Origin of the sequence: Faecalicatena contorta (assembly GCF_003149105.1) — a bacterium.
In the GTDB taxonomy this organism is placed as follows: Bacteria; Bacillota; Clostridia; order Lachnospirales; family Lachnospiraceae; genus Muricomes; species Muricomes contortus_C.
The window spans coordinates 1-115,343 of sequence record NZ_QGDS01000007.1 but is presented as its reverse complement, the minus strand read 5'-3'; the positions used below and the strand labels follow the sequence as shown (position 1 = coordinate 115,343).

Annotated in this window: 129 protein-coding genes and 3 tRNA genes; 20 read left to right on the top strand and 112 right to left on the bottom strand. The window is 40.8% G+C overall.

Annotation, left to right across the window (positions count from 1 at the left end):
* Nucleotides 1-88: 88 nt before the first annotated feature.
* The 8 genes from A8805_RS23130 to A8805_RS12865 form a co-directional block, all read right to left on the bottom strand.
* Nucleotides 89-484, bottom strand: coding sequence for a DUF4418 family protein (locus A8805_RS23130; protein WP_181392835.1), 396 nt, complete (start codon nt 482-484; stop codon nt 89-91).
* A 422-nt stretch (nt 485-906) separates the two neighbouring features.
* Nucleotides 907-1,377: a glycine/sarcosine/betaine reductase component B subunit gene (locus A8805_RS12895; RefSeq protein WP_109711777.1), complete on the bottom strand. Its 471-nt coding sequence runs from the start codon at nt 1,375-1,377 to the stop codon at nt 907-909.
* 33 nt (nt 1,378-1,410) lie between these two features.
* The gene (prdD, locus tag A8805_RS12890; RefSeq protein ID WP_109711775.1) at nt 1,411-2,178 is read right to left on the bottom strand and encodes a proline reductase cluster protein PrdD; all 768 of its coding nucleotides are present in this window, start codon (nt 2,176-2,178) and stop codon (nt 1,411-1,413) included.
* 136 nt (nt 2,179-2,314) lie between these two features.
* Nucleotides 2,315-3,040 (bottom strand): D-proline reductase (dithiol) protein PrdB, encoded by a 726-nt coding sequence (gene prdB / locus A8805_RS12885; protein WP_109711773.1) that lies wholly within the window; start codon nt 3,038-3,040, stop codon nt 2,315-2,317.
* On the bottom strand, nt 3,037-3,327 hold the full coding sequence (locus A8805_RS12880) for a CBO2463/CBO2479 domain-containing protein (RefSeq protein ID WP_109711974.1): 291 nt from the start codon (nt 3,325-3,327) through the stop codon (nt 3,037-3,039). The genes prdB and A8805_RS12880 overlap by 4 nt, the downstream gene beginning before the upstream one ends.
* Nucleotides 3,328-3,337: 10 nt before the next feature.
* Nucleotides 3,338-5,203 carry a D-proline reductase (dithiol) proprotein PrdA gene (gene prdA, locus A8805_RS12875; RefSeq protein WP_109711771.1) on the bottom strand — a complete coding sequence of 622 codons (1,866 nt, stop codon included), beginning with the start codon at nt 5,201-5,203 and terminating at the stop codon, nt 3,338-3,340.
* A 94-nt stretch (nt 5,204-5,297) separates the two neighbouring features.
* A complete protein-coding gene (prdC, locus tag A8805_RS12870; protein WP_109711770.1) occupies nt 5,298-6,623 on the bottom strand; it encodes a proline reductase-associated electron transfer protein PrdC in 1,326 nt (441 codons plus the stop codon).
* 80 nt (nt 6,624-6,703) lie between these two features.
* Nucleotides 6,704-6,801: transfer RNA gene (locus A8805_RS12865), tRNA-Sec, on the bottom strand.
* Between the two features lie 437 nt (nt 6,802-7,238).
* Here A8805_RS12865 and A8805_RS12860 point away from each other — a divergent pair.
* From A8805_RS12860 to A8805_RS12850, 3 genes are all read left to right on the top strand, one after another.
* Nucleotides 7,239-7,826: a TetR/AcrR family transcriptional regulator gene (locus tag A8805_RS12860; protein ID WP_109711972.1), complete on the top strand. Its 588-nt coding sequence runs from the start codon at nt 7,239-7,241 to the stop codon at nt 7,824-7,826.
* Nucleotides 7,827-7,920: 94 nt separating this feature from the next.
* Nucleotides 7,921-8,427: a hypothetical protein gene (locus A8805_RS12855; RefSeq protein ID WP_109711768.1), complete on the top strand. Its 507-nt coding sequence runs from the start codon at nt 7,921-7,923 to the stop codon at nt 8,425-8,427.
* A gap of 32 nt (nt 8,428-8,459) precedes the next feature.
* The gene (locus A8805_RS12850) at nt 8,460-9,110 is read left to right on the top strand and encodes a 4'-phosphopantetheinyl transferase family protein (RefSeq protein ID WP_109711766.1); all 651 of its coding nucleotides are present in this window, start codon (nt 8,460-8,462) and stop codon (nt 9,108-9,110) included.
* A 27-nt stretch (nt 9,111-9,137) separates the two neighbouring features.
* On the opposite strand, the gene A8805_RS12845 is transcribed toward A8805_RS12850, so the two are convergent.
* The 7 genes from A8805_RS12845 to A8805_RS12815 are packed head-to-tail and all read right to left on the bottom strand — an operon-like array spanning nt 9,138 to nt 17,297.
* A complete protein-coding gene (locus A8805_RS12845) occupies nt 9,138-10,055 on the bottom strand; it encodes an AEC family transporter (protein ID WP_109711764.1) in 918 nt (305 codons plus the stop codon).
* Between the two features lie 12 nt (nt 10,056-10,067).
* Complete coding sequence (locus A8805_RS12840) at nt 10,068-10,973, bottom strand: acyl-CoA thioester hydrolase/BAAT C-terminal domain-containing protein (RefSeq protein ID WP_207657700.1); 906 nt, start codon at nt 10,971-10,973, stop codon at nt 10,068-10,070.
* Nucleotides 10,974-11,020: 47 nt separating this feature from the next.
* Complete coding sequence (locus tag A8805_RS12835; RefSeq protein WP_109711760.1) at nt 11,021-12,730, bottom strand: ABC transporter ATP-binding protein; 1,710 nt, start codon at nt 12,728-12,730, stop codon at nt 11,021-11,023.
* Between the two features lies 1 nt (nt 12,731).
* Complete coding sequence (locus tag A8805_RS12830) at nt 12,732-14,486, bottom strand: ABC transporter ATP-binding protein (protein WP_109711970.1); 1,755 nt, start codon at nt 14,484-14,486, stop codon at nt 12,732-12,734.
* A 5-nt stretch (nt 14,487-14,491) separates the two neighbouring features.
* Nucleotides 14,492-15,967, bottom strand: a complete 1,476-nt coding sequence (locus A8805_RS12825) for an ABC transporter ATP-binding protein (protein ID WP_109711758.1) — start codon at nt 15,965-15,967, stop codon at nt 14,492-14,494.
* Nucleotides 15,968-15,978: 11 nt separating this feature from the next.
* A complete protein-coding gene (locus tag A8805_RS12820) occupies nt 15,979-16,692 on the bottom strand; it encodes an energy-coupling factor transporter transmembrane component T (protein WP_109711756.1) in 714 nt (237 codons plus the stop codon).
* Nucleotides 16,689-17,297: an MptD family putative ECF transporter S component gene (locus A8805_RS12815; protein WP_109711755.1), complete on the bottom strand. Its 609-nt coding sequence runs from the start codon at nt 17,295-17,297 to the stop codon at nt 16,689-16,691. Before A8805_RS12815 ends, A8805_RS12820 begins: the two co-directional genes overlap by 4 nt.
* Nucleotides 17,298-17,493: 196 nt before the next feature.
* On the opposite strand from A8805_RS12815, the gene A8805_RS12810 reads away from it, so the two are divergent.
* Nucleotides 17,494-18,465 (top strand): helix-turn-helix domain-containing protein, encoded by a 972-nt coding sequence (locus A8805_RS12810; RefSeq protein WP_109711753.1) that lies wholly within the window; start codon nt 17,494-17,496, stop codon nt 18,463-18,465.
* Nucleotides 18,466-18,526: 61 nt separating this feature from the next.
* Here A8805_RS12810 and A8805_RS12805 read toward each other — a convergent pair whose 3' ends face one another.
* The 25 genes from A8805_RS12805 to yedF form a co-directional block, all read right to left on the bottom strand.
* Nucleotides 18,527-19,993 carry an ABC transporter ATP-binding protein gene (locus A8805_RS12805; RefSeq protein ID WP_109711751.1) on the bottom strand — a complete coding sequence of 489 codons (1,467 nt, stop codon included), beginning with the start codon at nt 19,991-19,993 and terminating at the stop codon, nt 18,527-18,529.
* A gap of 13 nt (nt 19,994-20,006) precedes the next feature.
* Nucleotides 20,007-20,699, bottom strand: a complete 693-nt coding sequence (locus A8805_RS12800) for an energy-coupling factor transporter transmembrane component T (RefSeq protein WP_242992385.1) — start codon at nt 20,697-20,699, stop codon at nt 20,007-20,009.
* Nucleotides 20,700-20,740: 41 nt separating this feature from the next.
* Nucleotides 20,741-21,343, bottom strand: coding sequence for an MptD family putative ECF transporter S component (locus A8805_RS12795; protein ID WP_109711747.1), 603 nt, complete (start codon nt 21,341-21,343; stop codon nt 20,741-20,743).
* Between the two features lie 32 nt (nt 21,344-21,375).
* Nucleotides 21,376-23,118 (bottom strand): ABC transporter ATP-binding protein, encoded by a 1,743-nt coding sequence (locus tag A8805_RS12790; protein WP_109711745.1) that lies wholly within the window; start codon nt 23,116-23,118, stop codon nt 21,376-21,378.
* On the bottom strand, nt 23,111-24,898 hold the full coding sequence (locus A8805_RS12785) for an ABC transporter ATP-binding protein (protein ID WP_109711743.1): 1,788 nt from the start codon (nt 24,896-24,898) through the stop codon (nt 23,111-23,113). Before A8805_RS12785 ends, A8805_RS12790 begins: the two co-directional genes overlap by 8 nt.
* Before the next feature lie 78 nt (nt 24,899-24,976).
* Nucleotides 24,977-25,600, bottom strand: coding sequence for a TetR/AcrR family transcriptional regulator (locus A8805_RS12780; protein ID WP_181392832.1), 624 nt, complete (start codon nt 25,598-25,600; stop codon nt 24,977-24,979).
* Nucleotides 25,601-25,699: 99 nt separating this feature from the next.
* Complete coding sequence (locus A8805_RS12775) at nt 25,700-26,362, bottom strand: VOC family protein (protein WP_109711739.1); 663 nt, start codon at nt 26,360-26,362, stop codon at nt 25,700-25,702.
* Nucleotides 26,363-26,364: 2 nt separating this feature from the next.
* On the bottom strand, nt 26,365-31,866 hold the full coding sequence (locus A8805_RS12770; RefSeq protein WP_109711737.1) for a non-ribosomal peptide synthetase: 5,502 nt from the start codon (nt 31,864-31,866) through the stop codon (nt 26,365-26,367).
* A 26-nt stretch (nt 31,867-31,892) separates the two neighbouring features.
* The gene (locus tag A8805_RS12765) at nt 31,893-32,891 is read right to left on the bottom strand and encodes a Gfo/Idh/MocA family oxidoreductase (RefSeq protein WP_181392831.1); all 999 of its coding nucleotides are present in this window, start codon (nt 32,889-32,891) and stop codon (nt 31,893-31,895) included.
* A gap of 1 nt (nt 32,892) precedes the next feature.
* On the bottom strand, nt 32,893-33,951 hold the full coding sequence (locus A8805_RS12760) for an NAD-dependent epimerase/dehydratase family protein (RefSeq protein WP_109711733.1): 1,059 nt from the start codon (nt 33,949-33,951) through the stop codon (nt 32,893-32,895).
* 4 nt (nt 33,952-33,955) lie between these two features.
* The gene (locus A8805_RS12755; RefSeq protein WP_109711731.1) at nt 33,956-40,177 is read right to left on the bottom strand and encodes a non-ribosomal peptide synthetase; all 6,222 of its coding nucleotides are present in this window, start codon (nt 40,175-40,177) and stop codon (nt 33,956-33,958) included.
* 27 nt (nt 40,178-40,204) lie between these two features.
* Nucleotides 40,205-41,452, bottom strand: a complete 1,248-nt coding sequence (locus A8805_RS12750) for a glycosyltransferase (RefSeq protein WP_109711729.1) — start codon at nt 41,450-41,452, stop codon at nt 40,205-40,207.
* Nucleotides 41,449-42,021, bottom strand: coding sequence for a sugar O-acetyltransferase (locus tag A8805_RS12745; protein ID WP_109711727.1), 573 nt, complete (start codon nt 42,019-42,021; stop codon nt 41,449-41,451). The genes A8805_RS12750 and A8805_RS12745 overlap by 4 nt, the downstream gene beginning before the upstream one ends.
* The gene (locus A8805_RS12740; RefSeq protein WP_181392830.1) at nt 42,008-43,591 is read right to left on the bottom strand and encodes an AMP-binding protein; all 1,584 of its coding nucleotides are present in this window, start codon (nt 43,589-43,591) and stop codon (nt 42,008-42,010) included. The genes A8805_RS12745 and A8805_RS12740 overlap by 14 nt, the downstream gene beginning before the upstream one ends.
* Nucleotides 43,592-43,637: 46 nt before the next feature.
* The gene (locus A8805_RS12735) at nt 43,638-44,438 is read right to left on the bottom strand and encodes a thioesterase II family protein (protein WP_109711723.1); all 801 of its coding nucleotides are present in this window, start codon (nt 44,436-44,438) and stop codon (nt 43,638-43,640) included.
* 41 nt (nt 44,439-44,479) lie between these two features.
* Nucleotides 44,480-45,064, bottom strand: coding sequence for an accessory gene regulator ArgB-like protein (locus A8805_RS12730; RefSeq protein WP_109711721.1), 585 nt, complete (start codon nt 45,062-45,064; stop codon nt 44,480-44,482).
* Nucleotide 45,065: 1 nt separating this feature from the next.
* Nucleotides 45,066-45,230, bottom strand: coding sequence for a cyclic lactone autoinducer peptide (locus tag A8805_RS12725; RefSeq protein ID WP_109711720.1), 165 nt, complete (start codon nt 45,228-45,230; stop codon nt 45,066-45,068).
* 125 nt (nt 45,231-45,355) lie between these two features.
* Entirely contained in the window at nt 45,356-46,648 is a 1,293-nt protein-coding gene (locus A8805_RS12720; protein ID WP_109711718.1) for a GHKL domain-containing protein, read from the bottom strand.
* A gap of 1 nt (nt 46,649) precedes the next feature.
* Nucleotides 46,650-47,378 carry a LytR/AlgR family response regulator transcription factor gene (locus tag A8805_RS12715; RefSeq protein WP_109711716.1) on the bottom strand — a complete coding sequence of 243 codons (729 nt, stop codon included), beginning with the start codon at nt 47,376-47,378 and terminating at the stop codon, nt 46,650-46,652.
* A gap of 279 nt (nt 47,379-47,657) precedes the next feature.
* A complete protein-coding gene (locus A8805_RS12710) occupies nt 47,658-48,794 on the bottom strand; it encodes an aminotransferase class V-fold PLP-dependent enzyme (RefSeq protein WP_242992382.1) in 1,137 nt (378 codons plus the stop codon).
* Between the two features lie 94 nt (nt 48,795-48,888).
* Entirely contained in the window at nt 48,889-49,806 is a 918-nt protein-coding gene (locus A8805_RS12705; protein ID WP_109711714.1) for a selenium metabolism-associated LysR family transcriptional regulator, read from the bottom strand.
* On the bottom strand, nt 49,803-51,719 hold the full coding sequence (gene selB, locus A8805_RS12700; RefSeq protein WP_109711712.1) for a selenocysteine-specific translation elongation factor: 1,917 nt from the start codon (nt 51,717-51,719) through the stop codon (nt 49,803-49,805). Before selB ends, A8805_RS12705 begins: the two co-directional genes overlap by 4 nt.
* A complete protein-coding gene (selA, locus tag A8805_RS12695; protein ID WP_109711710.1) occupies nt 51,682-53,136 on the bottom strand; it encodes an L-seryl-tRNA(Sec) selenium transferase in 1,455 nt (484 codons plus the stop codon). The genes selB and selA overlap by 38 nt, the downstream gene beginning before the upstream one ends.
* Nucleotides 53,137-53,187: 51 nt before the next feature.
* The gene (gene selD, locus A8805_RS12690) at nt 53,188-54,237 is read right to left on the bottom strand and encodes a selenide, water dikinase SelD (protein WP_109711708.1); all 1,050 of its coding nucleotides are present in this window, start codon (nt 54,235-54,237) and stop codon (nt 53,188-53,190) included.
* A 27-nt stretch (nt 54,238-54,264) separates the two neighbouring features.
* Nucleotides 54,265-54,882 carry a sulfurtransferase-like selenium metabolism protein YedF gene (yedF, locus tag A8805_RS12685; RefSeq protein ID WP_109711706.1) on the bottom strand — a complete coding sequence of 206 codons (618 nt, stop codon included), beginning with the start codon at nt 54,880-54,882 and terminating at the stop codon, nt 54,265-54,267.
* 349 nt (nt 54,883-55,231) lie between these two features.
* Between yedF and A8805_RS12680 the strand changes: the two genes are divergently transcribed.
* Nucleotides 55,232-56,095 (top strand): class I SAM-dependent methyltransferase, encoded by an 864-nt coding sequence (locus A8805_RS12680; RefSeq protein ID WP_109711704.1) that lies wholly within the window; start codon nt 55,232-55,234, stop codon nt 56,093-56,095.
* A gap of 15 nt (nt 56,096-56,110) precedes the next feature.
* Nucleotides 56,111-56,587 carry a GNAT family N-acetyltransferase gene (locus A8805_RS12675; protein ID WP_181392829.1) on the top strand — a complete coding sequence of 159 codons (477 nt, stop codon included), beginning with the start codon at nt 56,111-56,113 and terminating at the stop codon, nt 56,585-56,587.
* A gap of 270 nt (nt 56,588-56,857) precedes the next feature.
* Here the strand turns inward: A8805_RS12675 and A8805_RS12670 are convergent, their stop codons facing one another.
* From A8805_RS12670 to A8805_RS12595, 16 genes are all read right to left on the bottom strand, one after another.
* Entirely contained in the window at nt 56,858-57,382 is a 525-nt protein-coding gene (locus A8805_RS12670) for a nitroreductase family protein (protein ID WP_109711700.1), read from the bottom strand.
* Nucleotides 57,383-57,434: 52 nt separating this feature from the next.
* Complete coding sequence (locus A8805_RS12665) at nt 57,435-58,019, bottom strand: HD domain-containing protein (protein WP_109711698.1); 585 nt, start codon at nt 58,017-58,019, stop codon at nt 57,435-57,437.
* Nucleotides 58,020-58,029: 10 nt separating this feature from the next.
* The gene (locus tag A8805_RS12660) at nt 58,030-58,413 is read right to left on the bottom strand and encodes a DUF6483 family protein (RefSeq protein ID WP_109711696.1); all 384 of its coding nucleotides are present in this window, start codon (nt 58,411-58,413) and stop codon (nt 58,030-58,032) included.
* A gap of 184 nt (nt 58,414-58,597) precedes the next feature.
* Nucleotides 58,598-59,023, bottom strand: coding sequence for a DUF6465 family protein (locus A8805_RS12655; protein WP_242992381.1), 426 nt, complete (start codon nt 59,021-59,023; stop codon nt 58,598-58,600).
* A gap of 69 nt (nt 59,024-59,092) precedes the next feature.
* Complete coding sequence (locus A8805_RS12650; protein WP_109711694.1) at nt 59,093-59,539, bottom strand: MarR family winged helix-turn-helix transcriptional regulator; 447 nt, start codon at nt 59,537-59,539, stop codon at nt 59,093-59,095.
* A gap of 91 nt (nt 59,540-59,630) precedes the next feature.
* On the bottom strand, nt 59,631-60,689 hold the full coding sequence (locus A8805_RS12645) for an NAD(P)H-dependent flavin oxidoreductase (protein ID WP_109711692.1): 1,059 nt from the start codon (nt 60,687-60,689) through the stop codon (nt 59,631-59,633).
* Between the two features lie 24 nt (nt 60,690-60,713).
* Complete coding sequence (locus A8805_RS12640) at nt 60,714-62,405, bottom strand: acetyl-CoA carboxylase carboxyltransferase subunit alpha (protein WP_109711690.1); 1,692 nt, start codon at nt 62,403-62,405, stop codon at nt 60,714-60,716.
* 140 nt (nt 62,406-62,545) lie between these two features.
* Nucleotides 62,546-63,880, bottom strand: a complete 1,335-nt coding sequence (locus A8805_RS12635) for an acetyl-CoA carboxylase biotin carboxylase subunit (protein WP_109711688.1) — start codon at nt 63,878-63,880, stop codon at nt 62,546-62,548.
* Between the two features lie 15 nt (nt 63,881-63,895).
* Nucleotides 63,896-64,327, bottom strand: a complete 432-nt coding sequence (gene fabZ / locus A8805_RS12630) for a 3-hydroxyacyl-ACP dehydratase FabZ (RefSeq protein ID WP_109711686.1) — start codon at nt 64,325-64,327, stop codon at nt 63,896-63,898.
* A gap of 77 nt (nt 64,328-64,404) precedes the next feature.
* Entirely contained in the window at nt 64,405-64,869 is a 465-nt protein-coding gene (gene accB, locus A8805_RS12625; protein WP_109711684.1) for an acetyl-CoA carboxylase biotin carboxyl carrier protein, read from the bottom strand.
* 9 nt (nt 64,870-64,878) lie between these two features.
* The gene (gene fabF, locus A8805_RS12620) at nt 64,879-66,117 is read right to left on the bottom strand and encodes a beta-ketoacyl-ACP synthase II (protein ID WP_109711682.1); all 1,239 of its coding nucleotides are present in this window, start codon (nt 66,115-66,117) and stop codon (nt 64,879-64,881) included.
* Nucleotides 66,118-66,141: 24 nt separating this feature from the next.
* Entirely contained in the window at nt 66,142-66,882 is a 741-nt protein-coding gene (fabG, locus tag A8805_RS12615; RefSeq protein ID WP_109711680.1) for a 3-oxoacyl-[acyl-carrier-protein] reductase, read from the bottom strand.
* Nucleotides 66,876-67,796: an ACP S-malonyltransferase gene (gene fabD / locus A8805_RS12610; RefSeq protein WP_109711678.1), complete on the bottom strand. Its 921-nt coding sequence runs from the start codon at nt 67,794-67,796 to the stop codon at nt 66,876-66,878. The genes fabG and fabD overlap by 7 nt, the downstream gene beginning before the upstream one ends.
* Nucleotides 67,789-68,727: an enoyl-[acyl-carrier-protein] reductase FabK gene (gene fabK / locus A8805_RS12605; RefSeq protein ID WP_109711676.1), complete on the bottom strand. Its 939-nt coding sequence runs from the start codon at nt 68,725-68,727 to the stop codon at nt 67,789-67,791. Before fabK ends, fabD begins: the two co-directional genes overlap by 8 nt.
* Nucleotides 68,728-68,755: 28 nt before the next feature.
* Complete coding sequence (locus tag A8805_RS12600) at nt 68,756-68,980, bottom strand: acyl carrier protein (protein WP_109711674.1); 225 nt, start codon at nt 68,978-68,980, stop codon at nt 68,756-68,758.
* Between the two features lie 68 nt (nt 68,981-69,048).
* Complete coding sequence (locus A8805_RS12595; protein WP_109711672.1) at nt 69,049-70,011, bottom strand: beta-ketoacyl-ACP synthase III; 963 nt, start codon at nt 70,009-70,011, stop codon at nt 69,049-69,051.
* 199 nt (nt 70,012-70,210) lie between these two features.
* On the opposite strand from A8805_RS12595, the gene A8805_RS12590 reads away from it, so the two are divergent.
* Nucleotides 70,211-70,293 (top strand) — tRNA-Leu (locus A8805_RS12590).
* A 281-nt stretch (nt 70,294-70,574) separates the two neighbouring features.
* On the opposite strand, the gene A8805_RS12585 is transcribed toward A8805_RS12590, so the two are convergent.
* From A8805_RS12585 to A8805_RS12570, 5 genes are all read right to left on the bottom strand, one after another.
* Entirely contained in the window at nt 70,575-71,066 is a 492-nt protein-coding gene (locus A8805_RS12585; RefSeq protein ID WP_109711670.1) for a DUF2335 domain-containing protein, read from the bottom strand.
* The gene (locus A8805_RS21960) at nt 71,017-71,199 is read right to left on the bottom strand and encodes a hypothetical protein (RefSeq protein WP_146199446.1); all 183 of its coding nucleotides are present in this window, start codon (nt 71,197-71,199) and stop codon (nt 71,017-71,019) included. The genes A8805_RS12585 and A8805_RS21960 overlap by 50 nt, the downstream gene beginning before the upstream one ends.
* A gap of 202 nt (nt 71,200-71,401) precedes the next feature.
* Nucleotides 71,402-71,992 carry an SOS response-associated peptidase gene (locus tag A8805_RS12580; RefSeq protein ID WP_109711668.1) on the bottom strand — a complete coding sequence of 197 codons (591 nt, stop codon included), beginning with the start codon at nt 71,990-71,992 and terminating at the stop codon, nt 71,402-71,404.
* A 19-nt stretch (nt 71,993-72,011) separates the two neighbouring features.
* Complete coding sequence (locus A8805_RS12575; RefSeq protein WP_109711666.1) at nt 72,012-72,326, bottom strand: hypothetical protein; 315 nt, start codon at nt 72,324-72,326, stop codon at nt 72,012-72,014.
* Between the two features lie 18 nt (nt 72,327-72,344).
* On the bottom strand, nt 72,345-73,637 hold the full coding sequence (locus A8805_RS12570; RefSeq protein ID WP_109711664.1) for a DNA polymerase Y family protein: 1,293 nt from the start codon (nt 73,635-73,637) through the stop codon (nt 72,345-72,347).
* A gap of 185 nt (nt 73,638-73,822) precedes the next feature.
* Here A8805_RS12570 and A8805_RS12565 point away from each other — a divergent pair, with 185 nt between their 5' ends.
* The 3 genes from A8805_RS12565 to A8805_RS12555 are packed head-to-tail and all read left to right on the top strand — an operon-like array spanning nt 73,823 to nt 75,371.
* Complete coding sequence (locus tag A8805_RS12565) at nt 73,823-74,206, top strand: hypothetical protein (RefSeq protein ID WP_109711662.1); 384 nt, start codon at nt 73,823-73,825, stop codon at nt 74,204-74,206.
* Nucleotides 74,207-74,228: 22 nt separating this feature from the next.
* Entirely contained in the window at nt 74,229-74,669 is a 441-nt protein-coding gene (locus A8805_RS12560; protein ID WP_109711660.1) for a helix-turn-helix transcriptional regulator, read from the top strand.
* Nucleotides 74,670-74,699: 30 nt separating this feature from the next.
* Nucleotides 74,700-75,371 (top strand): hypothetical protein, encoded by a 672-nt coding sequence (locus A8805_RS12555; protein ID WP_109711658.1) that lies wholly within the window; start codon nt 74,700-74,702, stop codon nt 75,369-75,371.
* A 42-nt stretch (nt 75,372-75,413) separates the two neighbouring features.
* Here A8805_RS12555 and A8805_RS12550 read toward each other — a convergent pair whose 3' ends face one another.
* Genes A8805_RS12550 through A8805_RS12540 form a run of 3 tightly spaced genes read right to left on the bottom strand, consistent with a single transcriptional unit; the run spans nt 75,414 to nt 76,941 of the window.
* Nucleotides 75,414-76,406, bottom strand: coding sequence for an N-acetylmuramoyl-L-alanine amidase (locus tag A8805_RS12550; RefSeq protein WP_109711656.1), 993 nt, complete (start codon nt 76,404-76,406; stop codon nt 75,414-75,416).
* Between the two features lie 42 nt (nt 76,407-76,448).
* A complete protein-coding gene (locus A8805_RS12545) occupies nt 76,449-76,733 on the bottom strand; it encodes a phage holin family protein (RefSeq protein WP_109711654.1) in 285 nt (94 codons plus the stop codon).
* Nucleotide 76,734: 1 nt separating this feature from the next.
* Nucleotides 76,735-76,941: a hypothetical protein gene (locus tag A8805_RS12540; RefSeq protein ID WP_109711652.1), complete on the bottom strand. Its 207-nt coding sequence runs from the start codon at nt 76,939-76,941 to the stop codon at nt 76,735-76,737.
* A 162-nt stretch (nt 76,942-77,103) separates the two neighbouring features.
* Between A8805_RS12540 and A8805_RS12535 the strand changes: the two genes are divergently transcribed.
* Nucleotides 77,104-77,331 carry a hypothetical protein gene (locus A8805_RS12535; RefSeq protein WP_109711650.1) on the top strand — a complete coding sequence of 76 codons (228 nt, stop codon included), beginning with the start codon at nt 77,104-77,106 and terminating at the stop codon, nt 77,329-77,331.
* A gap of 5 nt (nt 77,332-77,336) precedes the next feature.
* On the opposite strand, the gene A8805_RS12530 is transcribed toward A8805_RS12535, so the two are convergent.
* The 45 genes from A8805_RS12530 to A8805_RS12330 form a co-directional block, all read right to left on the bottom strand.
* Nucleotides 77,337-81,233, bottom strand: coding sequence for a phage tail spike protein (locus tag A8805_RS12530; protein WP_109711648.1), 3,897 nt, complete (start codon nt 81,231-81,233; stop codon nt 77,337-77,339).
* On the bottom strand, nt 81,233-82,678 hold the full coding sequence (locus A8805_RS12525) for a distal tail protein Dit (protein ID WP_109711646.1): 1,446 nt from the start codon (nt 82,676-82,678) through the stop codon (nt 81,233-81,235). Before A8805_RS12525 ends, A8805_RS12530 begins: the two co-directional genes overlap by 1 nt.
* A complete protein-coding gene (locus tag A8805_RS12520; RefSeq protein ID WP_109711644.1) occupies nt 82,675-86,070 on the bottom strand; it encodes a tape measure protein in 3,396 nt (1,131 codons plus the stop codon). Before A8805_RS12520 ends, A8805_RS12525 begins: the two co-directional genes overlap by 4 nt.
* Nucleotides 86,071-86,084: 14 nt before the next feature.
* Nucleotides 86,085-86,669 carry a Gp15 family bacteriophage protein gene (locus A8805_RS12515; RefSeq protein ID WP_109711642.1) on the bottom strand — a complete coding sequence of 195 codons (585 nt, stop codon included), beginning with the start codon at nt 86,667-86,669 and terminating at the stop codon, nt 86,085-86,087.
* 8 nt (nt 86,670-86,677) lie between these two features.
* Nucleotides 86,678-87,040 (bottom strand): hypothetical protein, encoded by a 363-nt coding sequence (locus tag A8805_RS12510; RefSeq protein ID WP_109711640.1) that lies wholly within the window; start codon nt 87,038-87,040, stop codon nt 86,678-86,680.
* A gap of 109 nt (nt 87,041-87,149) precedes the next feature.
* Nucleotides 87,150-87,602, bottom strand: coding sequence for a phage tail tube protein (locus tag A8805_RS12505; protein WP_109711638.1), 453 nt, complete (start codon nt 87,600-87,602; stop codon nt 87,150-87,152).
* 15 nt (nt 87,603-87,617) lie between these two features.
* Nucleotides 87,618-87,998, bottom strand: coding sequence for a phage tail terminator protein (locus tag A8805_RS12500; RefSeq protein ID WP_109711636.1), 381 nt, complete (start codon nt 87,996-87,998; stop codon nt 87,618-87,620).
* Nucleotides 87,995-88,339: a minor capsid protein gene (locus A8805_RS12495; RefSeq protein ID WP_109711634.1), complete on the bottom strand. Its 345-nt coding sequence runs from the start codon at nt 88,337-88,339 to the stop codon at nt 87,995-87,997. Before A8805_RS12495 ends, A8805_RS12500 begins: the two co-directional genes overlap by 4 nt.
* Nucleotides 88,339-88,680: a putative minor capsid protein gene (locus tag A8805_RS12490; RefSeq protein ID WP_109711632.1), complete on the bottom strand. Its 342-nt coding sequence runs from the start codon at nt 88,678-88,680 to the stop codon at nt 88,339-88,341. Before A8805_RS12490 ends, A8805_RS12495 begins: the two co-directional genes overlap by 1 nt.
* Nucleotides 88,674-89,087: a hypothetical protein gene (locus tag A8805_RS12485; RefSeq protein WP_109711630.1), complete on the bottom strand. Its 414-nt coding sequence runs from the start codon at nt 89,085-89,087 to the stop codon at nt 88,674-88,676. Before A8805_RS12485 ends, A8805_RS12490 begins: the two co-directional genes overlap by 7 nt.
* 164 nt (nt 89,088-89,251) lie before the next feature.
* Complete coding sequence (locus A8805_RS12480) at nt 89,252-90,142, bottom strand: phage capsid protein (protein ID WP_109711629.1); 891 nt, start codon at nt 90,140-90,142, stop codon at nt 89,252-89,254.
* 18 nt (nt 90,143-90,160) lie between these two features.
* Nucleotides 90,161-90,751, bottom strand: coding sequence for a phage scaffolding protein (locus A8805_RS12475; RefSeq protein WP_109711627.1), 591 nt, complete (start codon nt 90,749-90,751; stop codon nt 90,161-90,163).
* 97 nt (nt 90,752-90,848) lie between these two features.
* Nucleotides 90,849-92,024: a phage minor capsid protein gene (locus A8805_RS12470; RefSeq protein WP_109711625.1), complete on the bottom strand. Its 1,176-nt coding sequence runs from the start codon at nt 92,022-92,024 to the stop codon at nt 90,849-90,851.
* A gap of 11 nt (nt 92,025-92,035) precedes the next feature.
* Entirely contained in the window at nt 92,036-93,514 is a 1,479-nt protein-coding gene (locus A8805_RS12465; protein WP_109711623.1) for a phage portal protein, read from the bottom strand.
* Nucleotides 93,515-93,576: 62 nt separating this feature from the next.
* Nucleotides 93,577-94,917 carry a PBSX family phage terminase large subunit gene (locus tag A8805_RS12460; protein ID WP_207657699.1) on the bottom strand — a complete coding sequence of 447 codons (1,341 nt, stop codon included), beginning with the start codon at nt 94,915-94,917 and terminating at the stop codon, nt 93,577-93,579.
* A complete protein-coding gene (locus tag A8805_RS12455) occupies nt 94,904-95,755 on the bottom strand; it encodes a terminase small subunit (protein WP_109711619.1) in 852 nt (283 codons plus the stop codon). Before A8805_RS12455 ends, A8805_RS12460 begins: the two co-directional genes overlap by 14 nt.
* A gap of 17 nt (nt 95,756-95,772) precedes the next feature.
* Entirely contained in the window at nt 95,773-96,129 is a 357-nt protein-coding gene (locus A8805_RS12450) for a hypothetical protein (protein WP_109711617.1), read from the bottom strand.
* Nucleotides 96,130-96,479: 350 nt separating this feature from the next.
* Nucleotides 96,480-96,552 (bottom strand) — tRNA-Phe (locus A8805_RS12445).
* A 202-nt stretch (nt 96,553-96,754) separates the two neighbouring features.
* Complete coding sequence (locus A8805_RS22600; protein ID WP_242992379.1) at nt 96,755-96,973, bottom strand: sigma factor-like helix-turn-helix DNA-binding protein; 219 nt, start codon at nt 96,971-96,973, stop codon at nt 96,755-96,757.
* A gap of 172 nt (nt 96,974-97,145) precedes the next feature.
* Entirely contained in the window at nt 97,146-97,367 is a 222-nt protein-coding gene (locus A8805_RS12435) for a hypothetical protein (protein ID WP_109711613.1), read from the bottom strand.
* Nucleotides 97,360-97,524, bottom strand: coding sequence for a hypothetical protein (locus A8805_RS22170; protein ID WP_181392828.1), 165 nt, complete (start codon nt 97,522-97,524; stop codon nt 97,360-97,362). The genes A8805_RS12435 and A8805_RS22170 overlap by 8 nt, the downstream gene beginning before the upstream one ends.
* 50 nt (nt 97,525-97,574) lie before the next feature.
* The gene (locus A8805_RS12430) at nt 97,575-98,702 is read right to left on the bottom strand and encodes a DUF4317 domain-containing protein (protein WP_109711611.1); all 1,128 of its coding nucleotides are present in this window, start codon (nt 98,700-98,702) and stop codon (nt 97,575-97,577) included.
* Nucleotides 98,699-98,908, bottom strand: a complete 210-nt coding sequence (locus tag A8805_RS12425; RefSeq protein WP_109711609.1) for a hypothetical protein — start codon at nt 98,906-98,908, stop codon at nt 98,699-98,701. The genes A8805_RS12430 and A8805_RS12425 overlap by 4 nt, the downstream gene beginning before the upstream one ends.
* Nucleotides 98,909-99,067: 159 nt before the next feature.
* Complete coding sequence (locus A8805_RS12420) at nt 99,068-99,337, bottom strand: hypothetical protein (RefSeq protein WP_109711607.1); 270 nt, start codon at nt 99,335-99,337, stop codon at nt 99,068-99,070.
* On the bottom strand, nt 99,330-99,512 hold the full coding sequence (locus A8805_RS12415; RefSeq protein WP_109711605.1) for a hypothetical protein: 183 nt from the start codon (nt 99,510-99,512) through the stop codon (nt 99,330-99,332). The genes A8805_RS12420 and A8805_RS12415 overlap by 8 nt, the downstream gene beginning before the upstream one ends.
* Nucleotides 99,505-99,924 (bottom strand): hypothetical protein, encoded by a 420-nt coding sequence (locus A8805_RS12410; protein ID WP_109711603.1) that lies wholly within the window; start codon nt 99,922-99,924, stop codon nt 99,505-99,507. The genes A8805_RS12415 and A8805_RS12410 overlap by 8 nt, the downstream gene beginning before the upstream one ends.
* 2 nt (nt 99,925-99,926) lie before the next feature.
* Entirely contained in the window at nt 99,927-100,205 is a 279-nt protein-coding gene (locus A8805_RS12405; RefSeq protein WP_109711601.1) for a hypothetical protein, read from the bottom strand.
* Between the two features lie 26 nt (nt 100,206-100,231).
* Nucleotides 100,232-101,032, bottom strand: a complete 801-nt coding sequence (locus tag A8805_RS12400) for a DNA adenine methylase (protein ID WP_109711599.1) — start codon at nt 101,030-101,032, stop codon at nt 100,232-100,234.
* Nucleotides 101,016-101,480 (bottom strand): DNA N-6-adenine-methyltransferase, encoded by a 465-nt coding sequence (locus A8805_RS12395; protein WP_109711597.1) that lies wholly within the window; start codon nt 101,478-101,480, stop codon nt 101,016-101,018. The genes A8805_RS12400 and A8805_RS12395 overlap by 17 nt, the downstream gene beginning before the upstream one ends.
* Nucleotides 101,481-101,566: 86 nt before the next feature.
* Nucleotides 101,567-101,893: a hypothetical protein gene (locus A8805_RS12390; RefSeq protein ID WP_109711595.1), complete on the bottom strand. Its 327-nt coding sequence runs from the start codon at nt 101,891-101,893 to the stop codon at nt 101,567-101,569.
* A gap of 19 nt (nt 101,894-101,912) precedes the next feature.
* Nucleotides 101,913-102,089, bottom strand: coding sequence for a hypothetical protein (locus tag A8805_RS22160; protein ID WP_181392826.1), 177 nt, complete (start codon nt 102,087-102,089; stop codon nt 101,913-101,915).
* 709 nt (nt 102,090-102,798) lie between these two features.
* Nucleotides 102,799-102,933 carry a hypothetical protein gene (locus A8805_RS22775; protein WP_278321245.1) on the bottom strand — a complete coding sequence of 45 codons (135 nt, stop codon included), beginning with the start codon at nt 102,931-102,933 and terminating at the stop codon, nt 102,799-102,801.
* A 2-nt stretch (nt 102,934-102,935) separates the two neighbouring features.
* On the bottom strand, nt 102,936-103,097 hold the full coding sequence (locus A8805_RS22155; RefSeq protein ID WP_181392825.1) for a hypothetical protein: 162 nt from the start codon (nt 103,095-103,097) through the stop codon (nt 102,936-102,938).
* A complete protein-coding gene (locus tag A8805_RS12380; protein ID WP_109711591.1) occupies nt 103,084-103,404 on the bottom strand; it encodes a hypothetical protein in 321 nt (106 codons plus the stop codon). Before A8805_RS12380 ends, A8805_RS22155 begins: the two co-directional genes overlap by 14 nt.
* A 9-nt stretch (nt 103,405-103,413) precedes the next feature.
* Nucleotides 103,414-104,175 carry a hypothetical protein gene (locus tag A8805_RS12375; RefSeq protein WP_109711589.1) on the bottom strand — a complete coding sequence of 254 codons (762 nt, stop codon included), beginning with the start codon at nt 104,173-104,175 and terminating at the stop codon, nt 103,414-103,416.
* Between the two features lie 8 nt (nt 104,176-104,183).
* Nucleotides 104,184-104,540, bottom strand: a complete 357-nt coding sequence (locus A8805_RS12370; RefSeq protein WP_181392824.1) for a replicative helicase loader/inhibitor — start codon at nt 104,538-104,540, stop codon at nt 104,184-104,186.
* On the bottom strand, nt 104,537-105,364 hold the full coding sequence (locus A8805_RS12365; protein ID WP_109711584.1) for a phage replisome organizer N-terminal domain-containing protein: 828 nt from the start codon (nt 105,362-105,364) through the stop codon (nt 104,537-104,539). The genes A8805_RS12370 and A8805_RS12365 overlap by 4 nt, the downstream gene beginning before the upstream one ends.
* Nucleotides 105,342-105,746 carry a hypothetical protein gene (locus A8805_RS12360; RefSeq protein WP_109711582.1) on the bottom strand — a complete coding sequence of 135 codons (405 nt, stop codon included), beginning with the start codon at nt 105,744-105,746 and terminating at the stop codon, nt 105,342-105,344. Before A8805_RS12360 ends, A8805_RS12365 begins: the two co-directional genes overlap by 23 nt.
* A gap of 380 nt (nt 105,747-106,126) precedes the next feature.
* Nucleotides 106,127-106,702 (bottom strand): hypothetical protein, encoded by a 576-nt coding sequence (locus A8805_RS12350; RefSeq protein WP_109711580.1) that lies wholly within the window; start codon nt 106,700-106,702, stop codon nt 106,127-106,129.
* Nucleotides 106,699-107,247, bottom strand: coding sequence for a hypothetical protein (locus A8805_RS12345; protein ID WP_109711578.1), 549 nt, complete (start codon nt 107,245-107,247; stop codon nt 106,699-106,701). Before A8805_RS12345 ends, A8805_RS12350 begins: the two co-directional genes overlap by 4 nt.
* 8 nt (nt 107,248-107,255) lie before the next feature.
* Entirely contained in the window at nt 107,256-107,672 is a 417-nt protein-coding gene (locus A8805_RS12340) for a siphovirus Gp157 family protein (protein WP_242992377.1), read from the bottom strand.
* 25 nt (nt 107,673-107,697) lie between these two features.
* A complete protein-coding gene (locus tag A8805_RS22150) occupies nt 107,698-107,859 on the bottom strand; it encodes a hypothetical protein (RefSeq protein WP_181392823.1) in 162 nt (53 codons plus the stop codon).
* Nucleotides 107,834-107,971: a hypothetical protein gene (locus A8805_RS22145; RefSeq protein WP_181392822.1), complete on the bottom strand. Its 138-nt coding sequence runs from the start codon at nt 107,969-107,971 to the stop codon at nt 107,834-107,836. The genes A8805_RS22150 and A8805_RS22145 overlap by 26 nt, the downstream gene beginning before the upstream one ends.
* 95 nt (nt 107,972-108,066) lie before the next feature.
* Nucleotides 108,067-108,246: a hypothetical protein gene (locus A8805_RS12335; RefSeq protein WP_109711574.1), complete on the bottom strand. Its 180-nt coding sequence runs from the start codon at nt 108,244-108,246 to the stop codon at nt 108,067-108,069.
* Nucleotides 108,247-108,477: 231 nt separating this feature from the next.
* On the bottom strand, nt 108,478-108,726 hold the full coding sequence (locus A8805_RS12330; protein WP_109711572.1) for a hypothetical protein: 249 nt from the start codon (nt 108,724-108,726) through the stop codon (nt 108,478-108,480).
* A gap of 96 nt (nt 108,727-108,822) precedes the next feature.
* Between A8805_RS12330 and A8805_RS12325 the strand changes: the two genes are divergently transcribed.
* Nucleotides 108,823-109,023 carry a hypothetical protein gene (locus tag A8805_RS12325; protein WP_109711570.1) on the top strand — a complete coding sequence of 67 codons (201 nt, stop codon included), beginning with the start codon at nt 108,823-108,825 and terminating at the stop codon, nt 109,021-109,023.
* On the opposite strand, the gene A8805_RS22140 is transcribed toward A8805_RS12325, so the two are convergent.
* Genes A8805_RS22140 through A8805_RS12315 form a run of 3 tightly spaced genes read right to left on the bottom strand, consistent with a single transcriptional unit; the run spans nt 109,000 to nt 110,105 of the window.
* Complete coding sequence (locus A8805_RS22140) at nt 109,000-109,176, bottom strand: hypothetical protein (protein WP_181392821.1); 177 nt, start codon at nt 109,174-109,176, stop codon at nt 109,000-109,002. The genes A8805_RS12325 and A8805_RS22140 overlap by 24 nt on opposite strands.
* A gap of 14 nt (nt 109,177-109,190) precedes the next feature.
* Nucleotides 109,191-109,907, bottom strand: coding sequence for an ORF6C domain-containing protein (locus tag A8805_RS12320; RefSeq protein ID WP_207657698.1), 717 nt, complete (start codon nt 109,905-109,907; stop codon nt 109,191-109,193).
* Between the two features lie 12 nt (nt 109,908-109,919).
* Entirely contained in the window at nt 109,920-110,105 is a 186-nt protein-coding gene (locus A8805_RS12315) for a helix-turn-helix domain-containing protein (RefSeq protein WP_109711568.1), read from the bottom strand.
* A gap of 214 nt (nt 110,106-110,319) precedes the next feature.
* Between A8805_RS12315 and A8805_RS12310 the strand changes: the two genes are divergently transcribed.
* The 8 genes from A8805_RS12310 to A8805_RS12270 form a co-directional block, all read left to right on the top strand.
* The gene (locus A8805_RS12310) at nt 110,320-110,697 is read left to right on the top strand and encodes a helix-turn-helix domain-containing protein (protein ID WP_109711566.1); all 378 of its coding nucleotides are present in this window, start codon (nt 110,320-110,322) and stop codon (nt 110,695-110,697) included.
* Entirely contained in the window at nt 110,690-110,911 is a 222-nt protein-coding gene (locus A8805_RS12305) for a hypothetical protein (RefSeq protein WP_242992375.1), read from the top strand. The genes A8805_RS12310 and A8805_RS12305 overlap by 8 nt, the downstream gene beginning before the upstream one ends.
* A 46-nt stretch (nt 110,912-110,957) precedes the next feature.
* Nucleotides 110,958-111,560, top strand: coding sequence for a hypothetical protein (locus tag A8805_RS12300; RefSeq protein ID WP_109711562.1), 603 nt, complete (start codon nt 110,958-110,960; stop codon nt 111,558-111,560).
* A gap of 146 nt (nt 111,561-111,706) precedes the next feature.
* On the top strand, nt 111,707-112,825 hold the full coding sequence (locus tag A8805_RS12295) for a site-specific integrase (RefSeq protein WP_109711560.1): 1,119 nt from the start codon (nt 111,707-111,709) through the stop codon (nt 112,823-112,825).
* Nucleotides 112,826-113,098: 273 nt separating this feature from the next.
* Nucleotides 113,099-113,287: a helix-turn-helix transcriptional regulator gene (locus A8805_RS12285; protein ID WP_330405935.1), complete on the top strand. Its 189-nt coding sequence runs from the start codon at nt 113,099-113,101 to the stop codon at nt 113,285-113,287.
* A 351-nt stretch (nt 113,288-113,638) separates the two neighbouring features.
* Nucleotides 113,639-114,277 (top strand): Hsp33 family molecular chaperone HslO, encoded by a 639-nt coding sequence (locus A8805_RS12280; RefSeq protein ID WP_109711554.1) that lies wholly within the window; start codon nt 113,639-113,641, stop codon nt 114,275-114,277.
* Between the two features lie 11 nt (nt 114,278-114,288).
* A complete protein-coding gene (locus A8805_RS12275) occupies nt 114,289-115,002 on the top strand; it encodes a MerR family transcriptional regulator (RefSeq protein ID WP_109711552.1) in 714 nt (237 codons plus the stop codon).
* A 95-nt stretch (nt 115,003-115,097) separates the two neighbouring features.
* Nucleotides 115,098-115,343: transposase (locus A8805_RS12270; protein ID WP_181392820.1), on the top strand; the 246-nt coding region annotated here is incomplete at its 3' end.

The following is a 115,343-nucleotide window of genomic DNA, read 5'->3' as shown; positions in this document are numbered from 1 at the left end:
AATAGGAAAAGAACTTTCCTATTACATAAAAAAGCGATGGATTTATAGGAACCCATCACTTTTTATTATAATCCAACCAAATAAATTTTCAAGACTTCTTATTGAGTGATATAAAGTTTAGAAAAGATATTAATGTTACAAGCATACTCAAACTAATCATTATGACAGAAGATACAGGGCTGCAGGAACATATTGCGCTGCAGCTGCCATTGCAAAAACCCATGAAAGCAGTTGCTATTACCGAAAAGAAACCAAATAGCGTAAGCGAAAGACTGATTGCTGATTTCATCTCTTTTGATTCAAAATAAAGAAATAAAAAAGCCAGAATAACGATGAAGATTCCTATGTAAAACTCCGTTTTAGCTGTCCAAAAGCATTTCATTTGCATGTTTAGACAATGTCCGCTAATAAGGAATTTCGGGACAATGAAGATCAAAGCCCCCAATATAGCTAAGGAAATACCCGAGACGGTTTTATCTTTCACCTTTAGAACCCCCCTGTACCATATATAATTACAGTTAAAACCTATGCATAAAAATACATAAATATGAATAAAGTTTCTAATATTCTAAGGTAAAACCCTGGATTTTATTCCTCTTCACTTGACATCACCGTAGTAAAGTGATATAGTGAGGTAAGATTATTCTCTTTTATTGAGATGAATTAATCTTATGATGGTTGCTATTGCAGTTTATGTCTTCGCCGATTGTTTCCCCCAAGAACTTTCTTGCGATGATAAACTCCAATTAATATATACATCCTCATTGTAGGACATTCCCCAGATTTGTATATAAATACAAACTGCAATGCAACGAGGAAAAACCTCTCAATGACATACCAAAAGCGAAGAGCACGGCCGAGGTCGTGCTTTTTGCATGCACTCCAGTCTATAAAGACGGCATGAATCTATGCCCCTTCTTGTCTCATTTTTAATTTCAGCAGCGCTGTGACCGCACGTGCGTCCAGCTCTACAGCATTATTTTCCCCAACAACACACGACTCAAGTCCCTCTGCATTTTTATTGATATCCCTGATTCCGGACAGGTATTTGTTTTCCACAACAAAGCCTCCGTTTTGTCCGCTAAACTTTAGGCCTGTTACTGGAATATTGCGGGTACCAAGCTGCTCACACGTATTCGCGTAATCCACATCACTGTTTCCCCATCCGTCTGAGGAGATAATAACTCCATCAGCACGCATACATTCAGCCATGACCGCAGCCCGTGTTCCTACGAGAATTTTATCGGCATTATCATCGGGGGTTCCCACCACGAGCACTCCAAGCAGATCTAATTCTTCATCTGACGAAACCACGTTCAGCAGCGGATCCCGGAAGTGATGAAGTGTTGTTTCCTTTGTAGATGGTCCTATTCCCATATCCACACTCTCCTTTTCAATCTTTACTGATGACTACTGCATGGAACGTATGATACCATCCCGGTATTCATTCGGTGTCAGGAGAACCGGCATATTCCCCATGTCAATGATAGAGCGTCCGCCTTCTACTCCTGATGACTCCTGCGGAAACAGCCACGTGTCATACATAGCTCCTTGTCCGGCTACCTGCTTTATAATTAAAACCTTCTTTTTTCCAGGGCGTACAACATCATAATACTCATGTCTTTCCGTGCACAAATCCCCCTTCATTTTTTTCAGCTTATTCCGGTATGTCTGAATAAACCTGTCACATGCCCGGTGAGCAGCCATAGGACCAGGACGTTCCTGTCCCATTCCAGCCTTCAGCGTGACATCAAAAGAAATAATATAATCTTCATCAGATGGAGTTCCGGCTCTGTTCAAATACAATTGCTCTTTCAGTATACCTTCAGATGAACCAAACTCGTGGGTCTGTTTTCCCACCGTATCCACACCTGTTAACATTACATATACTCCGGTCAGGGTATGGGTAATTCCTTCGCCCAGTTTTCCCAGTACTTTTGTTGATACCGGTATGATATCCATAATTGTATTTGTCCAAAAATCATGTTTCCCCGGCTCAATAATTTTTATGTCTATGCTTTCAATCAATGGTTCATCTTTCATCAATCCTTCGATCAAACTTTTGTCAACGGAAAGAACACCATCCAGGGTAATGTTATTCTCTTCCCCCTCCTGCACATTATTTATATGAAAAGCTTTGATTACAAGACGGCGAAGCTGCTTCTCCTTCTCTCCCAATACAAACACCTCCCGCTGTAAGCACTTAATGAGGCCATATTATAAGTACTTAACACATTTTACTTTAAAAAGGGACATTCCAAGCGGAATTGTCCCTCTTTATATGAAGCGCGCTTTTAAACACGCTTTAGTACTGCTACACTTTCGCTATATACTCGTACGGCAATGGAACTATCTTGCCCGGTGTCTCAATCTTAACGAGTTGTTCAAGTGCTGCCTTTACAATAGCAGTCTGCATTTCCACATCATGTGGGGCGCCTGCATTAGCACCCATTGGAACCAATGGAGCTACGGCACGTGGTGTACCAGTCTGACGAACAACTGGTGGAAGAGCTGCAATAATAATTGTAGGTATTCCAGCTTCTTCAATCGCTCTCTGCACCAATACTGCAGAGCGGTGGCAGGTGCCTCAGCCAGCGGTCAGGATAACTGCGTCTACACCTTCGTCTTTAAACATCTGTGCAATCTCAGGTCCTGTTTCGTTTTTGAATTTCTCCTGGTTTCCGCCGCCTCCCATGAATCCTGCGTGCACTGGCGCGCACTCTCTGATAAAGCCTTCTTTTGCCAATTCATGGATTCTGTCAATAGGGAACATACAGTTAACGTCTTTATTAACGTCACCATTATCATATCCACCGTGGGATACCATCAATTCACTTGATGGCATTGTATTTTCAATTTTTCTCCAGGTAAAGTCACCAGCCAGATTAAATCTTTCCTGACTTTTCCCATGTACGCCTGCCGCAGTAGCAAGAGCAATGGACATATCCTTAATTTCTTTCGTTACAGGTGTCCATACTGCTGGAGGAGTAATCGGAACAAAAATTTCTGATTGTAAACCTTTTGTGGCTACCAAACTCATTCTGTTACCTCCTTGTTTTTCGCGTTCGATTGACGCATTTCTTCCTGCCGTCTGTTATAAGTGTCCAGATTACTTACGTACTTTTCATTGACTTCAGGTCCCAGCTGCTCTACGAAACTCATGTTCCATGCAACTTCTTGCCCTACCGCCAGCGGATAATCTGTAATCAGCATGCGCATCGGTATTTTCAAATATCCAAGTCTGCCTTTCAAGTCAATACCGACACCACCGTCCTGAACCTCTACGATTACCCCTTCCATACGTATAATCCTATCACCAAACTTCAATTCACTCATACTAGTCGTATTTCTCTTTTCTCTTCTGACTCATTGGCAGTGACTGTTCGTTCTGAACCAGCTCAATTGCCTTACCAGTTACATTGGAAATGAGTTCCACGTTGGTTGACTTCACGTTCGGATTCCATTTCTTCTCAGCTGCTTTCACTTCTTCCCCTAACATTACATCTTTCAGCATAGCGATAGCTCTGATAGCATCCTCATGGCAAAGAGTGTTGCATGCAAGCACTTCGTTCTCAATACCAGACTCGGACTTGTTGTTATCAACCATGCTGGTCATGTATTTATTTCCAACAACCAATGCTCCCTGAACTGCACAGAAAGACAAACCAACAACAGGAATTCCGCGCATTCCGATTTGCTCGTGGTGACTTGCAAAGTCAATGTGGTTGTTTCCGAAGCCTTCTGTTGTAACAAATGCGCCGTCTACATCCAACATTTCTACCATCATACCAACACGTTTGGACACATAGAATTTCTCTGAGTTAATCTGTGGGCTTCCCACAAAGATAACACCGCACAAATCCAGCTCTGTATCATGAAGTGCTTCCAGAACCAATGGCTCTCTCCAGTAATGTCTGGACATCTCCTTAGATGCAGGTCCGATACAAGTCAGAGCATGAATACAGCCGTCCAATACCTCCAATGGAGATACGCTGACAGGTACGTTTCCAAGGTCAACGTTCGGTTTTGCTCCAAGTACACCAACTGGCTCTACTGGAAGAACAAGGTTGTCATGCATAGCTCCCTGTCCCATGATTTCTTTCACAATAACCACTTTCTTCTTACCTGGTCTTCTAACCTGCTCAAATACTTCTGTATCTACCACAAGAGAATCCTCTGCTTCTTTTAACGCTTCTCTGATTTCCTGTGTGATATGGTCTGTTGCCGCATGAGCCGCAAGAGGACCTGGTCTTTCCATGTTAGTACCTTCTGCGATTGTTACCTGAGTCTTAATAAAGATTTCACCCTTTTCAGGTGCTCCGGGACGTCCCCACATAATATTCTCATCCAGGTATCCCTCAGAAGAACCGAATTCCCCAATCTGAACTCCGTTGGAATCTGTTCCTGTAACCATTATGATAACGCCATCCAGAACTCTTGTTGTACCGCTTCCAATTTCAGACTCGCCTTCTTTGCAAGCAATAGGCTGTACGTCCATAATTGTCTCAGAATAAGTATGGTAATCTGCCGGAGTGATGATTTCAACTTTCAAGTCACACACAAGCTTCTGTGAATCCACACACTCTTTTTCAATACCTTCACGGATGTACAATGTAGTACCTTCAATCTTTGTCTCAGGACCACGTTTTACTTCTGTGATTTTATAGTGCTTTCTTGTAAGGGTTCTAACAACCTTTGCTTCTGCTTCAACTTCAGCAACTGCTGTCTCTGCAACTGCAGCTACCGGTGCTGCTACAGCCGGAACCACTGCACTGCCTCCGCCCATACCACCTAGCGGAAGTTCAATGTCAATGTCTTTTCCTTCCCCAATATGAATCTTCAGCACTCCGCCTGCTGTAGTCTGTGCTACAGGAGCTGTCTGTACTACGGCTGCCTCTGTTACGGATTCATCTGCCGCTTCTGCTGCCTCCACTGGTGCAGACTCTTCTGCTGCCTGTATCCCTTCCATGACATCCGCTGTCAAAGGACTCAGCGAATCGCAGGTCTTTGTAAGCTTCGCGCCTAACACCTGTCCGATTGTTAATGCACCATCCAGATTCAAAAGTCCTGAATCTACCAGGTCATCAAAAATCGCTGGGTCTTCCAGATTCGATACTTCAATTATAGTGCCTTCTTCGGCTCTACAACAAAGTACTGCAGGGTCTTTTGCATGTTCTTTTGCTGTTTCAGCTGTAATTGACATACTTTCTTTCCTCCTTTAATCTTATATGAAATGGCTCCCTGGCCAAATCATATAGTAACTTTAGGTTATTTATTTTCCATCAGGACCGCCAGCTTTACTTGCCGCCCGGCAGCTGCGGTTCCTGCTTAGAAACGGTTAATCTTCGGTATACCGGATGATTGATTGTTCTCATCACATGATCTGTCTGGTGGAATACCTTCAACTTCATCTTCGGCGCAGAACCCATAACTGTATTAGAACAGTCTGAGCAGTTTCCGATGATGATATACTCTGCATTATCTTTTTTGAACTGTAAGCACTTCTGTGCCTGTCCCGGACAATTTCCCGGATCTTCACATTTCAATGTTCCATTCTTCATCTCTGCCGCCTGTTTACATCTTGCAACAGATACTACTTTTCCATTCATCTTTTCGCAAATTTCCCGCATACGTTCTTCGCTGCCGCCGCACGCGCAAATCAGCAATCCAACAGGCGCACCATGCAGGTCCGGTAAATCTATCGTTACGATAATGCCTCCTGTTGTCTTTGTAATCGGAGTATCCAGTGTTGTTGATTTTCCGGTAAATGGACCACCCATGATAATCTCACCGTATACACCATCAATTCCGCCGGAGCGCTCAATCAAATCTTCCACGCTGGTTCCTACAGGAACGTCCATATAAATATGAGGCTCATTGCCGCCATTAAGCTTGCCAATCACTGTCAGGTTCTTACTGAAAGATGGTTTTTTCAGTTCAATAGCTTCAGCCACGCGCAGTACGGTCTCCACATTTACGACGATAGCATCTGCTGCTGACGGGAGCTGTGTCGGATCGAGAAGTTTCCCCAAAGCTTCTCTAACTACGGCACGTTCCTCACCCATCGGGTAAATATCAGGAAGCAAATGTATAAAGATATTTTCTTCATTGCGGATTACTTCGCGAATTGTCTCTACCGCTTTTTTATTTTTTGCTTTGATTGCAAAAATTGCTTTTGCTGCATTGGAGATTTCCATACAGTATTTTACACCTTTAAGAGTCATCTCCATATTATCTTCAATTTGACGGACATTATGATACAGTCCAGGCTCACACTCAGCGGCATTGATCAGAATATATCCCCCATTTAAATCAGTGCCCAGCTTTACACCTGTCGGGAAGCCCGCGCCACCCATGCCGACAATGCCGGCTTCTTTTACCATGTCCAGATGACTTCCTTCCTTAATTGGTACAAATTCTTCTTTTTGTACCTCATCTGGCTGAACAACAATCCGGTCTTCCAAGACATCCTGCACTGTTCCATACACACTGGAAAAGATGTTTGCACCCAGTCCGGCCGGAACCGCGATCAGTGTACCCTTTTCTACTTTGTCACCGACCTTGACAACTGGCTGACAGGGCGCGCCCACATGTTGTCTCAGTAAAAACTGTAAATTTCCCATGACTCTTTTTCTCCTTTTAGGTTTTATTTATTGATAATTTCTATAACATCCTGTTGAGAAATATTTCACAAACGCTTTTTTGGCGGAGGCATGTGGGAATCGAACCCACCCAGGACGCTACGAACGCCCAACACTGGTTTTGAAGACCAGGAGGCACACCAGTTACCCTTCTACCCCCATGTTAATACTATGGTACCTCTTGTTTTGTTAACTGTCATAAAATTTTCCAAATTACACATGCAATTTAACAGTTTTCCTTACCTGTTCCACGATTTATATCTTAACAAATAATCATTGATTTTTCAAGTGTTTTTAAACATAATAATTAACATAAACTGAACTTTGTACTAGAACCCGGTCTATTTGTAGGTTTTTTGTCAATTTTTATTTATTTTGCAGCGCTGACCACTCTCAAAAAGCACGTCTAAAAGATATTATTCCAGATATCTTTCATAGATATTCTCTATAACTCGCGAGAAATTTTGTAAATTTCATCCGTACCAGAAAGTTTTTCCGTTGCATTTACTTTATTCTTTACATAGTCATAACTTTAAACTTATGTTATACTATAATAGGAAACAAAAAGGAAAACAATAAATGGAAAGAGAGTGTTTTATGCCCAGAAAAAAACAAACAACTAAAAGCAGAATCATAAAAGCTGCCTGGACTTTATTTTATAAAAACGGATACGAAAAGACGACCGTAGAAGATATCCTCAAGCTTTCCAAGACATCCAAAGGAACCTTCTACCACTATTTCAAGGGAAAAGATGCCCTCCTCGCTACTCTTTCTGATCTTTTTGATCAAAAGTATGAGGAAATCCTTCCCACCTTGGATCCATCCCTCTCCGCTAAAGACAAATTGCTTCTTTTGAACCACGAACTATTTTATATGATTGAGGAAAGCATTGACTTAAACCTGCTTGCATCACTACTCTCCTCTCAATTAATAACTAAAGACAACCGTTCCCTCCTGGATGCTGACCGTTATTATTTCCAGATAGTAACAGAAGTTGTGGCTTCCGGCATTGAATCCGGTGAATTCAAATCAACCTCCACTGTGGAAGAGCTTGTCAAAATCTATGCCATGTATGAGAGGGCACTGCTCTATGACTGGGCTTTGTGCGCAGGAAAATATTCTTTGTGGGAATACAGCGACAAGCTGCTGCCTCACGTGCTGGATAATTTTCAGCGGGGAATTTAAACTTCAAGATAAAATTTATCTATTTTTGTCGGTTTATTGTTTTTCCTGTCGAAAACTGGTATGATAGAAAAAACTACGATAAGGAGGATAATCCGTGTCCGAACACACACTTTTTGCAAATGAAGAAACTACTGAAAAACCAGCAGAATCTACTGTGCCCAGCATCGATACAGAAACTCCTGTAACTCTTAAAGAATCATCTGCTGAACCAGAAAAGATGCCTGCAGCTGCAGAGGAAATACCTGTAATTCCAGAAGAAATGCCTGTAATTCCAGAAGATGAATCCCCTTCCGGAAACCTTTTCCGCTTTAAAAGAAAGGACAAGGAGTTTTCAAGAGATGAATGGATTCTTTCCCGCATAGACAAGGGAGAACTCATGGAGTATCTGAAGCTTGAACAAAAACGCAATGAATTTCTGCAAGGCGTAAAAGATACCCGTGAAAAGAGGATTTTAAAGGCTTTTGAATTAACCATTTCCCTTGCAGCAGTTGTGGCAGTTGTCTTTTTATTGAAAGACAATCCAACCATTCTTATCAGCATCTTATATATAGTAGGAATTATCATCGCTTTCTGGCTTTGGAAAAATCCCCGCGATAAATAAGTAAAAGAGGCTGTAGAGAAAGCGGGACCTTTATGAAAATCTATTATTTGCCACTCACTTCTATGGAATGGTCTGACACTGAAGATAGCCTTTTAAAGCATGTATCTTTAGAACGGCAGGCCCGTATTTCCAAATATTATTTTGCTTCTGACCAGAAGCTTTCTTTGTATGCAGCTCTGCTGACACACATGGCCATCTTGAAAAATACGGGTCTTGCTAATGAAGCTCTGCTTTTTTCTTGTGAGAAAAATCATAAACCTGTCTTAGTTTCCGATGTGCAGCTAGACTTTAGTTTTTCTCATACAAGAAATGCTATTCTCTGCTGTCTCTCTGCAAATCACCAGGTAGGTGCCGATATTGAATTAAGCAAAAACGCTCCTTTCGAAATCATGTCTCAGGTCTTTCATCCCAATGAAATTGAATACATTTATTCTGATAAATCATTACAAAACAAACGATTTTTTGAGATATGGACACGTAAAGAGGCATATGCCAAAAGGAACAGAACAGGACTTACCGGTAATCTGACTGCCATTGACACGTTGTCTCATTCCTCCGGTTTTTTCCATACCTGGGAGGAGGATTCTTATATCTGCTCCGTATGTAGTTCAGAAAGCCCTACTTTCCAAATCACAAAAATTTCCGAAAAAGATATTTCTGCCTTTTTCGGAAATCTTACTTAATTATATAATCGAAATATTTTCTTGTACCTAAATAAACGGAGAAAATAGTGCCAGCAAGCTTGTCCCCACTAAGCTAATGGGAATACACACAGAAAATAATTTTCCAGCCAACTCATAATCATATCCCATCCGCTGACATAAAATCGGTGATATCGTTGTTACCGGAGCAAACGCAATAATCTTAAGTGCATTACCATGCATATCAGAAAATGGTGAAAACCAAAATAATGTTCCTAATATAATTACTGCACAGCTATATCGGGTCAGTACAACCGTAAGCACATCCCGCCACTGTCCTTTTCTTACTTGAAACTCAAAAATGATTCCAATCATTAACATAACAATAATAGTATTTGCCTTTGCTACCGGAGCAGTAAATTCATATACCACCGCCGGCAATTTAATCTTTATTGCCGCCATACACAGCATAATCAGGTAAACTAAAAAGGGGATATTTGTGATTAATTTCTTTACAAGCTCTCTTTTTGATATAACTGCCTTTGTTTTTGAAAGTCCTGCTGCAAAAATACAACTGCCGCCAAGACCCATAATAAGGTTTCCAATATCAAACATTGCTACTATTAAAAGATATTTTACATCCAAAAAACTTGCCACAAATGGGATTACAAATAGGGAAATATTATAGCCGCTGCAGCAAAGCATATAAGTTCCATTAACGGCATATCCCCTATTTCTTCCAATAAATCTGCCAATTATCAGCATTAACATATTCATTACTATTCCTAATACTACAAATCCAATCATTGAAGGCCGAAAAATGAATTCCTGAAAACTAGTAATCAATACCGCCGGGAGCGTAATAATAAAAACAATGTTGGAAAGAATTTTATAGTCCTCTTTTTTAAATATACCTTTTTTCTTCAAGCCGTACCCCAGTAGGATCAGCCCGATAAACAATATTACTTTACTAACTACTTCATTCATTGTTTAGACTCCTTAATTAAGCTTTCCAAGTATCCAGTGCATGATCTCTCTTTCCGATTCTTCTAACGCATTCATACAGTCTTCTCTATGCTTTGCAAAACTCCTATATAGTAATCCAATGATTGGAATCGCACGATATAGCCATCCATTTCTCTCTTTGCTCGGCATGATTCCGATTAGGTGACTTGCGTTTGGATATATTAATATTTTATATTCGTGATTATAGCCTGCATGCTCCAGCCCACTCTTAATATATTTTGTTGAATATTCAGATGGCCACACTTCATCTTCGGTTCCTGCTATAAGAAGAATTCTTGCCTCACTTGTCTCAAGATGAAAATTGGCAGCCTCTTCACGTCTCTTATCCTTAAACGCATCCCGATACATAATCCACATATTTGTTACTTTTCTGCCTGCTTCATTATCATAAACATATTTGCCCATAAATCCAGAATTGAAGAAATCAGGGCTTACATATGGAATTTCCATCCCTTTGTAGACTGCAATAGAATGTCCTGTCATACATTTATTTGATGCATCCGTTCCTTCAAATGGAACATGAGAAGGAGCGCAAAGGATTACATTATCTATTCCATCTATATATTTTGCAACTAATGCAGCATAAACCGATCCCATAGAGAACCCGTATACGCTAATGCTCTTTGCCTTCTTTACATCTTTCAAGTATTTAACAACTGGTTCAAACATTTCAAGTGGAATTCGATCAATATGTTTCGGAAGCCCCTTTGCACCAAAAACCGGAATTGAGATTCCAGTTATTCCAAAGTCAGTAAATCTCTCTGCTACTTTTACCCCTGATACAATACTTCTTTCTCCCCCCATAATTACAATTACTACATGACCAGTATTTTTACTCTCTGGTTCAACCATATGTCCTACAAATCCATCTGTCTCCATTGAAAAATCAGTATAGGTCATCCATCTTCTCTCCATTCCCAACTTTTTTATTCAGATAACTTTTGTTCAGCATTCCACATAGCTGCATATTTTCCACTCCTCGCCAAAAGTTCTTCATGTGTTCCTCTTTCTGCAATCTTCCCGCCTGATACAACCAATATCTGATTTGCATTTTTGACGATGGACAATGTGTGTGCAATCATCACTACTGTTTTCTTGTCTTTCAACAGATTTGTAATTGCCTGTTTTACTGCCAGCTCATTCTCAATATCCAGTGATGCCGTAGCCTCATCCAAAAGCAGTATTGGGCTATTTTTTAGGATAGCACGAGCAATAGAAAGGCGTTGCCGTTCGCCACCAGACAGCAGATTGCCATTTTCTCCGATAGGTGTATCATAACCTTTTTCCATTTTACGGATAAAGACATCACAATTTGCTTCCTTGCAAGCCGCCTCAATCTCAGCATCCGTGGCATCTGGCCTGGCATGACGTATGTTTTCGCGGATAGTATCATCAAAGAGAAATACATCCTGATCTACCATTGAAATCTGCTCTAATACCCGTTCTGCTGCTACATCGTGTATATTTTCTCCTCCGATAGAAATCATGCCGCCGTCTGCTTCATAGTACTTGGAAATCAGATTCAGAATTGTAGATTTTCCAGAGCCAGAGTCTCCCACAATTGCCGTAAGCTTTTGATTCTCTGCACAGAAATCCACCCCTTTTAATACAGGTTCTCCCTGTACATAGGAAAATTGTACCTTATCAAAACAGATTTCATATGAAACAGGATTAAAGTCCTCATAGCTGCCTTGTTCTTCAGGTTCATCTACAACTTTCTGAATCTTTCGCTTTGAAATCATCATATTCTTATAACCAAAAAGGTCTACCGAAATAGTCATATACATCTTTGCCAGAAGCATAGGCATCAAACACACCATCAAATAATCCACACTTGACAAGGTTCCTGCAAGCCACGGCCTTGATGAAACCAACATAACTACAGGCAGTGACAACCACGTAAGAATATTAAAGGTAAAAGCAACCGGAATACCCATAGCCTCATATTTGTAGCTCACATCACTGTAATCTTTAAGGATACTTGTAGTCGTCTCATTTTTGACCCCACACATATTGTAAGCACGCAACGTCTGAATCCCGGTAATATATTCAACAATACTACTAACCGCTTCGGCACAGATATTATTTCTTGCCGTTCCATACTTTTTTACAATGCGAAAGGACAGCCACATATTGGGAATAAACAAAATACTTACAGCTAACAAAATAAGACCGGCGGGAAAATATAAAAAACAAACAAAAACCAGCAATATAATGGAAAGAGAAATATTTTTCACAAGATTTCCTGTCTTATGAGTCAGGATTTGTTCATAATTGCTTACATCACTGGTCATCGTATTTACATATTCTCCTACCTGCCCCTGAGTGAACCTTGCTAACGGAATCTTCTTAAATTTGTTACCTAAAAAAAGCCGGATTTGTTTTGATACCGCACCGCCTCCAATTTGCCCTTGTGTATACCCAAAAACATAGGCAATAAGACGCACCAGAAAAATTGCTATTATCAAAAGAGTGAGACGGAGAAGATTTTCGTTTGATACTTTATTACTAAACAATATGTTGAGCAGCAAATAAAGGGCCATGTAAACACTTGCGGATAAAAACCCGTCAAGCACTGTAAAAAATACTCCTATACCAAAACGTATATTCTTTCTGAATGGATTATCTATTTTCATGCTAATCTGCCCCTTCCATTGAATAAGTAACTTCACGTGCCGCATTGTAATTCTTCCATGCCGAATTATAGTATTTATTTGAAGTCAATAATTCTATATGAGTTCCAAATGCAGTAACCGTGTGATTTTCTACAACAGCAACTTTGTTACACATTTTTATAGCTCCAAGGCGATGTGCAACAATAATACATGTCTTCCCCTTGCAGAGATTTGTAATCGCCTTATCAATTTCCACTTGATTTTCAGGATCAGCCGCACTGGTAGCCTCATCAAGTATCAGAATGGGGGCATTCTTTAAAATTGCCCTCGCGATTGCAATTCTTTGTTTTTCTCCACCAGAAAAACGAGAACCAAAGCTGCCGACTTTCGTTTCATATCTGTCCGGCAATGACATAATAAAAGCATCAATCTGCGCCTCTTTTGCAGCCTGACGCACCTGCTCTAAAGTAGCATTACTGCCCATGCGTATATTTTCAAATACACTTTCGCGGGTAAGAAACGTTTTCTGAAACACAATGGAAATATTTTGCAATAAATGTTCATAACTAATACTCTTAACATTCTTTCCACCAATAAGAACTTCTCCGTCCTGCACGTCATAAAAACGAGAAATCAGCTCTATGATTGTGCTTTTACCTGCTCCAGAAGCACCTACGATGGCTACCTTTTCTCCCGCTTTCACATATAGGTTACAATCGGACAATACATCATTTTTCCCATCATAAGAAAAACGAACATGATTGATTGCAATATCAGTGCTTTCCGGAAAATCTCCAGTACTTTCATATACAGGCAGATTAAGTATTTGCTTCGTTTTAATAACACCATTTAATGACTGGGCCAGCTCCATACTTAGCTGCTGCAATGGTAAAAGCTCGCACAGATACAGAGAACCAATATAAGCAAAGAGTAAAAAGATACTGGCTGAGATGGAACCGTTTAGAAAGAACTTCCCGCCAATTGGAATAATCAAAGCCATCCCGCATTCTAAAACAACGATAAATGCAGCATAAAACGGTCCAGTCTTTCTGGAAACTTTATTCCAGATATTATTTTCTTCTTCAATAGCACCTAAAAACTTCCGGAAAGATTGACTGCTCATGTTGTAGGCTTTAATCAGTTTCATTCCACCAATATATTCAATGATCACAGAGTTGAAACTAGCTATGGCCGCAGTTACACGCGGCATTATACCCGACATAAAGGCAAAGCAAAAACACATGATAACAATTGTTATTGCAAGGGGGATCAGCGAAATAAGCGCCAGCGGTACATTAATCGTCATTAAGTAAATAAAGATGACAATCGGACCTGTTGCGAAACCTACAAATTCCGGAATATTGTGAGCCAAACACAGCTCCAGTTTTTCAATATCCTCATTTAGAACAGTTTTAATATCTCCTGTTCTGCGCTCATCAAGCGCACCCATTGGAACTTTTTTCAGATGTTCTGTAATCATGCACCTTACACGAAACAGTGCACCGTAAGCGCCTTTATGGGAAAACACACCTGATATTCCCTGAAAAACCTGCCTGATAATCACTGTTACAGTAATTAGAGTGGCACTATCAACGATAACCTCTTTTGTACAGTTGTTTGACAAAAAAGCATCCATTAATTGATATATTCCCATATAGGGACCAATTGCAAATAATCCACCTAAAAAAGCAAATAATACAGATGCGATTAAATAGATTTTATCTTTATCTGCCCATTTCAAAAGGAGCAGAACAGGACTTTCTTTTTTTATACTCATCATTTTTATTTCTCCCTTTCATAATTTTGTTCCAAACCAAATATATTGCAAATTCTGCTCTCATTATCTTTTGACATCAGCAGATCATCCGTCATAACCCCATTTTCAAAATGAATCAGCCGGGAACAAACCTGACAAGCAAATTCATAATCATGTGTTACAACAAAAACTACTTTGTCCTCCGACAGCTTCTGAATCAGCTCTCCAACCTGTTTCATACTGTCAAAATCCAATCCACTCGTAGGTTCATCAAATACCAGCAATTCTTTCCCACATACCATACTGACTGCAATAGCAACACGCTGCTTTTGTCCTCCTGACAGAGTGTTTGGATGCCGTTTGCGAAATGCTGACAAATCAAGTTCTGTAATAACCTGGTCTATTTGAGCTGGATTCGTATTTTGTATTCCGAGAGAACACTCCGCTTCTACGGATTCTGCAAAAAGTTCATAATTTACATCCTGCATAACCAAATAAGAGCGTTTCATCTTTTCCTTTGAATTTTGCACCGCCCCTTCCCAAAGAAACTCTCCGGAATAGTCCTTATGCAGTCCGCAGAGCGTTCTAAGAAAGGTGGTTTTCCCTGCACCATTATGTCCGACAATTCCAATAACCTCTCCCTTTGCAGCTCTCAGGTTAATGTGTTCCATAACCATACGCTTTTTGTAGTACAGCCCAACATCTTTAATTTCCAACACGGCAGATAAACCCTTATCTCCTGCCGGAAACGGATAAACCTCGTTCAAGTCCCTTGCACGAAGCCCCATAATCTTTCTCATACTTTCAGAAATTTTGCAAAAGGAACTGGGAGTATAAACCCCTTCTATTTTCCCATTTGACAAATAAATAATCTTATCCACTAAGTCCATAAGATAATAAAGCCTGTGCTCCGCAATCAGAATTGTTTTTCCCTGCTGTTTAATAAGCCGCAGATGCTCTTTCAAATCGTTAATTGCTGCCATATCTAAATTTGAGGATGGTTCATCCAATAGATAAACATCTGGGTTCATAGCATAAATGCTTGCAAAAGCAATTTTTTGTTTTTCTCCGCCAGATAGTTCAAAAATATTCCTTCCGCGCAAGTGGTTTATTTTTAAGTCCTGTGATGTTTCGTCCAGCCTCTTATGTAATTCTGCTGGCGGCAGAGCTTCATTTTCAATACCAAAGGCAATTTCACTGTCTGTGTCCACATTGAAAAATTGGGTCCTTGGATTTTGAAACACACTTCCTACATGAGAAGCGACTTCATACATTGGTGTATTTAGTACATCCATTTCATTTATCGTTACTTTTCCACTCAAATCCCCACAAAAAAAGTTAGGTATCAGTCCATTAACCAAACGTGTAATCGTAGTCTTTCCGCAGCCAGATCGTCCACAAATCAATATACACTCTCCATCTTTTATGGATAAATCTATGTTTTCAAGACCACCTTCAACTTCGTCCGCATAGGAAAAACATATTTGTCTTAATTTAATCATTGTATTCTCCCCTATAAAAATAGCCCCACCAGCAGAAGCACCAGAAAACAGCCTATTATCAAAATATCCTTTTTTTGAAACCGAATTTGTACAAGACATGTGCGTGAATGCGGATTCTCAATTCCTCTTGTTACTGCTGCAATAGAAAGCTCATCGGCAGCCTTTGAAGCCGCCATTAAAAGAGGTACATAAATACATTCAATCATCATAACTGGATTTTTAACAAAGCCCTTAAAAGACGGGGATACGTCTCTTAGACGCATGGCGTCTTTTATATAGTGCCAATCCTCGCGTACAGTCGGAATATAACGAAGCATAACCGCAAAGGGAATTACAATCTTTTTTGAAACATGAACTTTGTTCATAGCAGACAAAAATTCATTGACCCTTGTAGTAGATACAGCAATTCCCGACAACATGCCGCATGGATATACTTTAAAAACAAGACTAAGCCAGGCGGTAAACATAGTATGTAGTGTTCCTGTACTATCTTTTAGGTAGAAGACCGTAAATAGGTACAATGACATAAAGGCCACGGTACCAATCAGAGAATACCGAAATTTCCCACACAGCATACCAAACCCTGCAATCAGCAAAATTAAAATACATTCATATGTAAGCGATGGAGCCATTGTCGCTATAATCAAGCTAAGCACAAGCAGAATGATTTTGGTACGGGGATCAAAATGAACATACTGCTTTTTTCTTTCTACATCGACCATCATGCAGTGATACCCGCTTTTTCAAATTGTTTTTTCAACAGTCTGCTTCCGACAAATCCACTTAGCCAAGCTATCAGAACAGTTCCAACAATCATAATGACGAGTATGCTCCAGGAAGCTGTGTCATTCATTGCATTGATATACCCCTGTGTTGTACCATTTTTCAACATTGTACCCGCCCAAGCCTCCGGATCTATAAAATATGCAAAATATGTTCCGGTCGGGCCGAATGAATACACAATGTAAGCCAAAATATTCATTTTCTTACTTCGAAATTTTTTCATGCCAGCAATGGCATCTGCAAGTACTGATGCTATGAATCCTCCTAAACACATTCCCCAGTGCATCCCCAGCACAAGGCTCAAAACTGCCACAATCGTGCCTATAATTGTAAGTGCACCGCTCTTTGGAACCTTTGCCAAAAGCAACAAAAATACCGGTCCCGGCAACAGAGCCGCACCGATTGAAAAATAAAAAGTAAGGGTCGGCGTAATTGCAAAGAAAACGCCTCCAATCATTGAGCAAACAGTCAAAAGAGCGGCAAATACACCAATAATAATTAAATCTTTAACTGTCAATCCTTTTTTGTTTTGTGCTTGATTATACATGTTGTAATTCCTCCATCTCATAGTTAGTTTCTATCTCGATAGTTGACTTCGTAACAACGGTGTGATAGAATTTCGTTAGTTTATCCTAACTCATAAAAATATTCTATTCCATTTGGACTTTTATTCAATAGTTTTGCGGTATTATTGACCAATCCGTATGAAGAATTGACCAAATCGTATGAAAGGACGATAGGCTATGCCTAATATTGAAAATTATTATCAAGAGATTCTGCTTGAAAATGGATTTCAGACAGAATCTCCAAATAACTCCTTTAACCCAATCGGAAAATTATATTCCATTCCACCCGAGCTTGGGAAAGGCGTTTTTTGGTTTTACGGACAAAAAGATTTATACTCTATAAAAATTCATGACTTTTATTTTTATGAAGATTCCTTCTTTGATTTAGAAGCAAGAAAATGTCTGGGAATCTGTTTTTATGAATCCATATCTGGAGAAGAAATTTCTCCATACCGTCGTTTAACTGCTGGATGTGTAAAGTGTTTTATTGGCGGATACCGGCAGTGTAAAACCCTTGTACACAAGAATATTCCTATTCGCACAATCGATATTGAAATTAGGCCTGCATACTATGAAAAGTATCTACAAGAGACTTTTCCGAACGAATATGTTGACCCCCATGAAGCTTTTCATAATATCTCATGGGCAGACAATTTCCCTGAAATGATTCGTTTATTACGCCAAATTTGGAATTACCGCGGGGACGGAATGGCAGCCAAACTCTTTTATGATGGTAAAGTTGCAGAAGCGATTTCACTTATTATCGAATACAACCGGGGAAAAAAATCAGCACAGGAAGTACAGATTTCCAGACAGGATTTTAAATCTCTTGAAAATGTTACTTCCTATGTTAATGATCATTTCAACTACGATATCTCGGTTAACCACCTCTGCTGCATTGCTTGTATGAGCAGAACAAAATTGAAAACTTTGTTTAAACAGGTTTATGAATGTACTATTACTGAATATATCAGTCATAGACGTTTAAGCCATGCTGAAACTTTACTATCTACAACTGATCTTACTATTAAGCAAATTGCATCTGCAGTCGGGTATAGTAACGCTGGAAGATTTGCCAGTATTTTCAAGAAAAGTACGGGCTTATTTCCTGCAGAATACCGAAAATCAGCTCAAAGAAATCACTTGTAAAAATAAAAGAGTTTTACAGATCAGACTTCTTAATTAAGCTTTCAAACTTGTTTCTTAGCCTTTATAATAGATTAAAATAATCTGCCACAAAGTGTATGTTATCTGAAGTCCATTCTCCGCTGCGGGTAACTGTTCCACCCTCTATAAAAACAAAGTAGTCACAGCATGCAGCTACTAATTCGGGATCATGGGTAATAATAAATTCTGTTTTTCCTAAAGAAGATAGCTTATGTATATTCCCTGCAACTTCTTTCATATGCCGGTAATCCAGCCCACTGGTTGGCTCGTCAAATACAATAATTTCTTTATCAGATGCAACAGCGCTGGCAATCGCGACCCTTTGTCTTTGTCCGCCGGAAAGGGACATAGGATGTGCATCCTTATATTCTAACAAGTCAAGCTCCGATAGAATTTCTTCAGCAATTTTTTCTTTTTTTTCATCTGTAGGAATATCTGCGCCAAGTACAACCTCCTCCAGCACACTTTCTGAAAATAATTGATGATTTACATCTTGCATTACCATATAACAAAGACTTATGCGCTTTTTCCCAATATATGGGGCGCCTTTATATATCAGGGTGCCTTGCGCCTTTTTCTCCAGCCCGCAGAGGCAGCGGGCAAAAGTCGTTTTTCCGGCTCCGTTATCGCCTAAAACTGCAACCACAGCACCCCCCGGAACCTCTAACAATGGAATGTTTAATATCGGAGTTTTTCCATAGGAAAACCGAAAGTCTCTTAACTCAATCTTTTCATGGCTGTCTGCTTTTCGCTTATGCTCCGGATAAAAACGGCTGTGAGCACGCAGCCCCATATTATGAATTTCTGCCGTTGTCTTTTCCCAAAAAGAATCTGCCGCTAAATCCAGGGCAATTTTGCCATCTTTGAAGAATAAAACCCGGTCTGCAATACTGCGCAGCCATGCAAGGCGGTGTTCCGCAATTATAATTGTTTTTCCCTGGGCTTTCCATGAAAGAAGGATTTTTTGCAGTTCCTGTATAGTTCCGATGTCAAGATTGGAAGAAGGCTCATCCAAAACAAATATTTCCGGCAGCAATGAGCTGACAGAAGCGCAGGCTATTTTTTGCTTTTCACCGCCTGAAAGTGCAAACAGGCTTTTTCCCAGCAGATTTTCGATGTGCAGAGATTCTACTGTTATATCAAACCTTTTAAGTATATCAGCCTTTTCCATTCCAATATTTTCACAGGCAAACACAATTTCTGTGTCTGTCTGCAATGTATAGAATTGAGACTTTGGATTCTGAAAAACAGAACCTACGTGAGGGGCAAGCTCATACAGCTCAACCTCTTGAATATCTTGCCCTTCTACAAGTACAGTTCCCTCTAATTCACCTTCATAATAAGAAGGAATCAGACCATTGATAAGTCTGCTGAATGTAGTTTTGCCGCTGCCGGATTCTCCGCACAGAAGCACAACCTCTCCCTTTGGAATCACTGCATGGATATTCTTAACAGCAGCGCCATTTATAGCATTTTCATATTTAAAAGAAGCACTTTTAACCTGAATCACTTTCTCTCCTCCCCTACCATCCCAGCAAAAGCGACAGTGAAAAAATAACAATGACAACCATGCAGAATATAAACGCAACTGCATCCTGCCAATGAAATCCGATGGGACACACATTAGTACGGCGTGTCGGTGCATGAAAGCCCCGGGTTAAAGCAGAAGCCGACAAATCATTTCCGATAGAAACCAAGCCCATTAAAAGGGGAACCAGCCGATATTCCAACATTTCAATAGGATTACGCCAGGAGCCCACCTCCCGAAGCTTCATAGCATCCCGTATAGCCGCATATTCCTCCTTAATTGTAGGAAAAAACCGAAACATAATAGAAATGGGGACAGTAAGCTTCTTTGGTATATGTAAACTGTCCATTGCCGCCATAAATTCACTTACCGTTGTAGTTAGTATCAAGAGGCAGAACATCGACATACTTGGCAGCGCCTGTGTGCATACTGCTATAACTCCGGTAAACAGAAAGTTTACAATGGATGGTAAGTGAGGCAGCAATAGATATGGAAGCGTTGTTGTAATAATATACATTCCCACATAATAAACCGCAATCCATGTTTTTTTCAAAAGAAGGAGGAAAACCAATGGAACGATTGCCAAAACCGGCTGGACATAGCGCATAGTCCCCATGCCGTCACCTGCAAGCATAACGAAGGAAACCGTAAGACACAGAAATATTTTTGTACGGGGATCTAAATACATTTGCCTTGCTGTTGGGCGCGTATTGCGCAATATTGTTTCCATTAAATCAACCCACTTTTAATAAAATGCTTTTTCAAAACAGACCTGCCTAAAAGCCCCCCCAGCAGGCCGCCGGCAAAAGCAGACAGCATTACCCCAGGGAGCACCCATGGGTAACTAAAATAATTTACAACTGTAGTCATATAGTCTGTTCCCATAGAGGCTGCAGTTCTTTCAAGAAACTGTGCACTGCCCGTAACCCAGTAAATCGTATTTGCATTTGCTCCCACACAGGCGATTGCAAAGGCTAAAATAGCTCTGTTAGCACTTTGATATTTCGCGGAACGTAAAATCAGTTCTGCAATCAACGCACAAATTATTCCGATAGTTAACGAATAAACACCCAGCCCTAAAAGTACCATTACAGTTCCATTCACAATATATGTAATTAAAACCATGCCAAATTTTTTGATTTTGCTGAAATACAGCATCATTGGAATGCCTAAAATAATGCTGCTGAAAAAACTCATTAGTATAGACACAATTGGTATTATTCCAAGTACACAAGATACGAGAATATAGATGACCAGGTAAACAGCTGTAAAGATTCCGACCGTCATCAGATCTTTTCCACTCAATACGTTGATATTTTTCTGTTTTTTCATTACAAAATTCCTTTCTTTAAAAAATGATTGATTTATGAGATGGAATTAACTGTCCATGCTATGTTTTCGTTTTGCAGGGAGTACAGTCGATGATATAAACCATGTTCCTCCATGAGTTCTTCATGAATTCCTGATTCAAGCAAATGCCCCTCTTTTAAGACAATAATTTTGTCGCAGTCCACAATGGACCGAAGTTTATGTGCAATAATCAGAACCGTCTTGTTTTCAATCAGTTTCCCGATAGCCTCCTGAATTTTCGTTTCATTCTCCGGGTCAATAGAAGCTGTACTTTCATCCAGAAGAATAATTGGTGCATCCTTTAAAAACGCACGGGCAATAGACAGCCTTTGCCGCTCACCACCGGACAGCGTTTTACCATTCTCGCCAATTACGGTATCGTATCCTTTGGGTAACCGTTCAATAAACTCATCACAGCGGGCCAGTTTTGCGGCAACCATAATTTGTTTCCGGGTAGCATCTTCCTTTCCGATTTTAATGTTATTGTAGATCGTGTCATTAAATAAAACGACATCCTGGAAGACGAAGGAATAGTTTTTATAAAGTACCTCCGGATCAATTTTATTTACGTTTACACCTCCGATAGACACACTTCCCCGCTGCACATCCCAAAACCTGGCAGCCAATTTGCACAGAGTGCTTTTCCCGCATCCCGATGGCCCCACAATGGCAGTAATCTCACCTTGTTTTGCGGTGAAAGAAACATTATGGATTACATCTTCCTGATTATATCCAAAACTCACATGATCAAAAGTAACATCAAACTGAGACAGTTGAATATCTTGTTGCCCTGTCTGCTCAGGGTAATCCAGGAGATCACGAATCCTTTTGGCACTAACCAGGGAATAAATCAATTCTCCCAACATTTCACACGCCTTTGTCAGCGGCTCGTAAATTCTAACTGCAATGAACAAAAACAGCAGAAAGGTTACTGTGGTGATTTGACCGGAAATCAATCGTGTTGAACCCACAATAATGACTAACCCCAGGCCTAGACGCATCGTATTGTAGGAAATGGATATGGTGATTCCTGACAAAAGCTCATATAAAATTTGTCCGGGAATCAATCGTTTGATTTTACTTTCTAAAGTCTTTTGGTAAGTTTCCATATTGGGAGATGTCTGCAAAACCTTTATGTTCTCTAAATACTCTTGCAGACCATCACTGATGTCCAGCTTTTTTTGCTTATTCTTCTTGTTTGTTCCTTCGGAAATTACGCGGCATAGTGCCATTACGGCTGCGGCCATTGGCAGGCATGCTGCTAAACACAAGCTTAAACGCCAATCATAAAAGAATAAGATAGCAAGAGCAATTATTCCCGATAGTAAACCACCAATAAGTTCTGTTGCAACAATTGCAAGAGTATTTTGGGCAACTGCAACATCATCCATAATGACAGATGTCAAATCACTTAAATTTCGCCTGCCCAGATAGGATAAAGGCAGTTTGCGCATTTTATCAGCTAATTTCATACGCAGAACTGAATCTTCCTTGCCGGATGTAAGGTATTTCTTACGATATGTAATTTTATAAGCCAAAAAGATAACAATTAAAACAATTAGCGCTATGCCCCAATATATCCAAAGGGAGATGCCGCCTGCAGTATATCCAAAATAGCGGTTCAGCATTTCATCTGTAATCAGGGCAAACAAAATCACCGGCAGCAGGGTGGCAAGATTGAACAGACACATACACAAACTGGCTTTTATAATTGCCCGGTTACCTTCGTCGGTTAAACGATAGATTTTTTTAAGCATATTGCTTTCCTCCAATCCTCCAGGAAATGCTATTTTGATATTCTTCATACATATTTGCATAAGCACCATCTGATTTCAGTAATTCTGTATGTGTTCCTCTCTCTATAATCTCCCCTCGTTCCAACACACAAATTTGGTCCGCATGAATGACGGTAGACAGGCGGTGTGCAATCATTAGCACCGTTTTACCCCGCAGCAGTTCATCTAACGCTTTTTGAATAAGATGCTCATTTTCCGCATCCGCAAAAGCAGTGGCTTCATCCAGCAAAACTACGGGGGCATCCTTTAAAATAGCACGGGCCAATGTAATACGCTGCATCTCACCGCCGGAGAGGTATATTCCCTTTGTGCCAATTACTGTGTCAGCCCCATTGGGAAGTTTCTCTAAAATATCATCACATCTGGCCAGATGAAGAGCGTGCAGCACATCCTCTCTTGAAGCATCTGGTGTGTAAAAAGCAACATTTTCTATAATAGACATTTTGAAAAGATTCGTGTCCTGAAAAACGATGCTGACTTGTTTCATCCACTCATTGTAATCTATGTCCCTGACATCAACGCCGCCGATTCTTATGGTACCACCCTGGACATCCCAAAATCTGGCAATCAGACTGGCAATCGTACTTTTTCCGCCGCCGGATTCCCCCACTAATGCAGTGACTGTTCCTTGCTGTATAGTAAGTGAGACATCATTCAGCGCTCTTTCTGCATCGGCTTCATAGGCGAAAGAAACATGCTCTAAAGAAATTGTGCAATCATCAGGCACCTTGGGATGCGTTGTTTTTGATAATGGCTGTTCATTCAGAATTTTGTCAATGACATCTAAAGAAGCCTTTGAAATCATTAAGTTAGATGAGCTTTTCATAATTCTTGATAAAATGGTAACCACAGCCGGAATCAGAACAGCGAAAAAAACAAAGCTTAGTATGGTACGCTCTGGGTTATTGCCGAAATTAAATAGAATAATTCCACTTGGTATTAAAAAAAAGAAAATTCCGTTAATAATTGTATTATACGCACTGTCCGTATTCTCCATAGAGAGCGCATATTTAATCATATAATCACTGTATTCTTTTACTGCTGCTTTATAGCGCCGAAAAGAATTTGCCGTCTGCCCAAAGACTTTAACAACGGAAATACCACGTACATATTCCGTTGCAGCATTGCTGATGTCCTCAGCCGATTTTTGATATTGTTTCACAAACCCCTCGCTCTCACCCTTCAGCATAGAGGCAAGAATCAAAAAACCAATGACGATAGGTATCAGGCAAACCAATGACAGCCGCCAGTCATATACAAACATGAATACCAAAAAAGCTGCAGGTAAAACTGCTGACTGAACAAAATCAGGTATCTGATGGGCAATAAGTGTTTCAAGATTATCCGTATTTTTTTCAATAATTTTTCTTTGCCTGCCGCTGGGATTGATAGAATGATATCCCAAAGGGAGCCCGCCAATATACTTAAACAGCTTAATTCGCAGTTTTGCCACTGTATTATAGGCAGTTATATGAGAAAAAAGCTGCGCCATGCCATAAAGTCCAAAAGACAACGAAATTAAGAAGACTGCCTGCCATCCCAACTCTATTAAACGGCCCTGATTCAATCTTGAAAAGTCTCCTAAAGACCTTACAATTTCCTTTGCAACATTATAAACAGAAATAAATGCACTCAAATTCACTACAGCCGAAGCGGCTGCAAGAATAATAGATAGTGTCATTGTAACTTTGAATTTGCCCATATAGCTGTACAGGTGGACAAATACACCCTTTTCTTTCATCTTTACACTTCCTCCTGATATTTTTACCGTTAGTTTTAACTAACCTTCTGCCAAAAAATAAACGCCTGCCCTAGGCATTTACTTTTTTAATTGAAGTATATCGGCCCATCCAACATTAAAGAAATATTTAAGCTGCTCTACATAAGTTCGGGCTTTTTCACGAGTCATTCCATGAGTAACCGGCTCAAAAAAACCATACAGATAAGAACTGATTAGAATATGAATCGTCTCAGATGTTGCTGTTTTCCCCTGTATGACTGCTTCATGTCCGGTTTCCTTCATAAAGCAAATGGTCGAGTCAACGATAATATCCACTAATTCATTCAAATAACTTTCATAAGAAGATCCCTTGGAGCATGATATTAGTAACTTGAAAGTATCAAAATTATCGTAAATGTAATCGACAAAATCCACAGCTTGTGATTCAGGACCTAAGGCAGCAGCTTCTTTCTCCTGATTTGACAAAGAATGAAAATTATCTTGTTCTCTTTTCAACACATCTTTGAATTTATCAGCTACAGGGGAAACCAGTGCGCGAAACAATTCATCTTTTCCGGAATACCTTTTATACAACGCACCCGAAGTCACCCCGGCATTCTTGCATATCACATTGGTAGAAGCTTTTTCATAGCCACATGACAAAAATTCTTTTTTGGCAGATTCCAAAATGCGCGGATCAATACTTATATCTGGTTTTGACACAACAATCCTCCTACTTTGATAGTAGTACTATCGATAGTACAGCTTTTAGTATAGTTAGTTCTATCTGATTTGTCAATGAATTTTTATTCGTTTTACAAATTAGAACCACTTCCCAAAGCCGTATCTGAAGATTGAGTTCTGAGATTTACTATGGTTAAACTCAATATAGCTAATACCTCTGCTTCCATCAACAATTTCAATCCTGGTATCTATCGAAAGTCCTCTAAAAAATCGTATTTCTTCCTTTGTTGCACTGTAAACCAATTTCTTAATTCCATTTATTTTATTGGGATGTTCAATATTCCATACATCTCTTCCGCGCAGAGCCGTATTAAAGAACGGATAATTCGCATTACTTGGTAATAGGCACTTACATTTTATAGTATTTCCATGTATATCCTTTCTTGAAACAGGAGTTAGAAAGGTATCACATTCCAGTATTTCTTTATATCTCCTTTTAAGCAGCCCCTTTTCATCTTCTTCCATATGAAATGCCAATCTAAAGAAACCCTCACTTACTTTTTCTTGTTCCAGAGAAGTTTCCAGGTATTCCTTCATCCTGAATAATTTTAAAAGCATCTTAATAAAGGAAGTAATATGCATATTTTCTATTAACTCAATATAGGAATGGTCGGGAAAGTATATTAATGCATTATAAGGTTCTTTTTCTCTGCCATATTCAACCTGAAACCCCATATCCCTGAATTTTTGCACAGATTCTTTCAAATTATCTACCTTATACAGCAAATGACTAATATCCATAATCAGTATTCCCCTTCGTCCAGCGTCTCCAAAATAACATCTAATACCTTGTGATAGTTATCTTTATTAAGGCATGTTGCATGATTCCCATCTATTTGCCTGATTGTCAGATTTCCTAAGCATATATCTTCAAAATCAGCCGGCTTTTTTGTCTCCGGATAAAATGAATTAACAGTGGGCGCTTCTAAGTATAAGACGTTTCCAAAATAAAATTCATCAAACTTATAATTCATCATTGCTTTAAATGTATGCTCAAATATATCATATAAAATCTTGAACATGGAGAATGTACTTTCATTTCCATTAAATTTTTCTCCGCCGGATTTTTCAAATATATTCTTTAGCCTTTCTTCATGGGTATCATCCAGCAATGCCGTAAATAATCTTCCATACTCTTCGTATTCTTCTGAGAGCGTGATAAGTTCAGAGTTCTTAATATTTCTATGCTCACCCTTTAAAATATCTTCCATACATTTTTTCATTTTTACAATATCGATATCATATCCGGCCTTCCCCATATCCAGACCAATCGCAGTCCCGTATGCGAGTTCTGTAATCATCTGGTTATGAACCATATGCGTTGCCAGTTCGGAGCTGATCATCACCACATTTTTCACATTTGCATTATTTTCAAGAAGGATTCTTGCTGTCTCTAATGCGAGGAACCCGCCAACACAGTATCCCAGCACCTCATAACTCTCAGCCTTCATGTCTAATAACAGCTGTGCATACTTTTCTGCTCTCTTCTTTATGAGTTCTTCTGCAGGAACAGATAAGTACTCTTCATTGTTTCCATACATAAAACCTACGACTGAAATATCATCAGAAGTCTGATCCAGCAATTCAGGAATCAGGAATTCATAATCAACGAGTCTTCCTGTGCCCGCATGAAGATATGCCTGTACCAGTTTCCGTTTCTCCGGATTATCCCGATATACTACCATCGAGCTATCCATCTGCTTACTGATGCTTTGGGCGGATGTATTTCCCACTGGTGTTTTCTCTGCGGTCTTTGTCTGGATTACGTCAGCTATTCCTTCAATCGTTGGATTATTCAATGCATCCTGCATCAATTCATCCCAGGAAACATCTCCCAGTCCTTCAATGGATTCCCTCATTTTAGAAACCACCTGTGTAATCAGAAGGGAATCGCCGCCGACATAGTAAAAATTATCTTTCTTGCTGATTTCAGCCACATTTAAAACAGATTTCCAGATATCTGATATCTGCTGTTCTACATCACTGAATTGTTCTTTTACAACCGTTTTCTTATCCGATGCCAGTCGTTCTTCGCAAATGCCGTTCAGTGCCTTACGATCAATCTTTCCGTTTGCCGTCAACGGAATCTTATCAATAATCTCAATCTGATCTGGAATCATATATACAGGAAGACGGGCAGCCATATATTTCTCAATTGCCTCTACATTAATCTTCTTGCTAAATGAAGCTGCTTTGTTCTGACAGAACAATACACTCTGGCCACATTCAGATAATAAATCATCATTTTCAGGCAATATGAAATAACAGTTATAACCTGCCTTCTCAATAAGCTCAATCCATTTCTCTCCGGATGTAAATACATCAATCCCACTGCTTCTATGATCTGTAAAGCCATCTAATCCACCCTTTAATTCCAGGGATGTCGTCAGAAGATAGGATTCCTTCGTAGCTTCCATAATGATTAAATATCCATCCGGCTTCAACAGCTTTCTGATCTTAGATAAATTCACCTCAATATTCTGTGAATTATGTAATACATTTGCACATAAAATAATGTCATATTTATTATCCTTAAAGCCCTGTACATCATAGTCCTTGTTAATATCCAGCAGCTTATAATCAAGAAAACCATAATCCGCATATATGGTTTTGGCTTTATTAATAAAGAACTGTGAGACATCCGTAAAGCAGTAACTTACATTGCTGCAGTTTAAGTTTTCCAATACAGTAGTCGTTGTTCCCCCGACACCTGCACCAATTTCAAGAATAGAGGCGCCTGTCTTACAGCAATTGTTAATCAGATCTGCTGCCACATAATTTAATCTCCGGTTGATCATATTCTCCCGGTAGGCTGCGACAGCTACATCCGTATTGCCCTCAGGGAAGAATAACGACAGTCCCGTAATATCTCCGCGAATCTGCTCAAGGATTTTTCTTCCTGATTCTCTCTGATATTGCATCAGGGCTTCACCATAATGAATTTCATTTCCGATTGCCATAAAATCGTCCCAAATCCCATCACGGTCCTTATATTCTGAAGCTTTTTCAGTCAGGCCATACACGTTCCCTGTACAATTTAAAATCTCCGCTTCAACCAAAGCTCTCAGCATCCGGTCTACAATTGTATTGAACTCGGCCTGCTCATTTGTTGTATTATGGATTTCTTTACGGCTGTGCTTTTTACCTGCATCATCAAACAATCCAAGATTAACAAATAAAGCCAGCATATCAGCCAGCGCGGCTTTATCTGATTGCTTTTTCCATCTCATGAAATCTTCCCGGCTGATATCCTCAAACCGCTGATTGCATGCCTCTTTTAATCTTCCGATTTCAACTTCATTTGTCTGCCCCAAATTCTGTTCCATACTCTTATATGGCTCTAAGAATGCAAAAAGTTTATTTGATTTATTAGGACGTTTGTGATAAATGACCGTACAATCCGCTGCCTCCTTTGTTTCCTTGATGACACTTTCAATTTCACCGATTTCCACACGGTTTCCATTTATCTTAATCTGATTATCTCTTCTGCCGCAGATCATCAGAATTCCATCTTCCGTGTAATATCCGATATCACCGGTTCTGAAAAGACGTTCTTCTAATTCATCATTATATAAGAACTTTTCATCTGTTAATTCTTTATCTCCATAGTATCCGCTTGCTAATCCATCACCGCCAATATATATTTCACCTTTTACTTCATTTGGGCACTGCCTGAAACCGCTATTTAATACAAACATTTTCTGATTGCTCAATGGAACTCCGTAAGGAACCAGCGTGTTCTCATTAAAATCTGTAATATTCCAGTACAGTGACCAGACAGAACCTTCCGTAGCACCGCCCAGGCTTATCATCTGGTAATCCCTTAACAGTTCACTTACTTTTCCCGGCAGCTTATTATCAATGACATCTCCGGATAATAAAAATAACCGCAGCGACTGAACTCTCTCACGATTCCCTTCATTAAGTTCCTGAAGCAGCATTTTTAACAATGCCGGTACAGAATTCCAGATCGTAACACCATTCTTTTCCACTAATTCCATCCAGTGGACAGGATTTATGACACTGCTTTCTTTCGGGATTACCAACGTACCACCTGCATCAAAACAGCCAAAAATATCATAAATAGATAAATCAAATGATAATTTTGTTAACCCGAGGAAAACGTCCTCATTTGATACATTGAATTTTTCATTTATATCAATAATCGTATTTTCAGCAGCCTTATGTGTAATCATTACTCCCTTTGGAACACCCGTGGTGCCTGATGTGAAAATAATATATGCCAGATCATCCGGTATGGCTGTTGGTTCTGCTGCAATATCCCGACTTATTTCATTCTGAAGTGTAAGATGTATCACCTTTTCCCGGAATGCATCCTCAATCTGGGAGTTCGTATCATCTGTCAGTAATATAAAACGTGAATTACTGCTTGTAACAATCTTCTGCTGTCTGGCTGATGGCTGATTTACATCAATTGGTACAAATGCGCATCCAGAAAGCAGCGTTCCGATTGCAGAAGCAACCTGCCAGATTCCTCTGGGTTGAATGATTGCAACATTATCTCCCTTTTGTACATTTTTGCTCTGTAATAATTGCATTACAGACTGAATATATTTTCCGAATTCTCTATAAGTATATTTTTGTTCATCAAATATAATTGCCATTTCATCCGGACGCTCTGCTATATTTTTAAGTACTCCATCATAAAGCATTCTCTTTTCAAAAGCCTTTTCTGCATGATTATAGGAATCTCTGTCTTTGAAATAATCCGGGGCAAATGTCAGCGCCTCTTTATCTGTCCAGTCACTGTCTGTAACAATCTTTTTAATTGTATTTTCAAATGTGGTAAACATATCGGAAATAACATTTTCTTTGAATATGCCATCCCTCACATCCCAATGGATTTCCAACTCTCCATTTCTCTCAATTACCTGACAGTCAATCCATACCTGCGGAGTTCTGCTGATACCCTCAATAATTTCTAAGTCAGAAGCATAATTTTTTGATTTTTCTTCTCCCACAGTACTCGTAAATACAACTGGGAAGATTTTATTTTCATCCACATAGCGGTTGACCTCCCGCAGGACCTCAACGCCAGAGAACTCCATATGTGCCATATCCTTTAAAAGCGTATTCTGGATTCTCCTGACAAGATCAATAAAAGGTTCCTCTTCTACAGAAACTGTAAGCATATCCACCGAAGTGAAATCTCCAACAATACTCATTTCTTCATTTGAACGCTGCATCAGAGTTACATTGATGCACATCTGCTTACTTTCAGACCATCTTCCTAAAATGGAAGCATATGCTGCCAGTACTGCATTTGATACAGTGACACCATTTTGGGCTGCTGCTTTTTTCAGTGCTGCATAGCTGTCACGGCCTAACATCATTTTTCTTCTGCCGAACACCACATCTGCTTTTCCATCAGGGGTATTTTTTGAACGGATAACAGGTAATTCCGGACACTTAAATTCATTATTTGCAATCTTATCTTTCCAATATTGTTTTGCTGCCTGATTCTTATTGTTTTTCTTTCTCGAAAGAACAATATCTCTAAATGTGATTTCGTTATTGGCCTCCAAAGAAAATTTACCATTATTATAGTAATCAAAAACATCATTTAAAATAATATTAATACTGATATAGTCAGCAATTAACATATCTACACAAAAATGAATGATTGAGTATGTCTTTCCCTGGCTAATGATAAACTTGTGCATTGGCCATGAAGCAACAGCAAAGTCATATGTATACATCTGCTCACGTATTTTTTTCACTTCAAAACTGTTCTCCAGTCCCTGGCTTACATTTACTTCTCTGACTTCAAGGGCAGGCATTTCCGCTTCCTTTCTAACAACCTGTTTCCCATCCCTGGTGATGATGGCTCTGAGCATATCATGTTTCATAATAGTTTTATGCCATGCGTCCTGGAAACGAATAACATCAATCAGGTCTGATTTGATTTCGATATATGTGTAACAGCCGGTTCCGCCTAATTCATAACCGGATTGTCTTCCTGAATAATAAGCGCTCTGAATATCTGTTAAAGGAAACTGCTGATATCTCTTACTCTCATCATGTGTAAGCTTTACTCCATCCGTATCTTTATCTGCTTGTCCATTATTATGTAAATATAAAACAATCTCCGATTTATGTTTTTTTAAATACTTCAGCATATCCTTTTCTATAGGTCCCTTACTGGTCCGGTATGATATATTCTGACCATTTTTTAAAGTTAGAGTGATTCCCTTTGACTCACACTTTGCTAAAAACTCATTCATTTGATTTCCTCCACCTATTTTAATAATTACCTGCTGATAAAATCTGATATATCTTTCCACAAACGGCACAAAGCTATATAGTATTGCATATCTGCAGCATCACATTTTTTCTTTATGATTAACTCCTTATTCGCTGTCAGGAAATTATTTACTGCTTCCGGCCATATGCTGTGGTACAACTCGCTGTACTTTTTTCCGCCTGCATCATATAAAATCTCTGTGCCATTCACATTGCGTATTTCATCTTTACATTCCTGTCTAAGATACTCCTCTACAACATAAGGTTTTGATACCCATACGACTTGTCCATTTACTTCTGTTAATTTTAAATTTCCCATTCCCGTCATCACATTTATTTCATTTAACATATACGCATATTTTTTTATGTTGTCTGAATTCATATGGCTCTGGATACGGAACATAAAATCAATACCCTTTATCGTTCCACATACATAATTCTGGATATCCGTTTTGAAGCAGTGTTCATAATCTAAAATATATGGACTGATTCCTCCCAGTGTACTTCCAACCTGGTCGATAAACGGAAGTAACACCGGAAGACTGCATGCACCATCAATACTGTAGATCTCACTTTTTGCTTTTAGCTCACAAATTTTACTATGAAAAATCCTGGATGAAGGTAAATACGAATAGAATGTATTTACCTTGTAAAAGACATTATTTTTCATTGCAATTTTATAGTTCTCCACAGCTTCTTCTGAATGAACCGGCTGTTCCTGAACAACACTGATCTGCTTATTCAGCAATTTTTGTGCGATTTCATTTCCAGCTCCACCAACTATTCCAGAACGAATGACAACGAAAGCCAAATCAAAATCCTGATTCGTAATTTCATCCACATCTTTATAAATGGGTACCTGATATTGGCCTGCTATTTTTCTGGACTGTCCGCTTCCGTTAGATAAGATACCTGCCAGTTGAAAATCCTCATTTGCAAGGACACCTTTTAAATATATCTGTCCAAAAACTGTTCCACACAAAAGCACTCTTATTTTCTTTCCCATCTTATAATTCTCCATGAATATCTACGGATATTCCCAGATTCTGAATCAGATGCAGCACTTCATCCGAGTCCGCAAGTTCAAATGGCCAGTATACTCCGCCAGCTACCTCATGATGAATCAGAGTATCCGCCATATATGCCAGCATCGCTGCTGTAAGTTTTGAACTGTCATTTGTGTCCAGTCTCAGAACAGTTGTCTCATACTCTTCAATTGATTTAATCACAATCGTGAACCAGGGCTGCTTTGATTTATTTAATTGATTTATCTCACGAAGTACCGTGGAAAATAGTTTATTCAGGTCCTCTTCTTTCTTTAACCGTGATGCCTCCACACAGCCAAACATTATGATCCGTTTCATACGTTCCTCTGCCCAGATTGTATAATTCCGGATGTTTTGAACTCCAAGATACTTTACAACACTTCGTATTTCACTTGTCAGGATTAGCTGTGTACTGATTTTATCCGGCAGCTCCTCTGCACCATCAAAGAGTTCCAGATACAAGTTCTTGTTCTTTACTGTTTCGGAATCTTCAATGTAGCAGTTTGATTCTCCGTAACCATTTATACTGCTTAAAATGATATCCCCAACAGAGCCAATGCTTCCTCCTTCTCGTCCCCCGCTCCAAACCTTCATTTCCTGTGTTTCTGCCTTATACATGCTGCGGATTAGTACGCTAAGCATCCCCGGAACGCTTCCAGCATTTAAAATAATTCTGGACGCCTCCTGTTTCAGACTATCTTTACTATTTGTCCACCCAAAGGCATCAATATAATCTTTTCCGGCATTCACGACTGCAGGTAATATTTTTTGGTTTGTCAGCAGTGAGGGGCCCGTGCAGTTGATAATGATGTCACACCTATCTATGAATTCCTTTAAGGAACGGGGCTCATCAATATTTACCTTCTTTGTGTCAGGACCATTTTCTAAGCCCCGGCCGCCTTTCAATACAGTCAGCTTTTTTTGCTGTAATATTTCTGCCAGAGACTGTCCGATTATTCCAGTGGCCCCCAGAATACCAATTCTTTTAGAGCCCTGTGCGAAATCACTTATTTTATTCATGAACCTAGATCATTCCTTCCTCAATATTGTCCGCCAGAAAACCAGCCAGGTTTTCAATACTATCATGTTCTACAATATCTATAATCGTAATATCTGCCTGAAGTTCCCCATTTATTTCATTGATCATTTTTACCATTCCAAGACTGTTTCCGCCAAGCTCAAAGAATGTCTTACTGAAATCCTTCACCGGAACCTCTAAAAGTTCCTCCCAGATTACTGCAAGTTTCTCCTTATATTCCTTGCCGGGATTCTGTTCATTTGAATTTATATAGGAATCAGGCTCTGTATTTTCTCTGCCGGTCTCTGGCTTTCTAATCTTTTCCTCCTGCGCCCTGCTCCCTTCCGAAATCACCCAGTTCTCATCACTCACAATGGCCATATTCTGCGGATCAGCTATATAGGAATAGATCTGGCTCTTATAAAAGTCAAACATTTTATCTAACAATTCTTCTGAGAGCAGTTCATCAACACTGTCCCAATTAAGTGTCAATCCTTCATTTTGCTCTACAACCTGATGATCGATCCATACCTGTGGTGTCTGTGAAATGTTGTAGCTTAACCTTCCAATCCACTTATTGTCGTCCCACTGATTGATTCCAAGACCACTTGTGAACACAATCGGCATAATGGAATCCTTTAAATTTCCATCTCTGTGCCGCAGCTCTCTCTCAAATTCCACCGCCGTGTAAAGTGAGTGCTCCAGATCACTGACCAACTGCCTCTGAATCGCCTTCGCCCTTTCCATAAATGAGCTGCCTTTGATATATTTTGTTTCTAATAAAGTTAGATTTGTAAAATCTCCCACAAGCTTGTTGATCTGTGGATGCTGAAAGCTCCGCTCAAACTGTGTCAGGTTAAGGGCAAAACTCTTATTATAAGACCATCTTCTAAGGCTGTCCGAGAATGCTGTAAGTAAGAATACTGTTGGTGTGATTTCATTCTTTTGTGATAGTAACTTTACTTTCTCCCATTCATCTGCTTCAAGATGCATATGTCTCCGGCAAAATCTATAATCTGATAATTCCGATTCCTTCTTAGCAAGGGGAATCATTGGCTGTTTGCTGAAATCGTTCAGTCTCGTTAACCAGTATGTTTTATCTTTTTCATACTTCTCAGTACTGCGTGCTTTATTTAATGAAATAACATAATCACGGAACGAAATCTGCAGTTCCTCTTCTTGGTAATCATCATTACGATATCTTTCTGCCATTTCATCTAATAAATAGAACATGCTCCAGCCATCTAAAATTAAATTATCAAAGCTGATATGAAGTCTTGAATTGTTCTGATCAATCATGGTGAGCTTCATATCAAACAGCGGCCATTTTTCAGCATCGATGACCTGTCTTGACATTTGCTCTCTCGCCTCATAAAGATATCTTTGTTTAGCTTCCTCATCAAAACCTGACAGATTTGCTGTCTGAATCAGATACATAGGTGCTTTATTCATAATCCGCTGCTCACCATTTTCAGATACTACTGCTCTTAGCATACCGTGATAAGCAATCATATCATTCCAGACCTTTTGCAGCCTTAGAATATCAAGCTCCATACAATCAAATTCGTAATAACAGTGGGTTGAAACATTACCCATATTAAATGCACCTTTTCTGCCAATCCAGTATGCAAACTGTACATTAGTAAGTGGAAATGACTCGTTTTCGTTCTCTTTATCTATGATAATCTGCGATTCGTCTTTCTCCACCTTCAAACTGTCTGCATTCTGCTCAATAAACCGGGCAAGTTCCAGGGCTGTAGGATTTTCAAATATATTTTTGATTGAAATATTAATATTATGTTGATTCCTCAATAATCCAATGACCTGAGTCGCCGTCAGTGAATCCCCGCCCAACGCAAAATAATTGTCCTGTGCCTTGATATTCTGTACATGCAGCACCTGCTCAAAGATGTTCATAAGCAATGCCTGTGTCTTATTCATCTGGCCGCTCTCTGAAAACAATGCCTTTTCATCCTGTGTTTCCATGTTTTGTTTTACAATGCTGCTTAATTTCTTTCGGTCAATTTTTCCATTTTTATTTAATGGAAACTGATCCACCTTATAAAATGCGAAAGGCATCATATACGAAGGAATCTCTCCTTCCAGATAATGAATCAGGCGATGAAATGTTAATTCTTTCTTATTACCTACTGTGCCAACAAATAACATGCTGCCGTCTGATGAAACCTCTTCTTCCTCAGTGATATAGTTTATTTTATATCCTGAAGCCTCAAGCTGCTGCTTCACTGACTGGACATCTGGTATGACGCTGCCGCCTCTGATGGAAAGATCCATATCAATAAATCCCTTTTCAAGAATGCCTGGAACCACCTCTATAATCAGCAGTTCTTTATTTAGCTCACTTCCAATCAGGCAGCCGTCTGGCTTTAATAATCCCGAAATTTCCCGCAGCTTATCAGCAATATTGTTAAAACGATGTAACGAATTTAAAGCTATTACAATATCAAATGTATCTGCATACATCTCCTTCATATCCTCTGGATTTCCAGCCTTATATTCGAATTCATCAAATTCAGCAATGATGTCCTGATAATCCTTCTGGAAAAAGATTGTATTTTCCAGACATGTATATTCAGCAATCCATTCCTTGTTCTGCTTAAGCACTGCTCTTGTGAATTCTTTATCCCTGCAGCCAATCTCAAGTATTCTCAGCTTTTTCTGCTTTCTTTTCTCAGCAATGCTATGAATCAGGTTTAACGTCTGCTCTATATTTTCAGAATAACCGGCTATATGCTTTGCTAAAACATCTGGTCTGATATTAGAATCCTCCTTATAGAACAACTCAATGGGAATTTTCTCTCCTTTTAAGATTCCTGTAATATCTGCCTGCAGGCTGTTAAATACTTCATCATAGAATTGAAATGGTGCATGAATATCTTGATTTTTTTGACCAAGCCTTTCTGTTCTGAGATAGTTGTCTTCTATTTTTTCAAGCTGTTTGTCATTCACTAACAGTTCTAACCAACGATATACCACGCCCCTCATTTCATCAGAAATCTGCCCTGTTTTCACAATCTCCTCAAAGCTGATTGTTCTTTCAAATGAAATGCCTGATTGTTCCAGGACATCTCTAAGAAAATTTAATGTCATGGCATTGATACAGTCACGGAAATCTACCCATACTCCCCCTTTTTCATTGGAAATATTCAGGATCTTCCGGCAATCAATTTCTTCTCCTTTTTTATCTATGTAAAATTCAGCGGCCATTTCCTCTATCTGCAGAAAAGCAACAATCTTCTTATCGTTTTTGCTGTGTTCTTCAGCGCTTACGACTGCATTTCTGACACCCGGATACTTCTTGATTGCATTTTCAATCTCGCCCAGCTCAATACGATGTCCTTTAATCTTTACCTGGCTGTCTCTTCTGCCTAAAAATTCAATTGTTCCATCATTCCATGTCCGTCCGTTATCTCCTGTCTTATACCAGCACATCCCATTAGAATCTAAAATAAATTTTTTCTCTGTTAATTGTGTATCTCCCCGGTATCCTTTGGCAACACCCACACCGCCGATCCAAAGTTCACCTTCCACATAATTGGGGCAAGTTCTTCCATAATCATCAACGATTCGATACACTTGGTTCTTCAAGGCCTTTCCATAAGGAATGGATACCCAGTCAGATGGGACTATCTTTGGGACCTCCAGATAATTTGACCATATAGAAGCTTCCGTAGCTCCTCCCATCGCAACAATCAGCGATGTTTCATCACTGATAGCATAAAACCGGCCAGGTAATTCAATTGGAATCCAGTCTCCTGACAGAAATGCCAGCCGGATCTTTAGCCATTTTTTTCTTCCCTCTGCCATGGTCGTAAGCATATCAAATAAGATTGGAACCGAATCCCACATGGTCACGTTATATTGGTCAATCATCTGTAGCCATACATCTGGATTTTTATAATCTTCTTCGCTTAAAGAAATGATTTTCCCTCCGGCGGAAAGTGTTCCAAAAATATCATACACAGATAAATCGAAATCAATGGCTGATACCATCAGCAGTGTATCGTCTTTACCAACACTATATTTTGCATTTAAATCAAGTATTGTATTGACTGCACTCTGATGTACTATTTCTACGCCTTTTGGAACACCTGTGGAACCTGATGTCATAATTACATAAGCCGAGGAATCATGCGAAACCTGTACCGGTTCTTCCAGTTGAAGTTCATCCGACATCGCCTGGTCTAAATCGACCATATTGACATCATCCTCCAGAAGCTTACAACCATCTATTGTCTCTGCGTCACTCACGACATACCGGATGCCAATCTGATCATATATTTTCTTTCTTCTCTCCCCAGGCTGGCTGCCGGCAATCGGAACATAGACTCCACCAGCAAATAAAATGCCTAAAATTGCATAAATCTGCCGATACCCTCTTGGTAAAACGATTCCTACATAATCCCCCTGCCTGATTCCTGTATCCCTTAAGCTGGCTGCAATCCGCAATCCTGTATTCATAAGCTCTTGATAGCGGATTTGCTTTCCAGTGATGCTGTCAATGACCGCAAGTAATTCCGGAGCTTCTTTTGCATTTTCCAGAAATTCTGAATACAAATGCTTTTGCGGATATTGCAGCGGCAATATTTCCATTACCTCTTTTGTTCTTGTCTTTTTCTGATTGTCAGGCAATACATCGATTGTTTTATTCCAATCATCCTGAGCTGCTAATGTTTCCACCATTTTTATCATAGAAGAATACATGTCTTCAATCACTGTGGAATCAAATAATTCTTCTACATAGTCCCAGCACAATATCAAGTCTCCCATATCAGAGAATGACTGGAAATCTAACCACACCTGAGGTGTCTGGGAAATCATATGGCTCAGTTTGCCTAATGTTTCTCTTGTCGCTTCTGTCTCAAACGGGAAATCAATGTTGCAGGCAAATACGATTGGTGCAATCGATTCGGAACCTCCATTGATCCTGTTAATATCCCTCTGTACCTGTACCCCCGAATAACTGGAGTGTGACATTCTCGAAATAAATGTATTGTTGATTTTTCTGTAATAATCTAAAAATGTCTTTGTTTCTGAATTTGAAACATCCAGTAACAGCAGATTTGTAAAATCGGCAATCAGCCCTTCTACATCCTGATTTTCCTCATCACGGTCAAAAAGCGGGATATTGATAATAAACTTTTGCTGATTCGTCCATCTGCTGATAACCGAGCTGTAGACCGTAAGCAGGAACATCGCTGGTGTTATACCATACGTCATTGCCTTTTCCTGCAGTTTTTTCCATGTTTCCGCTTTTATCTTCTTATTTTTTCTATGAAATCTTACAGTCTTTACCTCTTCCGGTCTTACCCGCAAAGGAATCGATGGGGCTTCATAGGGATAGGATTCTATCACTTTACTCCAATACTCTTTATCCTGATTCACTAGTTCATAGTTTTCAGATTTTGCTTCTAAATAATTTTTAAAGCAATCCTTATCATATGTGCGAATCGTTTCTCCCTTATACGCTTTTGTTAATTCTGTAATCAAAATATGTATACTTGCAACATCTGCAACCAGTAAATCCGCATCCAAAAATAATTTACTCTTCCCTTGCGGAAGTAACGCACATTCCAGATGAATATTTTCTCCATCCTGTACATTCAGTTTTTCATGGGATAATTTTGTTCGGATCTCCATAAGCGCTTTATCACATGTTTTCATGTCCATATTTTTAAAATCATGGATAACCGCCTGTTGTAAATGCTGCTCATCTAATACAACCTGTTTTCCATCATCTGTAAATTTTGCTCTCAGCATTGGCTGTGCTTTCTGCACCATTTCCCATGCGGATTTTAATCTTTCCTCATCTCCAATATTTCCATCAAACTCAAAATATGCATGGCATCCTACTCCACCCAATTCCTGATCATTTTGGCGCCCTGCCCAATATGCATACTGAACATCCGTCAGGTCGAATTCTTCTGTGTCCATATTTTTTGTTTCTTTTTTCTTTGGAATTACAGCATCCTGAACCACATCTTCAATTGCCTCAATTATCTCTGCCCAGTTGTTAAATGTAGGCTGCTCAATTAAATCACCAAATGAGACCCTGCATCCTCTCTTCTTTAGAAATGCAGAAATTTTCATAATCATGATCGAATTCATGCCCATATGAGTAAGATTGGCACATGCGTCAAATTCTTTAACTTTTAGCATGCTTAGAATTTTTTGTTTCAATTCATCTATTAAATAACCCTTTTTCATTTTCTGTCTACCTTTTCTATTTTTGATTCAGTGGAATTTTTTCTGAATTATATCTGCAGCAATATCAATTCCATTGTCACTTACTTCTGCGGAAAATTTCTCTGAATTGATCCGATATTTATCATTGCTGATTAAATCAATGATACTGTTTTCAAATTCCGTTTCGTTTATCCCCTTTTTTACATTAATTGGCGCGGGGCCCACCTCCAGGTAAAAACATTGTCCGCCCCAGAAGACCTGGTCAGCTCCAAACGCCATAATAAGCTGTGGTTTTCCATTTCTCATGCAGGCATGCACAGTACCATTTCCACCATGATGAATTGCTGCGTCTACTTTGTGAATGAACTGCTCAAACGGTATATAATCCATGATATAGATTTTCTGTAATTGATTCTTAAATTCACGGTTAATCAGGTTTCTGCAGCTTTTGGGTACGATTACACCTTTATTTTCTTTCAGCAAAATCCTTACTATCCTTCGGTATAGTTCATCAGCTTTATCATAATTCATACTTCCAAACCCAACATAAACCGTGCCTTCACATTGATCAATAAACTGATAAAGCTTTTTTATTTTTTCATTCTCTTCGTTTTTAGCCAGGCGGATCCAGTTTCCTGTAAGATAGATATGGTCTCCCCACTTTTTATCTTTATTTGCCAGAACCTCGTCGTACTGATAGAGAGTAATGATGTTTTCTCCATTCATCTTCCTGTAATCTCCAAACCTGCCCATTTTCTTTAGCCCTAAGCGTTCTCTCCAGATCTTTACCGTTTTTACCGCCGCCCAGGCCATTAGTGTCCGGCACATGACATTTCCAAAATAACAGGACAAACTATCACGTTTCATAGTATCCATGAGAGAACAATACTTTCTTGTTACATCAAACGGGAATGCAAATGTCCGTATCACCGGTATATGAAATTTTTCAGCAAAATGATATGCAAGGGCTCCAAACTGCATATAGATAATCAGGTCATTCTTTTCACAAGCCCTGTAAAAATCATCATATAAACCTGGGTATTTCCCCAGCAGGAAACTGATTCCATTCATTCCTTCAGAACGTGTATTATTACTATTGCCAAGTAGCAGACTCACCATTTCTTCTGAATCTCCTGATATTTTCGAAAATACCAGTCCCCTTTTTTCAACGATAGCTCTGTAATTTTCAAATGTTGCCAGATGGTATTCATATCCTCGTTTTACCAGTTCTTCCCCCAGCAAAATAAACGGCATTATGTCCCCATAAGATCCCAGAGTAATGGCCGTTATTCTCATTCTTCTTTCTCCGGCAGATTTCGGATTACTTTACATGGATTCCCTGCCGCGAGTACATTCGGGGGAATATCTTTTGTTACTACAGACCCCGATCCTATAACACTATTTTCTCCTATGGTTATTCCTCTATGTTCAGGGCAAACAACCGTTACACGGGAGCCGATGTATACATTGTCTTCAATCACGATGGGATTTGCATATCCGTACCCAGCCTTTCTTCGTTTAGGATCCACACTATGCCCCGAACTTATAAACTCACAATTCGGTCCAACCCAGACATCATTTCCAATCTTAATTTCTCCGCCATCTAATATACAGCAATAGCTATTTATTGCCACCATATTTCCAATCTCAATATTGTATCCCAGGGCACATTTAAAGGGAGAAAATATAAGAAAATCTCCCTCCGCTTTCTTGAATAATTTTTTCAGGAGTTCAGTTCTTTTTTCAATATCAGATGCAGGAATATTATTATATTCATAGCAAACCTCTTCTGTTCTTAGCATATCATGTAGCATATCCCTGCGATTGTTTATGTTAAAGTCTTCATTTTCATTATTCTTTTCCATGAGATAATCTTTCCTTTCCAATTTCAATTAATCCTTTTTTGTCTGTTTTTCCAATTTTTGTTAAAGGAAGCATATCAATCATAAATACACAATCTGGCAATTTAAATAATGCCAGCTCTTTTTCCGTAAGATAATTTCTCACTTCACTTAATGTAATATCATTGTCAGAAACAATAAATACGGAAATCATTTCTCCTTGATTTTCATCTGGCAATCCTACAACTGCACAATCTTTAATTGAATCCATACTGATTAAATATGTTTCAATTTCAGAAGGAATTATTTTTTCTCCGGATTTATTAATTAATTCAGTGATTCTTCCAGAGATTTTAAGATTCCCACCTTCACTTAGGTATGCACGGTCGCCAGTTTTATAAAATCCGTCTTCTGTAAAGAATTTTTCATTTTCCGGATTATTGTAATAAGAATGTATTGTATATGGCCCCCGGATAAGCAGTTCCCCATATTCTCCATTTTTTAATGGATTACCGTTCTCGTCTGCAATTCTTATTTCATCATATGGCGAGATTGGTTTGCCTTGAAACATTTTTATGATTTCTTTGCTGTCCGAGAGCGCAGTCATTGTATTCAGCCCCTCTGCAACACCAAATACCTGCTGCAGAGTAAATACATCCAAATCAATTAATTCCTGGGCAATTGCTTCTTCCAGAAATGCACCGCCAATTTGAACTACTCTTAAAGACGATATGTCGTAAACATCTTCTTTTAACATTTCCAGCATTAATTTTGCCATGGAAGGGACCATGGATATAAATGTTGCTTTATATTCTTCAATAAGCTCTAACCCCTCATTAATATCCGGATATGTACTTAGGAGCAGCGTTGCCCCCTTTGAAAAGGTCCCCAGAAACCCCGGATGTCCAATAATAAAATTATGTGCCAATGGCAGGATTACTAATACAATATCTGTTTTTTGCAGTTCGCATCTTCTTACTGACATCTCCGTATCGTACAGATAATCTCCGTGGGTCCGGGGAATCAGCTTTGACATTCCAGTAGTACCACCGGATAGCGATAAGAATGCAATATCCAGATTTTCTACATATGGAAATTCCTTTCTCTTTATAATATCCAGACTGTCTGTAACAAGTTTTTCACTATTAATCTGGAGTATATGCTGTATCTGATTATCCTCTTTCAATTCACTTATAATCTGCGCATATTCGAATCCCATATACCGCTCCTGACATATATATCCTGTGGGCTTTGCTGTATGAATCATACCCTTTATTTCGTTAATTCTGTGTGCCGGCAAAGCCATGATTGGAATCGCCCCTATTTTCAGCAGTCCAAAGAAACAAAGAATGTAATTTATACTATTCGGAAGCTGCAGTATGACTCGGTCTTCCCGCTGAATTCCCATATTCATTAAGCCTGCAGCCGTTTCAGAGATCAGTCGTCCAATCTCTGCATAAGTGTTCTTTTCACCGTTTGAAATAATACAGATTGATTCTCTATATTTTTCACACCATTCACACATTGCATCTGCAATTGTACTGTTGTTCCAGCCTTCAATCGTCTGATACTTTTTGTACTTTTCTCTATACATTTTCCACCCTGCCATTCTTTCCTTTTATTTTTATATCCCTTATATATTACCTTTCCAGTCTCGGTGCTAAGTCAGGCAGGAGTACCTGCATAATATATTCTTTAATAACATCCAATACCTTATCTGTATTTGTATCTATAAACAAGTGCTCTCCTTCTATATCCTTATGTCTGAATTCTGCTGTTGTATAATACTCCCATTCCTGCAGATCTTCCTGTGATATTTCCGGGTCCATTGTTCCCCGCAATGCCAAAACCGGCACATGGATTTTCCGATACTTTTCATCCTGATATGTATCCGCTAATGTAAAATCAGCCCGGAGTACCGGTCCAAAGATTGCCCACAAATCTTTATTTTCAAACAATCCTCTCGGAGTCCGTCCATACTGCGATAAGCTATTAAAAAAGTTCTCCTCTGACAATTGATAAATTGGATTTACTTCTCTTCTGTTAGGTGCAAGCCCTCCCGAAACTATAATTCCACGCAGATTATTCTGCTTTGCTTCTTCAAACCGGACTGCTAATTCATATGCAACCCTGCTGCCCGCGCTATGACCAAATAGGACAAATGGATGCTGAATTCCTTTGTTCATTTCTTCAAAAAGACTTGTAACCAGCGTATTCATATCCTCCACTGGTTTTTCCATTATTCGCTCTTCATGGCCTGGATAATGTGCAGGGTAAACATGAATGCCATCTCCCAGCTTTTCCTGCCATAGCCGAAATACAGATGCACCACCTCCGGCATATGGAAAGCAGAAAAGCCTTATGCCCTTCTCCTTCACATCATACTGGTCAAAATATTGTGGCTTTGCTATGTTTTTACTTGATATCCCTGGCTGTTGCATGATTCCGTACCCTCCTGGTGCTAATATCGTGTTAGTTTTAACTAACTGTTTTTCAAAAATTTTTGGATTACTACTGTAATTATCCCAACCAAGATTACAAACTGCGTAATTGGTATTACTATATTTACCATCTGTATCTGAAGGCAAACACTTATAACAAAAATTAGCAGTTCAACTGCCAGTACAATCTTTGTACGGCAGGCATATACTTTTTTCTCTATATCATCCAGTCTTTTATTCTTTGTATCTGCCGGCCCTAATTTCCAGATAAATATCCCAGAAACAATTACAACACCTATCCATACATACAATGGCATTGTATAGAACACCTCTTTAAACCCTATTGCTATAATTACAGATACTAGTGCAGAAAATGTAATACACACTTCTGCTTTTGCAAAATGGAATCCGCCGGCATACTGCCTAAGGGGAATGAATGCTGCCATAAATAGCAGCATTTCCCAAAATGTTCCCATTATGCCTGCAATAAGTATCATCAATATACTACTGATGATTTTTCCAATGAGCAGCTGGTAACCGAACACATATGTTACTTTTTTATCTTCTTCCAAAATGCCTCTGTATACTTGTATAAAAACGATCCGCTCCGCCCACTTCCTAATCATCTCAGAACTTCCTGTACTTATCCTTTAATTCATCAGGTGTTTCCGGCTGTCCCCAAATCCAGGAACAAGTTACATTTACTGCATTAACTGCCATTACCATAGCAAAGCAGTTCATTAGAATCATTCCTTTTGACACGAATTTTGATAAAAAGTTTTTCTTCTTCATAATTCAATCTCCTTTTCGTTTTTCCTTTTTATACAACTTTCTACCTTTGTTGACAATATCGTTTGCCCAATCGACATCTAACTCTGCAAAATCGGTAAAAAAGAGTGCCATTATCCGGCACTCCTTTATCTTTGAAAAATAATTGTCACTTTAAATATATCTCCTTCCACCTTGATTATCATCCTGCCCTTATAGCGCTTTACAATCTGTTCTACTGTATGAATCCCTATGCCATGGTTTCCCTTATCCATTTTTCTTGTTAGATACCTTCCCGACTTGTGAACCGGCTGGGTTTTAAAATTATTATCTATATTAACAATAAGAAAATGACCATTATTTTCTGTAAATATCCGGACATCAATAACCCCTCCGGCATATAAAGGCGCTGCAGCCTCATAGGCATTATCTAAAAGATTTCCCAAAATGGCAATCATATCAATCTCATCTAAAAAGTCAAAATCCACTTCGGGTTCTATTCTTACAGAAATTTTGCCCCCTATCTCCTCGGCCGCCCTTATCCGCTCTGTTAAAATGGCATTTAATATATGACTCGTACTATATTCAATAACATTAGTACTCTGAATCTTAATATTCAGCTTGTCAAAAATAATTTTTGCCTCTTCTATATTTTTTGCTGAAAAGCAGCTTGCAGCAGCTCTTATATATTTATTTATATCATGAAGCAGCCTTTTTCGCTCCTCATCTGCCTTTTTCAATTGATCTAAGTGCCGCTTTTCCAGCTGGCTTTTTAAATATAGTCTTTCCATTTTTTGTGCTCTCTGCATATTTATCAACATTTTATCGAACAGATAAAATGTAAAGGCATTCGCAATGAGCAATAAGATAGCACCTGTCAGTACAATATATTTCGCTGTCGGAGATATCACATGAACATCTGCATAAAACATTCCGCTTAATAAAACAATCGTTGCCAAAGGCAGCACCATCAGTGATAAGAACACTTTATCCTGGTCCTCTTCGTAAAACTTTCTTTTGTGTATCTGTGCTACACATTTAACCAGAATAAAGGTAACCATTTTCATGAGCAAAAGTGTCATAAACATAAGAACTTCATTATTATGTAAAAGACGGTAAGCAAACTCCGAATTCACATTGGCAATTAAAGCGAAAATGAATTCAGGCAATATGGCTAACATATAGTAGCAGACTGCAAGACATAATTTTTTTAGGAAGCTTCCCACAAAATTTGCGGCAGAAAATGCCAGATAAATCAGTGGAATAACTGCTAAATTTAATAGCGAACTATTTGCTGAATTTACAAAGAGGAACAAGATATATAATGGAGTATCTATTGCCAGTCTCTTCGCAATATTGTATCCATTTATCTGAAGCAGACTTTTACCTAAATCAAACAGCATATATAGCTCAAATGCACAAATAATAATATCCAAAACCATCTTACCGCCTTCTAAACTTTCTGTTTAAATAACGTGTAAAAGCATCATCAAAGATTTTTGCCTTTGATCTGGAAATATATAGTCTTTCTTCATTTTCCATGATGATAACCTTTCCTTCTATGCGTGATATGTTGCTCATATTTACAATAAAGCTGCTATGAGCGTATTCAAAGCCGCCCTGACACAATTTAGGATAAAGCTCTTTCAGTTTTTCCCTGCAGTATATGTACTGAAATACTCCTGACTTATTGTATACAATCTTTGTTTGCCGCCCATCCACCGTAAAATATAAAACATTCTCCAAAAGAACTCTGGTTATTACACCGTCCTGTGTAACTACAATATAATGCTTTCGTCCTCTTTCCATCATTTCTTCCAAGATGTCGGGCAGTTCCTCAAATAGTCCCTTGTTCTTAATATCTTTCATAATATACCGGTAAGGATACACTTTGAAATTCTCCGCTTTTGGAGTTTGGTAATTTGTACAGAACACTAAAATGCACTTTTTATTATGTTCTCTGAAAATCTTTGAAGTTTTATTACCATCTAATCCTGGCATTTGAATATCCAGAAAGAGTAAATCAAAGTCCATATCGGATTTCACCAACTCTTCTCCTGTTTCAAATTGGGAAAAACATATACTTCCTGCAACCATATTCAAATCTTGAATTTTTTTCATTACAGTTTCTCTGAACTCATTCTCATCATCACATATTGCTATTTTGTACATTTTCCACCTCGCTTTTAGTTAGTTCAAACTAACTATCAGTTTTTTAAAAACCATCTTTCCGGCCGAAAGCAAGAGACTCTATTTAATCTCCCGTTCCAACCCAGCAAAGATGGAGTCTGCAAAAAATCTTAAATAGTTATTTTTTGCTGCATTTCAATCACTGTTCAAAGTGTCTGGCTGGCTATTCATCTTAACACTTTTGCATTTCGTTATATTCATTATAACATCTGGCTTGTTAATTTCAAATAACATTTTTTTAAGGAGGATTCCCCTGCCATACTAGTCTGCTGCCAGTGTTCTAACTGCCTGAATTGCCACTTCTATTTCTTCTTCCGTATTGTAATGGGAAAAGCTGAATCTTACCGCCCCCTGTGCTTCTGTTCCAAGTGCCTTATGCATCAGCGGCGCACAGTGCGCTCCGGGCCTGGTTGCAATATTATAGACTGCAGATAACTCATCACTCACTTCTGAAGAATCATAATCGCCAATATTAAAAGACACAATAGGGCATCTCTGCTTTGCCTCAAAATCCCCATAAATCTTTACACCCGGAATCGTACGGATGCCCTCATAGAATAGCCGCATAAGAGACAACTCTCTTTCCCTGATTGTATCGATTCCAACCTCTTCCAGGTAGGAAAGTGCAGCATTAAGCCCTGCAATCCCATGTCCGTTCAGTGTTCCTGCTTCCAAGGCAGTCGGCATCTCTTTTGGATGATAGGTGTTGTAAGTATCCACCCCGCTTCCGCCGCTCAGAAGAGGTTTTATCTCAACCTGCGGCCTGACATACATTCCGCCTGTTCCCTGAGGCCCCAAAAGACTTTTATGGCCTGTAAAACAAAGAACATCAATCTTCATCTTCTGTACATCAATCGGAAATACGCCTGCAGTCTGCGACGCATCTACAATGAGGAGTACATGATGCTCCCTTGCAATAGTTCCCATCGCGCCTATATCAATCATATTTCCGGTCAGATTCGAGCCATGAGTACAAACGACAGCCCGGGTATTTTCCCGGATTGCCCCCTTCACATCATCGCAGGAAATATTTCCTTTTGGGTCACAATCCAGAATCGTAAGCTCAACACCCATTTCCCTGCATTCATACAATGGCCGCAGGACAGAATTATGTTCCAGCACGGTTGTAATCACATGATCTCCCGGCTTTAAAATTCCTTTTATCGCAATATTCAGACTTTCTGTTGAATTAGCTGTAAATACAATCTGCTTTGGACTTTCCCCGCCAAAAAGGCGGCACAGTCTTTCTCTCGTATCATAAATGATTCTGGATGCCCCCAACGCAGCTTCCGTTGCACCTCTTCCCGCATTTCCTATAGAGTTCATGGCCTGAAGTACCGCCTCTGCCACCCGTTCCGGTTTCTGCATAGTTGTCGCTGCATTATCCATGTAAATCACAAGAATCACTCCCCTCTTAAAACTTACCTGTAACTAATATTTTTAGAATATTCTGAAAATGGCTTGCAAAAGGGTCAGTCCCTTTTCAAAAGGGTCAGACCCCTTTTACTACCCGCAAAAATTTTTCTGCCAGGGAAGACATTTGAAAGTTTTTATTGTAAACCACGTTAATATCCCGTTTTCCCTGTTTGCTGCCAAGAGAAAATTCTAATATTTTTTCCTCTCTGAGTTCTTCTTCTGCTGCCAGGCGGGATATGATGGATACTCCGATTCCGCGGCTGACAGACCGTTTTATCGTCTCCTGATTTTCCATGCTTGCCACGATGTTCAAGTCCTCCAGGTTTATTCCCATATTTTTCAGCAGTCTTTCCGCCTCTCTCCGGGTACCGGAACCTTCTTCTCTCAAAATCACAGGTTCTTTCTGTATCCACATTTTATCTTCATCTTGCTGCTCGTCTTCTGTATCCTTTACTTCTTTAAGTTTTCTAAACTTCTCTGAGTTAGGAGTAATGATGATCAGCTCATCCTGATAAAAGGGTATATACTGGCAATGTTTTTTTTCAAACACAGTTCCGGTGAAGCCAATATCTACATTATAATTCACTACCTGCTCCACAACTTTCGCACTGTCTGTCTCCATCAGTTTAAACTGTTCCTCAGGGTATTTTTCACTGAACTGTGCCAGTATCTGCGGAAGCAGGTATTGGGCAGGAACACTGGAAGCAGCAATACGCAGACAATGGCTTCCTTCTTTTCGGGTTTTGTCAAAGACCATCTCTATCTGCTTTTGCAGAGAAACCATTTGTTTTGCATGGCTATACAGTATCTTTCCATCCTCTGACAGACTGACTTCCTTCGTATTCCTTATAAACAGGCGTACATTCAGCTCCTGCTCCAGGGAAGAAATATGGGCGCTTACAGTAGGCTGCGTCAGAAAGAGGCTTTTAGCCGCCCGGGAAAAACTGCCCTCATCCGCAATTGATACAAAGGCCTCTAGTTGTTTCAAATTCATAGGTTCGATATCCTTTCACTCTCTGCGCCGGTTTTTCTAGTCACCTTAATACTGTCCATATATTCCAAAATCGGCTTTGCACTTTTTCTGCTTGTACCAAACATATCACGTATCTCTGCAATGGTTATCTTTCCATCTGCCTTTAGCTTCTCAATAATCTTTTCCCTGGCCTCTTCCATATATGCACTTAGAGTGTACATTCCATCTGCCACCTTCAAGATTTCCCCTTCATCTGCCATAAGCAGAAGAATATCCTCCACAATCTGCAGCGGCACGCTGTCAAAGCTGATTTCTGCAACCTTTACAAAATCATATCTGGCAGGTTTCAATACACTGAAAAGCTTTCTTCTGACCTTCTCATAAGTTTCATCCTTACTCACCTTGTATTCCGCCGGTGCCAGGTATTCCTCATGACGTGCTAAAAACCCCTGTTCTGCCAAAAGCTCTATATATTTATCAAACAAATTAGGCTTTACCTTTTTCATGAATGTACTATGGACTTCCGCCTTTGACATACCGTAGCGGTAAGGATATTTCTTCACAAAGTTCCGTAAAGCTTCCAATATCCGTTCTCTGTATTCATATTCATCTGCCTTATGCCAGACGTAAATATCCTTTTTCATCAAAAATGTACGGACAAGCCCCTGACTTTCCAGCTCTTCCACAGCCGCTTCCGTTTCTTCCCGGGAAAGGGCCGTAAGCTTAGCGAGCTCGGATACCGCTGCCATTGTATCACGGTACTCTTTTACATGAAGCTCTATTACATCTGTAGCACTGCCGGACTCTTTTTGTTTCAGACTCTCAATGACTTCGGGTGAAAACCGTTTCTTCTTCCCTGCATTTGGCTCTAGAATCACACCGCCGCCGATAGTTTCCATAGGGGAATAAAAACGTACAATAAACCTATCACCGCGCCGGAATGCCACATCCTCCTCCATGCGGAGCTGCACATATCCGCTGTCCCCCGGTCCCAGAGTTTCGTCCCCCAAAAGGACTGCACGGCACAATACCTCGCTGGTACCGCTGAAAAAATGAAGCCTCATATTATTCGAAAGCATTCTCATTGTAGAATCCAGAACTTCCAGCTTTACATCCATGAGCCGGGAATCTTTCATACTTCCTACCGGAGCAAGTACACAACCTCTTTTTATCTCCTTTTTCTTTAAATTAGAGATATTAATCGCTACCCGCTGTCCGGCATAGCATTTGTCCACAGTCTCCCCGTGCACCTGAATACTCCGTATTTTACATTCCTGCCCATTGGGGAACATTTCCAGTGTATCCTCTTTCTGAATCATTCCGCTTACCAGTGTTCCTGTCACAATCGTACCAAATCCTGAAATAGAAAATACCCGGTCCACCGGAAGCCGTGGAATTGTATGTATATCCTTCGCTTCCACTTCTTCCTCGCTCAGATGCTCAATAGTTTCAACTAACTGGGAAATCCCCTGCCCTGTTGCCGCAGACACCTTTACAACGGGAGCATGTTCCAGGAAAGTCCCGTTTAATTCTTCTTTGATTTCCTCTTCCACCAGCTCCAGCCACTCTTCATCCACAATATCACACTTATTCAGGACAAGGATACTTTTCTTTACCCCCAGCATTTCCAGGATATCCATATGTTCCCTAGTCTGAGGCATAATTCCTTCATCTGCTGCCACTACAAGCAGTACCAGGTCCATTCCTACAACACCGGCAACCATATTATTGATAAATTTTTCATGCCCGGGCACATCAATAATTCCCACCCTGTTTCCGTTTTTCAAGTCAAAATAAGTAAAACCCAGATCAATGGTGATTCCTCTGCGCTGCTCTTCCTCCCACCTGTCCGTATTCCGGCCGGTCAGTGCTTTTATCAGCGTGGTTTTTCCATGATCAATATGGCCCGCTGTTCCGATAATAATGTGCTTCATATCCGTTTCCTTCCTTTTCCAGAACATTCAGCTCTTTCAGGATCTTTACAAAGTAATTCATGAAACCTGTTTCAAATGTCCGCATATCCAACAGGATTCTATCATTTACAGTTCTCCCAATCACAGGCGCCGGAAGGTGCCGGAGCCTTTCTTCCAGCTCAGGAGTGCTGATTTCCAAGGGCCGTATCGTTACCGCCATACTGGGAATCCGCTCCAACGGCAGAGAACCGCCGCCAATCTGCGCCTCACAGTCAGTTATACCAATCTCTGCTTTCAGTTCTGCCTTTTTTAATATTCTCTGGAATTTCCTTGCCTCTTGTTTCACTTCTTCCAGCTTTTTCGTAATCATGCGAAGGACCGGTATATTTTGAATTGCTTTTTCCTCTGATAAGTATTCCCTAAGAACAACTTCCAGCGCGGACGCAGTAAACTTATCAATACGCAGCGCCCTCGTAAGAGGATTTTTCTTCATTAACTCTATATAGCTCTTCTTTCCTACAATAATCCCTGCCTGAGGGCCGCCCAAAAGTTTATCACCGCTAAAGCAGACCACATCCGCTCCATTTTTTACAGAGTCCTGTACTGTGGGTTCATAAGTAAGTCCATATTTACTTAAATCCACCAGAACACCGCTCCCCAAATCCTCAATAACAGGTATGCCGCACTGTTTCCCCAGGGGCACCAGTTCTTCCACCGGAACAGACTCTGTAAAGCCAATAATACGGTAGTTACTTGTATGCACCTTTAGAAGTGCCTTTGTCTCTTCCGTAACAGCACCTTCATAATCTGACAAATGTGTTTTATTTGTAGATCCTACTTCTATCAGGGATGCTCCGCTTTGCTCCATTACATCCGGAATCCTGAATTTACCTCCAACCTCAACCAGTTCTCCGCGGGATACAATCACGTCTCCCCCTTTTGCCATAGAACTAAGAATCAGCATGACAGCCGCCGCATTATTATTGACAGCCATTGCAGCTTCCGCCCCGGTAATTCTGCAAAGTAGTTTTTCAAAATGCGAATATCTCTCCCCCCGTTTTCCCCCTTCCAAATCATACTCCAAATTGGAATAACCATTTGCAATATAGGAAACCTGGTTTAAATGCTCACTTCCAAGGGGTGCACGTCCCAGGTTCGTATGGAGAATTGTTCCCGTACCATTAAGGACACGCGTCATATTGGGCCTGTGCATGGCTGCAGTTGTCAATTCCACCCGTTCAAGAAGGCTGTCTATCTGTTTCTGAGCCTCTTCTTCATTTTCACATGCACTAATATAATTCCTCAGTCTGCCCTGTTCTATCCGCACAGCCTCCAGTACACTGTCATAGCTGTAATACTCTATCATTTTTTGAATCACTTCATCTTCCATCAAAATATCCACTTTTGGAATTTTGCGGAATAACATATTCTTATCCATTCCCACTCCCTCTGTTATAAGCGGATATTCCCAGCCCGCTTCACTGCTTTTTTATGAACACAGCCGGATAAATTTTTCTTGTTTTTCAACAACCCTGCCAATAACTGACACCTGGGTATCAAGCTGTTTTTCCTTCAAATCAGATAAAAATCCCTCCAAATACATCTCAGGCAGGCTAAAAAGAAGTCCCCCAGAAGTTTGTGGATCATACAGCAAGTCTAAATAATATTCTTCTGCCTTTCCTGTATCCACTAATTCTATACTGTGCTCTTTATTTTTGTAAGTGCCGGCGGGGACCAGTCCCATTTTCGCATAGTCTGCAGCCCCCTGCATATATGCCACATCCCGTACATCGATTTCCATTGTTACGTGACTTGCGGACGCCATCTCCATACAATGTCCCAGAAGTCCAAAACCAGTGATGTCTGTACATGCATTGACAGGATAAGCCTCCGCTGCTTCTTTTGCCTTTTTATTCAAGGATGCCATAACTGTGGCTGCTTCTTTTTCAGCCTGTTCAGAAGCCATCTCTGCTTTCAGAGCAGTATTAATGATTCCGCTCCCAATCTGCTTCGTCAAAACTAAAACATCTCCAGGTTTGCATCCATAGTTTTTAAAAACCTTATCCGGGTGCACAAAACCTGATACACTTAATCCATATTTCGGCTCATCATCCTGGACGGAATGTCCCCCTACCAGAACCGCTCCTGCCTCTTTTACCTTATCCGCTCCACCTTTTAAAATATCCCCCAATATCTCTGGGTCCAGGCAGTTTGGAAATCCTACAATATTCAGAGCCACTCTTGGCTCTCCGCCCATAGCATAAACATCGCTCAGGGCATTTGCCGCTGCAATCTGCCCAAAAGTATAAGGATCATCTACCACCGGAGTAAAAAAGTCTACGGTCTGAATCATGGCAATATCATCCGTAACTTTATAAATTGCCGCGTCGTCTGATGTTTCAATTCCAACTATGAGATTCTCATCCTGGAATTGCGGCAGCTTGCCCAGAACCTGGGCAAGGGTCTCAGGACCTATTTTAGCCGCTCATCCGGAAGTCTTCGCATATTGAGTCAGACGTATATTTTTCCCTGTATTCATGCCATTTTCTCCTTCCCGCTTCTCTGATTAAGGACGGATAATCTTTTCCGCATGATTCATTGTCTCCACAATACTATACATATTGGTAACAGTTCCTACACAAAGCTTATCCTTCAGCCCATAATAATCAAGGCATGTCCCACAGGTCATAATTTCTACACCCTGAGCTTCCAGCTCTTTCAAATCATCAAGTGAATCTGAACCTTCACATGTCAGGGCTGCTCCCCCATTATAAAACAAAATAGACCGGGGAAGTTCCTCAAGCTGCGTTACTGCAAAGAAGAAGCCCTTTATCAGCACCTTTCCCAGTTCATCATTGCCGTTCCCCATTTTGTCAGAGGAAACCACAATGATAGTATTTTTCCTTTTATCCGGCATACACACCATAGCTTCCTCTTTTTCCTGGGCCTCCAATTCTGCCATCACCTGGCTCACCTTGATAATGACCTTGAACTCCTTCTCACCAATCTTTTCCGATGTCACATCCCCTCCGGAACCTGACGCCATTTTCATTACATTTTGTACCGCAATTTCATTATCTACCAATACCTCCACAATATCCGGCTGCTTTAACTCCTGCATCGCCTTTTTGGTTTTTACCACCGGAATCGGGCAGGCATCTCCCATAGCATTCACTGTAATCATTTCTGATTCTCCTTTCATCGCAAGTTAGTTATAGATGTATTCTATCACTGTTTTGCAGTATAGTAAAGCCACTATTTTCATACTAAAATGCCCTTGTATTTTTTCTAGACTAATGTATAGTCCAAAATATAATAAATCAAGGCATCTGGGGTGGCAAGGGCTTTCTTACACCATCTGTAAGTATTATTCTTCCACATAGCCTGCTATAATAAAGGCTAAGAAAGAGTTCTGAGCAAAACCATTGCATCCGTTTTAGAAAGATAATATAATGAGGAGAAAGAAGTTGATTTAGCTTCGAAGCCGATTTAGCCATAGAGCTGATTTGGCTATAAGGAAAGGATAAGAATATATGTGGGTAGCAGATAATTGGAAAGATTATGAAGTCATAGATTGTTCAAGAGGAGAAAAACTGGAACGCTGGGGAGACTATCTCCTGATCCGCCCCGATCCTCAGGTGATTTGGGACACGCCCCGGACTAATAAAGGCTGGAGGCAGCCAAACGGGCATTATCACCGCAGCAAAAAGGGCGGCGGCGAGTGGGAGTTTTTTGATCTGCCTCAGCAGTGGCAGATTCATTATGGAAACCTTACGTTTAACTTAAAACCCTTTAGCTTCAAGCACACCGGACTTTTTCCCGAACAAGCTGTAAATTGGGATTGGTTTTCCAGGAAAATTAAAGAGGCCGGACGCCCTGTAAAGGTTTTGAATTTATTTGCTTATACAGGGGGTGCAACACTTGCCGCTGCTGCCGCAGGTGCTTCTGTCACCCATGTGGACGCCTCCAAAGGCATGGTTACATGGGCGAAAGAAAATGCCGCCTCCTCCGGATTGCAAGATGCTTCTATCCGCTGGCTGGTAGACGACTGTGTAAAGTTCGTTGAAAAAGAAATCCGCCGGGGCAATACTTATGATGCAATCATAATGGACCCGCCCTCATACGGAAGAGGTCCAAAAGGGGAAATCTGGAAAATCGAGGATATGATACATCCGCTGATTCAGCTTTGCACCCAGGTATTATCAAAGGATGCCATCTTTTTTCTTGTTAATTCTTACACTACCGGTCTGGCTCCTGCAGTCCTGAGCTATATGATTTCCACAGAGCTGAAGGCCTGGAATGGAATCACAGATTCCCAGGAAATCGGACTTCCTGTAAGCAGTAACGGGCTGGTGCTGCCCTGCGGAGCTTCCGGGCGGTGGGAGAAAAAAGAGTAGAATGGAGACATTAGGATGAGTTTGACCTTTAGATATGCAGAAGAATCCGATACACCGTTAATACTGCAATTTATTAGAGATTTGGCGGAATATGAGAAAATGCTTGATGAGGTAATCGCCACAGAGGATACGCTAAGAGAGTGGATTTTTGAAAAGAAAAAGGCAGAGATTATATTTGCGGTAGTGGATGGATCTGAAGTTGGATTCGCCCTGTTCTTTCATAACTTTTCTACATTTTTAGGAAGAGCAGGCATATATCTTGAAGATTTATATGTAAGGCCTGAGTACAGAAGGCAAGGCTATGGAAAGGCCATTCTGAAAAAGCTCGCACAAATCACTGTGGAACGTGGATGTGGCAGGCTGGAATGGTGGTGTTTAGACTGGAACAAGCCAAGCATAGATTTTTATTTATCACTGGAGGCAGAGGCGATGAATGATTGGACGGTTTACAGAATTTCGGGCAATACATTGGTAGATATGGCGGATGAATAGTCCCAGGTACTATACTTACCCATGAGATGCGACTATCAAATCCAATCTGCTGCTTCTATTGCTGCAAATACCCGCCTACTTTCCTGCCGGAAAAACGCCGTTGCTCCCACGGAGACAACGGCGTTTTTCCGGCAACTCTGGCAGAGCATATAATGTATACTACTTGAATTGCTAATGTTCAAGAAATTATACTTATTGAGCTGCTAACATTCAATATGGTATACTTATTGAACTACTAATGTTCAATAAGGTATATCTTTGGATAAATATTTAAAAATGCTCTCTATGGATTTTCTCCATCGGCAATGCTTCCATCTGGAAGGGTTCTTTTTGTTCCGCCGGCATACCTAGAGAGAGGACAGCCTCCAGCCGGTAATTTCCCGGGTATTCCAGGATAGAGCGCAGATAGTCTTCTGTTGTTCTTCCGTCAGGAGCTTCTCTCAGCCTTCCCTGTATCCAGCAGCTTCCAACTCCCAAACTGTGGGCCATCAGATGCATATTTGCCATCGCTATAGATGCATCCTCTGTCCACACATCTGTCTTTTCAGCATCTGCAATCACCACAATCGCACAATCTGCACCTGCCAGCATTTTTGCGGAGCCTGCTCTTGACTCTGACATTTTCTCCAGCGTTTCCTTTTTCTTCACTACAATAAACTCCCAGGGACGTATCCCCCGGCTGGAGGCGGACAACAGCCCTGCTGCCAGTATTTGTTCCAGCTTATCCTCACCGACCGGCTCTTGTGTATATTTCCTGACGCTTCGGCGGGTTCTCATCATTTCTAATAAATCCATTTTTTTACCTCCTTATTTTAATGATTTATCCAAAAATCAATGTGCCAGTACACTAGCAGTCTTTCACATTACCTTTTTGAATATGTTTCTCCACAATATCCTGCATACACTTCCATACATCTTTTGATGTTGCCTCTATCTTCTCATTCCGTTTATAAATCTGGGACTTTCTTACGCCATGCTCAGCCCAGCTTTTACCGCCCGAGGCATCATTAAGCAGCAGAGGCTGAAAGTTGTCCAGCAGATGCGCGTATCCTGCCTCAACACTTTCATATTCTTCAAACTCTTCCCACAATTCCCGGAAAAGGCCTCCCTGGTCTTCCGGCAGCATACCAAAGATACGCTCAGCAGCCTGTATTTCCCTCTCCCGCTTTGTCTCTGCTCCCACAGAATCATAAGCATATGTATCTCCTGCATCAATTTCAACCAGGTCATGGATCAGCAGCATAATCATAACCTTCGTCAAATCCACTTCCGGTACATATTCCTTCAGCAAAACTGCCATCAGTGCAATGTGCCAGGAATGTTCTGCGTCATTTTCCTTTCGCTGCCCGTCTGCCAGATACGTCTGTCTGTAAATGTCCTTTACCTTATCAACCTCTCTGATAAATTGAATCTGCTGTTCTAATCGTGTCATTTCTTCTCCCTTAAATGTCTACAAATTCTTCCAAAGCTTCCATACCGTATTTCCCCAGCAATCGTCTGATTCCATCGCCAATCTCTTCCCGCGTGTAATCATGGGCAGTCAGAAAACCATCCTCATATCCGTTCAGATGATTATAAAACCCTATTCCTATCTCCAGATATGACAGATTTGCTCTGTCCAATTTCTGGTAAAGCAGATTTTCCGCCTCATTGATATGACCGGCATCTGCCATCCCCAACAACCGCTCATATAAATCATCTACAGCAGTATACTCACCTTGTACAGGGAGCTCATATTCCGGGTTTGATTTTTGAAATATGATTCTTGCCAGTGCCGCTGCTGCTGCCTTGATCATTCTCATAATGTAATCTTGTTCAAAGTTCATAAATATGCCCTCCTCCCATTACAATACCTTATGTGGTTTTTGAGTTATTAATTTCATTTTACCATAAAACAATACACCTGTCATAAGATTTTCCAAGCTTCTTATCTTTGCTTTACAATACAGGCGGCGGCTTTGAAATAAAGATCAAAAGCCGCCGCCTGGAAACAATATTTAAATATGTGTTTTATAAATCTACCTTTCCGGTAGTATCTCCATTGATTACATAGTATGCTGCTGCCTCTTCCGGCTTCAGGTAAATCTTCACATCTTTCATATCACCCACTTTATTTTTCAGGGTTTTTGTCCAGACATCTTTTACCTTCTGAAAAATTTCTTTTTCTGTATACTCTTTCCCGGCAAACTGCAAAAACAGCTCTGTTGTCTTCCCTGCTCTTTTTGCTGCCATCTTCTTTACAGACGTTTTTTTCTGTACAGCCTTTTTTACCTCAGGTTTCTTAACTTCCTCTTTCACAGGCTGAGGATTTTGCAGAACTGCCGCCCTTGTCTCAATTGCTTTTGTAGTATCCTTTTTCGTTTCAATTGCCTTCGCCCGTCCGGCTTTTGTCTCAATTGCTTTCGCTGTTGTTTTTGCTGCTTCCTTCGTCTTCATACTTGTTCCCTCCTGCTAAAACATTAGGCTCCAACATAAACATTTCCTTGCTGCAAATTGTATTACACCTCATTTTTTCGCCTGATATCCACGGAAAAACTCCGAAAGGCTATTTAACGTTTTCAAAAGAACCGGTATCTCATCTGCATCCAAACTTTGAATGACTGCATCTGTCATCTGCATATGAAAATCCTTATGGTGAAGAAATGCTCTCCTGCCTTTCTGTGTCAACCGGATATAAACTACCCGGCGGTCGGATTCACTTCTTTCCCGCACCACATATTTTTTATTCACAAGACTGTTAACAGATGTCGTAAGTGACCCTGCGGTGATACCGAGCTTCTTAGCTACCATGGACATTGTGCTGTCCACTCCCGGACCAATGGCTTCTATGATATGCATGTCATTATTGCTGATATCCTTATATTCTTCTGTAATAATGGCTTCCGCTTCCAACTCCCAGATCTCATTAAACAAATGAACCAGGATATCATTGATAGTTTCATGTGCATTCACAGATGCTGCACTCCTTTCCAAACATCCCCACTTGCGCCAGATATATGAATATAATAAAGTTCATCCTGCGCTATCGCCTGGATTCGCTAAATTACTTTCGGTCGAACAGGGAATCTACCACTTCTTTTACCGTTTCCATGCGTGTAGCCTTGTATGCATTGGCCCCGCAGAACAATAGTGCCTGATCTACCTCTCCTTTTGCAGCATTTATCAGACTGTCCGTAATACAGTACGGGATCTCATTGGGACTGCATTTTGACAGGCATCCGTGGCAGGGGGTATGAGGTATCTTTTCTCCTAGCATAACACGTTTCATGAAAGGATTCAAGATTGCACGCCCCGGCATGCCTACGGGACTTTTTACAATGGCGATATCTTCTTCCTCTGCCTTTAAATATGCTTCTTTATATTTTATGTCAGCATCACATTCTTCCGTCGTAATAAACCTTGTACCAACCTGTACTCCATCTACGCCCAATTGCTCAGCATGTTTTACATCTGCGCTGTCATAAATTCCTCCGGCAAGGATAACCGGAATCTTTGTATTATATTTTGTTTCATAAGTCCGGACAACTTCTATGATTTTCTTAATTTCTTCATCATATGCTTCCGGAGAATAAAGCTCCAGTTCCTCTTGCTTAAATCCAAGATGCCCTCCGGCTTCTGGCCCTTCAATTACAATCAGATCCGCTGTCCTTTGGTGCTTTCTGCTCCAGTATTTCAGGAGTACATTTGCCGATTTCTCTGTGGATACAATTGGGGCAATCCTGGTATGACTTCCTGCTGTAAGTGCGGGAAGATCCATAGGCAGGCCGGCCCCTGAAATGATAATGTCGGCGCCTGCCAAAACTGCGGCTTCAACATGCTGTTTAAATTCCCGGAGAGCGGTCATGATATTATAGCCGACAATTCCCTGGGGAGAGATTTTCCGTGCTTTATCCATTTCTTTTTGAATAGCCCTGCGGTTGGCTTCCACGGGGTTTTTATCAAAATCCGGCTCACGAAAGCCAATCTGTGCGGTAGAGATGATTCCCACACCGCCTTGTGCTGCAACGGCACCGGCCAGATTCCCCAGACTGATTCCCACTCCCATTCCCCCTTGAATCAGAGGTACTTTAGTTGTCTTTTCACCTACTTTAAATGGACCCATATCTTAAAAACCTCTCCTTTACTTCTATATTCGCCGAAACCTCTGATAACGTTTCTCTGTAAGTTCGCTGGCAGAAAGAGCAGCATACTTATTTAAAAATTCGTTTAAATAGAATTCCAGCGCGTCACTGACGTTCTCAACGTTATCCTGAGTGTAGTGCTCCGGTTCTGCAATTACTTTTTCAATCACTTTCATTTCCAACAAATCGCCGGCTGTCAGCCGCATCACTTCCGCAGCTTCATTCGCCTTTTTGCTATCCTTCCACAGGATACTTGCAAACCCTTCCGGAGAAAGTATAGAATAGATGGAATTTTCCAGCATCCATACTTCATCTGCAACCGCAACCGCCAGAGCACCGCCGCTGCCACCTTCACCAATTACCACAGATAACACCGGCACCTTCAGTCCTGACATTTCAAACAGGTTTCTGGCAATGGCCTCTCCCTGCCCTCTTTCTTCAGCTTCCAGGCCGCAAAATGCACCGGGAGTATCTACGAAGCAGATAACCGGACGCCCAAACTTCTCCGCCTGTTTCATCAAACGAAGAGCTTTTCTGTACCCGTCAGGGGACGGCATTCCAAAGTTACGCTCAATATTTTCCCTGGTGGTCTTTCCCTTGGCCTGGGCAATGACAGTTACAGGACGTCCCTGGAAGTATGCTGTGCCTCCTATAATAGCCTTATCATCCTTAAAATAACGGTCTCCATGAAATTCCATGAAACCATCAAATAATTTTTCAATATAATCTCTTCCTATCGGACGGTCTTTTCTCCGGGAAACCTGTACACGGTCCCATGCACTGGCACAAGGCCTTTCCTGAAGTTTCTGCACGGGGGCCTCTCTTAAAGCTACTCTTGGCTCAGGCGTATTTTCACTGTGCAATTTCAGTATCTGTGCCAAAGTATCCTTCATGTCCTCACGTTCCACGATTTTATCAATAAAGCCATGTTCCAGCAAGAACTCCGAGCGCTGGAATCCTTTCGGGAGCTTTTCTCCGATAGTCTGTTCTATGACTCTGGGCCCTGCAAAACCGATAAGTGCATTTGGCTCCGCCAGAATAATATCTCCCAGCATGGCAAAGCTTGCAGTCACGCCGCCTGTGGTCGGGTCCGTCAGAACAGAAATATAAAGAAGTCCTGCATCACTGTGACGTTTCAGAGCCGCGGAAGTTTTTGCCATCTGCATCAGGGATATAATCCCTTCCTGCATCCTCGCGCCTCCCGAACAGGCAAATAAAATGACCGGAAGCTTTTCCTCTATGGCACGTTCTACAGCACAGACAATCTTTTCTCCTACTACTTCACCCATGCTTGCCATCAGAAAACGGCCGTCGCACACACCAATTACCGCAGGCTTGCCGTCAATCTTGATTTTCCCTGTAACAATGGCCTCCTCCAGCCCGGTCTTCTCCTGTAATGCCTCAAGCTTCTCCTCATATCCTTTAAAATTCAGAGGATTTCTAGTCACAAACCCTTTGTCCCATTCCTCAAAAGAACCCTCATCTGCCAGCATTTCAATCCTCCGGTAAGCGTGGATACGAAAGTAACCCTGGCATTTCGGACAGATATAGAAACCATTCTTAACATCCTCTGTCATAATGGCTGAGCCGCACTTATTACATTTACTGAGAAGCCCGTCGGGAACCTCAGGTTTGGACTCCTTTAGAGAAATGTAATTCTTCCTTTTCGTCTTTTTAAACATATTCTGTAACTTCATAATGATAACTCCTAACTTCTTGTTCGGGGAGGACGTTCAAAGGGGGGACTTTTCAAAGGGGACAGACCCCTTTCAAAAGGGACTGACCCTTTTGCGCTCCATTTTCAGAATATTCTTAAATCATCACTGCCAAAACTTCTTTATAATCTTTCTATAAATTCTATATCTATATCTCCCGATTCAAAATCCGGGTGATGCAGTATTTCATATTGATAATCTACATTGGTATCAATTCCTTCTATGATGACCTCGCCAAGTGCGCTGCGCATTTTCCGGATTGCTTCTTTCCGGTTTTTTGCGTGTACAATCAGCTTTGCCAGCATGGAATCATAATACGGTGTTACCGTATAGCCACTGTAGATAGCGGAATCAATACGTACGCCTTTTCCTCCCGGAAGGTACATATCTGTAATGGTTCCAGGGGAAGGGCGGAAATTCTTTTTCGGATTTTCTGCATTGATACGGCATTCTATGGCATGACCGGTTATTTTTACATCTTCCTGGGTGTAGTTTAATTTTCTTCCGTCTGCGATGCTGATTTGTTCTTTGATTAAGTCAATTCCTGTCACCCACTCTGTTACCGGATGCTCTACCTGAATCCTTGTATTCATTTCCATAAAGTAAAAGTTTCCATTCTTCTCCAACAGAAATTCTATAGTTCCGGCGTTTGAATAATTCGCAGCCTTTGCAGCCTTCACAGCCGCTTCTCCCATTTTTACCCTCATTTCTTCCGACAGAGCAACTGAAGGAGACTCTTCAATCATTTTCTGATGGTTTCTCTGAACGGAACAATCCCGTTCTCCCAAATGTATTACATTACCGTGCTTATCTGCGAGAATCTGGAATTCTATATGTCTTGGATGCTGGACGAAATGTTCAATATACATGGTGTCGTCACCAAAGGCCATTTTAGTTTCCTTTTGGGCCGTATTAAAACTGTTTTCAAACTCTTCAGCGGTCTCTGCCACACGCATTCCTTTTCCCCCGCCTCCAAGCGCTGCTTTTACGATGACAGGGTATCCGATTTTTTCAGCAGTCTCAGCACCGGCTGCTGCATCATAAACAGGCTCTTTGCTTCCCGGAATTACAGGTACATTGGCAGCCACCATCGTGTTTCTCGCTTCCTGCTTATTACCCATCTTGCGGATTACACTGGAATCAGGTCCGATAAACGTAATATTGCACTGTTCGCATAATTCTGCAAATTTGCTGTTTTCTGACAAGAATCCGAATCCCGGATGAATCGCATCTGCGCCGGATACCAGTGTTGCACTTATGATGCGCTCCATACTCAGATAGCTCTCTGAGGACGGTGCCGGACCAATGCAAATTGCCTCGTCGGCCAGTTGTGTATGCAGAGCTTCTTTGTCCGCCTCCGAATAAACAGCAACAGTTTCTATTCCCATTTCCCTGCATGCCCGGATAATACGCACAGCGATTTCTCCTCTGTTTGCAATCAATACCTTTTCAATCATACCCCGCACATCTCCTTAATTTCCTACCATGAATGTCAGCTCTGCGCTGACTACGACCTTACCATCTACAGATGCAGTTGCCTGACCAACTCCCACAGGTCCTTTACACTTGATAATTGTTGTTTCCAGCTTCAATTTGTCTCCAGGACATACCATTCCTTTGAATTTGCATTTCTGGACACCGCCAAAATAAGCAATCTTCCCTTTGTTCTGCTCCATGCTCAAAATTGCCACCGCACCAACCTGCGCCAGCGCTTCCAATGTAAGCACACCGGGCATAACCGGATGCCCCGGAAAATGACCTTTGAAGAAATCTTCTCTGTAGGTCACACATTTATATCCCACCGCATACTGTCCCGGCTCGTAATCTTCAATATAATCCACCAGGAGAAACGGGTGCCTGTGAGGAATGATTTCCTGAATCTGATTTATGTCTAATTTGTTCATATTTAACCTACTTTCTGAAAAACTCGGAAAATGGCCCGCAAAAGGGTCAGTCCCTTTTCAAAAGGGTCAGACCCCTTTTAGACCCCTTTTATCACAAACAATGGCTGCCCGTATTCTACGGGTGCTCCGTTTTCTACCAGTATTTCTGCCACAATGCCGGAGAAATCGCTGTCTATTTCGTTCATCAGTTTCATGGCCTCCACGATTGCAAGTACCTGCCCCTCTTTTACGCTGTCCCCTACTTTAACAAATGGTTCTGCGTTCTCGGAGGGTGCTGCATAAAATGTTCCTACCAGAGGAGATTTCATTACTTTTCCGTCGATGACTTTATCTGCTGCCGGTGTCTCTCCTGTTTCCGTTGGAATTGCCTGCACTGGCTGCACTGCTTGCACTGCCTGAGTTTGTATCACAGGCACTGTCTGGAATTGGCCCTCTGTTGTTTTTTTCAGTGATAGCTTTACACCGTCTTCTTCATATTTGAATTCCGTTAATGTGGAACTGGATACTGATTCTACCAATTGTAATATTTGCTCTATTTTCATGGCCCTACCCTATCCTTCATACTTTTTTACTAATAAGGTTGCATTATGTCCGCCGAATCCGAGAGAATTCGTCAGCACATAGTTTATATCTTTTTCTACCGGCGCACCGATTGCATAGTTCAAGTCACACTCTTCATCGGTTTCGATGGTTCCCATTGTCTGATGGATATATCCGTCCTGGATACTTTTCACACACACAATAAATTCTGCACCGCCTGCCGCACCCAGCAGATGCCCTATCATAGATTTCGTGGAATTTATAACAACATCCTTAGCCGCTTCTCCCAATGCATATTTAACGGCTCTTGTCTCAAATAAATCGTTATGATGGGTGCTGGTTCCGTGTGCATTGATATAATCAATCTGCTCCGGTGATACTCCTGCTTCTTTCATTGCTATTTTCATTGCCATTCCAGCCCCTCCTCCGTCTTCCTGAGGGGAGGTGACATGGTATGCATCTCCGGTAGAACCATAGCCAACCAGTTCTGCATAGATTTTTGCACCTCTGGCTTTTGCATGTTCCAGCTCTTCCAGCACGACAATTCCGGCACCTTCTCCAAGCACAAAGCCACTTCTGTCCTTATCAAATGGTATGGATGCCCTCATAGGATCTGAAGATGCGGAAAGTGCGGTTAATCCTGAAAATCCTGCCACTCCGGTAGGGCAGATACAGCTTTCCGTCCCCCCTGCCACTATAATATCTGCATCATCATACTGGATTGCACGGAATGCATCACCGATACAGTTGGTTCCTGAAGCACAGGCTGTCACCACATTTGTACACTTTCCTTTCAGCCCAAGCTGAATGGATACGTTTCCTGCTGCCATGTTAGATATCATCAGCGGAACCATCAGCGGATTCACTCTACTGGGCCCTTTTTCCACGATTTTCGTGTAATTCTCTTCTACAATCTGCAAACTTCCAATTCCGGAACCTACAATCACACCTGCCCGGTAAGGGTCTTCCTTTTCCATGTCAATTCCTGCATCCAAAAATGCTTCTTTTGCTGCAGCAACTGCATACTGGGAAAATAACTCCATACGTTTTGCTGCTTTAAAGTCCATATGCTCTTTTGCTACAAAGTCTTTTACTTCTGCCGCAATCTGCACTTTATATTCAGATGCATCAAATTTGGTAATTGGTCCGATTCCGACTTTACCTTCCCGGATTCCATTCCAAAACTCCTCTACTGAATTACCGATTGGAGTCACTGCTCCCATTCCAGTTACTACAACTCTTTTCTTCATATTCATCTCCTATATTGCTCTCTTTTACATCGCCATTCCGCCATCTACACACAGTATCTGCCCTGTAATGTATCCAGCTTTCTCCGAAGCCAGAAATGCAACCGCCTCTGCAATATCTTCCGTTTCGCCAAAGCGGCCCAGCGGAATTCCTGCTGCTGCACTTTCCTTCACTTTATCGGAAAGCACTTCTGTCATTTCTGTATGAATAAATCCCGGTGCAATGGCATTTACCGTCACACCTCTGGATGCCAGCTCTCTTGCCGCTGATTTTGTAAGTCCAATCACACCTGCTTTTGAAGCTGAATAATTTGCCTGCCCCGCATTTCCCAAAACTCCTGATACGGAAGAAAGGTTGATAATGCGTCCGCCTCTTTGCTTTATCATCTGCCTTGCAGCAAACCGGATACAGTTAAATGTACCTTTCAGATTTGTATTTAAAACGCTGTCAAAATCTTCTTCTGACATTTTCATTAGAAGGCCGTCTCTTGTAATTCCTGCATTGTTTACAAGAATATCAATCCGGCCAAACTTCCCGATGACATCTCCCAGAAAACTTTCACACGCATGAAAGTCAGAAACATCACACTGGAATAGTTCCGCTTTCCCTCCGGCCTGCTCAATTTCTGCTTTTGCTTCCTCTGCCTTCTCTTTGGAGCCGTTGTAATTAATCACAACCACCGCACCGTCTTTCGCCAGCTTCAGAGCGACGGCTCTTCCGATCCCTCTGGATGCGCCTGTAACTACTGCTACTTTTCCTTCTAACATAACTCACTAACCACCTTATCTACATCTTCCCAAGTTTCCACGTTATAAACTTTGACGTCCCTGTTAATTTTCTTCATAAATCCTGCAAGTGTTTTCCCCGGACCTACTTCAACGAATACATCCATGCCGTCTTCAATCATATTCTCCACACTTTGCTGCCAGCGCACGGAGGAGGTTACCTGTTTTGTAAGCAGCTCCTTTACTTCTGAAATATCATTCACATAATCTGCTGTGACATTCGTAACATAAGGAAGGTTCAGCGTATGCAATTCTATCTTATCTAAAACCTCCCCCAGCTTCTTTCCTGCTTCATTAAGCATTGGAGAGTGAAATGGTCCGCTTACATTCAGAGGCAATACCCGCTTGGCACCAGCCTCTTTCAGAGCCGTCCCGGCCTGGTCTACACTTTCCTTCCATCCGGTAATTACAATCTGCCCCGGACAGTTATAATTGGCAATGCTGGCTCCTTCTATATCTGAAAGTACTTCTTCAATTTTCTCTGCTTCCAGCCCAAGCACCGCTGCCATAGAGCCTTTTCCGCCCGGAACTGCCGTCTGCATCAAAATACCGCGCTTTCTGACAGCCAGCACTGCATCCAGATCATCCATTCCCCCAGCCACAGCTATGGCAGCATACTCGCCCAGGCTCAAGCCTGCCGTCACATCCGGCCTCAGCCCTTTTTCCTCCAAAAGCCTTGCCATAGCCAGACAAGTGACAACAAGTGCTGCCTGAGTGTATTCTGTCTGATCCAATAAATCATTTTTTTCAAAGCACAGCTCTTTCATATCTATATTCAGCAGCTCAGATGCTCTGTTATAGAGCTTCGCCGCTGTTTCACTATTTTCATAAAAATCTTTTCCCATTCCGGCTTTCTGTGCGCCCTGCCCGGGAAATATAAATGCAATCTTACTCATAGAATCCTTTTCCTCCAATTAGGCTGTCTGTCTCTTTCACCAGCTTTTGAATTAGATTCTGACAGGATAATTCTTCTTTCACCATTCCGGCTATCTGACCTGCCATTACACTGCCATTTACAATGTCTCCTTCCACCACGGCTTTTCTAAGCCCTCCCAGTGTCAGAAGCTCAAGCTCTTCAAAACTAGCGCCCTCCTGCTCCCTCTGCAGATAGAGCTTTGTCATCTGGTTGCGCAATGCACGCACCGGATGCCCTGTAGAACGCCCTGTAACTCTGGAATCAATATCTCTTGCTTTCAGAACACATTGTTTATAATTTTCATGAACAATAGACTCGTTCGTAACCACAAAATGAGTGCCCAACTGTACAGCCTGAGCACCAAGCATAAATGCTGCCGCAACTCCTCTGCCGTCAGCAATACCGCCTGCGGCAATAACCGGGATACTCACTGCATCCACAATCTGAGGCACCAAAACAAAAGTTGTATTTTCACCGATATGTCCGCCGGCCTCTGTCCCTTCCGCTACTACAGCGTCTGCACCGCAGCGTTCCATACGCTTTGCAAGTGCCACAGAAGCAACAACAGGAATTACTTTTACTCCTGCTTCTTTCCACATCTTCATATATTTTTCCGGAGAACCTGCGCCGGTCGTTACTACCTTTACGCCTTCCTCCACGATTATTTTCGCTACTTCGTCCGCATAAGGACTCATCAACATAATATTTACACCAAAAGGTTTATTTGTCAGCTTTTTCGCTGATTTAATCTGTTCCCGTACCCAGTCGGCAGGCGCGCTTGCCGCCCCAATCAATCCAAGCCCGCCTGCTTCTGATACGGCGGCTGCAAGATGATATTCAGCAACCCATGCCATTCCACCCTGGATAATTGGATATTCAATTTCTAAAATTTCGGTTACTTTTGTCTTCATACTAACAACCTTTCTATTACGTTTTTCTCTATTTATGTTCTTCCAGATATTTAATTACATCTCCAATAGTAGCAATCTGCTCCAGGTCCTCGGATGGAATCTCCACGCCAAACTCTTCCTCAAATGCCATAACTACTTCAAATAAATCTAAAGAATCTGCTGCCAGATCTTCTTTAAAAGAAGTTGCCTCTGTAAGTGTTCCAATTTCTGCTCCTAAGGATTCTGCTACGATTTCTTTTACTTTTTCTAACATGATTTTAAATTCCTTTCCTGTTCTTTTTTCTTTTTATTGTGTAATCCGGTCTAACCGGGAATTACCCGTTACCACTCCAGACAGGCAGCTCCCCATGAAAGCCCTGCCCCAAATCCTGCCAATACCAGTTTTTGCCCTCGTTGAAACAAACCTTCGCGGTTCATCTCATCTAAAAGAATGGGAATGCTGGCTGAAGAAGTATTCCCATATTCGTCCAGATTCATAGGGAATTTGTCGATATTCTGCTTCAGACGCTTTGCCACAGCTTCAATGATTCTTTTATTAGCCTGATGCAAAATAAAATAGTCGATATCCTCCAATGGAATATCTACCTTTTCTAAAACTTCCAGTATCACCTCTGGCACCTGCTTTACAGCAAACTTAAACACCGCCTGTCCGTCCATCTTCATATAAGAATCTAAATCTTCGGCCCCCGATATCCAGCCTTTCCGGTGCCTGCTCATACAAGTCAGGGCACTCCCTTTGCCTCCATCTGAATAAGTTACCGGCTGGTATGGCGTTCCCTCCCCGGCCTTCAGTACCACAGCCCCTGCACCATCACCAAAGAGAATGCAGGTTCCCCGGTCTTCCCAGTTCACCATATTAGATAAACTTTCCGAGCCAATCACCAGCACGGTCCGGTACATACCGGAAGCAATATATGCCTGCGCCGTGTTATAAGCAAATACGAATCCTGTACACGCAGCATTCAAATCAAATCCTGTCGCATTTACCGCCCCGATTTCCCGCTGCACTTCACAGGCAGCACAGGGAAGCAATACCTCAGAAGTAAAGGTGGAAACTAAAATCAAATCCAGTTCTTCTGGAGCAACACCACTGTTTTCCAAAGCACGTTTTGAAGCGGTCACTGCCATAGAAACCATCGTCTCATCTTCGATAATATGTCTTCTTACAACTCCTGTACGCTCCCGAATCCATTCATCATTTGTATCCACAATCTTTGCCAAGTCATTATTATCCAGAAAATGAGCCGGCACATATGAGCCAGTTCCGCATATCCTTCCAATCATATTCTATCTCCATGTTTAATTTTGTTTTAAAGTATCTTTGCATTAAAATAGTTTGATTATCAAAGTATATCATATTGACCCTATTTGTCAAGAATTAATTGAGAAAATGCCGTAACAAAATTGTAACATTTTTTTACAAAAAAAATAAGTTTAGGGCTTTACAAAGATAGGGGTCTTATGATATGATATCAGTTGTCGAGCGGAAGTGGCGGAATGGCAGACGCGCTAGATTCAGGTTCTAGTGGGAGTTATCCTGTGAGAGTTCAAGTCTCTTCTTCCGCATAAAAGCTGTAATCCTTATGGGTTGCAGCTTTTTTATTTTTCCTTGTATTTACTGGGCCTGAGTGATTCTTTTATGCGAGACTGTTTCCCGCAATCTAATACCAAAATACCGCATTATAGAATGCTATGCAACACGACATGCAACACGCCAAGATGATACAATATCGCCCCGGAACTGTTACACTCCGGGGCCTTTTGGGGTGCAGAGAGGGCAAGCCTATGCCGTTCCCTGCAAGAAGATTATAGCAAACCCTATTGTATTTTACAATAGAAAAGGTACCCTATTCGGATACCTGATCACTCTTTTTATCTATGCTGCCCTTGGTATAGTTACCACGTGTACTCTTTAGGAATGTAGCAATAATAGAACCGATTCCTGTCATTCCGAGTATTGATGCCGAAATAGCTCCTGAATTCTTTGGAACTAGTATAACGATAACGACACCCGCGATAATACAACTGAATCCTAATGCAAACGCAAACACCACTCCAAGTAAGCTATCCCTAGACTCCGCTTTAACCATCATGGTTTCCAACTCTTGTCTATGACTAGACTGTTTCTCCGCCATCCCCAATATCCTGTCGGCTGAACCTGGTAATACTTCTTCATAACCTTGAATTATACTTGGTGGTGGAATTGGACCGCTGAATTCACTCCTAATTACTCTGGAAACCACTTGTTCAATTTGTTGTTCAATTTGTTGTTCATCTTCTAACTCAATCTCAAGCTTTTCTGAGATTTCTTGTTTCTCTCCTGATTGAATTTCCGACATCTTCCCAATCGCTCCTCAGTGCCCTATAATCTTTCATTTTATCGTCAGAAAGATTAGGCCATTCTTTTGTACCGCTTAAGTTTAGTGCTCTTGCGTATCCACTTAGAAAGCTCTTGCTTATCGTAATTTTCATTGTTATCACTCCTTTACAAGTCACTCTCTTTTTATATGTGCCTTAACAATAATAGATTTTTAGAAATAATGCAAGCGCTAATTTAATTTTGCATTTCTATTATATAGTTATTATACACTGAATTATCATTATTTGCTATTATATTTTTGTCAAGTCACAAATTGTAGAAATTAAAATAGCCCGAAATCTATCGGCAATCGGGCTATTGCAAGTCGAGCGTCTGCTGTACGCCTCCTGATGCAATACGCAATTCTCCAGGCCGCTTATGCAGCAAAAACTCTACACTATTATCATCATATAACCAGGTGTCTATTTCATTCTGCTCCATAATCAGAGGCATCCTGTCATGAACTCTTTCCATAGATTCATTGGCTTCTGTGGTTAAGATAGCAACCCGATTATCCAAGCCGTAAGTGTTCCATATCCCCGCAAATAGCATGATATGTCTGTCAGGACGCTCAAAAGATATTTTGTTTTTGCTCTTGTCCCACTCATAAAAACCGCGCGCCGGAATGATGCAGCGGCGTTGTTTGGTACTGCTCGCAAAGGTCCGTTTTTCCAATGCCGTTTCAGAGCGCGCATTAAAAATAACACCCTTACCCTGATACTGTGGGAATCCCCAGATCATATCGCTTAATATAGTATTATCATTTCCCCCCTGCAGTACCATAACATTATTTGTTGGGTATATCTCCCCATACTTCGGGGTTTCCTTTAAGCGCTTATCAAGGTTTCGTATTATCCGTTCAATTTCTTTAGCTGTTTCCTCGTCCACATAATAACGTCCACACATGCCACTTACCTCCTCAATATTAATATTGCCATATTACTTTCCACTCTTGCTTTTCTATATAGTAGTATAACCGAAATCTTGCTGAATATCTTCCCATTGTCGACTCACATTCAAATTCTATAGTTGGTATTCCACAATAGTTTTTCTTGGCTGATGTAATCACATGAATAGGGTATATGGTAACGACTTCCCCATCTGATTCCTGATATTTCATCATCTTCGGCATAATCTTTCCATTGCTTGTAAACCACACACTGCAGGCTACAGATTCTTGTTTTCCTTTTATTTTGCCTTCATCTGGGGCTGTATCATTGATACCAATGCCCATTCCCATGTTTCTCACCTTCTCTCTTTATACAACCTTAAGTTTGGAATAATCTATACTACGTTTTTCCCTCGAAACTCCACCTTCCATGTGGTCTATTAATCTGTGCTTAGTGCTGTATGGATGGATAAATACGGCCCGCTTCACTGAATCATTACCGTATCGAAGTCTAATAGTATCTACTGTTTTATCTAATGTTTCAAGACGCACATAGTCCGTCATATCGAAGAAATCCATTTGACGCGGAGATTCACCAAACGATAATACACTTGTGTGTACTCCCAAATGCCTTATTGGCGTTTTATTATCCCATAACTCCTCAAATAATTTACAAGAATAATGATACAGCTCGATAGTAATGTTTGTAGGATTATTCAAATGCATCTGATGGCTTGCGTATCTTAAATCAAAGCTTTTTATCCCTACAGAAATAACTTGTGCATGAAAATTATCCTTCCGTAGTCGGGCCGCTACCGTTTCGCACAATCCCAATAATACTTTTCGGGCTGTTTCAATATCTGATACATCGAAAGGAGTCGTTGTGGAATTTCCGTATCCTTTCTGCGCTGGAACTTCCGCCACAACCGCTGAAAAGTCAAGGCCATTCGCAAAAGCCCACATAATTTCCCCTTGTTTTTTCAAATGACTTTTTAGTAACTCTATATCAGTATGTGCCAAATCAGAAATTGTATTAATTCCCATATTTAAAAGTTTTTTAGTTGTCGCGCGTCCACAAAAAAACAGCTCCGAAACTGGTAACGGCCACATTTTAGTCTCTATCTCCTCCGGGAACAGTGTATGCACTAAATCTGGTTTTCGGAATTCAGAGGACATCTTCGCCAGAAGCTTATTTGATGAAATCCCAACATTAACAGTAAAGCCTAATTCTTCACGTATCCTGTCCTTAATCCGATAGGCTACCTCCACAGGTTTTCCATACAGATGAATTGTAGATGTCATATCAAGGTATGCCTCATCGATAGAATAGATTTCGACATCTGGTGTATATTCCCGTAGAATATCAATAAAAGCATTGGAACATCGTTGATATAATGAGTAATTTGGAGGTGCTAAATATAGCTTGGGACATTTTTGTCTGGCTTCTACAATAGTCATTCCGGTCTTGATACCATACGGTTTAGCAGGGATGCTCTTAGCCAAAATAATTCCATGCCTCATAGCGACATCCCCGCCGATAGCGGAAGGAATTGTCCTTAAGTCCAGCTTTCCGCCTAAGTGGTGTATACGGTACGCGCTTTCCCAAGATAGAAATGCGCTGTTTACATCTATATGATATATAATTCTGCTGTCCAAAGTCATCCCTCCTTTTGATATAAATATAATCGAACGAGTGTTCTTTTACAACAGGTAGTTATTTCCTCTTTATCCAAAAATGTTAGAGATTTTGATTATTTCCTGAAAACTTTTCATTTATCTATTTACATTATACTCCTACGGGAGTATAATAAAGACAGTTAAAGAACAGGTGAACGGAGGAAGTAAAAATGAAAAAGTATGATGTTAAAAAGGTTATGAGAAGAGCATGGGAAATCAAAAACGATGATGATTGCAGAACTTACAACAGAAACAGAAGCCTCCGCATTAACGGACATAAGGAAATAGAAATCGCTCTGTTTAGCGAATGTCTTAAAATCGCCTGGGCAGAAGCAAAACGAGCAATCGCTTTAGCGGAAAAGTTTGAAATTTCTTTGGAAAAGGCTGAGAAGATGGCAGCGGAAGAAACTCGCTTATCTATAATTGAGCGCGTAGACAGTGATGAAATAAAATGGAACATGTGGGAAGGACACGGAAAAGTAAGAGCATATTACAATGTTCGTAGCTGGAGCAACTACAGGAATAAGAAAGGTAACTTCGTAGACATAGCTTAAATAAAAATCAGGAGGATTAATTATGAACAGATTGCAGGAATTAAGAAAAAGGACTGGATATAGCCAGTCCGAACTATCCAAAATAACAGGCATTTCCACCAAACACATACAAGGAATAGAGGGTGGTCGAAAAGACCTAAACAAACTGGCCGGAGATGCTGTGTATAGACTCACACTGGCGTTAAGATGCGACATAGAAGATATTATAGATACAGAGCCACTTAAACAGGAAACCTTTCAAGGTTTAGCTGATTTCCTCGCTGACATCGAGATGAGCGAAAGCAGCCACGATGATTATATTAAGGATTATAGTACTCCATTGGAATTTTATCTATCGAATGCGGAAGGTGATGGATACTTGACCTATTTAACAGATAATTGGGTGGATACGGAAGAGGATGCAATTAAGATACAGGAGTTAGTTATAGAAAGAATAACGGTGTTAAACAACATTGAAACATAAAGCTTAAGATTATCGAAGAGAGGTGATAGGATGGCTCGTTTTAGGGCAAAAGAAAAAATCGGTACAACAATAAGAAACTTCAAGATTCTTGATGCCAAGCGAGAAAATGGTCGCACTTATTATTTTATAAGATGCTTGCTCTGCGAGAACGAAAGATGGATGCATGCTTCCACTGTCAATGACCCAAACGTTATTAGTTGCGGGTGCCATAAAGTAAAAAAGGCAAAGGAAATATCACACAGGCAAAATGTAGACCTAAAGGGACGCATGTTTGGTCACCTGTTAGTTAAGGATAAAGTGTCTGGAACAGGTTCCCGTACCATATGGCGATGCGACTGCGACTGCGGAAATAAAAATCATACGGTTGTACAAAATTCCCTTCTTAACGGATACACTCGGTCTTGCGGTTGTCGGGAGCGCGGAAACCCAGCAGGACGCATAAGAGAGAGTTTGGGCCTGGTCGAGGGAACCAACATATCCGCGATTGCCAGCAAGAAGATTTCCACAGCAAACACTTCTGGGGTAAGGGGTGTAAGTTACGCAAAGAACGTAAGCAAGTACCATGCATATATACAGTTTAAGGGGAAATTATACAATTTAGGCTATTACGATACCCTCAGGGAAGCAGCCGGAGTTCGAAAGCAGGCTGAGGAAAGGATATTCGGTGAGTTTTTAGAATGGTATGCAAAATTAAACAAATGACAACATTAAGCCCGGAGCCCTCACCAGATTCCGGGCCTCTTTCTATGCTATCCACATCTTAACAGCCTGTGTCTCTTTCGATATCCCAAAGCTACCGCCATCACCGCCAGCTACAGCATTGCCCCAGCCGTCCTTATGGAAATGCATCTGGACGTATAGCTTCTTGCCTTCCAGCCCTTCCACGTCCAGCATAATAGCTTCTAACCGCTTCTTCTGCCCTGTGGTGCCGATAACTGTCTCATGGGTTATGTATCCATAGTCTACGGTCCCCTTGCTCTGGATGTGTGCAGAAGCCTTAATCTTTACACCAGGTAACTTCCTTGTATCTATTTTAAGAGCTTCAAGCCTAAGTCCATGTCCTGTGGTTCCGGCTACTTGTCCGTCATGTACCGCCGGGAGCCAGCCCAGCTTTTCCACGTGTGCACGATACCACAATCCAAAGTTATTCGTTGATTTCCCGGGGTTCTGTGATGGTGTTTCCGCTGCCTGACTTGTCGGTTTGATACTTTCCGCGCTTTTCCCGGTAATTCCATTTACAATCAGCTCAGCTATTCCCTTCGCCCCCATCTTACGATACAGGTCAGCATCATGCTGATTATCACAGAAGATGGTCTCAACAATCATTGCGGGCATCCGGGAGGCATTCAGGTCATGATAACCAGTATTAAATTTTACACCGCGGTTCGGAAAGCCCGCCTGTGCAAACTTATTACATATATTCCCTGCCCTTTGGTTCATCATTAAATTTTCGTTGTTGTAGAGAAATACCTCTGTACCCCTACCATTTCCGTTAGATGCATTCATGTGTATGGTTACATAGATATCGCAATTGTTGGCATTGGCTTTGTTAGTACCCTCTGACAGCTCCCCGTTGACAGTGGATGAATCTGAGTTGCAATTGATTACGGTATGTCCTGCCGCTTGCAGCATGGGGACCATTTCATTGTATATCTTTCTCACTTCTGCCTGTTCGTCCAGAATCCCCATTGCGCCCTTGCAGTTAGGGGAATGTCCGCCTCTTAATCCTATTTTCATATAACTCCTTCCTGTTGCGACGTCGCAACGAAAAGAGAGCGATTACTCGCCCCCTATCTCCTTTTTGCCATCTTTATTTAATAAGTTCCGTAGCATCTCATACAGGCCGGTACTTGCGAGTCCACTAATCATACCGCCCAAGATTACCTCTGCATTTATGCCGGGGTAATTTATCAAGACTGCTATAAACACTCCCAGGACAAGCGCGGATAGTGGTATGTACCTATTTGGAATCTTTGGGATGGCGGTTTTTATTCCATAACCCACCATTAAGCATATACCTAAAATCAATGGGTTAATATAGTTCGTTAAAAATGTTAAATCCATACTATTTCTCCTTTTCCAAATCTTCTATTCTGTGGTTTGCAACTTTTATTTTTTCCTCTAAAATAAAGGTTCGTTCCATAACGTTGTTGTGTTTCTCTACTTTCTTTTCCAACTGTTCTATTCTGTATTTTATTATTTGGCTACCGCCGAAACTTCCGGCCAGAGTACCCATCAGGGATAGGATAGCCACCAGTACAGTATCTGGCATATTTCTTTTACCTCTCTTTCATAATTTAGAAATAAAAAATAAGACCTTTCGGCCCGTCTCTGGATTTCATTTTAAATTTTCCTTTCTTCACTAAATAGGAATTCCTCGCACGAACTAAACACTTATTATAGTGTTAATGTTAAAAAATTGGGAAACGCTAAAATGCTTACAATATCAAATGATAAGGGAATAACCTCTGCACATGTGCTGAATTATGGAACCCTTCCCCATGAATTTCGACCTATAACAAACATAACAAAATGGGTCGTTTTACGGGAAAATGTGTCAGCCTATCTTGAAATAAGGGTTAATGGTGAGGTTATATTAAGCAGAGCAAATGGTACTATTGCATCTGGAATTTGGCTTGTAATCAGTGAAGCGTACATATAAAATAATTATTTTGACCAGATTGTTGTCCAATTTGTGCCGTTGTGGTAAGCATAGGTTATCCCGGTATTCCTTACAATTAGCCGAGCTGTGTGACCATTAACTATTTTCCAATCCAGGAAGAAAGCAGAATCGCCATCGTACCCAGCTTCGATACCGGAAAGATTGTCGGTCAGTACTAATTTCCTATTTAGTTCATACATTTGTTGGCGTATTCCATTATCTGGGTAAAAAACCAAATCATTACCAGTAAACTCATAGCCGGCTATTTTCGTTCCAGTAGTCGCATTCATAATTACTTTTTCTATTATGCCAGGACCGATTTTATCGGTGTAATTTACGGATGGAGACCATGTTGTACCGTTACTGCTAGTATACTCGGTGTAACTTAATATAAGTTCGCTACCATCAAGACGGATGTCACCAATGTATTTACCATAAGGATTGCCGTCCCACGTTGTCGGCGCGGGTTCTTCAAATGCACTTTTGAAGATAGAACCGTTAAACTCATATCCTGTAAAACTATCTGCCTCTATATTATCCGCCCGGAACTTAAACAACCCCCATGATGAGCCGTTCCAACGGTAAGTAGCATTCTTAATCAGTCCAGCCACTGTCCCTGTATGTTTCCATAACATTCCTGTGTATTTTGTCGGTGGTTCGGTTGCCAGTTCAAGGATGCCCATTGGGTCCCCTTGCGGTCCTTCCGGCCCGGTATCTCCCTTAAGTGCTAGGGCAAAGGAAAAGTTCTTATAGAAGCTCTTACCGTCTACCGTTATAGGAATTGTCAACATACCGTTTTTAGTCACCATTGCTGTTGTTACCGTCACTGTAAATTGTGCATTAACAGTCCCATTATTTTGGATACTTGCGGTCATTCCTGTTGGCATCCCGGAGATTGTGCCGATAGTTGCTGCTACCTGCGTGCTGCCCTTGTAAGCAATAACCTTGCAAACCGCACTGCCAGCAAGTGCTGCGGTTGTTCCTCCTACAAATGTGTGGGATTCGTTACTTAAGACCACCGTATAAGCGTCTGCTCCGTTACTCCCGTTAGTGCCATTGGCCCCCATCTTACCGATAGAATAAGATGTACTCGTGGTACTGTCTGTATAAGTAATTACTGTCCTGGTCCATAGATACTGGTCTGCTGCTACAGTCGGAATGCTACCGGACCATGTCCCGGTAGGCACTGTTGTTCCACTTGTCGATGCCTGATAGGTTACAACTGTACTGGATACACCTTTTCCAGCAGCCCCCGTATTGCCAGTTGCACCATGTGTCCCGATAATAACGGGAGTGGTAGTCTGTGTGCTATTGTCTGTATATTTGATTACTTCATAGTTCCACAGATATCTATTGGTTGTGGTGGTAGTCTGCATGGTTGTTGTCCATCCACTTGTCCCGGTAGTCACGCCGCTGGACGATGCCGATGCCAGATAGTAATTAGTTATAGTGCTTATTCCTTTGCCATCCGCTCCCGTGCCACCAGTGTTTCCAGTATCCCCATAAACTCCGATAACACGTTTTTGTGATTCTTGCGTAGAGCCGTCTGAATAAGTGGTTATCTCATAATTCCACAGATACTTATTGGTTGCGGTCATGGTCGGGACTGTGTCCTGCCAAGTTGTAGGTGCGGTTGTGTTAGAGCTGGAAACCGCGTATTTTTCTGTGGCCGAAGTGATTCCAACACCACTCTGGCCATTGGCTCCCATTTTCCCAATGGAATATGCTGTGCTGGTGGAATTATCCGTGTATGTAATTATTGTACGTGTCCATAAGTATTGGTTAGCTGCCACACTGGGAATGGTTGTTGTCCATGTCCCAGTAGGTACGGTTGTCCCGCTGGAAGACGCTTGATAAGTTATTACTGTACTCGTAATTCCTTTCCCTGGTGCTCCGTCTTCCCCGTCCCTGCCATCTGTCACTATCGGTATAATCTGCCTGTCTAACAGGGTTGTTGTGCCTCCGGCCAGATACATAGAGCAACTTAAGGCTTTTATCCCAGCCGATGGAGTGTATGTCTTGGTGCTCTCATTTGCGCTGGAAGTGTACTTTGTTGTCCAGGTAGACATATCCGTTGTCTCTTGGATTCTAAATCGCCCAGCATAAGATACAAGAGGATTTTCGCCAGTTTGAGATTGTCCAGTAAGAGTTATGGTGGCTGGTGTGTATGCGCCGTTAGAATCTTTTACGATTGCGTATGCATCTACCAGCATGGAGTATGCTGTTGCCGGATTACCTGCATCCCCCTTTTCTCCTTTGTCGCCCTTATCGCCCGTTGGACCCTCCACTTTAACCCAGCTATACATATCCGGGTTGTTAGAATCTGCCTCCGTGAAGTCTATGTAGTACCCCATCCACTTTCCGGGAGTCTCGCCCTGGTTGGCAGTAAATGTCTGTCCCCCATCATCCGAATATTTTATGTGCAGGTACTGCGTCTTTCCGTCAGCTCCTGTTTGTCCGTCAACTACATTCACAACAGTAACTTCGTAGACTCCCCGGACAGTGCCGCCTGCATCAGCAGCCTCGTAACTGTATACCGCCTTACCAGAAATGTCAGAAGCATTGACAGTAATGGATTTTCCTGTGGAGAGACTCGTTCCATCCTTCGACCAGCGGATTGTAAGGCTATCCGTCATGTCTTTGCCGACATCCATAACAGATGCGGTAAGTGTCGTGCTTCCTTCGCCGTTTTTAAATACAATCCCGTTGTTGGTCAATATGGTACAGGTATACGTCTTATTGGCTTCTATAAGAGCGTTCATTGCTGCCAATAATGACGGATCAATCTGGCTTTGCAACTCCTTAAAGTTGTCAAAAGTAGTATTGTTTAGTGCAGGATTTGTGAAACTCCGTATCTGCTCTGTTACCCTCGCTTGTAGGTATAATGGAGGGTTCCATTCTTCATCTGCGATGGATACCGTATCTCCTATTCCAGTGTCAAAATACCCGTCAACCTCGTACTTTACTTGAGGCACACAATTCTTTCTAAGCTCTGCCAGGGCTTGCCCATACAGCATGTTTACATTGTCAGTGTCATAATTCCACACCTGCGCGATATACCGCTCATTAACATTGGCTGTGGTATTAGACGGAAATCTGTCTCTTGCCTGTACCGCGTAGATATTACGGTTGCCGGATGGGGAACTATATTCCACGTTCCCGTCAGCGTCATATTCCGTTTTGTTAAGGCTGGAAACTGTAAGACCGTCTCTGCCTATTGGCCTTATGGCTGTGTATAAGCCTGTTATATCGCTTGTTTTGGTAATGCCCGACACATCCTTCCCATATCTTAGTACAAGCTCTGTACGGTCAGTTCCAACGCCTTGCACAGTGTCGGAGTGCGCCTGATATACATTCATTACAATCTTATTAAGAGAGTAATCATCATTTAGGTGTGGCACAAATTCCAGTTCCGCATCAAACACCGTTGCCAGAGAATAGAGCCTTGCAAGCATAGTGTCCGTCCCGGTCCACTCGCTTTTTATTGACTTGTTGGATACCTCATTAATCCCCAGAGTTACTACTTTTTCAAAATCGAAGGTATCCATATACTGCGCGAATGTCATTGCGTTGGCCGCTGCATAAGCATCCTTTTGCTCATTAAGCAACTCAAAATTAAGGGAATAGGCTGTAATTTCTACTTCTACCTCATTTTTTATTACCTGTACGATATTAAAATAATAGTCCCTGCCATTATACCGGAATGCCAGTTTATTTCCCTCTACAAGATATTCAGAATCGGAATGCTTTGCGTTGGCCTTAAACGTGTATGTGTTGGCAGAGCCTTTCAAATACTCGTGCAGCTCATCGTCATAGTAGTGCAGGGCTTTAGGTGCACGATTATCTAAATAAGCGCACACGTTATCGCATGCGCTTAGTATTGCTATTCTTACGTTGTCCATTATAGATATGCCTCCCTTATCCTTGCTTCTATCGTTGGTGCCGGGGCGGAAAAGTCCGAATAGTAGAACTGTACTTTGGTTGTTCCTGGTGGTGCAAGGAAGTAATCACTACCCGTTATCTCTTCGCTCGGTATCCCGTCCACGTATGCTTTTGTGGTTTCTCCATCTATGTATAGTACGCTTCCATTCCGGTATCTATTGGGGATGTCGTACCAGTAGTTAACGTTGTTCTTCTGGAATACCAGATTTTTAAAATACATCCGGTGCACAAGGCTACCGCTTCCCCTGGTGCCATACTGGCCAAGAAATATAGTAAGTGTCAATCCCTTTCGGCTTGCTGCGGCCGGGACTCTTACGGAATATGTTTTCCCGCCGAAATAGAAGTTAAATAATTCTCCTGTTTTGGTTATGCTAATCCACCCATTAGCCTGATTGGTAACAGATTTCGAATTAGGTTCATAGTATATTCGGTTTATTTCTTTTAGCTGCACCTGCGTAATAACCCTTGCTGTGTTATTGGTCGTAGAGTCCTTCATGATGTGCATAGATGCCAGATGGTTCCCGTTTTCATCCCCGACAACAAACTGCAATATTCCGGTCTGTGCTACGGTTCCGGTTTCAAACCATACCCGCGCCTGTGCCAGGAAGTTTTGCGCTCCTGATGCCCCGCTGGAATCCGCTGGTATAGTCATTGTCTTACTTGCGCCATGCCATGTCGTTCCACTACCTACTCCCCCCAGTGCCAGGTAATCATAGTACGTGGCCCAGGTTCCATTTGTAGGGAAATTATCTGTAAGTATTCCGCCGCCATTGGTCATAGCGTTAAAGTCAGACGCTTTACTATAGTTAACAAGCACCTGCGACTTGGTCCGTATCTCCTTATCCAGCTCATCCACATATCCGTACTGCATAGCCCCATACTCCGATACAATTCCTACATAGCCGTTCTCATGGTTGTGGGTGATTTGGTAACTTATTGGTACTTCTGCGGTACCGTTATTGACTATGGTTGCCTCCATAATGCCATTACTGTTCAGGGAGGCAGGAAATACTTTTTCTACCGTGGAGTGAGCCAGCCCATCTGGGACAATCCAGTTGATTTCACCGCTCCCAAGAAATACTATCTCCTCAAAGTCAAGCGTACCGGAAGGTATGGCATAAAATACTTTCCCCGGCATATTACCGAATATCAATTCTTTTGGTTCATTGACATTTAAAATGCCCTCAAGTTCATCGTATTTCTCTTCCAAGTCATACCGCATTTGGAAAGGCATAGGGATTATCTTTTCTTTATGTGTAGTATATTTGAAGTCGGCCCCTCTCGCAAGCCCGGCTGATGTGTTAAGTTCAGGGTCCCAGTTCGCCCCGATAAACGGAGTAAAGCCCTGTGTTACAGCTATGTATTGGTTCAGTTCTATTCCGTTAAATTTTACCGAAAGGCTCATGTTCTCACTCCGTTCATCATATTTTTGAATGTCTGATTCCTTGTTAATTGTTCTTGCATTGGTACGGCGGTAGCTTTTACAACCTCTCGTGCGCCTATTTCGATTGATGTAGTTATGGGCCGATTTGCGAGTTTATATATAGCCCTCGCAAGTTCAGCGTTTCCCGTATTGCTGTACTTGTTCACGACTTGCGGAGAATACATTTGTGCTTGAAATCCACTACCTATCGCCGCCTCTGCTGTAATTGCAGGTAACTTTATGGCTTCTGAAACTTTCTCCATTGCTTTCACGGGTATGTTTGCGTATTTTTCAAGCCCTTTTGCCTGTCCTATCATCATATATTTTGCGACCCAGTCCTTCATCCATTTGGAGGGGGAGCCTATGATGTAGGAACCTTCTGTTGCTTCTTTAACCCTTTTGGCTGCCGCCTCTGCTGCTGACACTGCCGTATCCGCGTTATTTCGTATACCTATTGCAAGTCCATCCATTAGGTAACTACCAATCTGCATAAAATCAGAATATGAATTCCTGAATGCACTCTTCATATCTTCTACCAGAGACCTTATTTGAGACAGTACCAGTTCTTTGTTATTAGATATTCCGTTACCAAGACCTGCATCAATGTTTTTCCCATATCCTTCGGTTACACGTGATGGAGAATGCATATCAAGTTGAGTCTGTATTGGACTTTTTATAGATCCGTTTATAAGTCTTGTTACTGAGTCTTCAACCAATATCTGGTTATTTCCTATTCCCGCCGCTACACCTGTTGAAACATTGGCCCCCATAACCTCACTAGAACCTCTTACTGCTTCTGTATTATTTGATATGCCCTGTGAGAGTCCAGTACCCACATCTGACCCTAAGCTTGCGAAATCAGCGGCTGACATTTGCGTTCTAAGACTTTCTTGCGTTTGTGTAACAAGTGCTGTGATAGATTCAGGTATTCCACTACCTTCAAAATCGAACGCTTTTTTTAGAGAATCAGTGGCCGTAGTGCCTCCACTCTCAAATACAGTGTTGAGCTGCTGCAATTGTTCATCAGATGCGGTAACCAAAGCCGCCACGTACCCAGCTGATTCAGGACCTGCATCACGCAGCTTATCAAGTAATCCCTGATTTACCCCCCTGTCAGCAAGTATCGAGATATTGTCAGCCCATTCAGACATAACACGCTGGTTTTCTATCATGTTATTTATCATATCTTGTGCAGACATTTCCTGCTTATCACTCAGAACATCAAACATATTAGTTGCCTGTTCTTCGTATTCCAGCCACTTTGCGTTCATTGAGTCAACAGCTTCTTTTTGGGAATCTGAAAGAAGCGCGTATGACATGACTTGATTTGTGACTCCATTTTGTACGGCAGCGTCAACTATGGCCTGAGATTCTGCAATAGAAGCGTTTGTTGCGTTTGCGGTTTCCTTTAAATTTGCGTAATTTTGCTCTTCTTCTTTTATTTTAATGTTCAGAGAATCCAGTTCTGCCTGGTGTTTAACTTCGTCCTCCATCATTTTACGGCGCGCATCATACCCCTTAATAACTTGATTTTGATTCTCATTCATATCCTTTTCAATGACTTTTCGCCGTTCATATAAATCATTCAACGCCGATTCCGCAACATTTAAGTCTTTTGCGTTCTGTACTGCGTTCTTTCTGCCTTCCTCCGCTTTTCGGGCTGCTTGCATCAGCTCAACACGCTCTTTCAGCAGTCCAGAGCTGATTGACAAATTGTCGTTCTCTTTGTCATAAGCAAGACCTAACCCGTCAACGGAATTATTCAAAGATTTTACGATGGTTTCCATTCTTTCTTTTTCAGAGGCAGACTTATTTTCTGATTGAGCCAGTCCTTCCAACTCGTCTATCAAATCTTTGTATGCTTGTGTAGAATTATCGATATCTTCAAGAGATGCCTTTTGTGCGGCTGTATTCTCCTTTATTTTTTCTGTTGCCTTGCTCGTCTGCTCTATTAGCCTCCCGGTGTACGTTCCACTCACGTCAGACAATTCTTTATAATGCTCTTTTCCCAAAGATAAAGCACTTACCAATACACCTAATGCTGAAACAACTAATCCAATGGGACTGGTGAGGAATCCGATAGCCGCGGTAAGAGCTTTAGTCGCTGCTGTTGCTGCTATTGTCACTACTTCATGCGTAGTGAGAGCACCAGTCAGTAAACCGATGGCCGCTGTGCCAATTCCTATAGTTCCGTTTTGTGCCGCTTGAACTAATGTTTGTGCTTTCGTTACCGCAATGTCAGCCCCTTTTGCTGCTGCTTCCTTTGCTATCGCCGAAGTGTGCAGCAATGTGATGGTCGTGAGTCCTTCCTGCGTTGCTTTTGCTGTCTTAATCAATGCATTGGATTTTGTAATTAATCCACTCACTGTAGATATAATTTTAAGGGCTGCGTAAGCTGACGCCACTCCCATAAGTTGAGGAGCCAAGCTTTTCACCACTTTAACCGTTCCCTTAACAACATCCGAAAAAGTTTTGAATACCGGAGTGCTGCCGCGAACAACAGACTTCATAGCACCGAACGCTGAATTAATTACTCCTTTAAGAGAGTTAATATTGTCAGCAATGCTCTTTCCGGTTATCTCCTGGGACATTTCATCAAAGACCTTCACGAGATCAGCAAGATTCCTGACTACAGCAGTTCTTAAATTAGTGAAACTGGTTGCAATCCCTTTGCTGTTTTCCTGTGCTAATTGAGCAATTTCCCCAGTCCCGGTCGCAATACTGATAAGGTTGTCCTGGAACTCAGCGAATGTTGTTTTTCCGCTCTGCAATGCAGCATACAACTGATTAACCCCATTGCTACCTAGATAGCCCATAGCCTCCGCTGTTCGTCTTAGTGCAACGCCCATTGTTTCCTGCAATGTACGCCACGAAACAATGTCAACCGTCCCTTTGGACAGCATTTGAAGGTATTGGACCATTCCGCGCTCTGCATCAGCGGTACTTGCACCATTAGCCATAAAGCTGTTATTAAGTGCCAGTACTGCATCTGTACTTTTATTCAAATTTCCGGTTATGGTTGTCATCTTCTGGACGCTTGAAACCACGCTGTCAAGAGTAGTTGGTAGTCCCTCAATTCCACTTGACAGTTTTTCTATGGAGGCAGCACTTACTTCTGTACTGTACCCAAGGGATTCCATAACCTTTGGATAACGCTCTATGGTATCAAAACGCTTAATAGAGTCAGACAACGCATCGTTCAAAACGCTTAATGCGGCAGCACCAATTTTCACAGCCACCATAGCCGCTGTAAACTCTTTCATGCCAGCTGTAGCTTTTTTTGTGGAGCCTTGCATCTTGTCCATTCCCTCAACGGTTGCTTCCACGTCTTTCCCATCAACACTAACTTTTATTTTAATTTCGCCGTCAGCCATACTATACCCCCTTTCTATTCTTTTTCAGGCAGCTTGTAAACTTCCTGTAGCTTAAGCATGTTTTTTTCATATGTATCATTCTTGGTAGGCTTCTTGTATGCCCGTATACCGCATATCTTAGAAAACTGAGTATCTTCCGGTAGCCCTTTCAAAAGAGCAGAAAATTTCTTGAAGTGTAATTTCCCTTGTTGCTCAAACAAATCTATTCCATAGGTCTGCATAAAGGCCGCATATATCAAGTCTCCATCATGATTAATACGGTATGTTTCCTTAACATCCCTTTTTGGTAGTGGATTACCCTGTAGGTCTACTTCTGGCTCTGCTTCACTGGCACCCGAATAGAGTTCTATAATTTCTTTTAGTAACTTGCTTTTTTCGATAATGTCTAAGTTTGAAAGGTCGTCCAACACTAATATTTCAGTGCCTATGTCTGCCTTTATCGCTTCTGATAGACTTTTATCGTCCAGCAGGTCAAACACACGTAGTATCTTGTCAAATGACGCATATACCTCGTATTCATAAACACCTATGCACATTCTATCTATACAGGTACATTCCGGTTTCTCTCCGAAAAGGGGATATTGTATTTTCAATCCCATAGTGCCACCTACTTGTATTTATCAAAGACTGCCCGTTTGTCCTCTTCTTCAATTTCTTCTTTGATACCTATTGCTATCTGAAATACATATTTAGAAGCAGTAAATACCGAATTGTTGATAGAACATATCTGTTCAAAGGCACCTGCGCCCAAGAAGCTGTCTGTAAGTTCCGTCATAAATTCTTTTTCATCAATGTCAAATTCCGGGTTCTCATCAATTTCCTTGATTTTCTCTTCCAACTTAGGAATGATGTTTTTGAAATTGTTCACATTCTCGTCAGATCTGTCGAAATAAAGGACAAGCAACTCATTTCCCTGCTCATCCACAAACGGGATATTAATAACAGTCGGCCTTACTTTAATTGGTCTCATAATTCCTCCTAAAAAGTAAAGCGGAAAGGTTATCCCTCTCCGCCTAAATCATTGTCTGTTGGTTCCTCTTCCTCGCCCAAATCGGTTTCTTCTTCCGGTTCAGGCTCAACTACTCCCCCGTTACTTCACTCTCCGTAGGAAGTTGGTTGTATGTAATGGTGCAGGAGAAGTCCTCATACTCGGTTGCATCCCCAGCACCTGCAATAATATCTGTCACGGTTGCCATTCCTACCCACTGCTTATCGTTTGCAGCAGAAACAACTTTGTGCCACACCTTCCTGTCATCCCCGGTTTTATATTTCATTCCGGCAATCATAGCTTGTGCCGGATCCTCCGGGTCATAGAATCCCTCAAAGCTGTAAGCACCTGCAACACCTACTACAGATGTTTCAGGCGTTCCATCTCCATCATAGAATCCGGTATCGTCTGTCTGTTCTTCCGTCTCATCCCCGACATTTGAAATCCACTTCGCCAATTCAAGCCATGTGGTAGGCGGTGTAGATGGTGTCTGAGCGTTTACTGCTCCAATAAAATGCCCTCTTAGGGCGTTTTTCTGTCTCATATGTTTGTTAACCTCCTAATACGTTGTTATTTTAGCTTCAAAATCCAACAAAAAAACAAGCCAGTTCTGCTCACCTGCTTCAGTGATATACGGCTTGTTGGTAATTTGGATTGAGTTGAAAGTGAAGTCATCACTTGTTAAATTGTCTAAGTTCTCAACGAAATCCGAAATCTGCCAAAGCGAATCCCCTAACGATTCAGGGTTTTGCGACTTCATAGCAATTTCGTAGTTTAATGATACATCCTTTGCCCCGTCCATGTACTCCCGGACTTTCTGACCGCCTGGGAGTGGGTACATCACAAGGCTTTCCCCGGTATCAAGATAGCCCTTTTTGATGCGAACCGGCAGTGAAAGGTCTGAGTTAATCTTATCTGTAATTGTTTCTATAAAATTCAAATCCCCATCCCCCTTAAATATGCCCTCTTCCAAGAATCCATGCACTGTCCCTTTGCTTTTAAATCCCATCTCTTTCCAGTTCCAGGAGTGGAGTAATTTTTAAATACCGCCTTCCCATTCTTTCCATAGAATTGTGCTTTTGCGTATTTGGTATTCCATATCAGGGAATCTCCATTACCGGACATTCGGCCTGTTGTACGCAAGGTATTGGATAGCTTTGGCACGAATTGATTCATGTCAGCAAGCATTTGATTAGCCATTGCATACTGTCCCCTTATCCTGGCTTTTGCGTCAAGTTTCCTATATGCTCCGCCTAAATGAACCTTTATACTTACACCCATTAGACCACCTCCAACTCTATAGAATATATCGCATCAGAGTAAGGCTCATGGTTTTTCAGGACATTGGTTATTATGTGTTCTTGTCCGTCAAAAGTAACACGTGATTCAGTAATGAAATCCTGCAGCGGAGTAGTCATTCCGGAATAGCAAAATATTACCGCATTGTACAGGATGTCTCTGCCCCCTGATGTGTAGCTGTACTTTGTAGTTCTGTCTATCCTCACATTGGAAATAGTGACGGGGGCCGCGTACATAGGCCGCTGGTAATCATCCTTTTCGGTTATCTGTTCATATACCATTTCGTCAACAAGTGTCTCTATCGGCGGCTTGGGTATCACCATACTGGACACCCCCTTATTCCTCTATACAACAGCCCTGTTCCTTCCAGTGCTATGTATACATCTTCTGCTACTAGGCTCTTTGTTTCGTTCGCCCCGGCTGCATTATAGCGGCTGCCATTAGAAACGCTTGTACGCCCTATAGAGAATGTTTGGGGAGCCTTATTGATTCCTTCATAGGTTTCTGCTCCAAGTTCGGAGAAATAAACTATCTGATAAGCCAGGGCCTCCTTGAATTTATCCACTCGGAACTTATAGTCTTTCGTGATGTCATTGAACTGGTAGAAATTGTCGGTGATGTTATCAAGGATTGCAGAAGCCTTTTTAATATGCTTGTTGTAATCGTCCTGTGATACTGTATTATCACCTACAATATTCTGTAATTCAGTATAGGTTAAGTAGTCAGCCATGTTCTTCCCTCCAAAAAGAGGAAAGCCCTAGCCTTCCTCTAATAACTGAATCAATGTTGATTTGTTGCTATTGGATTTGTAAGGTATACCGCTATCATCCAATAGCTCTTTTAGTTGTGCGTTTGTCATTGTGATGTAAGCAGCAGGACTTTCAATCGCCCTGCCTACGGCTCCCCCGTTTTTACTACTTTCGCCACAGCCTTTTTATTGTCGTCAATAATAAATTCTCCGGCCTTTCCTGCGCCCTGTAATGCTACGCCGTCAAAGTCCTCTGACTCAATGGTTCTTGCGGTATTAATTCCTGTAAATGCCTTTCCTACATTCTGAACATATATGTAAGCGTATTCGTCTGTCTGGAACAGTGAATCAGGAGTCTCCTTAATTTGGAATCCCTTGAATCGTAAAATACCGTTTTCATCAATATTTACAGATGAATTCTTTCCCGTAGTAACAAGCGGATGGTCTACAATTGCATTGTATAATTCAGTATTAACTGCTGCTACCTTTGTACCGATCGCTTCAATATTTACGTAGTAAGCTGACAGTGCATTGAATAACGCTAATACAGAATCTGCTGTAAAGTCTGCGAGTTCTTCCTCATGCCCGGCAACAGATGAAATAAAAGCACTGTGCTGTGAATTAAACTTCTGTACTTTTGCCTGTGCCTGTAATTCGAGTCTGTCCGCTACAGCTGCTGAAAAATCATTATTTACTGTATGCCTGTCGATACCTTCGTGGAATACCCATTCCCATGTGTAAGGTACGTCAGTGTCGGTATAGATAATTTCTGTTCTTGCCCCGAATCTTGTACTGTTTCCTGTTCCAGTCCCGAACGCCACGTTTGCACCTTTGTTGTAAGCGGCCCCAACCACAACAGGGATATCTGATGTTTTTACGCTGAACGCTACAGCATTATGCTGTACACCGTCAAGTGCTTCAATGCCACCTCCGAAGAAGTCGGCAAAGTAAGACTGTTTTCTAAATACAGCCTGCAATAACTGTCTAAACTGTTTCTGATAGCTTCTTACTGCTAAATCTTGATTTGCTGTTGGCATAATTTTACCTCTTTTCTTTTATTCATATTTTGCTAACTTAGCTGCGAATGGGTCGGATGGGTCTGGCTTATCTTTCCCTGTCGCATTTCCTTTGGTTACAATTTGAGGAGTGTCAGGATTCTCATTATCCGGCTCCGCTTTTTGAAACAGAAACGGCTTTTCTCCCTGGATTTTCTCTATCTGGTCTTTCAATCCCATAATCCCGTCATCCGTAATATTGATGATGTCCTTGTTGAGCAATCCCATGATGATATTCTCATCCAGTGTGCCACTATCCTTTAAAGCAAGTTTGATAGCAAACTCTTTCTGTTGCTCTTTCAGCGCGGATTCTGACTCTGCCTTTGAGTTGTTAAAAGCTGCTTGCAAATCCGTGAGCTGCTTGGTTAAATCCTCGTTACCCTCTGCGGACTTCTTGAGAGTCTCAAGCTCTTGTTGGTTAGTTGCTAGTTGACCTTTAAGCTGCTCATTCTCTGCCTTAATCTTTGGATAACGTTCGTCCATTTTCTCTTCGCTGGCAAGGAAGAACTTGTTTTCTCCCATACCGTCAATAACTCCTTGAACCTGTTCTTCTGTTAATCCTTTGGAAGTCAAATACTCCTGAAATGTCATAATGTTTCCCTCCTATACGCTTTTTACGTGGTCGCTTCACAATTCGTTAGTCACATAAGCCTTTTTACGCCTTGCCTAGGGCAATAAAAAAAGACCATTACTTAGGTCTTATTTCCTGATAGTTAAATGTCTGTATAAGCGTGTCAAGCGGTGTATACACTTTCTCTCGCTTGTAATCTCTGGCTAAATAATCATTGCTACTCACAAGGTCCCTCAGCTTAGACTGGAAACCTCTCACTTTTCTGTCATAATATTTGTAAGAATTGATATCCTTAAATTCATCCGCAATCATTCTATTCTTTTTGTATTTCACGACTGCTCTTTCGAGTGTTCTTTGTTTTTTCTGTAGGCTCCTGACAAGTTCGTTTTCCTTTTCGTCATACTTTGGCTGATTGTTTGTATTAACTCCTGGAATGAACTCTATCCAATTGTGTTTACAGTTACATCCTCTATGCCCTCCGGGGCTGCCGTAATCTGCTTGCCAGTACGGGTCATATATGGACAAATATTTGCTATCTGCCGGAATTTCCGATACAGGCCTTAAGTCTACTACATTCCCTTGTATCCTTGTACATGCTTTTCTCGCTCCCATGTGTGATGTAACAACAACTGTGTGAATGCCGTATTCTTCCATCCGGGAAGTGCGTAACTCATTGTATGTATTGGATAGAGTAGATTGCATAACAGTCCTTACATATCGTTCCATGCTCCATGTATGTCCGCCCTTATCTATAAATGTAGACCGGATGCCTTGCGCTGCTAACTGTCTTACAGATGCTTGCATGGCCTCGTCCAGCGTATACAGCCCGGTATTAAATAGGGCCTGTGTTTTGTTTAGGGTCTGCGTATAAGCCTTTGTAATTGCGCTGCCGTAACCGTAATTAGTGCTTATAAGCGTTTGATTGACATAATTATCAATGCCGCTCCAACATTGGTTGTAATAGCTCCTCATAACCATGTCAATGTCGTTCGGAATTTCCAGTGTAGGATACGGGACTGAATCATCCACGCTGTTTAACGTGTCTGCCCCAATCTCTTTAAATATCCGCTCCACCTCTTCCGCTGCTATTCCAGTTACTTTAGAAACTTCTTCAGCAATATCTTTTTTATACAAGTCCATATCTCTCATGGCCTGGGCTTGCCAATCCGTTATATCTGTGTGCCAGTTAAGCATGCGTTTTGCAATTGACCGGATGATTTCACCTTCAAGGGCATTGTATAACTCCGACATCTGCCATGCCCATAAATCTATTTGCTTCGGGATATCCTTCATTCAATCACCCTCTACTCTTCTTCTCCTATTTCTTCCTTAACCGCCGATTCTTCCTGCTCTGCCGGGCCTGTCATAGATTCCTGTTCTATAATCAGCTTTAGCCACTTCAAAGCCTCTTCATCTGTCAACTTGAACACACCCTTGATTGCTTCTGTCGGTGGAACAAGCCCGGAAAGCTTGGCCTTACTATAAAATTCCAGCTTCTGTTCTGCGCTCTCAAATATTCCATCGTCGAAATCTACGCTAATCTGTTCAAAAGTTGGTATAGTCCCGGTATATAGCTTGCTACCTTTTACCGTTGTTGCTGCTGCAATTTCAAGTATCGAAACTATAAGCCCTTTGATGAACTTCTCCACCTCATTACACTGCATATTTCGTGTTCGGTATGTAAGAGAATTCTCTGATACAATTTCCGTTGCTGTCTTAACGCTCTGTCCGTCAAAACTGAATGTGCCAACTGATAACTGCATCTGCATTTCAAGTGTCTTGAAAAATTGATTGATTGCAGCTATATATTGTTCTGTTCGAATATCATGTGTAATATCCTTTACGAAATCCGTGTCCCCATCCATTCTCATTGGGCGATATATATTCACATCCGGGTCAAATACAGGTCCTATTCTGTTTCCCTGCTCATCGAATGTATAATTAAGTAGATGGTCGCTGACAATCACGCTCCTCTGCCCCATTCGAATCTCCCAATTAAACTGGTCGTAGGTATCATTAATCTGTTTGAGGGTAGTAGCGGCATTATCACATATTCCTACACCAAGAGGGCTGTCCAGAGAGAAATTGTTAAATCCACTGGGTTTAAGATAATTAAATATCGGCTTGCTCAATCCTGTAATGGTTGTTTCAGGTTCTATCCCCTCATATACACCGTTATAACCAAGTGGTACCTTATCGCCTATTACGGTTCGGTCTTCTGTACGGTAAAGTTCGTTGGTTATTACATAGTCTGTATCGTTCCACTCATGAAATTCAAGCAACGTATAGTAAACGGTCTTCTTATTTTCCGTTTTTACGGTACTGAACATCATGACACCTTCTGTTATTCCACCAGAGTTATGTCTTAGCGGAAAGAACGCATTAGCCAAAGCCCAGGAGAACTCTACTTCTTTTGTATCTATATCTACATACGGCCTTACTGCAAGTCCACCGGATGCAAACATAGGCTCAAGATACCTGATCATATTCTTCTTGAAGTCATTGTGTTCAAACACATGCTGTATAAACTTATTGGCATTCTCATCATCAACACTTATTTCTACTTGTTCGTTGAATACAAGGGATGACATCATTTCCGCTGTCAGCTTTCGCATATTTAGAAAGCAGTAATCCCGTTCATAAGCATCATTGTTTGAATTAATATATTTTACAAGCGGATAATTACCAGCATACTCCCTGAAATCACGTGAAATGCGTTCCAGTTCGTGTGGGTCTATATTGACCTTCGGATGGTCGTTTATTGTAGCCAGCCTTTCTCCCATTGCTATATATCCTCCTCTCTTGAATAGATTTTTAATCGTCTGTATAATTCCCACGTAATCACCTACCTTTTCAGCCTCCAATCCCTGGCATTATCCACACATACATACTTAAAGGCATCTACAGAATGGTCAAATTCCTTGATAACCTTCGGGTCATCACTGTTAAGTGTCTTTTCGTCAAACTGGTACTTCTTGTGTTCCTCTATGAATAATCTCAAATTATCGCAATTAGGAAGTCCGGTTTTTATTGTAGGACTGTAATAATAAAAACGTCCCTGAGCTAATAAGTCATGGACGTAATCAATCATATCTACATTTTTCAGTTTTGATACCGGGTGCCATCTCTGCCCGTAATCCTTATAATATTGGTTCCGAAGTCCTCCCTCCGCTGAATCTATTGTTCGATTCATGATAGGAGCATTCCCCACATATTCATGTCTAGAAGTCTTTTCAACAAAGTTATGAATATCGCTTGCAAGGTCACTGGGAGCCTTTTTAACGGCTTTTCCTGCCGGACTGTAATAATACATATTAAGCAGTATAATATTCCCCTTGGCAGTCAATCCAAAGCACAGACAAGATGTTGCAGAAGTCTGGTGTCCAACGTCAGAAGAATAATATATTGCAATTATCCTGTCATCAGTAGGCAATTCTGTTATCTCATGGAATAATGCCATGTTATACACATTAGTCCCAAGTCCAACCGCTTCTCCCAAGTACAGGTATCTATAATAATCATAGTCATTATCCTTAATTCTGTTAATTTCCTCTATCATCTGAGGTGTAGTGAATCCAAGTTCATCATTGAGGTAGCTGGACTTATGTACAAGATAATTAGTCTGCCCTATGAGCGATTCTGTCCACTCATTTATCCAATGATACGGATTCCTGGGAGGATTGTAACTCCAGAAGAATCTTACTGTATCCACATCCGGCGGTTTCTGCCGCATGAACGTGGCATTTGTTTGGTCGAATTCCTCACTGCTACCGAATTCAGCCGCTTCTTCATACCATACCGCTATGATGTTGCCAATATCATTAGATTTTAGCTTTTGGAAATCATCTTGACCGTAAAAAAAGAATGTCGAACCGGTCTTTTTATGCGTTATCTTAAATGGAGCAACATTACATTGGAATCTATTCAGCAAGCCGAACTTAGACAAAGCCCACTGTATCTTTAGGAATACTGAATCACGGATTGTATTAGCCACCTTACGAATAACAACTATATTTACCTTCCGCCCCTTGTTGAGGAATGGTATCATCATGAACACCAATAGCAACGCTATTACAGAAGACTTGAAGCTATTTCTACCGCCTTTAAGTACGTTGTAAGGCTCTTTTGTGGTCCATACAGGGCGGAAATGTGGGTTAACTTCTTTTTGTATGTTAATCCTCTTCATTTTCATCACCGCTCCATGAATCAATAATTATTATATCTTCGTTGTTATCCTCATCATTGTTCCCTTTTTCCAGTGCTTTTCGCTGCGCTTCAAGTAGTTTCAATTTCTCCCGCTGCTCCGGAGTAGCAAAATCCATATGTGTAGTTAGCCAGTCAAGAGCTTTCATCTGATCCAGCAACTTAACCTTTATTCCCTCTCTCCCTTGTGACACCTCTCTAATTAGCGATCCATCCACCTGTGAGGAATCTTTAATATTTACATAGCTAACTGTTATCTCCTTGGTATCTCCGTTTTTGGTGGTTACTTCTATTTCTTCATTTCCAAATTCCACATAATTAGTAATATCTGAAAATGCAATATCCATGTATTTCTGAAAGATGTCCGACTCGTCCAGCATCTCACGGTTAAACCTGTTTTGCTTAAGCTGAAGTATTTGGGCTTTTATCTTAGGATTCCTTAGGAGATTGCACCCTTCTGTCATGGCTGTTTCATATGAACATCCGTACGCCTTTTGATATGCTTTAGTAGCATTGAAGCACTTTACATAGTGCAAACAAAAAAGCCTTTGCTTATCGGTCAGATCTGGATTTTCTATTACCTGACTGACATCATCTGCAATGGCTTTAATCTTATTTTCTTTATTCTGTTTCCGAACGCTCGCTTTGCGTTCACTTTTCTTTTCCGAACGTTCGCCTTTATCTTCCCACCCTTGAGTGCTCTTCCATCGTCTTACTGTTCCCTCCGGCTTCTTTAGCTTTTTTGCTATATCAACAAGGCTCATACCGGAATGGAATAACTCTTCTGCCTTAATTGAATCCGGGCTTCTGCTCCTTGCCACTACTTTTCACCCCTTACTCAATCATCATTAAATTTTTTTGTGTGCTTTGTGAATCTATATCTTGCCTCGCTTAGTGACAGTAAAGTATGTTTTGTTATCTTATCATTGACTTTTGCTTCAAATCCATACGCATCACTGCCTGTTATTCCGTCCTGGTACGCAGCATGAACGCTTGATATGTTTGAAATATCATTCTTTTTCCTTCTTAATTGCTTAGCTTCTTCCGCTATCTCCGTTTTTAGTTCCCTGTATTCTATCTGCAATTCGTTATAATCGCCTTTTCTTTCAGAAATATATGCAGATATTTTCTTGACCAGTTCATTCATCCTGCGAACATATGCTTTCCCACGCTCTATTATTTCTTCCTCTGTCATGATTGATAAATCTTCCAATTCTTTCCAGCCTACTTTCCTTTTTTATTTCCATTATAACACCATATCTGGTATATTCAATCAAAAAGCACCTTGACTTAACAGAGTGCTTTCGTTACTCCTTCTCCCAATTAAAAGACCCCGGGCCCGAAGGACACCGGAGTACGTTCCAATATATTATAATGCCCTATAGGCAAAGTTACCTGAGATATGGAAGCACAATGAGGGTAGTGGTTCCATACTGTCGCGGTTCTTCTTCCAACACACTATACAATACAGAAAATTATCGGACTTCCTGAATCTACTTGTTTATAGTTACACCCGGCGAACTACCGCAACAAAAATTCCGGGAATGGGAAGCCCAGGTTTCGAGCCTGGCTCTACAGATTTTCAGTCTGCCGCTTTCACCAGATTAGCTTACTTCCCTTAACGGACATCCGCCCGTTAGCATTAATATTTATCGTGCCCTGCGTGGCACTATCCGGATAACAAAAAGCACCACCCTATTTCTAAGGCAGCACTTTTTGTAAGGAGGACTTCGATGTACGAAATTCGAACGGTTATTTTATGTTCTAATCGTTCTATGGTAATTATATCATACTATGGACTATTAATGTTATTAACTTTATTAATCTTTAAGCTGGTTTCCGATTAACTGTGATATCCTCCCTTGCGTATATCCTATCTTTTCGGATATGCTTTTTTGCTTCATCCCCTGTAGAAAATGCAACTCAAATATTTCCCTTACCTCCCCGTCCTGAATACCCTCTATGTACTTCTCTACCTCCTCCATTTCAAGTTGAACAAGAATCCTCTCTGCCTGCTTTCCCCTAATCTCCTTATTCACCCGTTCATTTTCCGCCGGGTCATACATCGGTACAGTAGTCCTTACCTCCGTATATGGAAAATCTCTGCTTGAACCTACCACCTTACCACTTACAACCTCTATATCCTTGTTGCAGAGGTAATCTATCCTATTATTTATCCTTTCAAGCCTACCCTTATTCTTGATATATTTTTTAAGTTTTTGCCTGTCCAGTTATACCACCCCTTCCCATTCTAAGATGTTTCCTTCTGTTAGTCCTGCGGCCCTTTACATACTTGTCGCAATCCTCTACAGGACACTTTCTCATCTCCCCGGCAATCTCTATATAGTCGCAATGCATTTCCAGCTTTTTCTTATCTATCGGAGATGGTTTATATATACACGTTTTACATAAACGTCTGTCTGCGTTATCCATCCGCGTTTCTCCTTTTCTTTGCAATCTCCTTACAACGCCCACACTCCATATAGCAGCAGTATCTAACAGGAAGGTGCTGGCAATACTCCGTTCCGTATTTATCTACCGCGCTATGTATTATGGATGGTATACCGCTCCTATATCTGCGTTTTTCCATTGTCCGGCCTCTTTCCATGTTGCATACTTGTCCACCGTCATCCTCGGCAGTCACTTTACAGCCCTTACCGCAACTCCATTTACTTCCAGATAATCGTCCACTGCAATAACCAAACACTTTCTGCCGTCAATTATCTTTGTTTCAGCTAAATCCATTCGGGCGGCATCTAATTTCACAGTAGCAGCAGGTGTTTCTATGTTTAGATTCTTGGTTTCGGTGATATTCTCCGCAAGCAGAGTTTTCCTTTCTCCCACGGTAGATTTATAGTGCTGATCAAACAGTTCCATCTTCTTTGAGTCTACGTCGCATTTTTCGAATAACCTTTTCACAATAAATTTGTCCAGTTCCAATGGCTCTGGGTCTTCCTTGTTTTCCTCAATCATTTCATTCAAAGTTTCATGTATATTGCGGACCGTGTTGTAATCTGCATCCTCTCCGAGAGTACTCTCAATCAATTCATTAAATAAATCTTTTTGTGAGGGAGCAGATACCGGTACCGTAGTTCCAAGAACTCTCTCAATCATATCTTCCTGTAGGTCACTGGCTTTTTTGGTGTAGTACAATGCACTGTGGATGTCTGTTTCCCTGTCTGCAAATGCCGGGAAAAGAAACCCTTTATCCGGCTTATCTACAACCCAATCCCTTATCCTGTCATGTATGCGGTTATCTTCTGCATCGTAGCTTAATCCTGGCTTAGACAATCCTACAGGGCATATGCTACACATTATGTATTCATAGACGTTGTCTGACGCGTCAAACATCTCTGTGCCATCAGAAGACTTGCCGGGAACATCGTACATGGCATGAATCAGGACGATATAATAATTCTTATCGTATAGGTAACTGTCAATAATCTTGTCGTAGAATTGTTCCAGAAGTTCGTCATCCTGCAACTTGCTATTTCTAAGTTTTAACAGGAAATCTTGTGTTCCTCCCGGCATTTCTGAATTAATCGGAAACTCCATGTTCAGCATATTCTTTCCAATACTGCCTGAAAGAGTTTTCTTGAATATCTCAAAATACTTAAATGCGTCTTCTTCCGGCAATGATAGAAAAGCATCCTTTGTCTGTAACCTCTTATTTTTCTCATGGTCCACATAGCAACCACATATACGGGTGATGGCACAATTTGCCGGGGTGAACTGTTTCTTGATTTCCAATACCTCTTTTTTATTCATAATTCGCTCCTCCAACTAATAATTCTTGCATGTAATTCTCCTAACCAGTATTTTGTTTCCGACATCTGAAGTTCACTATTCTCATATTCTTTGTATATCTTTAACATCTTGATTCTGTGTTCATACAGCTTGTTTCTCATATGACTTTCTTTCAAATAAGCCCCTACGATTCTCACGAAAGCAAACAATTCTTTAATTATTTTCACCTATATTTACTCCCCTCTTGGAATCCCCTGTCTTCCCATAACTGCTATATGCTTTCCTAACAAATCTCTTAGCTGCATCCCCATCCGGTTCTTTTTCTGCCAGTCCTCCATAGTGTTGCTGGCTGTCTCGGTTCTGTTCCTTTCTGGTTCTTCTATATTTCACTCTGCACCCCAATCTAGCCGTTGTCCACAATTACCGCAATAATTCGTTTTCCTGTCTAAAAACTCTACGCCGCACTTACACTTTCCCACGCCAATAATTGGAGTAGTTGGCTTATATGGTATCTGCTTTTCCAGTGCTGCTATCGCCCTTCTTAGACACAACGCTCTGTATTGATTCACTTCTTGAGTTTTGATAGAACATCCCTGTGCACCTGACAACTGCTTTTTCATTCGATGCAGTTCATTAATTACTTCTTGCTCATTCATTCAACGCCTCCGCTCCTTTCTTCCGCATGAACTCCGTCATTTCCAACCATTTATCAACCTGCTCTTTAGATTCAAATACTGGATAATGCCCCGGAACGCATCTTACTCCGCTCTCGTGGATTCTACGCTCTGCATATTCTTTTACATCCTGGGGCATGGAATCGTATTTATTCATCTGATTTCCTCCGTTCGTCTGCATGTATAAGTCTTAATACATATCCGAAAGTCATACTCTTGGCTACTAACTCGTCCTCAAACTTCTTGTATTCAAGGATATCTTCCAGAGGTATTCCGGTATCCTTATACGCTTTCAACTCTGCTCTCAGCTCCGCAACCTCCCGGCATTTCTCCGAATACATCTTGTCTATCTCTAATAGCTGCTCCGGGGTGGGGCCGATATCCTCATATGCTTTTAATCTAACAGATATGTCCTGTAGGATGTTTGCGCATTCCGCATCACCATCTTGTCCATAATGGAATGCCAAATCTAATATGTTATAAGCTCCTTCTGGGTCAAATGAGACTCTGTAACAGGTTTGTTCCCAATCATCCAATCCCATGTCTGCATAAATTGTTAATCGTTCCATCTTTATACCTCCACTTCCGAATCTTGCGGCATCTGGAAGACACTATCGCAATCCCCATGAATATAAACGCCGTGATGAACGCAGTCCAACTTTGCATAATTATCCTGTATCATATCCAGTACCTTGATTGCTTTTTCCTCGCTGGAATAATTACCAATATCTCTAAACCCATTATCTCTATTGTCTGCAAAGTCTGCTGTTATACAAAATCCGACTGTATATAACTGTGATACATTATGCAGATTTATTAAAATGTCCTTATCCTGACTCCTGATTAACATAATTCCTCCTTTCACTAAATGCTGATTTAGTTAAATAAGCTTATCTGTTTTACTGGTTCAAAATTCATCCACAATATTTCTCTCTTTTTACTTGAAACCTGCGAATAGCATGTTGTTTCTTCCCGGTACCAGCCTTGTAATCGGTTATTATATAATTCGCTATCATATCCGCTTAGAAGCACAGGGCCTTTATGAGCCTGTAATACATCTATCAACTCATGATGCTGTTTATCTTCTGCCATTTCGTAACGGTATTGTTTACCATGCCTTTCACTCAGCACATATGGAGGATCAGCATAAATCAGTACTTTCGGATTATTAAATCTTTCAATCAGTTCCACGGCCGGACGATTTTCGATTTGCACACCCCTGAGCCTTTCCGCTGCCAGCATGATTTTCTCAGGCAGGTTACACCAATCCTGTGAAGCATAAGCACGTTCACGGCCCTGCACATCATTCTTCCATCCTACCTTTTCCCCTGTTGTCCTAAAACCGTGTCCCATGTTTAGCCTTATATAAAAATTAACCGCCTTACCAAATGAGTCCTCTGGTACCGTTTCAAAGGCAGCGTTATATACCTGCCTTGCATACGGCGTATAGTATATTTCTCTAGCCAAACGTTCCGGGTCTTTACGTATCCACTCAAACAAATTTACAACATTCCCGTCCAAATCATTTATAGTTTCTATGTTGCTTCTCGGCTTATTCATCAATACAGCCGAACTTCCGGCAAACGCTTCTAAATAACTGTGATGTTCTGGGAAAAAACTTATAATCCATTCTGCAATACTCCATTTACTTCCTGGATATTTAAAGATTGCTTTCATTTATCCGCACCTCCGGTCTGAATATTACAACCATACTTGGGAACGGTGCCGGATCTTTATGCTCTTTCCCGTCAACTTCAAATTTCAATCGCCCTTTTAAGAATCTTATTTCTGCCTTGTTCCATACATATTCATGGAACGCAATTGTGTCCGTTCTTGCAGGAACAAGCATTACAACTTTAGTTCCAGGCTTCTTTGCCTCCTCTGCACACTTTTTCATCCAAACCGCTGTTTTCTTCCTGCCATACGGAGGGTTACAAAATACCGTGTGTCCTTGCCAATCTTTCTTTAGTCCATCCTGCTCTTTAGTGTAATACAGATTGCACTTGTGATTTTTGCTATCCGCACACGGATCTAAATCAAAATGAAACTCTCCGTCCAACTCTTCAAACAACCATTGTGGAGTTCCCCAATCCTCTTTATTTGAACTTGTTATGTATTTATCCATTTTTTACGAAAGGAAGCCGTGTACACTATGCCCTGCAGGAGCTTCCGACTCCTTTCTGTTATTAAATTTCTTAAATTGCGGTTTAGCTAATCACGTTTTAAGCTCAATGTAACGTAACAACCGTCACCATCTATTTCCTCAATGCTATAATCTTCGAGATTTCCGTTAGCATTTATTTTGATAATATCACCCAGCTTATAGTACTGTTTATACTTATCCCATCTCACAAAATGCTCTTCAAATATCTTGTCCGGTATAAAGAGCAATATCCCTTCGTACTTTATGGACGTATACCCATGCGGCACAGAGTAATACGGGGATATCTTGAATTCCGTTCCCTCTTCATTAATCATTAAGCCATTTATGGATAATTTTTTTATCATCACCCATCGCTCACCTTCATTTCCGTACATACCTACCCCTTTCCCCGGCTCAGCTACCGGATTCTCTTCTAAGAATCTTTACAGCTTCTTTCGCTCTTTCGTCATTCCATTTATTGCATCTGTTCCCATCTTCGCTATAGAACGGACAATGCTCTTCACAATTTAATCCGGTTGTACAACAAACCCCCAGTGCAATTAAAACATTAATTGCTTCTTCTCTATTCATGATTCTCCTTTCACGAAATATCAGTTTTGCTGCCCTGGCTCATCTCCATATATCAAAGCCGATGTCCCCCATTTATTCCCTCTCCAGTAACAATAAGACCCATTGAGTATCGGATAGTCCGCACATTCAAGTCGATACGGTTCTACACACACACGGCTTCATAATTACCGCTTGGCAAGTTTGCATATCTTTCCCTATCCTTATCATTTTCTATTATAGACTTGCGATAAGTTATAATAGCTCTGTCTCCTTTTTCTAATCGCATTAGAGGACGGCTGGAATCATACTTAATATCTTTCAATAGCTTCTACATCTCCTTTTCTAAATTTTAATTTCCTAAAGAATTAAATAAATTCATCAAAGCAACTACCTGGCTTTGCGAAAACCCTTCATCCAAACAATGGACAAAATTTCTATGGAAATCACTATCATCATTTCGGGGTAATGACTTTTTAAGTTTATATACTTTATACTGATGGTAAAGCTATTTCAAAAATCCCATAATCATACCTCCATTAATATTCTAATTTTTTAGGTATAAACCACTGTAACCCGCTAACCTGTATATAATGGTATAGTGTCCGCAAATCCGCGTACAGCCCAAAATATATCTTCATGTACAACCATACCTCCTGGATTGGCATACCCTGGAAGAGTAGGTCTTGTATCTTGGAGTAATATGGGGAATACATGCTTTTCCTCTTACACATTACTTACCCTTCTTTCTCACTTTCCGCCTCTTCCGTTTGGTCCCGGCAAAGATGAACTTATTCATATTGCCACTCTTGAATCCGCCGGATGTCTTTCGGGTGCCGCTGTAGCTATGTTTTACATCCTGTGCCATGCTTATTCCTCCCGCTCGACTATTGCAATTATATCTTCTGCTTCTCCCTCGTCAGCCGCGAAAACTCCATCACAGCAATACATATCAAGAGGGCATTCGGAACAGTAACCAAAATTATTACTGCACATACGTTTTGCTTTCTTGAAAAATTCAATTGCTTCCATTCTTACGCCCCCTCTGAATCTCATATTGCCGTAGCCCTTCCACTAAGCCTTGTACGGCGATTTTATTTACCTGTTCGATAGTTTTGACATACTCCTGCATGGAAAGCCTCTCACCGTCCGTTACGTCAAGCTGAACGATAAATATGTACTTCTCAATAACAGTCCTGATTTTTCCGAAGTATCCGCATACCCTTTCAGACTCTTTTTTATCCCCGTTCTTTGCGGTCCCTGTGTACCGTTGCTTGAGGGTGTAATTCATGGGGTCAATCTCTATGTAGTAACCGTTTTTTAATTCGATTGTGGTCATAGGTCCTCCTTAATCCAAACTCCACTCTGGCTTTTCATCTGGCTCAATATCATCGTCACATTCACTTTCCGTATCAAGGATGATTTCTGTAAAACTCCGCTTGAGAACTAACAAGAATACCTCAAAATTACTCGCATGACGCAAGGAATTAATTTCTATGTCCCCGATCCCGCTGAGGATTTTCCAATTTTTCTCATGGTTAAATCTATATAGTTTTATCTGGCAATTCAGGCCCTCGTCTTCTTCACACGTAAATCTCACAATACAATTATCTGAACTGGATTTAAACCATCTCTTATCCTCGTGTTCAACTTCCATGTTGGCGGTTACGTGTGAATAATACGGTTCTCCGTCCTCACACTCTGCTTCAAGGTTGCTCGTGTCCACTTCGGCAGCCACGCGCTTGCAATACCGTTCAAATATCTCAGACAACTTAATTTCCTTCTGCTCCGGCTCCTTCATAAGCTCCTTGAAGTTTTCCAAGATAATCTTGTTGTCCGCAAGGTTGGTGCTGTTAACCAGTTCAGTCAGTACGGAATCCAGCTTTACTATGTACTGGTTAAAATCGTGTCTCTCAATAACCGGGACCATGATTTCTTTCATTTTCTCCTCAATGGCTTTCTTCCCGTCTCCTCTCCATGTGAACAATTCCTCAACGGCACTTGAAACACCTACCCTCAATTTTTCCTCGATGATTTCCTCCACCATTCCACTGTTTAACTTCTCTTCTACCAACTCAGCTATTCGCTGTTCAAATGTCTTGCCTTCCATCTTTCCTCCTATCTGCCTATAAGCTGTTGCTCAAGGCTGTCCATGTCATTTTCACTCTTTACTTCGATTTTGACTATTGTTTCCCTGTCTGCCTCTAATAACTGCCGTTCCAGCGCATCCATGTTGTATGGACGGCGTTTGAAATTGTTAAAATCCTTAGAATCAACAACTCCCCGCAACTCTGCCACGGCAGGAGCAAACTTATTACTTCTAATGTGCCTTTTCAAATTCTCGGTTACTGTCTGATAATCAAGGTCCTTTAGCATTTCGTACCAGAGGTCAAATATCTGTTGATTATTTATAGGACAGTTTGGATATGTCCCGCGTATGGCCTTTACAATTTTTTTGAATTCATCCCTTGTCACCAGCTGTCCACCTCGCTTATTTTGTCTTGCTTCGGCTTAGGCCCCGGTGCGCCTGAGCTGTTTATGTAATTCCCATCAAGCACCTTCGCCATATTGCTATCTTTCATCAACCAGTCGAATGTTGCAGACCAGTTTCTATCATTCTTACCTTTCAAGAAACTACTTGACTCTGCCATTTCAAAAAGTTTGGAAAAATCATCAACAGTGTATTGGTTAAGTCTGGCTTTGATTGATTTCTTTCTAGCCTCTGATAATTTAGTGAGCCGTGGGAATGACACGCAAGTGGCATTATACATGTCAGCTATCTGCTGATAGTCGATTTTTACTCTTTCCTCTTCTTCTCTTTCTCCTTCTTCTTTATCTCTTTCTCTTTCTTCTTCTAGGGAGCTAACATTAGTTATACTGTTAGAATTACCGTTAGTTTTACTCACTGCTAACAACTTTTGTTTCTTCCGGTAATCTCTCATGTACCCCCTCATGTACTCTTTTTTATTTTCCAAGCTATCAAGATTCTGGTGTTTTCCCCAGTTAGGAATTGTAATTACATTTTCAAATCTATCAATCATTCCAAAGTCTTCAAACACATTTAAGGCCATTTTTACCGTTGCTTCTTTCCTCCGGAAGATAGTTGCAAGCATCTGGTCTGTATATGCAATCGAATCATTAAGCATAAACACTCCACTATTATTCATTTTCCCGGCAAGACATAGTAACTTAAACCATATAACGATAATGGAATCTGACTCTGGAAGGCTTTCTATCAGCAAAACTTTTTCATCGTCAAAAATATCGGTTGTTATCTTAATCCACTTGACTTCTGCCATCCATGCACCTCCAATCTTCACCGCAATTTATTAGCGTTCGCTTTGCCACATCTACAATTAGCTGGCTCTCTTTTATCCTGCTTTCCTCCTGTCTTACCCAACGTGCAAGCATCCTTTTATCCTCTTCCAAATTCATGTCAGGTATAAAATACCCCTTCCCGTTCTGGAGGTTTATAATCGGTATTAACTTGCGTGCATCGTGAAGGAAATCTCGCATTGTTCTATCAATCAGTCCGGTAACCGTACACAGATGTTTACGCTTCACGGCATTGTTACTACCGACCGGAATATGAATCAATATATCAAATTTATTTTTTTCCTGTACTTCTGGGTCCTCAATCATATCGAAGATATCCATCTGTCCAGGTAACTGTTCTGTCATCTGCCCTCCTTTCCCCTCCCGTGTTACCGGGAGGTATGAAACGGCTTACGAATGTTTGTGACGTACCCGCAAGCGCAAAAGACGGGTTACTCTATAGCCAAGACTTACCGAATATGCAACGGAACTCCTCACGGGTTCCTATATGTTTTTCGAAGTAAGTCTGTGCCATTTGTTTTAATTTTAGGTCTAATCCCTTATTAGGGTTTTCATGTACACTATCCGGTCCAAACTCGTGCAAATCTGCTCTTAAAGGAATTGTGAAATCGTATTTTTCCGATAACTTTCGTCTTGAACCATAGAAAATATGGTGAACGTGGCAATTTGGCGATCCTGTAAAATAACAGTGTTGCATATCATCCGTAAATACACTTTTTAATTTCTTAGCCAATATCAACACCGTACACTTTCTTTAGGAGCCGCTTTTCATCCGGTGTAGCAATCTCCGAATCCGGTATGCCGTAGTCCTTACACTCCGATATAAGACCCTTAATCAATCTCGCCATTTCCTCAGTGTTGTACTCACTGGAACCCCTCATCATTATGTAGGTCCTGTACGTGACTCCGTCTTTTCCAGCCTTTACATCGGACGTAGATTTCAGATGGTATTCTGTAGCATTTTTTATTTTACGGTCTACTTCCTCCGTATCGGGTAGCGGTGTCCTTGCAAGTCCTCCTCCTATAATTACGGGATATCCGTAGTGACAGATCATCCGATTATGCGCTTCTGGATTTGACAATTCCAGTAGCCTTGCAAGTTTGGTAAGCAGTACCCAATAATAGGCATTAGCATCTAAACTTCGTTTCTTCTTGTACGGCTTTATTTCAAGGCTTAATATACCCTTGTCCTTCAATTCCTCATAGGCTTCTCTAAAGTCCTCGTATGTCTCAAATAAAATAGTCAGGCGGCCTGTAAGGTAATCAATAACTGGTTCTTTTAATCGGCCTGTGAATTTCACTTTTTATCACTCTCTTTTGGTCTGTTATCATACACATATACACGTTGCTTTCTAGTATCGTTTCTAACAGATAGTGCAACGATGATTTTGTTTTCATCGTAAATTATTTGTTCCACAGAGAATCTATCTTTGCAAGTCATAACAGGCTTTCCATATCGGTCCTTTTTGTCACTTGTCTCTATCGAACACTTGTCAGACGGAATCCAAATATGCGGTGCTGTATATAGTTCTCTGCCGATTCCCCAATTGAAACACGCTCTCTTAAAGCTGTCAGATGCAAGACCTTTTTCTTTCTCTGTAAAACTTTCTGTTCCGGTATCTTCTTTAGAAACCCACAGATCTTTATCGCTGTCCCATATACTCACAATGCAATTAGCATTATCTCTGGTATGTCTACGTTCCCAGTTCTCAGGTCCTACAGTTTCATCTAAGATATTCATGTCGCACCGAGCATCTTTATACAGCAGTAATGATAATCCGTTGCTTTTGACTGTTGCTATACGACAATCAATTTCATCCGCTCTTAAACTCCTGAATTTCTGCATACAATCACCTACTTTATTTGAATATTTTGATTTACAACAAGTTCAACGCCTACAAGTTCCGTACCTTCTTTTAGAGCCTTTTTTATTTTTGTCTTGTCGGCTGTAGGGTCTGCAATTTTAAGGTACTCTTCCGGCAGTCCAGATATATCAAAGACGTTTACGGCTTCCGATTTCCTGTATGTAATATTGACTTTTGGTGTGCTGAACTTCTGTCCACCCAAAAATCCGGACAAATACTCTTTTAAATTCTTGGCCTTGTTTTCGCAAACAGTTTGACGCTCTGCAAGTTTAAGTTTCTCGGCTTTTATTGCCTCCGCATCGGACAAAAGATTTTTTATCCACAAAGCCACATTTTCCACTTTTACATCAAAGTCCATTTGCAACTGAGCCAATTTTTCAGCGTCAATAATTTCTCCTGTTTCCATATCAACGCAATTCATAATCTCATCATTAATCTGATATAATGTTGCCATTTATAATTTCCTCCATATAATCACAATAATTGTTATAGTGCCGTTTCCTTACCTTGAACCGCCGTTCCTGCTCGTCCTCTTCCTCTTCGTCTGTCGGCGCGGTCTTCCATGCATCATACCCCGGAATATTCTCCATCATCGTCAACCTCCGTTTCATCTCCGAAGCTTTTAGTCCATTGCTCGGAATAAAACCAATCTATAATGCCCTCTGCAAAACTTTCTATATCCTCCGCATGTTGGGCGATCTCCATAAATGTTTCCTGCTGGTCTATGGTCCCATGTAAGCAGCGTTGGAAAGCATATGTAAAAGCATCCTATTCCCGAACTATTATTCCTGCCTCCGGTCCTACTCCTCTGTACATGGCTTGTCCTCCGGTTCTTCTATCTTTTCTATTCCAATAATGGCTGCTAATTCAACCATGCTGGGATATTGTGCATTATTTAAGTACCTGCATCCCGCAAGTATGAGTGCATCACCTGTAGTTGCAGTAAAAGGGTTAATACCCCTAGCTATCCATTTTTCCATTTACAAATCCCTCCTATTCTGTTAATATAATAGTGAATATTTGTTTGAGCGCATGAGGTTTGCCGACCTTTCTATGCGCTTTTTTGTTACAACGGTCCCGCTTGCAGTATGTACAGGATTAATGCTATTAGGCTTATATTCCCAAGTATTAACCCTGCTACGAACCAATCCCAGGCGGACATGATGCGCTCCATTTCCTTCTCTTCTTTTTGCAATAGCTGTCCTCCTTTTCTATATTGATTCACGGGCAAACTTTTCCTTGTCATCTTCGCGGTAACCAAGAACCTTAAATACCATGCGCAACTCACGGACGGTAAATTTGTCCGGATTCCTGATTTTATGGTACAGAGTACTCTTTGGGATTCCGGTCAGCTTCGATAGTTTTAATCCGTCCATTCCTTTTACCTCTTGTGCATATTTGATGCTGCCCCTTAAGGCCCGGTTCATTTCCTCATCTTTGCTGATGGATAATCTTGGCATCGTTATCACCTCCTTATTGTTATTTTCTTCCAATTCTCCTATAATCTAAGTACAGGCTATTGCAGTAGCCCAGTACAAAAGAAAGGAGAAACGAAAATGGGTGTTAAAGTTAAAACAAATTTAAATTTCAAGAATATCGAAAAGCAAATCCTGAAAGAAGCTAGAACAAAAATGGCTTCTGAAAAATTTGATTTCGAATGCCCGAACTGCAAAAAAAAGATTTCCGCTCATGCCGGGAAGTCTATCTGTCCGCATTGCGGAGAAGAAGTTAACCTAACTCTGGACTTCAAATTCTAGTTCTATCCCGGAAGAGGTTATTTCGTCAGACAATGTTTTAACCTCTTCCAAAAGGCTTTCCAACCTTCTTACCTTGCCTAACACATCATCGATATTAGTTTTAGTTCCCAGGCCTATGTTGAGTTTAATTGACTTTATCGCTGATTCGTCCATATGTTTTGCCTCCTTTACATAGCTATCTGTGAATTAGTATCTACAATTTGCTCCCATAAGACCGTAGGCAGTTCATACGCTTCTATAACCTCTATTGCCTTATCTACCTGACTTCTCTTAATTGCTTTGTATGTAGTAACCCCAAACTCCCGTCTAAGCTGGTTATGGATATCTGAATAAACCTTTCCACGTAATGACTTGTCCGCATAAGCCTGTGAGTCTTTACCACCAAGACATTTGACACCCATACGTTTTACTGCTGTTGTGATTCTGCTTTCCTCTATGCCAAGAATGGGCATGTCCTGCTTGAAATTCTGCAAGTCCTCGTTTACGGTATCAACCTTCTCTTCCAGTTCTGTATAACCGATTGCAATAGTTTTAATCTGCTCCGGTATGGATTGCTTCTGGTAGGTTCCCGTCTTTCGGATAGAGGGAAGAACCTCGGATGTTACCCAGCGTTTAAAACGCTTAGCTGATTCTAATCGACTCCCAAATACCAGTGCATATAGACCTGATTCATTAATTACTACCATAGTTTGTTTTCCACCAAGGGTGTCGATTACCTCTACTCCCTTGTCCTCATCGAAAACATGAGTTTTAATTGCATCACGAGGATTTGTAAAACCAAGTGCCTCCGCAACATCTTTTCCTACAAAGTAGGTTTCATTATTCAGTTGTACTGTTCTTACTTGTCCAAATTCTGGACTGTTGAAAATTTGTAATTCGTTCATCTAATCTCCTTCCTACTCTAAGAAATACTCAATAGATACACCGAAGTAATCGGCTAGGATTTTTAATTTGTCCATTTTGGGAGTACTACGTCCCCGCTTCCAATCGCTTAAAGTTGACTGCGGTATATCAGTTTCTTTTGACACTTGATAAGCCGTTTTGTTTGTTTTTGCCAATAATTCAGCAAATTTTTTGTACAATTTTACACCGCCTTTCCTTACTTGTGGTATTGTTTTTACTACGGAAATGTGATAATATTTATTTGTCGAATAAATTAAACATTTCCGTAGTATGCTGTTGGGAAATACCGCTTTCCCTTTGCATACTCATACTATACTACGCATTTTCGATAATGTCAATATTATTATCGGATTTTCATAGTATTTATCCATGTTTGTGAAAGGTGGACAAATCATGTATGAGATTTTTGAGCAATTATTACAAAGTTTTGGTGCTACAGCTTACAAAGTAGCTAAAGAAACCGGAGTTACACAGTCAACTTTAAGTGATTGGAAAAGGGGGAGGAGCACTCCTAAGGCAGACAACATGAAGAAACTCGCTGACTATTTTGGGGTGTCTGTTGATTACCTCATGACCGGAGAAGAAAAGAAAGGAGGAGAAAAATATTATCTTAATGATGAAACTGCTCGAATGGCACAAAAACTATTTGAGAATAAAGATCTAAGAGTGCTATTTAACGCGGCAGAAGATGCTGAACCAGAAGACCTAAAAACTACTTATGATATGCTTATGGCTTTAAAAAGAAAGGAGCGCGGTATTACTGATGATTGATTATCAAGTATTTTTGCTGGATAACATGAAAACAAATGAAATTGTTACGCAAAATGAAGATGGAACATACTCTATTTTTATTAATAATAGGCTATGTGAGCAAAAACAAGTGAAATCGTTTAATCATGCGATAAAACATATTGTAGGATGTGATTTTGAAAGAGAAGATGTGCAAATCATAGAGACAGTAGCGCATGAAGATGTTACGCCTTGAGGATTAACGTGAATTTGGTGTAAGGTACAGAAGAAAAGGAGGATATATGGAAGAGGATATAAAGAAAAAACATGGTGAAAAATTAAACCTTCCTATCGTTATTGCCGTAGTTTCGATAATGGCTTTAGTTATCGTAGCGTTGTCTATTTGGTCAGCTAACAAAAAGAATGAAAATGACACTTTGGTTATTCTTAATGATTTATATGATGACGCAATAGAAGGTGGAATGTTATGCGAAGATGCCGGAAATATGACAAAAACTGTTTGGTATAATAGCATTTTTAAAGTCGAAGATTCTACCACTGATATATATACAAGATATCTAAATGGTGCGGGAGGATTTAAAGATTTTAACGAATCCATTAATGAATATTTCATAAACGGAGACTATTCTAATAAAATAGGTGCCGCGAAAGCAAATGAGAAATTCATAGACATTGGAATTAAAAGTATTAAAAAAGTACCAAAAAGTTTGACTGAACAGTACGAGTCCGCTAAGGAAGTCCGTTCTGCTTATAATAAATTGCTAAACGTTGTGGATAATCCTACAGGAAACATCGAGGAGTTTTCGGCTAATTTTAATGATGCTGATGAGGCTTTGTCTGATGCTTGCAATGATTTAAAGTATCTTTTAAGTGATAAAGAATAATTAAAAACCGCCCCTGACGGCAATCAGGAACGGTTAACATATCCGAAGATATGCACTTATGCAAAGATATTGTATCATCTTCGGGGCATTCGGGCAAGTACCGAGTGTTATTTTTATGATAAATTTTAAAGAAAGGAGATGATTTTATGCCAACAGCTAAGAAATTACCCTCTGGATCATGGAGGTGTCAGGTTTTCAGTCATTACGAATTAGTCTGTGATGAAGAGGATAACCCCGTAATTGACGAAAAGACGGGAAAACAAAAGCAAAGACGTGTTTACGAGTCATTCACTTGTGAGGACCCCACCAAGGCTGGAAAACGGCGCGCAGAAGCTATGGCGGCAGAGTTCGCCGATAAAAAGGACGATATAGCAAAGCCTGTATATAGACTTACATTTGGGGAGGCTTTGGAAAGATACATTAAAGAGCGAAACGAAGTATTGTCCCCGGCTAGCATACGCAAGTACAAGAGCATGCAGCGGAATTGTATGGTTCCTCTAATGGACTACAAGCTAAAGAACCTCACACAGGATATCATACAAGGAGAAATTAACACCGCTGCGATTAAGAAGTCTCCCAAAACCGTTAGGGATATGAACGGACTCATTACCGCCGTTATGAATCGTTATCGGCCCGATTTACGGCTTCAAATTACTTTGCCAAAGAAACTAAGGCCAGATATATATATTCCTTCTGAGAGCGATATAAAAGCCCTCATGTCGGCGGTGAATGGAACCGATATGGAAGTTCCTGTGATGCTTGCCGCTTACGGTGCTATGAGACGCGGTGAAATATCCGCATTTAACAGAAAGACGGATTTCGAAAAGAATACGATTCACATATCAAAAACGATGGTGCTTAACGCGGATGCGAAATGGATTATAAAAGCTCCAAAATCCTACGCCGGAGACAGATATGTAACATTCCCATCCTTTGTGGGGGATAAGATTCGAAAAATGCAAGAGGATACTGTAGGTTTAACACCGAACGACATCACAAATCGTTTTAAAACCATACTCAAGCATACGGGACTTGTTCATTTCAGATTCCACGATTTAAGGCACTACAATGCATCGATACAGCACGCGCTTGGAACACCAGATGCTTATATTATGGAGTCTGGCGGATGGGGGAATGATTCAGTATTAAAAGAGGTGTATAGACATGCATTGCCAGAGGTAAGAGAGAGAATGACAAATAAGGCATTGGATTACTTCGAAAAGATGCAACACGACATGCAACACGACACGCAACAATCCCAGTGATTACATCATTCTTAGCGGTATTAATGAGAGTTCAAGTCTCTTCTTCCGCATTGATTGGGAGTAGAGAAGTCTTTGTAAATGAAGACTTCTCTACTCTTTTTTCTGCTCTGGAGTTATATAAATGTTTTTGAGTTCTGCTCCACCATTCCTCATGGCGCACACCTTTTTTACTATATATATTAGTCATAATAGTAATGGGACTATTTTTAATAGTCATCGTAAGATTTCTTATAAAGAAAACATTATGAGGTATTTGATATGATTTATGAAAATTTGCGGAATCTAAGAGAAGATGGTGATAAGACACAAAAGAAGATTGCTGACTATCTACATATAAAACAGACTACATATTCTAAATATGAGCTAGGTAAAATCAATATTCCGGTTGAGGTTTTTATAAAACTGGCAGACTATTACGACGTATCCGTTGACTATCTATTGGACCGTACAAAAAAGAAATAACATATTTCTTAATAGCTATAGATACCTTTGAGACAATGTTTGGGAAGTGGTTCAGAAGAAAAAACAGCCGTATTTCAGAGGACCTTTTTGTTTTCGACGTTTTCGGCACTCTTATGACACACCTTTGAAAAATAATACTTACCATAAAGCCTATAAACACGGGCTTTTTTTATTTCTTTAATTTTCTATCATTGTTCTGTAATTATTTTAAATGTTAATATGTGCTTCAAATATACAACAATATATTTACATTAGTTAATATCAGTCAGAATGTAAACGTTCCGCCATCGATTATAAAAACCTTGCGTATCACGCTACGTAATAGAGTACAATGACCTTGAGGTGATAAAAATGAATAATATTATAAAAATGTTTTCAATGAATAAGGACTTTAGAATTGTTATTGCTGATACATATCAAATTGCAGAAAAGGAACTAAATGATTTTACAGGAAATGATTGTATCCGTAAGTTTTTAGAACAAATAATTACAAACTGTACGTTGTTATCTGCTATGAATGATTTTAATCAGAAAATAAGCTTTTCATTGCGTCTTTCAAAAGAAATCTCTATTTTCTGCATGGTAACAAATTCAAAGTTTAGTATAGAATACACTAATAAACTTAATGAATTTAAAGAAACTGTATCGGATTTATTTAATGATAAATCTTTATTGTCGATAACTACAGGCGATTGGAACACAGGTTTACACACAGGTACAGTTGAGGCACATATTGATAATATCGATGTTTTATTTGCTTATTTCACAGTACAAAGTGAGCAACTGCCGAGTCATTTTATAATGGCCGGCGATAATGCTACAAGAGGAGTACTAATGCAGCCATTACCCTTTGCCGATGAAAAGGCAATAACTAAGGGCGACGCGGAATTGTTATATCTGTCAAAGCAGTTAGAGCAGACCGAGTGGCAGAAAGTGATTGGCATATATAGCCCTTTAGCAAATGTTATATCAGAAAACAGAATAGAATAGAGGAAATAATAATGAACCACTATATAAAAATTAAGGCATTTGCTGAATTAACCGGCGTAAGCGTACGGACTTTACAGTATTATGATGAAATCAACCTGTTGAAACCAGCACATATCAATGAGTATGGGCACAGGTTCTACGATTCAGGTTCTTTCTCAAAATTTTTTGTTATCCTTTCGCTTAAAAATATGGGAATGAATTTGGCTGAAATTCATCAATATGTAAATAATAACAACTTTAATATTCGGGTTTTTATTGAAGAAGAAATGCGTAGAGTAGAAGCGGAAATTACCGATTTACAGCTGCGTTTAATGCGGTTATCCAGATTAAATGAGCAAATAGAAGAAAAACAAGATATAACTCCATCCATTCTTCCTTTTTTCTCTCATGTCGGAAGCAGCACTGATGTTTCGCAAGCTCAGATTGATAACCTGATAAAGTATGAAGAGGAAAAACTAGATTTCAATATAAAAAGCTGGAATGCTTTTATAAAAGATTTGAATTTTTGTTTTGAAAAGAATTTATCCTCAAAGGACAAGAAAGCCCTCAAATGTATCCACTATTGGAAAGAAAACGTTCTTGAAGCAAATAAGGTAGATAATGATATGGTAAAACTTGCAGAAGATTTTTATCAAAATCCCTCTCAAATTAGCTTTGGAATTACAGGAGATAACTATAAATACTTGATTGAGTTGATTGCTGAATACGATAAAATGGGAGTGTAAGATAGAGTGTGTAAGTTCAAAATGAACTTCACACTCTGTTTTTTTGTCAGGATATGTTAAACTAAACAACAGAGAAAAGGAAGGATAGAACTACTATGGCAAGAAGAAAACGTGACCCTAAAAAAGATGCACTGGTACAGGCAATACTGAATCAGTACCAACCGGAAAACGTCGGAGACATGCAGGATGCTTTGAAAGATATCTTCGGCCCTATGTTTGAATCAATGCTTCAGGGAGAAATGAAAGATCATCTGGGTTATGAGAGTAATGACCGACAGGAAAAGGAGGGGACAAACCGCAGAAATGGATATTCAGCCAAAACACTAAAAACTTCATTTGGC

Excerpts from the sequence above, each read along its gene's own strand:
- A8805_RS12600 (WP_109711674.1), bottom strand. The coding sequence starts at position 68,980 with ATGTTAGAAAAAGTAAAAGAAATCGTAGCAGAATCCTTAGGAGCAGAA.
- A8805_RS12365 (WP_109711584.1), bottom strand. The coding sequence starts at position 105,364 with ATGGCAGAAGTCAAGTGGATTAAGATAACAACCGATATTTTTGACGAT.
- prdA (WP_109711771.1), bottom strand. The coding sequence starts at position 5,203 with ATGTCAATTACAGCTGAAACAGCAAAAGAACATGCAAAAGACCCTGCA.
- A8805_RS12730 (WP_109711721.1), bottom strand. The coding sequence starts at position 45,064 with ATGATTAGGAAGTGGGCGGAGCGGATCGTTTTTATACAAGTATACAGA.
- A8805_RS12465 (WP_109711623.1), bottom strand. The coding sequence starts at position 93,514 with ATGGGAGAAAGGCTGGCTACAATAAACGACCATCCGAAGGTCAATATA.
- A8805_RS12480 (WP_109711629.1), bottom strand. The coding sequence starts at position 90,142 with ATGCCAACAGCAAATCAAGATTTAGCAGTAAGAAGCTATCAGAAACAG.
- A8805_RS12680 (WP_109711704.1), top strand. The coding sequence starts at position 55,232 with ATGTGGGTAGCAGATAATTGGAAAGATTATGAAGTCATAGATTGTTCA.
- A8805_RS12555 (WP_109711658.1), top strand. The coding sequence starts at position 74,700 with ATGGCTCGTTTTAGGGCAAAAGAAAAAATCGGTACAACAATAAGAAAC.
- A8805_RS12495 (WP_109711634.1), bottom strand. The coding sequence starts at position 88,339 with ATGGGTGTAAGTATAAAGGTTCATTTAGGCGGAGCATATAGGAAACTT.
- A8805_RS12420 (WP_109711607.1), bottom strand. The coding sequence starts at position 99,337 with ATGAATGAGCAAGAAGTAATTAATGAACTGCATCGAATGAAAAAGCAG.
- A8805_RS12405 (WP_109711601.1), bottom strand. The coding sequence starts at position 100,205 with ATGTTAATCAGGAGTCAGGATAAGGACATTTTAATAAATCTGCATAAT.
- A8805_RS22160 (WP_181392826.1), bottom strand. The coding sequence starts at position 102,089 with ATGAATAGAGAAGAAGCAATTAATGTTTTAATTGCACTGGGGGTTTGT.
- A8805_RS12815 (WP_109711755.1), bottom strand. The coding sequence starts at position 17,297 with ATGTATAATCAAGCACAAAACAAAAAAGGATTGACAGTTAAAGATTTA.
- A8805_RS12670 (WP_109711700.1), bottom strand. The coding sequence starts at position 57,382 with ATGGATTTATTAGAAATGATGAGAACCCGCCGAAGCGTCAGGAAATAT.
- A8805_RS12485 (WP_109711630.1), bottom strand. The coding sequence starts at position 89,087 with ATGGCTGACTACTTAACCTATACTGAATTACAGAATATTGTAGGTGAT.
- A8805_RS12595 (WP_109711672.1), bottom strand. The coding sequence starts at position 70,011 with ATGATTGGAAGGATATGCGGAACTGGCTCATATGTGCCGGCTCATTTT.
- A8805_RS12310 (WP_109711566.1), top strand. The coding sequence starts at position 110,320 with ATGTATGAGATTTTTGAGCAATTATTACAAAGTTTTGGTGCTACAGCT.
- fabZ (WP_109711686.1), bottom strand. The coding sequence starts at position 64,327 with ATGAACAAATTAGACATAAATCAGATTCAGGAAATCATTCCTCACAGG.
- A8805_RS12825 (WP_109711758.1), bottom strand. The coding sequence starts at position 15,967 with ATGATTAAATTAAGACAAATATGTTTTTCCTATGCGGACGAAGTTGAA.
- A8805_RS12820 (WP_109711756.1), bottom strand. The coding sequence starts at position 16,692 with ATGATGGTCGATGTAGAAAGAAAAAAGCAGTATGTTCATTTTGATCCC.
- A8805_RS12325 (WP_109711570.1), top strand. The coding sequence starts at position 108,823 with ATGGGTGTTAAAGTTAAAACAAATTTAAATTTCAAGAATATCGAAAAG.
- A8805_RS12520 (WP_109711644.1), bottom strand. The coding sequence starts at position 86,070 with ATGGCTGACGGCGAAATTAAAATAAAAGTTAGTGTTGATGGGAAAGAC.
- A8805_RS12275 (WP_109711552.1), top strand. The coding sequence starts at position 114,289 with ATGAACCACTATATAAAAATTAAGGCATTTGCTGAATTAACCGGCGTA.
- A8805_RS12515 (WP_109711642.1), bottom strand. The coding sequence starts at position 86,669 with ATGGGATTGAAAATACAATATCCCCTTTTCGGAGAGAAACCGGAATGT.
- A8805_RS12810 (WP_109711753.1), top strand. The coding sequence starts at position 17,494 with ATGCCTAATATTGAAAATTATTATCAAGAGATTCTGCTTGAAAATGGA.
- A8805_RS12830 (WP_109711970.1), bottom strand. The coding sequence starts at position 14,486 with ATGAGTATAAAAAAAGAAAGTCCTGTTCTGCTCCTTTTGAAATGGGCA.
- A8805_RS12740 (WP_181392830.1), bottom strand. The coding sequence starts at position 43,591 with ATGTATAGAGAAAAGTACAAAAAGTATCAGACGATTGAAGGCTGGAAC.
- A8805_RS12535 (WP_109711650.1), top strand. The coding sequence starts at position 77,104 with ATGCTTACAATATCAAATGATAAGGGAATAACCTCTGCACATGTGCTG.
- A8805_RS22170 (WP_181392828.1), bottom strand. The coding sequence starts at position 97,524 with ATGGAAAAACGCAGATATAGGAGCGGTATACCATCCATAATACATAGC.
- A8805_RS12470 (WP_109711625.1), bottom strand. The coding sequence starts at position 92,024 with ATGAAGGATATCCCGAAGCAAATAGATTTATGGGCATGGCAGATGTCG.
- A8805_RS12655 (WP_242992381.1), bottom strand. The coding sequence starts at position 59,023 with ATGAAGACGAAGGAAGCAGCAAAAACAACAGCGAAAGCAATTGAGACA.
- A8805_RS12840 (WP_207657700.1), bottom strand. The coding sequence starts at position 10,973 with ATGGAGACAGATGGATTTGTAGGACATATGGTTGAACCAGAGAGTAAA.
- A8805_RS12490 (WP_109711632.1), bottom strand. The coding sequence starts at position 88,680 with ATGGTGATACCCAAGCCGCCGATAGAGACACTTGTTGACGAAATGGTA.
- A8805_RS12660 (WP_109711696.1), bottom strand. The coding sequence starts at position 58,413 with ATGAACTTTGAACAAGATTACATTATGAGAATGATCAAGGCAGCAGCA.
- A8805_RS12460 (WP_207657699.1), bottom strand. The coding sequence starts at position 94,917 with ATGAAGAGGATTAACATACAAAAAGAAGTTAACCCACATTTCCGCCCT.
- A8805_RS12410 (WP_109711603.1), bottom strand. The coding sequence starts at position 99,924 with ATGGAACGATTAACAATTTATGCAGACATGGGATTGGATGATTGGGAA.
- A8805_RS12675 (WP_181392829.1), top strand. The coding sequence starts at position 56,111 with ATGAGTTTGACCTTTAGATATGCAGAAGAATCCGATACACCGTTAATA.
- A8805_RS12475 (WP_109711627.1), bottom strand. The coding sequence starts at position 90,751 with ATGACATTTCAGGAGTATTTGACTTCCAAAGGATTAACAGAAGAACAG.
- A8805_RS12580 (WP_109711668.1), bottom strand. The coding sequence starts at position 71,992 with ATGTGTGGACGTTATTATGTGGACGAGGAAACAGCTAAAGAAATTGAA.
- A8805_RS12645 (WP_109711692.1), bottom strand. The coding sequence starts at position 60,689 with ATGGGTCCATTTAAAGTAGGTGAAAAGACAACTAAAGTACCTCTGATT.
- A8805_RS12450 (WP_109711617.1), bottom strand. The coding sequence starts at position 96,129 with ATGACAGAGGAAGAAATAATAGAGCGTGGGAAAGCATATGTTCGCAGG.
- A8805_RS12570 (WP_109711664.1), bottom strand. The coding sequence starts at position 73,637 with ATGACTTTGGACAGCAGAATTATATATCATATAGATGTAAACAGCGCA.
- A8805_RS12505 (WP_109711638.1), bottom strand. The coding sequence starts at position 87,602 with ATGAGACAGAAAAACGCCCTAAGAGGGCATTTTATTGGAGCAGTAAAC.
- A8805_RS12895 (WP_109711777.1), bottom strand. The coding sequence starts at position 1,377 with ATGGGAATAGGACCATCTACAAAGGAAACAACACTTCATCACTTCCGG.
- A8805_RS12850 (WP_109711766.1), top strand. The coding sequence starts at position 8,460 with ATGAAAATCTATTATTTGCCACTCACTTCTATGGAATGGTCTGACACT.
- A8805_RS12550 (WP_109711656.1), bottom strand. The coding sequence starts at position 76,406 with ATGAAAATAGGATTAAGAGGCGGACATTCCCCTAACTGCAAGGGCGCA.
- A8805_RS22150 (WP_181392823.1), bottom strand. The coding sequence starts at position 107,859 with ATGATGGAGAATATTCCGGGGTATGATGCATGGAAGACCGCGCCGACA.
- A8805_RS12725 (WP_109711720.1), bottom strand. The coding sequence starts at position 45,230 with ATGAAGAAGAAAAACTTTTTATCAAAATTCGTGTCAAAAGGAATGATT.
- A8805_RS12755 (WP_109711731.1), bottom strand. The coding sequence starts at position 40,177 with ATGAAAAAGGGTTATTTAATAGATGAATTGAAACAAAAAATTCTAAGC.
- A8805_RS22155 (WP_181392825.1), bottom strand. The coding sequence starts at position 103,097 with ATGGAAGCAATTGAATTTTTCAAGAAAGCAAAACGTATGTGCAGTAAT.
- A8805_RS12575 (WP_109711666.1), bottom strand. The coding sequence starts at position 72,326 with ATGGGAATGGGCATTGGTATCAATGATACAGCCCCAGATGAAGGCAAA.
- A8805_RS12400 (WP_109711599.1), bottom strand. The coding sequence starts at position 101,032 with ATGAAAGCAATCTTTAAATATCCAGGAAGTAAATGGAGTATTGCAGAA.
- A8805_RS12705 (WP_109711714.1), bottom strand. The coding sequence starts at position 49,806 with ATGAATTTGAAACAACTAGAGGCCTTTGTATCAATTGCGGATGAGGGC.
- A8805_RS12430 (WP_109711611.1), bottom strand. The coding sequence starts at position 98,702 with ATGAATAAAAAAGAGGTATTGGAAATCAAGAAACAGTTCACCCCGGCA.
- A8805_RS12640 (WP_109711690.1), bottom strand. The coding sequence starts at position 62,405 with ATGAAGTTACAGAATATGTTTAAAAAGACGAAAAGGAAGAATTACATT.
- A8805_RS12785 (WP_109711743.1), bottom strand. The coding sequence starts at position 24,898 with ATGAAAGAAAAGGGTGTATTTGTCCACCTGTACAGCTATATGGGCAAA.
- A8805_RS12415 (WP_109711605.1), bottom strand. The coding sequence starts at position 99,512 with ATGAATAAATACGATTCCATGCCCCAGGATGTAAAAGAATATGCAGAG.
- A8805_RS12335 (WP_109711574.1), bottom strand. The coding sequence starts at position 108,246 with ATGGAAAAATGGATAGCTAGGGGTATTAACCCTTTTACTGCAACTACA.
- A8805_RS12330 (WP_109711572.1), bottom strand. The coding sequence starts at position 108,726 with ATGCCAAGATTATCCATCAGCAAAGATGAGGAAATGAACCGGGCCTTA.
- A8805_RS12530 (WP_109711648.1), bottom strand. The coding sequence starts at position 81,233 with ATGGACAACGTAAGAATAGCAATACTAAGCGCATGCGATAACGTGTGC.
- A8805_RS12510 (WP_109711640.1), bottom strand. The coding sequence starts at position 87,040 with ATGAGACCAATTAAAGTAAGGCCGACTGTTATTAATATCCCGTTTGTG.
- A8805_RS12795 (WP_109711747.1), bottom strand. The coding sequence starts at position 21,343 with ATGAAAAAACAGAAAAATATCAACGTATTGAGTGGAAAAGATCTGATG.
- A8805_RS12345 (WP_109711578.1), bottom strand. The coding sequence starts at position 107,247 with ATGCAGAAATTCAGGAGTTTAAGAGCGGATGAAATTGATTGTCGTATA.
- A8805_RS12765 (WP_181392831.1), bottom strand. The coding sequence starts at position 32,891 with ATGGGAAAGAAAATAAGAGTGCTTTTGTGTGGAACAGTTTTTGGACAG.
- A8805_RS12800 (WP_242992385.1), bottom strand. The coding sequence starts at position 20,699 with ATGTATTTAGATCCCCGTACAAAAATATTTCTGTGTCTTACGGTTTCC.
- A8805_RS22140 (WP_181392821.1), bottom strand. The coding sequence starts at position 109,176 with ATGGACGAATCAGCGATAAAGTCAATTAAACTCAACATAGGCCTGGGA.
- A8805_RS12375 (WP_109711589.1), bottom strand. The coding sequence starts at position 104,175 with ATGGAAGGCAAGACATTTGAACAGCGAATAGCTGAGTTGGTAGAAGAG.
- A8805_RS12560 (WP_109711660.1), top strand. The coding sequence starts at position 74,229 with ATGAACAGATTGCAGGAATTAAGAAAAAGGACTGGATATAGCCAGTCC.
- A8805_RS12395 (WP_109711597.1), bottom strand. The coding sequence starts at position 101,480 with ATGGATAAATACATAACAAGTTCAAATAAAGAGGATTGGGGAACTCCA.
- A8805_RS12280 (WP_109711554.1), top strand. The coding sequence starts at position 113,639 with ATGAATAATATTATAAAAATGTTTTCAATGAATAAGGACTTTAGAATT.
- A8805_RS12295 (WP_109711560.1), top strand. The coding sequence starts at position 111,707 with ATGCCAACAGCTAAGAAATTACCCTCTGGATCATGGAGGTGTCAGGTT.
- fabK (WP_109711676.1), bottom strand. The coding sequence starts at position 68,727 with ATGAAGACAAAAGTAACCGAAATTTTAGAAATTGAATATCCAATTATC.
- fabF (WP_109711682.1), bottom strand. The coding sequence starts at position 66,117 with ATGAAGAAAAGAGTTGTAGTAACTGGAATGGGAGCAGTGACTCCAATC.
- A8805_RS12760 (WP_109711733.1), bottom strand. The coding sequence starts at position 33,951 with ATGAATAAAATAAGTGATTTCGCACAGGGCTCTAAAAGAATTGGTATT.
- A8805_RS12340 (WP_242992377.1), bottom strand. The coding sequence starts at position 107,672 with ATGGAAACAGGAGAAATTATTGACGCTGAAAAATTGGCTCAGTTGCAA.
- A8805_RS12735 (WP_109711723.1), bottom strand. The coding sequence starts at position 44,438 with ATGCAACAGCCAGGGATATCAAGTAAAAACATAGCAAAGCCACAATAT.
- selA (WP_109711710.1), bottom strand. The coding sequence starts at position 53,136 with ATGGATAAGAATATGTTATTCCGCAAAATTCCAAAAGTGGATATTTTG.
- A8805_RS12790 (WP_109711745.1), bottom strand. The coding sequence starts at position 23,118 with ATGCTTAAAAAAATCTATCGTTTAACCGACGAAGGTAACCGGGCAATT.
- A8805_RS12390 (WP_109711595.1), bottom strand. The coding sequence starts at position 101,893 with ATGTACGGAAATGAAGGTGAGCGATGGGTGATGATAAAAAAATTATCC.
- A8805_RS12775 (WP_109711739.1), bottom strand. The coding sequence starts at position 26,362 with ATGGATATTAGTCATTTGCTGTATAAGGTAGATAATTTGAAAGAATCT.
- A8805_RS12860 (WP_109711972.1), top strand. The coding sequence starts at position 7,239 with ATGCCCAGAAAAAAACAAACAACTAAAAGCAGAATCATAAAAGCTGCC.
- A8805_RS12750 (WP_109711729.1), bottom strand. The coding sequence starts at position 41,452 with ATGAGAATAACGGCCATTACTCTGGGATCTTATGGGGACATAATGCCG.
- A8805_RS12720 (WP_109711718.1), bottom strand. The coding sequence starts at position 46,648 with ATGGTTTTGGATATTATTATTTGTGCATTTGAGCTATATATGCTGTTT.
- yedF (WP_109711706.1), bottom strand. The coding sequence starts at position 54,882 with ATGATTACAGTGAATGCTATGGGAGATGCCTGCCCGATTCCGGTGGTA.
- selB (WP_109711712.1), bottom strand. The coding sequence starts at position 51,719 with ATGAAGCACATTATTATCGGAACAGCGGGCCATATTGATCATGGAAAA.
- A8805_RS12540 (WP_109711652.1), bottom strand. The coding sequence starts at position 76,941 with ATGCCAGATACTGTACTGGTGGCTATCCTATCCCTGATGGGTACTCTG.
- A8805_RS12435 (WP_109711613.1), bottom strand. The coding sequence starts at position 97,367 with ATGGATAACGCAGACAGACGTTTATGTAAAACGTGTATATATAAACCA.
- A8805_RS12360 (WP_109711582.1), bottom strand. The coding sequence starts at position 105,746 with ATGACAGAACAGTTACCTGGACAGATGGATATCTTCGATATGATTGAG.
- A8805_RS12320 (WP_207657698.1), bottom strand. The coding sequence starts at position 109,907 with ATGAACGAATTACAAATTTTCAACAGTCCAGAATTTGGACAAGTAAGA.
- A8805_RS12305 (WP_242992375.1), top strand. The coding sequence starts at position 110,690 with ATGATTGATTATCAAGTATTTTTGCTGGATAACATGAAAACAAATGAA.
- A8805_RS12545 (WP_109711654.1), bottom strand. The coding sequence starts at position 76,733 with ATGGATTTAACATTTTTAACGAACTATATTAACCCATTGATTTTAGGT.
- A8805_RS12715 (WP_109711716.1), bottom strand. The coding sequence starts at position 47,378 with ATGTACAAAATAGCAATATGTGATGATGAGAATGAGTTCAGAGAAACT.
- prdC (WP_109711770.1), bottom strand. The coding sequence starts at position 6,623 with ATGGGAAATTTACAGTTTTTACTGAGACAACATGTGGGCGCGCCCTGT.
- A8805_RS12845 (WP_109711764.1), bottom strand. The coding sequence starts at position 10,055 with ATGAATGAAGTAGTTAGTAAAGTAATATTGTTTATCGGGCTGATCCTA.
- accB (WP_109711684.1), bottom strand. The coding sequence starts at position 64,869 with ATGAAAATAGAGCAAATATTACAATTGGTAGAATCAGTATCCAGTTCC.
- A8805_RS12665 (WP_109711698.1), bottom strand. The coding sequence starts at position 58,019 with ATGACACGATTAGAACAGCAGATTCAATTTATCAGAGAGGTTGATAAG.
- A8805_RS12835 (WP_109711760.1), bottom strand. The coding sequence starts at position 12,730 with ATGAAAATAGATAATCCATTCAGAAAGAATATACGTTTTGGTATAGGA.
- A8805_RS12525 (WP_109711646.1), bottom strand. The coding sequence starts at position 82,678 with ATGAGCCTTTCGGTAAAATTTAACGGAATAGAACTGAACCAATACATA.
- A8805_RS12635 (WP_109711688.1), bottom strand. The coding sequence starts at position 63,880 with ATGATTGAAAAGGTATTGATTGCAAACAGAGGAGAAATCGCTGTGCGT.
- A8805_RS22145 (WP_181392822.1), bottom strand. The coding sequence starts at position 107,971 with ATGGAGATCGCCCAACATGCGGAGGATATAGAAAGTTTTGCAGAGGGC.
- A8805_RS22775 (WP_278321245.1), bottom strand. The coding sequence starts at position 102,933 with ATGGCACAGGATGTAAAACATAGCTACAGCGGCACCCGAAAGACATCC.
- A8805_RS12300 (WP_109711562.1), top strand. The coding sequence starts at position 110,958 with ATGGAAGAGGATATAAAGAAAAAACATGGTGAAAAATTAAACCTTCCT.
- A8805_RS12770 (WP_109711737.1), bottom strand. The coding sequence starts at position 31,866 with ATGAATGAGTTTTTAGCAAAGTGTGAGTCAAAGGGAATCACTCTAACT.
- A8805_RS21960 (WP_146199446.1), bottom strand. The coding sequence starts at position 71,199 with ATGAAAATTACGATAAGCAAGAGCTTTCTAAGTGGATACGCAAGAGCA.
- A8805_RS12745 (WP_109711727.1), bottom strand. The coding sequence starts at position 42,021 with ATGGAAAAGAATAATGAAAATGAAGACTTTAACATAAACAATCGCAGG.
- fabD (WP_109711678.1), bottom strand. The coding sequence starts at position 67,796 with ATGAGTAAGATTGCATTTATATTTCCCGGGCAGGGCGCACAGAAAGCC.
- A8805_RS12565 (WP_109711662.1), top strand. The coding sequence starts at position 73,823 with ATGAAAAAGTATGATGTTAAAAAGGTTATGAGAAGAGCATGGGAAATC.
- A8805_RS12585 (WP_109711670.1), bottom strand. The coding sequence starts at position 71,066 with ATGTCGGAAATTCAATCAGGAGAGAAACAAGAAATCTCAGAAAAGCTT.
- A8805_RS12380 (WP_109711591.1), bottom strand. The coding sequence starts at position 103,404 with ATGACCACAATCGAATTAAAAAACGGTTACTACATAGAGATTGACCCC.
- fabG (WP_109711680.1), bottom strand. The coding sequence starts at position 66,882 with ATGTTAGAAGGAAAAGTAGCAGTAGTTACAGGCGCATCCAGAGGGATC.